101 protein-coding genes and 3 pseudogenes (2 of these 104 cut by a window edge) are annotated in these 114,782 nt (G+C 71.6%); 65 read left to right on the forward strand and 39 right to left on the reverse strand.

The genetic code is table 11. From position 1 onward, the window contains the following. From ACFV7R_RS29085 to ACFV7R_RS29095, 3 genes are all read left to right on the forward strand, one after another. Positions 1-395, forward strand: the 3' portion of a protein-coding gene (locus tag ACFV7R_RS29085) for a TetR/AcrR family transcriptional regulator (RefSeq protein WP_385268648.1). Its footprint begins 373 nt before the window's first position; the window shows 395 of its 768 coding nt (coding positions 374-768); the start codon falls outside the window, past its left edge; the stop codon is at positions 393-395. A 248-nt stretch (positions 396-643) separates the two neighbouring features. Next, positions 644-1,870, forward strand: a complete 1,227-nt coding sequence (locus ACFV7R_RS29090) for a sensor histidine kinase (protein ID WP_385268650.1) — start codon at positions 644-646, stop codon at positions 1,868-1,870. Beyond that, positions 1,867-2,532, forward strand: coding sequence for a response regulator (locus tag ACFV7R_RS29095; RefSeq protein WP_385268652.1), 666 nt, complete (start codon positions 1,867-1,869; stop codon positions 2,530-2,532). Before ACFV7R_RS29090 ends, ACFV7R_RS29095 begins: the two co-directional genes overlap by 4 nt. Here the strand turns inward: ACFV7R_RS29095 and ACFV7R_RS29100 are convergent. Both ACFV7R_RS29100 and ACFV7R_RS29105 read right to left on the reverse strand, forming a co-directional pair. After that, positions 2,493-2,777, reverse strand: a complete 285-nt coding sequence (locus tag ACFV7R_RS29100; protein ID WP_385268654.1) for a DUF6332 family protein — start codon at positions 2,775-2,777, stop codon at positions 2,493-2,495. The two genes, ACFV7R_RS29095 and ACFV7R_RS29100, sit on opposite strands and share 40 nt — an antisense overlap. A gap of 71 nt (positions 2,778-2,848) precedes the next feature. Beyond that, complete coding sequence (locus ACFV7R_RS29105; protein WP_385268656.1) at positions 2,849-4,342, reverse strand: MFS transporter; 1,494 nt, start codon at positions 4,340-4,342, stop codon at positions 2,849-2,851. Between the two features lie 86 nt (positions 4,343-4,428). Between ACFV7R_RS29105 and ACFV7R_RS29110 the strand changes: the two genes are divergently transcribed. Next, complete coding sequence (locus ACFV7R_RS29110; RefSeq protein ID WP_385268658.1) at positions 4,429-4,833, forward strand: MarR family winged helix-turn-helix transcriptional regulator; 405 nt, start codon at positions 4,429-4,431, stop codon at positions 4,831-4,833. Positions 4,834-4,847: 14 nt separating this feature from the next. Here the strand turns inward: ACFV7R_RS29110 and ACFV7R_RS29115 are convergent, their stop codons facing one another. Both ACFV7R_RS29115 and ACFV7R_RS29120 read right to left on the reverse strand, forming a co-directional pair. Beyond that, entirely contained in the window at positions 4,848-5,588 is a 741-nt protein-coding gene (locus ACFV7R_RS29115; protein WP_385268660.1) for a maleylpyruvate isomerase family mycothiol-dependent enzyme, read from the reverse strand. Between the two features lie 65 nt (positions 5,589-5,653). After that, the gene (locus tag ACFV7R_RS29120; protein WP_385268662.1) at positions 5,654-6,343 is read right to left on the reverse strand and encodes a pyridoxamine 5'-phosphate oxidase family protein; all 690 of its coding nucleotides are present in this window, start codon (positions 6,341-6,343) and stop codon (positions 5,654-5,656) included. 265 nt (positions 6,344-6,608) lie between these two features. Between ACFV7R_RS29120 and ACFV7R_RS29125 the strand changes: the two are divergent. Further along, positions 6,609-6,751 (forward strand): annotated as a pseudogene (locus ACFV7R_RS29125) (site-specific integrase); the annotation flags it as partial. A gap of 26 nt (positions 6,752-6,777) precedes the next feature. Here ACFV7R_RS29125 and ACFV7R_RS29130 read toward each other — a convergent pair. Continuing rightward, positions 6,778-7,728 (reverse strand): phosphotransferase, encoded by a 951-nt coding sequence (locus tag ACFV7R_RS29130; RefSeq protein WP_385268664.1) that lies wholly within the window; start codon positions 7,726-7,728, stop codon positions 6,778-6,780. Positions 7,729-7,817: 89 nt separating this feature from the next. Next, complete coding sequence (gene abc-f, locus ACFV7R_RS29135; protein WP_385268873.1) at positions 7,818-9,470, reverse strand: ribosomal protection-like ABC-F family protein; 1,653 nt, start codon at positions 9,468-9,470, stop codon at positions 7,818-7,820. A 488-nt stretch (positions 9,471-9,958) separates the two neighbouring features. Between abc-f and ACFV7R_RS29140 the strand changes: the two genes are divergently transcribed. The 15 genes and pseudogenes from ACFV7R_RS29140 to ACFV7R_RS29210 all read left to right on the forward strand — a co-directional run bounded on the left by ACFV7R_RS29140 (position 9,959) and on the right by ACFV7R_RS29210 (position 23,908). Then, positions 9,959-11,164: a globin domain-containing protein gene (locus ACFV7R_RS29140; protein WP_385268666.1), complete on the forward strand. Its 1,206-nt coding sequence runs from the start codon at positions 9,959-9,961 to the stop codon at positions 11,162-11,164. Between the two features lie 41 nt (positions 11,165-11,205). Next, entirely contained in the window at positions 11,206-11,529 is a 324-nt protein-coding gene (locus ACFV7R_RS29145) for a hypothetical protein (protein WP_224739586.1), read from the forward strand. 230 nt (positions 11,530-11,759) lie between these two features. Then, a complete protein-coding gene (locus ACFV7R_RS29150; protein ID WP_385268875.1) occupies positions 11,760-12,932 on the forward strand; it encodes an MFS transporter in 1,173 nt (390 codons plus the stop codon). Positions 12,933-12,959: 27 nt separating this feature from the next. Continuing rightward, positions 12,960-13,259: pseudogene (locus ACFV7R_RS29155) on the forward strand (transposase); the annotation flags it as partial. Between the two features lie 404 nt (positions 13,260-13,663). Further along, positions 13,664-14,407 (forward strand): type 1 glutamine amidotransferase domain-containing protein, encoded by a 744-nt coding sequence (locus ACFV7R_RS29160; protein WP_385268668.1) that lies wholly within the window; start codon positions 13,664-13,666, stop codon positions 14,405-14,407. Between the two features lie 22 nt (positions 14,408-14,429). Then, complete coding sequence (locus tag ACFV7R_RS29165; RefSeq protein WP_385268670.1) at positions 14,430-14,756, forward strand: putative quinol monooxygenase; 327 nt, start codon at positions 14,430-14,432, stop codon at positions 14,754-14,756. A gap of 648 nt (positions 14,757-15,404) precedes the next feature. Further along, entirely contained in the window at positions 15,405-16,124 is a 720-nt protein-coding gene (locus ACFV7R_RS29170) for a cupin domain-containing protein (protein WP_385268671.1), read from the forward strand. 31 nt (positions 16,125-16,155) lie between these two features. Next, entirely contained in the window at positions 16,156-16,695 is a 540-nt protein-coding gene (locus ACFV7R_RS29175) for a type 1 glutamine amidotransferase domain-containing protein (protein ID WP_385268673.1), read from the forward strand. Beyond that, on the forward strand, positions 16,695-17,426 hold the full coding sequence (locus ACFV7R_RS29180; RefSeq protein ID WP_385268675.1) for an HAD family hydrolase: 732 nt from the start codon (positions 16,695-16,697) through the stop codon (positions 17,424-17,426). Before ACFV7R_RS29175 ends, ACFV7R_RS29180 begins: the two co-directional genes overlap by 1 nt. Positions 17,427-17,550: 124 nt before the next feature. Then, positions 17,551-18,741, forward strand: a complete 1,191-nt coding sequence (locus ACFV7R_RS29185) for an MFS transporter (RefSeq protein WP_385268677.1) — start codon at positions 17,551-17,553, stop codon at positions 18,739-18,741. 80 nt (positions 18,742-18,821) lie between these two features. Next, positions 18,822-19,184 carry a hypothetical protein gene (locus ACFV7R_RS29190; protein ID WP_385268679.1) on the forward strand — a complete coding sequence of 121 codons (363 nt, stop codon included), beginning with the start codon at positions 18,822-18,824 and terminating at the stop codon, positions 19,182-19,184. Further along, positions 19,096-19,776, forward strand: a complete 681-nt coding sequence (locus tag ACFV7R_RS29195) for a type 1 glutamine amidotransferase domain-containing protein (protein WP_385268681.1) — start codon at positions 19,096-19,098, stop codon at positions 19,774-19,776. The genes ACFV7R_RS29190 and ACFV7R_RS29195 overlap by 89 nt, the downstream gene beginning before the upstream one ends. A 12-nt stretch (positions 19,777-19,788) precedes the next feature. Next, on the forward strand, positions 19,789-20,730 hold the full coding sequence (locus ACFV7R_RS29200; protein WP_385268683.1) for an MFS transporter: 942 nt from the start codon (positions 19,789-19,791) through the stop codon (positions 20,728-20,730). Then, positions 20,687-23,068 (forward strand): phosphoketolase, encoded by a 2,382-nt coding sequence (locus tag ACFV7R_RS29205; RefSeq protein WP_385268685.1) that lies wholly within the window; start codon positions 20,687-20,689, stop codon positions 23,066-23,068. Before ACFV7R_RS29200 ends, ACFV7R_RS29205 begins: the two co-directional genes overlap by 44 nt. A gap of 147 nt (positions 23,069-23,215) precedes the next feature. Beyond that, the gene (locus ACFV7R_RS29210; RefSeq protein ID WP_129796439.1) at positions 23,216-23,908 is read left to right on the forward strand and encodes a response regulator transcription factor; all 693 of its coding nucleotides are present in this window, start codon (positions 23,216-23,218) and stop codon (positions 23,906-23,908) included. Positions 23,909-23,961: 53 nt separating this feature from the next. Here the strand turns inward: ACFV7R_RS29210 and ACFV7R_RS29215 are convergent, their stop codons facing one another. Next, the gene (locus ACFV7R_RS29215) at positions 23,962-24,426 is read right to left on the reverse strand and encodes a Crp/Fnr family transcriptional regulator (RefSeq protein ID WP_385268687.1); all 465 of its coding nucleotides are present in this window, start codon (positions 24,424-24,426) and stop codon (positions 23,962-23,964) included. Positions 24,427-24,768: 342 nt separating this feature from the next. Between ACFV7R_RS29215 and ACFV7R_RS29220 the strand changes: the two genes are divergently transcribed. Genes ACFV7R_RS29220 through narI form a run of 4 tightly spaced genes read left to right on the forward strand, consistent with a single transcriptional unit; the run spans position 24,769 to position 31,635 of the window. Beyond that, positions 24,769-28,446 (forward strand): nitrate reductase subunit alpha, encoded by a 3,678-nt coding sequence (locus ACFV7R_RS29220; protein ID WP_385268877.1) that lies wholly within the window; start codon positions 24,769-24,771, stop codon positions 28,444-28,446. Next, positions 28,446-30,203 (forward strand): nitrate reductase subunit beta, encoded by a 1,758-nt coding sequence (gene narH / locus ACFV7R_RS29225; RefSeq protein ID WP_385268689.1) that lies wholly within the window; start codon positions 28,446-28,448, stop codon positions 30,201-30,203. Before ACFV7R_RS29220 ends, narH begins: the two co-directional genes overlap by 1 nt. After that, the gene (narJ, locus tag ACFV7R_RS29230) at positions 30,200-30,862 is read left to right on the forward strand and encodes a nitrate reductase molybdenum cofactor assembly chaperone (protein WP_385268691.1); all 663 of its coding nucleotides are present in this window, start codon (positions 30,200-30,202) and stop codon (positions 30,860-30,862) included. The genes narH and narJ overlap by 4 nt, the downstream gene beginning before the upstream one ends. Then, a complete protein-coding gene (gene narI / locus ACFV7R_RS29235; RefSeq protein WP_385268693.1) occupies positions 30,859-31,635 on the forward strand; it encodes a respiratory nitrate reductase subunit gamma in 777 nt (258 codons plus the stop codon). The genes narJ and narI overlap by 4 nt, the downstream gene beginning before the upstream one ends. Before the next feature lie 109 nt (positions 31,636-31,744). Here narI and ACFV7R_RS29240 read toward each other — a convergent pair whose 3' ends face one another. Continuing rightward, positions 31,745-32,308 carry a CGNR zinc finger domain-containing protein gene (locus tag ACFV7R_RS29240; protein WP_385268695.1) on the reverse strand — a complete coding sequence of 188 codons (564 nt, stop codon included), beginning with the start codon at positions 32,306-32,308 and terminating at the stop codon, positions 31,745-31,747. Positions 32,309-32,466: 158 nt separating this feature from the next. On the opposite strand from ACFV7R_RS29240, the gene ACFV7R_RS29245 reads away from it, so the two are divergent. The 3 genes and pseudogenes from ACFV7R_RS29245 to ACFV7R_RS29255 all read left to right on the forward strand — a co-directional run. Next, positions 32,467-32,637: a hypothetical protein gene (locus ACFV7R_RS29245; RefSeq protein ID WP_385268697.1), complete on the forward strand. Its 171-nt coding sequence runs from the start codon at positions 32,467-32,469 to the stop codon at positions 32,635-32,637. Positions 32,638-32,811: 174 nt separating this feature from the next. Continuing rightward, positions 32,812-33,699, forward strand: coding sequence for an alpha/beta fold hydrolase (locus tag ACFV7R_RS29250; RefSeq protein WP_385268698.1), 888 nt, complete (start codon positions 32,812-32,814; stop codon positions 33,697-33,699). A 328-nt stretch (positions 33,700-34,027) separates the two neighbouring features. Then, positions 34,028-34,554 (forward strand): annotated as a pseudogene (locus ACFV7R_RS29255) (ATP-binding cassette domain-containing protein); the annotation flags it as partial. Between the two features lie 19 nt (positions 34,555-34,573). Here the strand turns inward: ACFV7R_RS29255 and ACFV7R_RS29260 are convergent. After that, positions 34,574-36,073, reverse strand: coding sequence for a serine/threonine-protein kinase (locus ACFV7R_RS29260; protein ID WP_385268700.1), 1,500 nt, complete (start codon positions 36,071-36,073; stop codon positions 34,574-34,576). Positions 36,074-36,329: 256 nt separating this feature from the next. Between ACFV7R_RS29260 and ACFV7R_RS29265 the strand changes: the two genes are divergently transcribed. From ACFV7R_RS29265 to ACFV7R_RS29275, 3 genes are read left to right on the forward strand one after another with little or no spacing between them, the layout of a single operon-like run. Then, entirely contained in the window at positions 36,330-36,800 is a 471-nt protein-coding gene (locus tag ACFV7R_RS29265; protein WP_385268702.1) for an Hsp20/alpha crystallin family protein, read from the forward strand. Positions 36,801-36,840: 40 nt separating this feature from the next. Further along, on the forward strand, positions 36,841-37,521 hold the full coding sequence (locus ACFV7R_RS29270) for a phosphoribosyltransferase (protein WP_385268704.1): 681 nt from the start codon (positions 36,841-36,843) through the stop codon (positions 37,519-37,521). A 59-nt stretch (positions 37,522-37,580) separates the two neighbouring features. Continuing rightward, positions 37,581-38,993, forward strand: coding sequence for an RtcB family protein (locus ACFV7R_RS29275; RefSeq protein WP_385268706.1), 1,413 nt, complete (start codon positions 37,581-37,583; stop codon positions 38,991-38,993). Between the two features lie 12 nt (positions 38,994-39,005). On the opposite strand, the gene ACFV7R_RS29280 is transcribed toward ACFV7R_RS29275, so the two are convergent. After that, entirely contained in the window at positions 39,006-39,452 is a 447-nt protein-coding gene (locus tag ACFV7R_RS29280; protein WP_385268707.1) for an archease, read from the reverse strand. Between the two features lie 228 nt (positions 39,453-39,680). Between ACFV7R_RS29280 and ACFV7R_RS29285 the strand changes: the two genes are divergently transcribed. From ACFV7R_RS29285 to ACFV7R_RS29295, 3 genes are all read left to right on the forward strand, one after another. Next, positions 39,681-41,291, forward strand: coding sequence for a flavin monoamine oxidase family protein (locus ACFV7R_RS29285; protein WP_385268708.1), 1,611 nt, complete (start codon positions 39,681-39,683; stop codon positions 41,289-41,291). After that, entirely contained in the window at positions 41,288-41,929 is a 642-nt protein-coding gene (locus ACFV7R_RS29290; protein WP_385268710.1) for a Rid family hydrolase, read from the forward strand. The genes ACFV7R_RS29285 and ACFV7R_RS29290 overlap by 4 nt, the downstream gene beginning before the upstream one ends. A 109-nt stretch (positions 41,930-42,038) precedes the next feature. Continuing rightward, a complete protein-coding gene (locus tag ACFV7R_RS29295) occupies positions 42,039-45,233 on the forward strand; it encodes an amidohydrolase family protein (RefSeq protein WP_385268712.1) in 3,195 nt (1,064 codons plus the stop codon). A gap of 28 nt (positions 45,234-45,261) precedes the next feature. On the opposite strand, the gene ACFV7R_RS29300 is transcribed toward ACFV7R_RS29295, so the two are convergent. Together ACFV7R_RS29300 and ACFV7R_RS29305 are read right to left on the reverse strand one after the other, a co-directional pair. Further along, positions 45,262-45,414 (reverse strand): hypothetical protein, encoded by a 153-nt coding sequence (locus ACFV7R_RS29300; RefSeq protein WP_385268714.1) that lies wholly within the window; start codon positions 45,412-45,414, stop codon positions 45,262-45,264. A gap of 153 nt (positions 45,415-45,567) precedes the next feature. Continuing rightward, complete coding sequence (locus tag ACFV7R_RS29305; RefSeq protein ID WP_385268716.1) at positions 45,568-47,052, reverse strand: alpha/beta hydrolase; 1,485 nt, start codon at positions 47,050-47,052, stop codon at positions 45,568-45,570. 145 nt (positions 47,053-47,197) lie between these two features. Here ACFV7R_RS29305 and ACFV7R_RS29310 point away from each other — a divergent pair, with 145 nt between their 5' ends. Genes ACFV7R_RS29310 through ACFV7R_RS29355 form a run of 10 tightly spaced genes read left to right on the forward strand, consistent with a single transcriptional unit; the run spans position 47,198 to position 58,383 of the window. Then, the gene (locus ACFV7R_RS29310; protein WP_385268718.1) at positions 47,198-48,454 is read left to right on the forward strand and encodes an ATP-grasp domain-containing protein; all 1,257 of its coding nucleotides are present in this window, start codon (positions 47,198-47,200) and stop codon (positions 48,452-48,454) included. Next, complete coding sequence (locus ACFV7R_RS29315; RefSeq protein ID WP_385268720.1) at positions 48,451-49,290, forward strand: Rossmann-like domain-containing protein; 840 nt, start codon at positions 48,451-48,453, stop codon at positions 49,288-49,290. The genes ACFV7R_RS29310 and ACFV7R_RS29315 overlap by 4 nt, the downstream gene beginning before the upstream one ends. Then, on the forward strand, positions 49,287-50,369 hold the full coding sequence (locus ACFV7R_RS29320) for a PLP-dependent cysteine synthase family protein (RefSeq protein ID WP_385268722.1): 1,083 nt from the start codon (positions 49,287-49,289) through the stop codon (positions 50,367-50,369). Before ACFV7R_RS29315 ends, ACFV7R_RS29320 begins: the two co-directional genes overlap by 4 nt. Further along, positions 50,366-51,415 (forward strand): enolase C-terminal domain-like protein, encoded by a 1,050-nt coding sequence (locus tag ACFV7R_RS29325; RefSeq protein WP_385268724.1) that lies wholly within the window; start codon positions 50,366-50,368, stop codon positions 51,413-51,415. Before ACFV7R_RS29320 ends, ACFV7R_RS29325 begins: the two co-directional genes overlap by 4 nt. Then, positions 51,399-52,640: an MFS transporter gene (locus ACFV7R_RS29330; protein ID WP_385268726.1), complete on the forward strand. Its 1,242-nt coding sequence runs from the start codon at positions 51,399-51,401 to the stop codon at positions 52,638-52,640. Before ACFV7R_RS29325 ends, ACFV7R_RS29330 begins: the two co-directional genes overlap by 17 nt. An 8-nt stretch (positions 52,641-52,648) precedes the next feature. Then, entirely contained in the window at positions 52,649-53,446 is a 798-nt protein-coding gene (locus ACFV7R_RS29335; RefSeq protein ID WP_385268728.1) for a class I SAM-dependent methyltransferase, read from the forward strand. Between the two features lie 29 nt (positions 53,447-53,475). Then, positions 53,476-55,047 carry an ABC transporter substrate-binding protein gene (locus ACFV7R_RS29340; RefSeq protein ID WP_385268730.1) on the forward strand — a complete coding sequence of 524 codons (1,572 nt, stop codon included), beginning with the start codon at positions 53,476-53,478 and terminating at the stop codon, positions 55,045-55,047. Beyond that, positions 55,044-55,997 (forward strand): ABC transporter permease, encoded by a 954-nt coding sequence (locus tag ACFV7R_RS29345; protein ID WP_385268731.1) that lies wholly within the window; start codon positions 55,044-55,046, stop codon positions 55,995-55,997. Before ACFV7R_RS29340 ends, ACFV7R_RS29345 begins: the two co-directional genes overlap by 4 nt. Continuing rightward, entirely contained in the window at positions 55,994-56,824 is an 831-nt protein-coding gene (locus tag ACFV7R_RS29350) for an ABC transporter permease subunit (RefSeq protein WP_385268732.1), read from the forward strand. Before ACFV7R_RS29345 ends, ACFV7R_RS29350 begins: the two co-directional genes overlap by 4 nt. Continuing rightward, entirely contained in the window at positions 56,821-58,383 is a 1,563-nt protein-coding gene (locus tag ACFV7R_RS29355) for an ABC transporter ATP-binding protein (RefSeq protein WP_385268734.1), read from the forward strand. Before ACFV7R_RS29350 ends, ACFV7R_RS29355 begins: the two co-directional genes overlap by 4 nt. 35 nt (positions 58,384-58,418) lie before the next feature. Here the strand turns inward: ACFV7R_RS29355 and ACFV7R_RS29360 are convergent, their stop codons facing one another. After that, positions 58,419-60,251 (reverse strand): glycoside hydrolase family 15 protein, encoded by a 1,833-nt coding sequence (locus ACFV7R_RS29360; RefSeq protein ID WP_385268736.1) that lies wholly within the window; start codon positions 60,249-60,251, stop codon positions 58,419-58,421. A 117-nt stretch (positions 60,252-60,368) separates the two neighbouring features. Beyond that, positions 60,369-61,148 carry a DeoR/GlpR family DNA-binding transcription regulator gene (locus tag ACFV7R_RS29365; RefSeq protein ID WP_385268738.1) on the reverse strand — a complete coding sequence of 260 codons (780 nt, stop codon included), beginning with the start codon at positions 61,146-61,148 and terminating at the stop codon, positions 60,369-60,371. Between the two features lie 124 nt (positions 61,149-61,272). Here ACFV7R_RS29365 and ACFV7R_RS29370 point away from each other — a divergent pair, with 124 nt between their 5' ends. After that, entirely contained in the window at positions 61,273-62,148 is an 876-nt protein-coding gene (locus ACFV7R_RS29370) for an SIS domain-containing protein (RefSeq protein ID WP_385268740.1), read from the forward strand. 20 nt (positions 62,149-62,168) lie between these two features. Further along, a complete protein-coding gene (locus ACFV7R_RS29375) occupies positions 62,169-63,032 on the forward strand; it encodes a ketose-bisphosphate aldolase (RefSeq protein WP_385268742.1) in 864 nt (287 codons plus the stop codon). On the opposite strand, the gene ACFV7R_RS29380 is transcribed toward ACFV7R_RS29375, so the two are convergent. Continuing rightward, positions 63,022-64,155 carry a methyltransferase gene (locus tag ACFV7R_RS29380; protein ID WP_385268879.1) on the reverse strand — a complete coding sequence of 378 codons (1,134 nt, stop codon included), beginning with the start codon at positions 64,153-64,155 and terminating at the stop codon, positions 63,022-63,024. The genes ACFV7R_RS29375 and ACFV7R_RS29380 overlap by 11 nt on opposite strands. Before the next feature lie 69 nt (positions 64,156-64,224). Between ACFV7R_RS29380 and ACFV7R_RS29385 the strand changes: the two genes are divergently transcribed. Then, positions 64,225-64,962, forward strand: a complete 738-nt coding sequence (locus ACFV7R_RS29385) for an alpha-ketoglutarate-dependent dioxygenase AlkB family protein (protein ID WP_385268744.1) — start codon at positions 64,225-64,227, stop codon at positions 64,960-64,962. Between the two features lie 27 nt (positions 64,963-64,989). After that, the gene (locus ACFV7R_RS29390) at positions 64,990-66,234 is read left to right on the forward strand and encodes an ROK family protein (protein ID WP_385268746.1); all 1,245 of its coding nucleotides are present in this window, start codon (positions 64,990-64,992) and stop codon (positions 66,232-66,234) included. A gap of 3 nt (positions 66,235-66,237) precedes the next feature. On the opposite strand, the gene ilvY is transcribed toward ACFV7R_RS29390, so the two are convergent. Then, positions 66,238-67,098, reverse strand: coding sequence for an HTH-type transcriptional activator IlvY (gene ilvY / locus ACFV7R_RS29395; protein WP_385268748.1), 861 nt, complete (start codon positions 67,096-67,098; stop codon positions 66,238-66,240). 90 nt (positions 67,099-67,188) lie between these two features. Between ilvY and ACFV7R_RS29400 the strand changes: the two genes are divergently transcribed. Beyond that, positions 67,189-68,658, forward strand: coding sequence for a ketol-acid reductoisomerase (locus ACFV7R_RS29400; protein WP_385268750.1), 1,470 nt, complete (start codon positions 67,189-67,191; stop codon positions 68,656-68,658). Here the strand turns inward: ACFV7R_RS29400 and ACFV7R_RS29405 are convergent. The 4 genes from ACFV7R_RS29405 to ACFV7R_RS29420 all read right to left on the reverse strand — a co-directional run bounded on the left by ACFV7R_RS29405 (position 68,655) and on the right by ACFV7R_RS29420 (position 70,566). After that, on the reverse strand, positions 68,655-69,086 hold the full coding sequence (locus ACFV7R_RS29405; protein WP_385268752.1) for a tautomerase family protein: 432 nt from the start codon (positions 69,084-69,086) through the stop codon (positions 68,655-68,657). The genes ACFV7R_RS29400 and ACFV7R_RS29405 overlap by 4 nt on opposite strands. Before the next feature lie 18 nt (positions 69,087-69,104). Beyond that, positions 69,105-69,281 (reverse strand): DUF1272 domain-containing protein, encoded by a 177-nt coding sequence (locus tag ACFV7R_RS29410; RefSeq protein WP_129798371.1) that lies wholly within the window; start codon positions 69,279-69,281, stop codon positions 69,105-69,107. A gap of 96 nt (positions 69,282-69,377) precedes the next feature. Next, positions 69,378-69,956, reverse strand: coding sequence for a DUF4865 family protein (locus ACFV7R_RS29415; RefSeq protein ID WP_385268754.1), 579 nt, complete (start codon positions 69,954-69,956; stop codon positions 69,378-69,380). A gap of 37 nt (positions 69,957-69,993) precedes the next feature. Then, on the reverse strand, positions 69,994-70,566 hold the full coding sequence (locus ACFV7R_RS29420) for a TetR/AcrR family transcriptional regulator (protein ID WP_385268756.1): 573 nt from the start codon (positions 70,564-70,566) through the stop codon (positions 69,994-69,996). A gap of 167 nt (positions 70,567-70,733) precedes the next feature. Here ACFV7R_RS29420 and ACFV7R_RS29425 point away from each other — a divergent pair, with 167 nt between their 5' ends. Genes ACFV7R_RS29425 through ACFV7R_RS29435 form a run of 3 tightly spaced genes read left to right on the forward strand, consistent with a single transcriptional unit; the run spans position 70,734 to position 74,325 of the window. Beyond that, positions 70,734-71,024 (forward strand): SHOCT domain-containing protein, encoded by a 291-nt coding sequence (locus tag ACFV7R_RS29425; protein ID WP_385268758.1) that lies wholly within the window; start codon positions 70,734-70,736, stop codon positions 71,022-71,024. Further along, positions 71,021-71,767, forward strand: a complete 747-nt coding sequence (locus tag ACFV7R_RS29430; protein ID WP_385268760.1) for an ABC transporter ATP-binding protein — start codon at positions 71,021-71,023, stop codon at positions 71,765-71,767. Before ACFV7R_RS29425 ends, ACFV7R_RS29430 begins: the two co-directional genes overlap by 4 nt. Beyond that, positions 71,764-74,325 (forward strand): ABC transporter permease, encoded by a 2,562-nt coding sequence (locus ACFV7R_RS29435; RefSeq protein ID WP_385268762.1) that lies wholly within the window; start codon positions 71,764-71,766, stop codon positions 74,323-74,325. Before ACFV7R_RS29430 ends, ACFV7R_RS29435 begins: the two co-directional genes overlap by 4 nt. 48 nt (positions 74,326-74,373) lie before the next feature. On the opposite strand, the gene ACFV7R_RS29440 is transcribed toward ACFV7R_RS29435, so the two are convergent. Both ACFV7R_RS29440 and ACFV7R_RS29445 read right to left on the reverse strand, forming a co-directional pair. Beyond that, positions 74,374-74,898: an ATP-binding protein gene (locus ACFV7R_RS29440; protein WP_385268764.1), complete on the reverse strand. Its 525-nt coding sequence runs from the start codon at positions 74,896-74,898 to the stop codon at positions 74,374-74,376. A gap of 424 nt (positions 74,899-75,322) precedes the next feature. After that, positions 75,323-75,646, reverse strand: coding sequence for a hypothetical protein (locus ACFV7R_RS29445; protein WP_129796417.1), 324 nt, complete (start codon positions 75,644-75,646; stop codon positions 75,323-75,325). 307 nt (positions 75,647-75,953) lie between these two features. Here ACFV7R_RS29445 and ACFV7R_RS29450 point away from each other — a divergent pair, with 307 nt between their 5' ends. Next, positions 75,954-77,078, forward strand: coding sequence for a PLP-dependent cysteine synthase family protein (locus tag ACFV7R_RS29450; RefSeq protein WP_385268766.1), 1,125 nt, complete (start codon positions 75,954-75,956; stop codon positions 77,076-77,078). A 4-nt stretch (positions 77,079-77,082) separates the two neighbouring features. Here ACFV7R_RS29450 and ACFV7R_RS29455 read toward each other — a convergent pair whose 3' ends face one another. Together ACFV7R_RS29455 and ACFV7R_RS29460 are read right to left on the reverse strand one after the other, a co-directional pair. Further along, entirely contained in the window at positions 77,083-77,553 is a 471-nt protein-coding gene (locus ACFV7R_RS29455; protein ID WP_385268768.1) for an SRPBCC family protein, read from the reverse strand. A gap of 57 nt (positions 77,554-77,610) precedes the next feature. Beyond that, positions 77,611-78,441 (reverse strand): DeoR/GlpR family DNA-binding transcription regulator, encoded by an 831-nt coding sequence (locus ACFV7R_RS29460; RefSeq protein WP_129797566.1) that lies wholly within the window; start codon positions 78,439-78,441, stop codon positions 77,611-77,613. Between the two features lie 306 nt (positions 78,442-78,747). Between ACFV7R_RS29460 and ACFV7R_RS29465 the strand changes: the two genes are divergently transcribed. Continuing rightward, complete coding sequence (locus tag ACFV7R_RS29465) at positions 78,748-81,108, forward strand: hypothetical protein (RefSeq protein ID WP_385268770.1); 2,361 nt, start codon at positions 78,748-78,750, stop codon at positions 81,106-81,108. Between the two features lie 16 nt (positions 81,109-81,124). Here ACFV7R_RS29465 and ACFV7R_RS29470 read toward each other — a convergent pair whose 3' ends face one another. The 4 genes from ACFV7R_RS29470 to ACFV7R_RS29485 all read right to left on the reverse strand — a co-directional run bounded on the left by ACFV7R_RS29470 (position 81,125) and on the right by ACFV7R_RS29485 (position 85,799). Beyond that, the gene (locus ACFV7R_RS29470) at positions 81,125-83,563 is read right to left on the reverse strand and encodes a right-handed parallel beta-helix repeat-containing protein (protein WP_385268772.1); all 2,439 of its coding nucleotides are present in this window, start codon (positions 83,561-83,563) and stop codon (positions 81,125-81,127) included. A 156-nt stretch (positions 83,564-83,719) separates the two neighbouring features. Continuing rightward, positions 83,720-84,322, reverse strand: coding sequence for a hypothetical protein (locus ACFV7R_RS29475; RefSeq protein ID WP_385268774.1), 603 nt, complete (start codon positions 84,320-84,322; stop codon positions 83,720-83,722). Positions 84,323-84,500: 178 nt separating this feature from the next. Then, complete coding sequence (locus tag ACFV7R_RS29480) at positions 84,501-85,322, reverse strand: MOSC domain-containing protein (protein WP_385268776.1); 822 nt, start codon at positions 85,320-85,322, stop codon at positions 84,501-84,503. 42 nt (positions 85,323-85,364) lie between these two features. Next, on the reverse strand, positions 85,365-85,799 hold the full coding sequence (locus tag ACFV7R_RS29485) for a DUF6643 family protein (protein ID WP_385268778.1): 435 nt from the start codon (positions 85,797-85,799) through the stop codon (positions 85,365-85,367). 301 nt (positions 85,800-86,100) lie between these two features. Between ACFV7R_RS29485 and ACFV7R_RS29490 the strand changes: the two genes are divergently transcribed. Further along, positions 86,101-87,345 (forward strand): TerD family protein, encoded by a 1,245-nt coding sequence (locus ACFV7R_RS29490; protein ID WP_385268881.1) that lies wholly within the window; start codon positions 86,101-86,103, stop codon positions 87,343-87,345. 19 nt (positions 87,346-87,364) lie between these two features. Here ACFV7R_RS29490 and ACFV7R_RS29495 read toward each other — a convergent pair whose 3' ends face one another. Next, positions 87,365-88,540 carry a glycosyltransferase gene (locus tag ACFV7R_RS29495; RefSeq protein WP_385268780.1) on the reverse strand — a complete coding sequence of 392 codons (1,176 nt, stop codon included), beginning with the start codon at positions 88,538-88,540 and terminating at the stop codon, positions 87,365-87,367. A 57-nt stretch (positions 88,541-88,597) separates the two neighbouring features. Here ACFV7R_RS29495 and ACFV7R_RS29500 point away from each other — a divergent pair, with 57 nt between their 5' ends. Together ACFV7R_RS29500 and ACFV7R_RS29505 are read left to right on the forward strand one after the other, a co-directional pair. Then, positions 88,598-89,383, forward strand: a complete 786-nt coding sequence (locus tag ACFV7R_RS29500; RefSeq protein WP_385268782.1) for a glutamate racemase — start codon at positions 88,598-88,600, stop codon at positions 89,381-89,383. 105 nt (positions 89,384-89,488) lie between these two features. Beyond that, positions 89,489-90,025, forward strand: a complete 537-nt coding sequence (locus ACFV7R_RS29505; protein WP_385268784.1) for a hypothetical protein — start codon at positions 89,489-89,491, stop codon at positions 90,023-90,025. Position 90,026: 1 nt separating this feature from the next. On the opposite strand, the gene ACFV7R_RS29510 is transcribed toward ACFV7R_RS29505, so the two are convergent. After that, complete coding sequence (locus ACFV7R_RS29510; RefSeq protein WP_385268786.1) at positions 90,027-91,022, reverse strand: O-antigen ligase family protein; 996 nt, start codon at positions 91,020-91,022, stop codon at positions 90,027-90,029. A gap of 293 nt (positions 91,023-91,315) precedes the next feature. On the opposite strand from ACFV7R_RS29510, the gene lnt reads away from it, so the two are divergent. The 4 genes from lnt to ACFV7R_RS29530 all read left to right on the forward strand — a co-directional run bounded on the left by lnt (position 91,316) and on the right by ACFV7R_RS29530 (position 96,357). After that, positions 91,316-92,929 (forward strand): apolipoprotein N-acyltransferase, encoded by a 1,614-nt coding sequence (lnt, locus tag ACFV7R_RS29515; protein ID WP_385268788.1) that lies wholly within the window; start codon positions 91,316-91,318, stop codon positions 92,927-92,929. A 67-nt stretch (positions 92,930-92,996) separates the two neighbouring features. Beyond that, a complete protein-coding gene (locus ACFV7R_RS29520) occupies positions 92,997-93,476 on the forward strand; it encodes an NUDIX domain-containing protein (RefSeq protein ID WP_129797583.1) in 480 nt (159 codons plus the stop codon). Between the two features lie 54 nt (positions 93,477-93,530). Then, positions 93,531-94,331, forward strand: a complete 801-nt coding sequence (locus tag ACFV7R_RS29525) for a 3-hydroxybutyrate dehydrogenase (RefSeq protein ID WP_385268790.1) — start codon at positions 93,531-93,533, stop codon at positions 94,329-94,331. A 103-nt stretch (positions 94,332-94,434) separates the two neighbouring features. Next, complete coding sequence (locus ACFV7R_RS29530) at positions 94,435-96,357, forward strand: helix-turn-helix domain-containing protein (RefSeq protein ID WP_385268792.1); 1,923 nt, start codon at positions 94,435-94,437, stop codon at positions 96,355-96,357. Positions 96,358-96,423: 66 nt separating this feature from the next. Here the strand turns inward: ACFV7R_RS29530 and ACFV7R_RS29535 are convergent, their stop codons facing one another. From ACFV7R_RS29535 to ACFV7R_RS29545, 3 genes are all read right to left on the reverse strand, one after another. Then, the gene (locus tag ACFV7R_RS29535) at positions 96,424-96,825 is read right to left on the reverse strand and encodes a hypothetical protein (RefSeq protein WP_385268794.1); all 402 of its coding nucleotides are present in this window, start codon (positions 96,823-96,825) and stop codon (positions 96,424-96,426) included. A gap of 109 nt (positions 96,826-96,934) precedes the next feature. Next, positions 96,935-98,305 carry an MFS transporter gene (locus tag ACFV7R_RS29540; protein ID WP_385268796.1) on the reverse strand — a complete coding sequence of 457 codons (1,371 nt, stop codon included), beginning with the start codon at positions 98,303-98,305 and terminating at the stop codon, positions 96,935-96,937. 144 nt (positions 98,306-98,449) lie between these two features. Next, positions 98,450-99,379, reverse strand: a complete 930-nt coding sequence (locus tag ACFV7R_RS29545) for a transposase (RefSeq protein ID WP_385268798.1) — start codon at positions 99,377-99,379, stop codon at positions 98,450-98,452. A 1-nt stretch (position 99,380) separates the two neighbouring features. On the opposite strand from ACFV7R_RS29545, the gene ACFV7R_RS29550 reads away from it, so the two are divergent. The 5 genes from ACFV7R_RS29550 to ACFV7R_RS29570 are packed head-to-tail and all read left to right on the forward strand — an operon-like array spanning position 99,381 to position 104,852. After that, entirely contained in the window at positions 99,381-100,049 is a 669-nt protein-coding gene (locus ACFV7R_RS29550; RefSeq protein ID WP_385268800.1) for a hypothetical protein, read from the forward strand. A gap of 1 nt (position 100,050) precedes the next feature. Beyond that, entirely contained in the window at positions 100,051-101,061 is a 1,011-nt protein-coding gene (locus ACFV7R_RS29555) for a HesA/MoeB/ThiF family protein (protein WP_385268802.1), read from the forward strand. Next, positions 101,058-102,488 (forward strand): effector-associated domain EAD1-containing protein, encoded by a 1,431-nt coding sequence (locus ACFV7R_RS29560; protein ID WP_385268804.1) that lies wholly within the window; start codon positions 101,058-101,060, stop codon positions 102,486-102,488. The genes ACFV7R_RS29555 and ACFV7R_RS29560 overlap by 4 nt, the downstream gene beginning before the upstream one ends. Next, a complete protein-coding gene (locus ACFV7R_RS29565; protein ID WP_385268806.1) occupies positions 102,478-103,092 on the forward strand; it encodes a hypothetical protein in 615 nt (204 codons plus the stop codon). The genes ACFV7R_RS29560 and ACFV7R_RS29565 overlap by 11 nt, the downstream gene beginning before the upstream one ends. Continuing rightward, positions 103,089-104,852 (forward strand): AAA family ATPase, encoded by a 1,764-nt coding sequence (locus tag ACFV7R_RS29570; RefSeq protein WP_385268808.1) that lies wholly within the window; start codon positions 103,089-103,091, stop codon positions 104,850-104,852. Before ACFV7R_RS29565 ends, ACFV7R_RS29570 begins: the two co-directional genes overlap by 4 nt. On the opposite strand, the gene ACFV7R_RS29575 is transcribed toward ACFV7R_RS29570, so the two are convergent. The 6 genes from ACFV7R_RS29575 to ACFV7R_RS29600 all read right to left on the reverse strand — a co-directional run. Then, positions 104,846-106,150, reverse strand: a complete 1,305-nt coding sequence (locus ACFV7R_RS29575) for a hypothetical protein (RefSeq protein WP_385268810.1) — start codon at positions 106,148-106,150, stop codon at positions 104,846-104,848. The two genes, ACFV7R_RS29570 and ACFV7R_RS29575, sit on opposite strands and share 7 nt — an antisense overlap. Then, the gene (locus ACFV7R_RS29580; RefSeq protein WP_385268812.1) at positions 106,147-111,153 is read right to left on the reverse strand and encodes a hypothetical protein; all 5,007 of its coding nucleotides are present in this window, start codon (positions 111,151-111,153) and stop codon (positions 106,147-106,149) included. The genes ACFV7R_RS29575 and ACFV7R_RS29580 overlap by 4 nt, the downstream gene beginning before the upstream one ends. Next, positions 111,150-113,240 (reverse strand): CHAT domain-containing protein, encoded by a 2,091-nt coding sequence (locus ACFV7R_RS29585; RefSeq protein WP_385268814.1) that lies wholly within the window; start codon positions 113,238-113,240, stop codon positions 111,150-111,152. Before ACFV7R_RS29585 ends, ACFV7R_RS29580 begins: the two co-directional genes overlap by 4 nt. A 31-nt stretch (positions 113,241-113,271) precedes the next feature. Continuing rightward, complete coding sequence (locus ACFV7R_RS29590; protein WP_385268816.1) at positions 113,272-114,096, reverse strand: hypothetical protein; 825 nt, start codon at positions 114,094-114,096, stop codon at positions 113,272-113,274. Positions 114,097-114,368: 272 nt separating this feature from the next. Beyond that, a complete protein-coding gene (locus ACFV7R_RS29595) occupies positions 114,369-114,590 on the reverse strand; it encodes an IS3 family transposase (protein WP_385268818.1) in 222 nt (73 codons plus the stop codon). Positions 114,591-114,695: 105 nt separating this feature from the next. Further along, positions 114,696-114,782: the 3' portion of a LuxR C-terminal-related transcriptional regulator gene (locus tag ACFV7R_RS29600; RefSeq protein WP_385268820.1), read on the reverse strand. 825 nt of this gene lie beyond the right edge of the window; the window shows 87 of its 912 coding nt (coding positions 826-912); the start codon falls outside the window, past its right edge; it ends in the stop codon at positions 114,696-114,698.

The raw sequence follows: 114,782 nt of genomic DNA on the forward strand, positions 1-114,782 counted from the left end.
CCGCACCGCAGACGACCGTCGAGGCCGCGGGGCGTGTCGGTTTCCTGCTGATCGCCATCGTGCGCGACGCACACCAGGGTCTCGGGGTGGCCAAGCCCCGGCTGACCGCCGAGCTGCGTCCGGAGGCCGTGCGGATGGCCGCCGATCTCGCGCCCGATCTCCCGCCCGAGGTGGTGGCGACCCTCGTGGCGGCCTGGGCGCAGCTGTTCGGGCTGGTGGGGTTCGAGGTGTTCGGACAGTTCAACCGGATCGTGGAGGACCGGGAGCCGTTCTTCCGGCACGCCGTGGCGGAACTCGCCCACACCGTCGGCCTCGTCTATCCGCAGCAGGGGTGTGCGGCGAAGACCCGCCAGGGCACCCGGAGCACCGGCAAGGGCAGCAGTTCGGGCTCCTGAGGCGGATCCGGTGTGCAGTGACCGGAACGCGGGCGCCGGGTCCGTGCCCATCGCCTCGGTGAGCTGTTGCCTTACGCCCGAGCAGGCGGCGAGCGCGTCCCGCAGCCGGCCGGCTCGTCACCGGATGGGCTGCGCCGGCTGCGGATCAGGGAGTCCGGCGAGATGGGGGAGGTACTTCGCCGGGAGTACGTGTGATCACCTCGCCCGGGTGACGCCGTCGGTGGCGCGCGCGGTCTAGCGTGGCGGTCATGGAGGAGCAGCGCATACGGCGGGGCGGACCGCCCATGCGGTGGGGTCACGGGCCGCCGTGGCTGAACCGCTGGGACGAGGAGCGTGCGGTCCGGTGGCCCTGGCGCTCCACGGTGCTCCTGACCGTCTTCGTGCTGATGGGCTCCAACTTCGCCGCGCACGCCCAGGAGGGCGAGCGGGCGGCCCTCGACCTCTTCGCGCGCGTGCTGCTGCTCGTGGCCGCGGGACAGTTGCTGTGGCGGCTGCGGTACCCGGTGCCCGTCGTGTTCGGCACCGCGGCGACCGTCGCGGTGTACCTGGGTGCCGGATACCCCTACGGGCCGGTCCTGCTGACCGTCGCCGTCGCCTGTTTCAGTGCGGTCGTCGCGGGCCGGCGCAAGGCTGCCTGGGCCGCTCTCGGGATGCTCTGGGCGGCGCATGTGCTGGTCGCCCACTGGCTCTACCGATGGCTGCCGCCGTCGGGGGACGGGCCCCCCTCCTGGGGGCAGGAAATCGTGATCGCCACCTGGGTGGTGGCGATCGTGGCGCTGTCGGAGCTGGCCCGGATCCGCCGGGAGCAGTGGGCGCGGGAGCGGGCCGAGCGTGCGCAGGCGGCGCGCCGCCGCGCGGACGAGGAGCGGCTGCGGATCGCCCGCGAGCTGCATGACGTCCTCGCGCACAGCATCTCCGTCATCAACGTGCAGGCGGGCGTCGGACTGGCGCTGCTCGACACCGAACCCGAGCAGGCGCGCACCGCGCTCACCACCATCAAGGCCGCCAGCAAGGAGGCGCTCGGAGAGGTACGCCAGGTACTCGACACCCTGCGTACGCCGGGGGACGCGCCGCGCGCTCCGGCGCCCGGCCTCGACCGGCTGCCCGAGCTGGTGGAGCAGGCGGCGAGCGCGGGCCTGACCGTGGCGGTCGAGGGCGAGCCGCCCCGCCTCCCGCCGGGCACGGACCTCGCCGCGTTCCGCATCGTCCAGGAGGCCCTCACCAACGTCGTACGGCACTCCGGTTCCCGGCACGCGCGCGTGCACCTCGATCACGCCGCCGGTGCACTGCGGTTGCGTATCGACGACGACGGGCCGGCGACCGGCGCCGACGCGGGCGGCAGCGGCAACGGACTGGCCGGAATGCGGGAGCGGGCCGCGGCTCTGGGTGGCACGATCGAGGCGGGCCCGCGGCCTGACGGCGGCTTCCGGGTGCTCGCCGTGCTGCCGCTCACCGCGCAGGAGGAGAACCGGTGATCCGCGTACTGCTCGCCGACGACCAGTCACTGGTCCGGGCCGGTTTCCGTGCCCTGCTGGACGCCCAGCCCGACATCGAGGTGGCCGGGGAGGCCTCCGACGGTGCGGAGGCGCTGCGCAAGGTGCGCGAACTGCGGCCCGACGTCGTGCTGATGGACATCCGGATGCCCGCGCTCGACGGCCTCGCCGCGACCCGCCGCATCACCGAGGACGCGGGGCTCGAGGACGTCAGGGTGGTCATGCTGACGACGTTCGAGCTGGACGAGTACGTCTTCGAGGCGATCCGCTCGGGCGCCTCCGGGTTCCTGGTGAAGGACACGGAACCGGAGGAACTCCTGCGCGCGGTACGGGCGGTGGTCGCGGGTGACGCACTGCTCTCACCGGGTGTGACGCGCCGGCTGATCGCCGAGTTCGCGGCCCGCTCCAAGGAGCCCACGGCCGTGGACGCACTCGCCGAACTCACCGAGCGGGAACGGGAGGTGATGGCCCTGGTGGGCATCGGCCTGTCCAACGAGGAGATCGCCCGCCGCCTGGTCGTCAGCCCGCTCACCGCCAAGACCCACGTCAGCCGCACAATGGTGAAGCTGGGCGCTCGGGACCGGGCCCAACTGGTCGTGCTGGCCTACGAGTCGGGGCTGGTACGGCCCGGCTGGCTGGGCTGATCCGCGTGCCGGAACCGGACGAGGACGGCGACCACCCGGGCGATGAACAGGACCGGCGCGAGGACGAGGCCCGTGCGGACCAGCAACGTCTCCACCACATCGGGCAGTTCGAAGAGCAACGCCGGACCGGCGACCGCCCCGAGGACCACCGCCGCCGCGAACGCCGCGCTGCACAGCGCGTACCCGATCTCGACGGTGATCGCATCCCGCTCGGCCTGCGTGCGCCGTCCCCCGTGCCTGGTCATCCGGCAAGTCAAGCAGGCGTGGGCCCGGCGGAGCAACAGCCCCGCCGGGCCCACGCAATGGAGACGGCCCCCTAGTCGCGGACCGGTACGCGCTCCGCGTCCGTCTCCTTCACCAGGGACTGGGACTGGGACTGGGCGACCACCACCGACTGCGTGGCACGTGGGGTGCGCAGACCCGACAGTGCGATCAGCAGGCCGGCGACGGCGATGACCGTGACCACGACCAGTCCGGGGCGGTAGCTGTCGAGGACGGCCTGCGGTGAGGCGTTCTCCGGGGCGCCCGCGGTGACCACCGCCGTCACGACCGCGAGGAAGATAGCCCCGCCGACCTGCACGGACGTGTTGAGCAGGCCGGAGACCATGCCCTGTTCGTGGTCGTCGACGCCGTTGGTGGCCTGGATGTTGAGCGACGGGAAGACCAGCGCGCAGGCCGCGCCGATCAGCAGCATGCTGGGCAGGACGGCGGCGGCGTAGACCGGGTCGAGGTCGACGCCGAGGAACAGCGCGTATCCGACGACCATCAGCGCGAAGCCCACCGCGAGGAGCCGCTGGGTGCCGAACCGGTCGACGATCGAGCCCACCGACGTCGAGGAGATCGCCACCAGCGCGCCGGCCGGCAGGAAGGCGAGGGCCGTGTGCAGGGCGGACCAGCCCAGCAGTGACTGCATGTACAGCGTGACGATGAACTGGAAGCTCACATACGACCCGAAGAAGGTCATGGCGCCGAGCTGGGCACGGATCTGGGTACCGGACCGCAGCACGCCGAGCCGGATCAGCGGTCCCGGGGAGCGCCGCTCCACCATGACGAACACCGTGAGGAGGACGGCGACGGCGAGGAAGGACAGCAGCGTGCGGGCGGAGGCCCAGCCGACCTCGGGGGCCTGTACGACGGTGAAGACCAGCAGCAGCATCGAGGCGGTGCCGAGAACGGCGCCCGGGATGTCGTAGCCGTTGTGGTCGCGCTCGCGGGAGCTGCGCGGCAGCAGCTTCAGGCCCGCGATCAGGGCGATCAGGGCGATGGGCGCGGGCAGCAGCATGGTCAGGCGCCAGCTGGCCTCGGTGAGCAGGCCGGACAGCACCAGGCCCATCGAGAATCCGGTGGCCGCGCAGGTGGTGTAGATGGACAGGGCCCGGTTGCGCAGCGGGCCCTGCGGGAACGTCGTCGTGATGATCGACAGGCCGGCGGGTGCCGTGAAGGCCGCGCTCAGGCCCTTGATGAAGCGGCTGGCGATCAGCAGCGGGCCGGAGTCGACGAGTCCGCCGAGCAGCGAGGCGAGCGCGAAGACGCCCAGGGCCACCAGGAACACCTGGCGCCGGCCGAGCAGGTCGGCGGTGCGGCCGCCGAGCAGGAGCAGACCGCCGTAGCCCAGGATGTAGCCGCTGACGATCCATTGCAGTGCCGAGGTGGACAGGCCGAGGTCGGAGCCGATGGACGGCAGGGCGACGCCGACCATCGACACGTCCAGGGCGTCGAGGAACATCGCGGCGCAGAGCACCAGCAGGGTGCCCCACAGCCGAGGGGTCCAGCGTCCCTCGGACGCGGAAGTGGTGAGCGGAGAGGTCATGTCTCAGCACACTACATGCACATGCATTGATTGCAAGCGCATTTAATGTCCGCGCAATGAGTTTACTTCTCTGCTACCGTGCGGACATGGCGACGAAAAGCGCCGAGCCGGCGCTTGTGGAGCAGTGGCGGGGCATCCTCGCACTGCATGCACGCACGCAGTGCGAGATCGACCGTGCCCTGCACCGACACGGCCTGTGCGCCAGTGATTTCGAGGTGCTCGACGTCCTGGCCGGCGGCGCCGCGGCGGACGGCGTCTGCGCGTACCGCGTCCAGGAGATCTCCGAGCGCGTCCATCTCACCCAGAGTGCGCTGTCGCGGCTGATCGCGCGGCTGGAGAAGGACGGGCTCGTCGAACGCACGATGTGCCCGGAGGACCGTCGCGGCGTCCGAGTGGCGCTCACCGGCAAGGGCCGCACCCTGCACGGTGAGGTGCTGCCGGTGCAGCGGGCGGTGCTGACCCGGATGCTGGCGGACGGCTCGGCCGGCTGACGCTCCGGCAGGGATCAGCTCCAGACGACGGCCGACTTCTCCCGCCACAGGCCGGCCAGCGAGGCGTCACCGGTGACGCCGGGGAACGGCAGCCGGTTCCACAGCGCCAGGTAGAGCCGCGCGGCCGGTCCGGCCAGTTCACAGTCGGCGGCACCCGCGTCGCTCCGCTCCGTCACGGGTGGTTCGGGCGACAGCCGTACGGTCCACACCGCGTCGTCCGCGTCCGTCGCCCGCACCCGCAGCACCCGGGGCATGTCGGTGCGGAGCCTGCTCTTGCTGCGGGCGTGGAACCCGCGCAGCAACTCGTCGATGCCGTCCACCGCGAAGTCGACGGCGATCTCCTCGCCCGTACCGCCGCGTGCCGCCTCCGCGTCGACCCGGTGCACGGTCGTCTCGTGTGCCTGCCGCCTGGCCCAGAACGCAAGCGGCGACGGGGCGGGCAGGAAGTGCCAGCAGGCGACGTCGGGTCGGGCGGCGGCGAGGGTGTCGACGAGTCGGCGGTGCCCCTCGCGGAACCAGGTCACGAGGTCGGCGCCGTCGAGGTCGGGGAGCCCCTCGCCGGGGTGGTACGAGGTGCGCGCCTCGGCGACGAACGCCGTCGCCCAGCGGTGCACCATGCCCGTGTGCCGCAGCAGGTCCTTCACCTGCCAGTCCGGGCAGGTCGGCACCTTGGCCTCGGTGCCGGCCTCCGTGGCAGCCAGGGCCAGGGCGCGGCCCTCCCGGTCGAGTGTGCGGACGAAGTCGGCGGTCTGCATGGCGCCGAGTCTGCCGCATGGAGCGGGGTCGAAGGGAAGAAGACGTATGACCGGCCGCTGCGGAGCTACAGACTGGACACGATCCGACGCCCGGTCATGCTCAGGGGCTCGATGCTCACCCACACATCCCGCCGGCCGCCGACCCAAGGGGCGCTGTACGCCTGCCTCTCCAGCCGGCTCACCGCGTCGGGATCCGTCACGGCCCGGGCATGGCCGCGTACCAGCACACTCCAGCCCTGGCTGAGTGCGTCGTCGACGTGATCGACCTCGAAGGCCACCTGGGTGTCGACAGCCCGCCAGGGCGTCGTGCCGGGGGCGGTCCTGAAGACGATCGCACCGTCGACGACGCTGTAGTTGACGGGGACGACGACCGGCCCCGAGATGTCGGGCACCGCGACCCTCCCCACGCCGTGCGTCGACAGCAGCGTCCGGCACTCCTGGACGCTCAGCTCCACGAACACGGGGGCGCGTGCGGCCTGCCCGAGGCCGGTCGGCAGGTCGGCGCGGCCACCGGTGAGCTCGTTCAGAGAGGTTCCCAAGCTGCCCGCCAGCTTGCGGAGGACGCCCGTACCCGGCAGTGCGGTGGGGCACTCCTCCAGATACTGCAGGTAGCTCGGCGGTACGCCCGCCCGCGCGGCCGTTTCGTGCAGCGTCAGGCCGGCTTCGGCGCGTCGCCGGGCGAGGCGGCGTCCGAGGTCGCCCGGCCGGAGTCCCTCGGCGGGGCTCACCAGGTTCGGCGATGTCTGCTTGGTCATGTCCTCACGTCCTTTCGTCGCGCCGCCTGCGTACTCCCTCGGGGTTCGCCGGAGGGGTCGGGGCACCGGACGGGCGTGGATGCGGTGCCGGGGGTGGCTCCACAGGTTCAGCGTGGCCTGGGCAAGTGGCATTCGCTTGGGCCGAAAGTCCTTATTTGTCGAGCGGGTGGGTCGAAAGGTCCGATCGCTGGGACCGGGTCCCCGTTGGGTTCCTCGGCAACCCGAACACGGTCCGCAACCATGGATCGGAGTGGGCAGGACGGCCGAGCGGCTCACCCCACCGGACTCGGAGACCCCGGCTGCTCGAGGACGGCCGTCGACCGGTTGATCGCCCGCCGTGAGGTCCACCTGCGGGAGAAGACGCTCTGCCGGATGCTGTACGAGACGTGCGCGCGGGCGGAGGGTGTCCGATGGCTGCCGTGTACTTGTCGGTGTCAGCCGGCCATGCCGCCGGCGAAGGGCATCGTCTGCCACTGGTCGACGGCTGGCTTGAGGTACTCCATCAGCTCGGGAAGCTGCGGGACCAGCATGAGGGTGGCGATGACCCGCAGCATGCCCAGGGCGTTGACGAAGCCCAGGACCTCCTCGTCGAGCGGCCTCGTGCCGTTGCGCCGCGCGCCGCGGTTGTAGGCGGCTTCGTGCTCGGGCCCGAGAGCGGCCAGGTCCCACTCGACGGGCCCCAGCGTGACCAGTTCGAAGTCGGCGTAGAGGTCGCCGTCCACCCCGGAGAAGATGTTCGCGGGCGGGGAGTCGCCGTGGATGGGCTGGAGGCCGGCGCCCGGGAACCGGGTCTCGAAGGCCCTGCGTGAGCGCACGAGGGGTTCGAGGATCTGCCACTCGCGGCGGGCGCGGTCCAGCTCGGCCGCACCGATCAGGCCGGGGTGCTGGTCGAGCCGGGCGAGGCTTTCCGCGATGAACCGCGGCTCGGCCGCGGACAGAAACTCCAGGCGGCCCGGGTAGGCGCGCAGTGCCGCGTGCAGGTCGGCGACGCTCTCGGCGTTCGCCACATAGTCGGGTTCCTTGTCCCGGTCCTCCTCGACGAACGGCCAGAACGTCATGGAGAACCCGTCGCGCTGCACGGGTTCCCGCGGCACGAGCGGGCTGGGTGCGATCACGGGGATTCCCTGGTTGTCGAGCCAGCGTGTCACGTCCAGCTCATCCTGCTGGCGGCGCGCGAGGGCGACCAGGTCGTCCGGGCGAGGCAGGACGGTGGGAATCCGGGCCACGACCGGCGAGGGCGCCAGGTGGACGACGACGGAGAAGACGTCGTGGAGCACCGTGGGATCGGTGACGGTCAGGCCGAGCTCGCGCCCTGCCGCGACGGCCGCCTCGACGGCGGCGGAGGTGCGGCCGGCGAGCTGTTGTGGTGTCAGGAAGGTGGTCATGGCTCCATCGTTTCGGCGGATTTTCCGGATACTGGGCAGGTCGGGGCGGGGGGCGCGGGCCGTTCGCGGCGGAGGCGGACCCGACAGGGTCAGCACCTGCGGCCGGCACGCAGCTCCAGCCACTCCCCTTCGAAGCGTGCGCGGAAGCCGCGGTCGTGCGAGACCGCGACCACCGCCCCCGGGTACGCCGCGAGCGCCGCCTGAAGGTCCTCGACCAGGTCGAGCGCGATGTGGTTGGTCGGCTCGTCGAGGACGAGGAGGTCCGCGGGCCGGGTCGTCAGGCGGGCGATCTGCAGCCGCCGCTGCTGTCCCGCGGACAGGGCGGCGACCGGGACGTGCAGGTACTCCTCGCGGAACAGGCCCAGGGCCAGCAGCTGTTCGGCGTACTCCTCCGGCAGTCCGGGCCGCCCGGCCGCGAACGCGGCGAGCAGCGGGAGCCGTGTGGAGCGCACGGGCAGCTCCTGCGCGAGGTAGCCGATCCGGGCAGCGCGGCGTACCGCGCCCGCGTCCGGCTCCAGGTCGCCCGCCAGGACGCGCAGGAGCGTCGTCTTGCCCGCGCCGTTCTCGCCCGTGACCAGCAGCCGCTGTCCGGGGGTGATCGCCAGGAGCCCGTCCAGACGCAGCCGCTCGCCGACCCGTACGCCGTCGAACTCGGCGAGGGGGCCCTGGGCCGGGCCGTCTGCCGCCGACAGTGCCGCCGTGAACCGCAGGGGTTCCGGCGGTGCCGCCACCGGGTTGCGCCGCAGCTGGGCCTGGCGCTCCCGGACGGAGCGCACCTGCCCGCCGAGCTTCGCCTCGCTGGACCGGCGGTGCTTGCCGAAGCCCTGCTTCGGGTCGCGGCCGGTGGTGGCAAGCCGCCTCCCTGCGGCCTCGAGCAGCTCCTCCATGCGGGCCACCTCCTCGACCCAGTTCGCGTACCGCTGCTCCGCGCCGCGCCGGGCGGCGGCCTTCGCGGCGCGGTAGCCGGCCCAGCCGTCGCCGTACCGGCGCACGGTGCGCGTGTCCCGGTCGACCTCGAGGATCGTGGTGGCGATGCGCTCCAGGAAGCCGCGGTCGTGGGTGACCGCGACGACGGTGCCGCGGTGCGCCCGCAGGTGTTCCTCCAGCCGGCGCACGGCCGCCGCGTCGAGGTGGTTCGTCGGCTCGTCCAGGAGCAGCAGCTCGGGGGTGGCGGCCAGCACGCAGGCGAGCGCCAGCCGCGACTGCTCTCCGCCGGAGAGCGAGCCGAGCAGGCGGTCGCGGGTGATCCGGGCGAGCCCGAGCCCGTGCATCGCGGCATTCACACGGGCGTCCGCCTCGTATCCGCCGCGTTCCTCGTACGCGATCAGCAGCTCGCCGTACGCGGCGAGCTCGTCCTGCGACGCCTCGCCGAGACGCTCCTCCGCCGTGCGCAGCCGGCGCTCCATGTCGCGCAGTTCGGTCAGGGCGAGGTCGACGGCGTCCTGCACGGTGCGGTCCGGGTCGAGGTCGAGGGTCTGGGCGAGGTGTCCGGTGCCGCCGGGGAAGCTGACGCTGATCTCCCCGGTGTCCGGCCCCTCGGCCGCGGCGAGCAGCCGCAGCAGGGTGGACTTGCCGGAGCCGTTCTCACCGATGACGGCGGCCTTCTCCCCCGGGCGGACGGTGAAGGAGACCTGGTCGAGGACGGTCCGGGTGCCGTAGGACTTGGTGATGTTCTTGACGGACAGCTGCGCCACGGCCGCGGGGGCGGCGGTGGGCAGGGCGGTATGGGCGCGGTCGCGCATATGACTTTCCCTGGGCATGCGAAGGGTCTACGGGCAGCAGAAACGGCGGTATCGGCCGTGCCCGGACTCAGACGAAGAAAAGGAAAGCCATGCCCCCACCGTAACAAGACGAACCGTCTCGCCTCCACTCGTGCGTGGCGCGAAGCCCGTGATCCGCATCACCGCCCGAGTCCGCCGTCCCGCAGAAGGCGTACTGCCCGGTGACCGTCGTCCCGCAGGGGCGCTGAAACCAGGGGCCGACTACGCCTCCGGCCCACGCCGGCTGGACGGCAGCGATGCCTGAGGGCGCGGGCGGATCGGTAGGGCCGTCCGGACCCGAACCGTGCCCGGCCTGTGGGGTCGAACGGTCCGATGTCCAGGGACGTTCGGCCCCAATCGACCACTGGGGCCGCAATCACGGCCAATGAGGCGGATCCGACCTGATAGACGTGGCATGGCTGCGATTGCGAGCGGCCCTTCCTCGAACACCCGTACTCCGTAGGAGACCCATGCTTACGCCCGAGTCGGCCGCTGTCATCCGTGCCACCCTGCCCGCCGTCGGCGGGGCCCTGGACGACATCACGGCACGTTTCTACGACCAGATGTTCAGTGAGCACCCCGAGCTGCTGGACGGTTTGTTCAACCGTGGCAACCAGGCCAGCGGCGAACAGCGCAGGGCATTGGCCGGGTCCATAGCGGCGTTCGCCACGGCGCTGCTCGCCGATCCCGAGACCCGGCCGGACGCGCTGCTGTCCCGGATCGCACACAAGCATGCCGCGCTGGGCGTGACCGAGGAACAGTACACGGTCGTCCACAAGTACCTGTTCCGCGCCATCGGCGACGTGCTCGGCGACGCGGTCACCCCTGAGGTCGCCGCTGCCTGGGACGAGGTGTACTGGCTGATGGCCGGCGCCCTGATCGCCCTGGAGGCCCGGCTCTACCAGGAGGCGCAGGTCGACCCGCGTCATCCCTGGCGGCAGTGGACCGTGGTGGAGCGCCGCGAGGAGACCCCCGACGCCGTGTCCTTCCTGCTGCGCCCGGCCGACGGCGGCCCGGTGCCGCCCGCCAGTGCCGGGCAGTACGTCAGCGTCCGGGCGCGGATGACCGACGGCGTGCACCAGGTCCGCCAGTACAGCCTGTCGAACGCGCCCGGCGACCAGATGCGTCGCATCACCGTCAAGCGGGTCGCGAGCGTGGCCGCCGCGCCGGAGGGCGAGGTGTCCAACCACCTGCACCGCACCGTCCGCACCGGTGCCGAGCTGACCCTGTCCACACCGTTCGGCGACGTGGTGCTCGACAACGCCGACACCCCGCTGCTGCTGGTCTCGGCGGGCATCGGCTGCACCCCGATGGTCGGCATGCTGGAGCACCTCGCGGCGACCGGCTCGAAGCGCCCGGTTCGCGTGCTGCACGCCGACCGCTCCCCGGCCGACCACGCCCTGCGTGCGGACACCCGCCGGATCATCGGTGAACTGCCGGATGCCCAGGCCCAGTTCTGGTACGAGCAGGACGCCGCCGACGAACCGGGTGCCCGTACCGGACTGATGGACCTGGGCGACCAGAACCTGCCCGCGGACGCCGACGTCTACCTGTGCGGCGCGCTGCCCTTCATGCGTGCCGTGCGCGCCCAGTTGCTGCAGGCAGGCGTCCCCGCGCGCAGGATCCGGTACGAGGTCTTCGGCCCCGACCTGTGGCTGGCCCAGGCGGAGGGCTGAGCGAACCGGCCGGTAGGCTCTGGCGCACCGACCTTGAGTGGATGGCGAGCCGCGCAGTGATACGAGACCTTTACAACGTCCGGGTGCTGCCCGCGGAGGGCGCCACCACACCGCTGACCGACGAGGAAGAGCAGCGCTTCCGGGCTGTGTTGTTCAGCGAACTCGGCAACAAGGTCGCCGACCAGGGCTGGGCGCGTTTCCCGGCGTACACGCCGGAAGACCGCCGTCGGCTGGTAGACGTCGCGCACCGCCTCACCACCTACTGGGGACAGCAGGTGTTCGTCGAGGCCGAGGACCAGTGCAGTCTCAGGCTCTGCCTTGCCGGATACGAAGCGCAGGCGAAGACGTTGTCGCCGCGTTCCTGACTCTGCCCTTCCACCGGGTCTCCCGGGCGCGGCCACACTGATCCGCAGCTGCTGTTTCGACTGAGCCGCATGGGCAACTTGGACACGGGTGCGTCGGGTGGGACGGCCTGGTCACTGCTGTTCGGTGCCGTGCTACCGCCTGAGGAAGGACGGACGGCATGCTCGAGTCGGCGAGGAACAACAGGGACACGTCAGGGCCGGGTCCGTCGCCGTCCGGCAGAGCCTGGCTGATGCTGGCCCTGGCCACGATCGGTTTCGCCGTGAACTTCTGGGCGTGGGCGCTGCTCAGCCCGCTCGGACCCCGCTTCAAGGACGGCCTCGACCTGACCTCCTTCGAGCAGTCGCTGCTGGTCGCGGTGCCGGTGGTGGTCGGCTCGCTGGGCCGGATCCCGGTCGGCGCCCTGACCGACCGGTACGGCGGGCGGGTGATGTTCCCGATCGTGTCGGCCGGGACCATCGTTCCGGTGCTCTACCTGGGGCTGGCCGGACACTCCTCGCTCGCCGCCCTCCTGATCGGCGGCTTCTTCCTCGGCATCGGTGGCACCGCCTTCGCCGTCGGTGTGCCGCTCGTCAACGCCTGGTTCCCGCCCGAGCGGCGCGGCCTGGCCATCGGCGTCTTCGGCGCGGGCATGGGCGGTACCGCGATCAGCGCGCTGACCACGGTGAAGCTGGTGGACGCGTACGGTATGGCGACCCCGTTCCTGATCACCGCCGCGGTGCTCGCCGTATACGCGGTGGCCGCCGCGCTGCTGCTGCGCGACGCACCCGGACGCACCGTGCCCACCGAGCCGCTGGCCCGCCGCCTGGCCGCCACCGCCCGCCTCGGCATCACCTGGCAGGCGTCCGCCCTGTACGCCGTGGCCTTCGGCGGCTACGTGGCCTTCTCCGTGTACCTGCCCACCTACCTCAGGACCGGCTACGGCCTCACCCAGGCGGACGCCGCGAACCGGATGGCCGGGTTCGTGCTGCTGGCGGTGGCCATGCGGCCGGTGGGCGGCTGGCTGTCGGACCGGCTGGGCCCGGTCCGGGTGCTGGCCGGCTCGCTGGCCGTGGTCGTCGCCGGAGCGGTGGTGCAGTCGTTCACCCCGGCCCTGGCCCCGGTGGGCACGATCGCCTTCCTTTCCATGGCCGCCGCGCTCGGCGCAGGCAGCGGGGCGACCTTCGCCCTGGTGGCCCTGCTGACCCCCGCCAACCAGGTCGGCTCGGTCACCGGCGTCGTCGGCGCCGCGGGCGGCCTGGGCGGCTTCCTCCCGCCGCTGGTGATGGGCTCCCTCTACGGCGCCTACGGCACGTACGCGATCGGCCTGGCCCTGCTCGCGCTGGTCGCGGCAGCGGCCCTCGCCTTCACCAGCACCGGCGTGCGCCACGCCGTCTCCCGGCGCGTGCCCGCGCAACAGCCCTGAGGGAGCGCGTTTCATGTGCGAGTACTGCGGCCGGTCTACGATCCGGCCCACCCCCTGAGCTGCCACCGCTCGCGGATCAGCGATCGGATCGTCTTCGACGAGCTGCTGCAGGTCCTGCGCTCCGGCTGCTCCTACCAGGCCATCGCCCACACCACCTGCTCGGCCGCCACCATCCGAGGTCGCCGTGACGAGTGGATCCAGCTCGGCGTCTTCGCCCAGATCGAGCGGATCGCCCTGTAGGGATACGACCAGATCGTCGGCCTCGTCCTTGAGGAGATCGCCATCGACGGCTGCATCACCAGGCACCTGGCGGCGGGGAGGCCGCCCGGCCAACCGCCACGACTCCCCGCTCCTCGACTCACACTGGACCTGCTGGATGGCCTCGGGCCGCTCCGCGCGTTGTGTCTGCGGAGCAGACCGGCGACGACAACGGGTTCTTGTGACGGCCATTTTCAGGAAATGCCATGCTGCAAAGAAGAAGCGCGTGCTGCTCGTGAACGCGGCCGATTCAGCTCCGCTCGCGATGGGCGGTGTCGCGATATCAAGCGGGCCTGCCTTCGTAAGCGCTAAACACTTCGGAACCCTGACTGTCGACCCGTAGTGGGCGCCATCAAACCCGTCAAGCCCCGAATTTCCGTAATTGGTATCCCAATGGCTGCGCAGCCTACCGTCCATGGTGTGGGCCGCAGTCGCAGCGGCATCGCAGATCGCCATTACCACAGGAGATAAACATGTTTAAGAAGATCCTCACCGCGCTCACCAGCCATGACCGCCTCGATGAAACGGTTGGCACCAAGAAGATTCTCATCGCGCTCACCAGCCATGACCGCCTCGGTGACACGGGTCGCACCACCGGCTTCTACCTCCCTGAGGCGGCCCACCCATGGAAGGTGTTCACAGACGCCGGGTACGAGGTCGATCTCGTCTCGGTCAAGGGCGGCGAGCCGCCGATGGACGGCGTGGACCGTTCCGACTCGATCCAGAGCGCGTTCCTGGCGGATGTCCACATCAGCGGCCAGCTTGCCGCCACTCCGCGCCCAAAGGACATCGACCCTACCCAGTACGACGCGATCTTCTACGCCGGCGGGCACGGCACCATGTGGGACTTCCCTGGCGACACGACGCTTGCCGGCGTTGCCCAGGGCATCTATGAAGGCGGCGGCGTGGTCGCCGCCGTGTGTCATGGTCCGGCCGCGCTCGTGAACCTCACGCTGTCCGACGGGACGCACCTGGTGGCGGGCAAGGCCGTGGCTGCCTTCACCAATGACGAGGAGTCGGCGGTCGGGCTCACCGACGTCGTTCCGTTCGCCCTGCAGACCAAGCTGGAAGAGCGCGGCGCCAAGCACAGCGGTGCGGCGAACTTCGAGGCTCACGTCGTCGTGGACGGACGCCTGGCCACAGGCCAGAACCCCGCTTCCTCGACCGGCGTCGCCGAGGCGGTGCTCGAGATCCTTCGGTCCGGCGCCGCGGCCTGAGCCGAGTCCGGTGGAGGAGCGCGTGATCACCCCCTGGCCCCTGCACGATGCCAGGCCTGGAGAGATCGTCGTTGTCGCCCGTTGGAAGCCGTCCCCTGGTGAACGCGAGCGCGTGCTGACCGCGCTGTCGGCCTTGACGCGGGCATCATCGAAGGAACCCGGCTGTCTCGGTTACGAGGCACTGCATCGGGGCGACCCGCCAGATCAGGAGATCGTCCTCATCGAGCGCTACGCCGATCGCGCCGCGTTCGAGGAACATCTCGCCAGCCCGCACTTCCAGAGGCTGGTACTCGAGGAGATCGCCCCGAAGCTGCGGATCCGTCGGGTCAGCGTCTGCACATCGACCTGACGCAGGCCCTGACCTGCTATGAAGCGCCGCGACCGGTCCGGACCGGTCGCGGCGCTCAACGCTTCTGCGCAAGGCCGCCGAGCTGCTGCGCCGAGTCACCCGGCTTCTGACCACCCGACACCACCATGTGGAAGCGACGACGCGTGGCTCATCGACTCCACGCCGGTGCTGGTGTGCCTGATGTGCATCCCTCAGGGTCTGCCAATCGCTCGGATCGCCGACCATTTCTCCTTCTGCCGGACGCGCACCGCTTCCGCATCCTGCTCGACGGCCCGCTCGTCCGGGCGCTGGAAGGACTCCACCAGTTGTCCACCGCCTTGAGCGAGACCTCACGCAGGGATCAACGACTCGGAACACCTGCCATTTCGGATCGATACACGTTCTGCATCGAATCTGTCAAGCCGCGAAATTCCGTCGCTTTGCTGATTTTTCCGCAACGGGCAACCTGGTCTTAGGGGAACAAGCGGCCATCGCGCAGAGATGGCGCAACAGGCAAGTCGAAGTCCCGGCTCGCTGAATTCTGGAAACCGGACCCCATTCACCTAGGAAATCATTATGGCGACAAACATTCCTAAGCGCATCTCCAGCACCGTTGGCGTGTCTGCCGAAACTTCTGGTTTCGATGCTCCCGGATACTTGCCGGTTCCGATGAACGCCGGCTCCGCAGATATCGACGAGCTGAGCAAGCTCATGCGGCGCGGAGCTCGGGCGCTCAACGAGCAGTTCGATGAGGACACCCACCTCAACGAGGTCATTCCCAAGCCCTGGGGATACGAGTACCGCGCCTATGTCGACGAGTTCTTCGACTTCTGGGCGTTGCACATCGACGCACCGCGCGGAACCTCGATGCACGTGCATGCCCGGAAGCTCACCTACCTGATCTGCCTCGGAGGGCAGGGGGTGACCTCCGGTCTCGCGAAGGAGGTACCGGTCCGGGAGGGCACGATCCTCCGCATCGCGCCGGGCGCCTTCCACGGCACCCGGAACACCGGGGATGAGCCTCTCGAACTCATCGAGGTCGAGGTTCCGCGCAACAAGTTCGACCTCATACGGCTCAAGGACGACTACAACCGGGCCGGCACCGCGTATGAGACGAAGTCGCTGGAGGAACCCGACCACTCTATGCAGAAGGTGGCGGCGTTCCCCCATGCCCACATGCGGCGGCAGACCCCGGACGGCAAGTTCCGATTCGAGCTGCGCACGGGAATGGACATCTTCTACCGCAGGCGCAGCGAGGACATCTTCTACGTTCCGCTCTGCGTCTCCGGAGTGGTCTATTTGGACGTCGAGGTCCTTACCGGCCAGGAAGGCGACAAGCGGCGGCCCCAGACCGACAAGCAGTACCTCTGTATCAGCAAGAACTTCTGAACGTCATCCGGCATCTCGAAAGGATAGAACTATGTCTCGCAATGCTGTAATCATTACTGGCGCCGGCTTCCAGGACCACGATGTGGTGTTCACCTACTACCGTCTTCTGGAGGAGGGGTGGCACGTCGATGTGGCGACCAAGAACGGCGCCCCTGTCACCGGAAAGTACGGAATTCCGCTGCCGATGGACAAGACCGCCCGGCCCCTGATCGGGTACGAGGACCTCTCGGTCGACCAGTACGACGCGGTGATCCTCACTGGCGGCCACGAGGCTCCGGACCGGGTTCGCCAGGACAGGAATGTCCTGGATTTCGTGGCCGACATGGACAAGGCGGGCAAGGTCGTCGCGGGCCTGTGCCACGGCCCCTGGATCATGGTCAGCGCCGGGGTGCTGAAGGGCCACAAGGCCTGCGCGTACATCGGTCTGCGGGACGACGTGATCAACGCTGGTGCCCATGTGGTCGACAGCGACGTCATCGTCGACGGCAACATCATCACCTGCTCCTACTACGGCTACATGGGGGCCTTCATGCGGAGCGTGTTCGAGACTGTCGCGAAGGTCTCCGCCTGATGGCCGGCCTGCTGGCGCTCGACTTCGACGGGGTGGTCTGCGACGCCCTGGAGGAGTGCGCCCTCGTCACCTGGCTCGGAGCGCAGTGGCACGACCGCTCCGTCCCCGGCTCCGGCCACGTCAAGCTGTTGCCCGCCGACTTCATGGCGCGGTTCCAGAAGGTGCGCAACTACTCGCGACTGCTTGACCACTTCGTCGTGGCGCATCACCCGGCGGCCGACAGCATCGGATCCCAGGCGGACTTCGACCTCCTCTTCGCATCAGTGTCGTCCGACTACGTCAGCCGGTTCGCCACTGCGGCATCCCTGGCCCGGGACTGGTTCCGGACCGAGGAAACAGAGTTCTGGCTCGGGCTGCACACCCTGTACACAGGGTTGGACAACCTTCTCCGGCAGCACTCGGGCAACGTGGCGATCATCACCGCGAAGGACGAGCAGTCGGTGCGCTCCATTCTGCGCCGGCATGGGCTGGACCAGACCGTGTCAGAGATCTTCGGTGAATGCGGCCGCAAGGCAGAGGCTGTCCAGGAGTTGTGCTCTCGTCGGGGAACCACCGCGGAATCCGTGACCTTCATCGACGACAACCTCACCAACGTTCGCCAGGTCTCTGCCACCGGCGCACGAGCCCGATGGGCCCAATGGGGCTATCAGACGCCGGAACACCGGGAGGAGGCCAAGCGGTTCAACGTCGCATCGCTGGAGCTCTCCGACCTGCCGCAGCTGGCCGTCTGACCCGCCTTCGGCACGGCCATGGGTGGGGCACAGCGCGTCTGACTGTGCCCCACCCACCTCCGTGTCGCACAACGCCTTACCCATTCTGTCCTTGGAGCAGATGCTCATGAGTACCTTGCAGCCCGTGGCCGCCGAGCGAACCGCGCGCCTGGGCCGTGTCCCGCGGGGTGACCGTGGTTTCTCCGTCCAGTTGATGCTGCTGGTTGCGATGGCATTCGCGATTCCCGCCCAGCTCTATCTCGCGATCCCGGTCGCGGAGCAGATCCAGAGGCCCTTCCGTGTCGACGCGGCGACCGCCTCGTGGACGGGCAGCGCGTTCTCCTTGACCTATGCGGCCGGCTTTCTCATCTTCGGCCCGCTGTCCGACCGCGTGGGGCGTCGCCCCGTGCTGGCGTTCGGAGTGTTGGCCACCGCCTTGACCACAGCTCTGACCGCTTTGAGCCCTGACATGGGCTGGTTCATCACGTTCCGTGCGCTGCAAGGCCTTGCGGCGGCCACCTTCGCGCCCGTCGCCCTGGCCTATGTGGCCGACCGTGCGCCGGCGGCGCGGCGTCCGGTTTCCCTGTCGTTCATCACCACCGGCCTGCTGGGGGCTGGTCTGCTGGGGCAGGCGTTCGGCCAGTTCGTCGGCGCGCATGCCGACTGGCCTACGGCGTTCTGGCCGGCGGCCATCGTGTACGCGGTGGCGGCCATTGCCCTCTGGGGGCTGCTGGCTCCTGGGGCCACGGCGGCGACCACGACCTGGAGCAGCGTCCTTCTGGCCATGGGGCGGCTGATCCGTACGCCCGGCCCGGCGGCTGTGTTCGCGTCGGCCATCACCGTATTCAGCAGCTTCGTCGCCATGTACGCCGTGCTCAACCCCCACCTGCGTGACGCGTTCGACTTCGGCGAGGGCCGACTGCTCCTGGTGCAGGCCATCGGTGCTCTGGGTCTGATTGTCGGCCCCGTGGTCAACCGGCTGTTCGGCGGCAAGGGCCCGCGTGTGCTGGCCGTCGCGGGATTCCTGACTGCGGGGGGCGGCCTGCTCCTTGAGCAGCTCAGCAGTGTCCTCGTCGCGGTGGTGGGCGGAAGTCTGGTCTTCGTGTCCGGCATCAGCCTGGTGGTCCCCGGCCTGGTTGGCCTGCTGCACGAACTGGCTCCGCAGAGTCGGGGCGCCGCCGTGGCGTTCAACACCTTCGTCCTGTTCATCGGCGCATCGCTCGGGCAACTGGCCGCGGCTCATGCCGGTTACCGGCTGATGCTGGGAATCCTCGCCGTCTCCGTCATCGTGGCCGCCGTCGTCGTCGCCCTGTTCGCCAGACGCCCCCACCAGTGACCCCGACCCGCCAGCCTCGAGGAGGCGACCACCGTGCCGCCCCCCCCCGCATTCACCTGACCGATCCGGACCGGCCGGCGGTGGCCACCGCGCGGGCGCCGGCCATGGACGCCGTGCAGCGGGCCGGCAACGGCCACCCCGGCGCCGCCATGGCCCTCGCCCCGGTCACATATCTGCGCTACCAGCGGATCATGTGCCGTGACCCGTCCGCTCACGGCCGACGAGGCTGTATGCACCATGACCGTCAGCCCACCTCCCGACCCTGCGCGGCTGACTGGTCGCCGTCCGGGTTACCTCGAAGCAGTCAGCCGTGTATGTCCAGTCAATTGCGTGCCCTCGGAAGGAACTGTCAACATGACCGCGCCCAAGCGGATGCTCTACGTACTCACCAGCCACGATGTTCTCGGCGACGGCGGCAGGCCGACCGGGTTCCACCTCGGTGAAACTGTCCAGCCCTGGTTGATCGCCTGTGCGGCCGGATACGAAGTCGACTTCGCCTCGGTCATGGGCGGCAAGCCGCCCATGATCGGTCATGACCTCGACAGAGCGGAGGAGACCGCCTTCCTCGCGGACGCCGACGTCAGGGACAAGCTCGACCACACGCTCACTCCGGAGGAAGTCGATGCGTCCCGGTACGCGGGCGTCTTCTTCGTCGGCGGTCACGGCACGATGTGGGACTTCCGCGGAAACGCCCGGCTCGAGTCGACAGCACGGAGCATCTACGAAGCGGGCGGAGTGATCGCGGCCATTTGCCACGGCCAGGCCGCACTTGTCGATCTCACCCTGTCTGACGGCAGCTACCTGGTCGCAGGCAAGGCCCTGACCGCCTTTTCGAACGAGGGCGAAGCAGCGCGGGGCCTGACCGACGTTGTGCCGTTCTCCCTGCAGAGCATGCTGGAAGCCAGGGGGGCTGTGTACTCCTGTGCGCCCGACCGCACCGCACATGTCGTGGTCAGTGAACGGCTCGTCACCGGGCAGAATCCCGCCTCCGCACCGGAGCTGGGCCGGCGGATGGTCGCACTCCTCGGCCAGTGAGGGAGACAGCCCGTGCACAGGCGTGCGGTCGGCTCGTCGAGCCTGCCGCACCGGCTCGACTCCGCGGTGGTCTGGATGAACGATCGCGGCAACACCGAACAGTGGAGCACGACACCGTATTCGCACAGGCCCGGCGGGGTGGCGCGGGTCGAGCGGTACACGACCGAGAACGGCGGGCGGGTGATGTTCCCGATCGTGTCGGCCGGGACCGTTGTTCCGGTGCTCTACCTGGGGCTGGCCGGTCACTCCTCGCTCACCGCGCTTTTGATCGGCGGGTTCTTCCTCGGCATCGGCGGTACCGCGTTCGCCGTCGGTGTGCCGCTGGTCAGTGCCTGGTTCCCGCCCGAGCGGCGCGGTCTGGCCATCGGGATCTTCGGGGCGGGCATGGGCGGTACCGCGATCAGCGCGCTGACCACGGTGAAGCTGGTGGACGCGTACGGTATGGCCAGTCCGTTTCTGATCACTGCCGGTGTACTCGCGGTCTATGCGGTGGTGGCCGTTCTGATGCTGCGGGACGCGCCCGGCCGTACCGTGCTGGCCGAGCCGCTGGCTCGCCGTCTGGCTGCCACCCTGCGGCTCGGCATCACCTGGCAGGCGTCCGCCCTGTACGCCGTCGCCTTCGGCGGCTACGTGGCCTTTTCCGTGTACCTGCCGACCTACCTGAGGACCGGCTACGGCCTCACCCAGGCGGACGCGGCAAGGGATCCCACCGTGGGCGAGACCAGCCGCGCCGCACCTGCGGGTGGCGTACCGGACTTCCAGCGGAGCGCTCAGCGGTGTCCCGGCCCCTTCAGCGGGTGGGTGTGGCCCGATCGGCCCTGTCGGGTACCCGGAGATCCGTCGGAGGGTGGTCTGGTGCGGAACGACATGCACCTGCCGCCGAACCCCGATCATCCGGAAGGGGACCCAGATGTCCGTCGACACCTCGCAGGCGCCCGCCCACCTCACCGATGACGAGCTCAGGACGCTGGACGCCCACTGGCGTGCCGCGAACTACCTGTCCGTCGGCCAGATCTACCTCATGGCCAACCCGCTGCTGACCGAGCCGCTGCGGCCCGAGCACGTCAAGCCGCGGCTGCTGGGCCACTGGGGCACGTCCCCCGGCCTCAACCTCGTGTACACCCACCTCAACCGTGTCATCCGGGCACGCGACCTGAATGCCCTGGGCATCTGGGGGCCCGGCCACGGCGGCCCCGCAGTGGTCGCAGGTTCCTGGCTGGAAGGCTCGTACACCCGGACCTACCCCGATGTCACCCGGGACGCGGCCGGCATGGCGCGGCTGTTCAAGCAGTTCTCGTTCCCGGGCGGGGTACCCAGCCACGTCGCGCCGGAGACGCCCGGCTCGATCCACGAGGGCGGTGAGCTGGGCTATTCGCTCTCCCACGCTTACGGGGCCGCACTGGACGCCCCCGACCTGGTCGTCGCCTGCGTCATCGGCGACGGCGAGGCGGAGACGGGCCCCCTGGCCGCCTCCTGGCACTCCAACAAGTTCCTCGACCCGGTCCACGACGGTGCCGTCCTGCCGATTCTCCACCTCAACGGCTACAAGATCGCCAACCCGACCGTGCTGGCCCGGCTCCCCGAGGCCGAACTCGACGCCCTGCTCGAAGGGTACGGCCACGACCCGATCCACGTGACGGGCGACGACCCGGTCGCCGTACACCAGGCGATGGCGCACGCCATGGACACCGCCCTGGACCGCATCGCCGCGATCCAGCACGCCGCCCGCGAGCAGGGCGCGGCTGAGCGCCCCCGGTGGCCGGTCATCGTGCTGCGCACCCCCAAGGGCTGGACAGGACCGGCCGAGGTCGACGGCCTGCCGGTGGAAGGCACGTGGCGCTCCCACCAGGTCCCGCTGTCTGCCGTACGGGACAATCACCAGCACCTACGGCAGCTGGAGGACTGGCTGCGCTCCTACCGCCCGGAGGAGTTGTTCGACGAGCAGGGCCGCCCCCGCCCGGAGGTTCTGGCCTGCATCCCCGAGGGCGCCCGCCGGCTCGGCGCCACCCCGCACGCCAACGGGGGCCTGTTGCTGCGCGAACTCCCGCTTCCGCCACTGGAGTCGTACGCGGTCGACGTCGACAAGCCCGGCGCCACGCTGCACGAACCGACCCGCGTGCTGGGCGACTTCCTGGAACACGTCATGAGGGCGACCGCCGAACGACGCGACTTCCGCCTGGTCGGCCCTGACGAGACCGCCTCCAACCGCCTCCAGGCGGTCTACGCCGCCAGCGGCAAGGCCTGGCAGGCCGGCACCCTGGACGTCGACGAGCACCTCGACCGGCACGGCCGGGTGATGGAGATCCTCTCCGAGCACACCTGTCAGGGCTGGCTGGAGGGCTACCTCCTCACCGGACGGCACGGCCTGTTCTCCTGCTACGAGGCCTTCGTCCACATCGTCGACTCGATGGTCAACCAGCACATCAAGTGGCTGCGCGTCACCCGCCGCCTGCCCTGGCGCGCCCCCATCGCCTCCCTCAACTACCTGCTGACGTCGCACGTGTGGCGCCAGGACCACAACGGCTTCTCCCACCAGGACCCCGGTTTCGTCGACCACATCATGAACAAGAGCCCGGAAGCGGTACGGGTCTACCTGCCGCCGGACGCCAACACGCTGCTCTCGGTGGCCGATCACGCGCTGCGCAGCCGCGACTACGTCAACGTGATCGTCGCCGGGAAGCAGCCCTGCTTCGACTGGCTCTCCATGGAGCAGGCCCGTGTCCACTGTGCACGCGGCGCCGGGATCTGGGACTGGGCCGGGACGGAGAACGGCGGCGAACCGGACGTGGTACTGGCCTGTGCCGGCGACGTCCCCACCCAGGAGGTGCTGGCCGCCGCTCAGTTGCTGCGCCGCCACCTCCCGGAGCTGTCGGTGCGCGTGGTCAACGTGGTCGACATCGCGCGGCTGATGCCGAGCGACGAACACCCGCACGGCATGACCGAATTCGAGTACAATGGCTTGTTCACCCCCGACAAGCCGGTGATCTTCGCCTACCACGGCTATCCCTGGCTGATCCACCGGCTCGCCTACCGCCGCACCGGACACCGGCATCTGCACGTGCGCGGGTACAAGGAGATCGGCACCACGACCACGCCGTTCGACATGGTCGTCCGCAACGATCTCGACCGCTACCGCCTGGTCATGGACGTCATCGACCGCGTTCCCGGCCTCGCGGTGCGCGCCGCGGCCGTACGGCAGCGGATGGAGGACGTGCGGCTGCGCCACCACGACTGGATCCGCGAGCACGGCACCGACCTGCCGGAAGTCGCCGACTGGACCTGGGACGGCTGACCGGCGCGGTGCGGCGGATTCGAAGGGACAGGGCCGATCGGCCCTGTCCCTTCGGCCCTGGGACGAGCAAGATCTGGAGGAGAAGCCGGGCTCGCCCACGACCGGGCACCGGCAGGGAACGCGACACACGGACACGAGGAGTAACTGATGGCGGACAGTGAGCAGTCCGGCCCCGGCAGCCCGATCCGGGTCTTCCTGCTGGACGACCACGAAGTGGTACGGCGGGGAGTGCGCGACCTGCTCGACGACGAGCCGGACATCTCGGTGGTCGGTGAGGCCGGCACGGTCGAGCAGGCACTGGTGCGTGTCCCGGCGTTGCGCCCGGACGTGGCGGTGCTCGACATCCGGCTGCCGGACGGCGACGGTGTGACCGTGTGCCGGGAGCTGCGCTCGCGCATGCCCGAGCTGGCCTGCCTGATGCTGACCTCGTTCGACGACGAGGAGGCCCTGCTGGACTCGATCATGGCGGGCGCGTCCGGGTACGTCCTCAAACAGATCCAGGGCTCCGACCTGGTGTCGGCCGTACGCACCGTGGCACGTGGCCAGTCGCTGCTCGACCCGAGCGCCACGACCAGGCTGATGGCCAGGCTCCGCGGAGGGCAGCAGCAGGAACCGGAGCCGGAGGGGCTGCCGGGCCTGACCGACCGGGAGCGGGAGATTCTGGCGCTGATCGGCGAGGGCCTGACCAACCGCCAGATCGGGCAGCGACTGTACCTGGCCGAGAAGACCGTGAAGAACCACATCTCCCGCCTGCTGGCGAAGCTCGGGGTCGAGCGGCGCATCCAGGCCGCGATGATCGCCAGCCAGGCCCGGGACCGGCTGAGGCAGCAAGGGCACTGAGCAGGCATCCGCATCCAGGGGCGTGCCGGCCGCTGACTCGGGCCCCGGCTGGGTCAGACGACGCTGCCGCTGCCGTACGGGGCGTACAGGTCGAGCAGGCGGGTACGGGTCGAGTGCAGCCGGTGGGCGAGGATGTCGCCCACCCACTGGGTGATGGACAGGCCGAACCCGGGGTTGTCCCGGCACATCGTGCGCACGGCCGTGGCGTCGAACTCGTACGCCCGGACCGGCGAGGTCGCCTCCGCGCCCAGATGCCAGACGTGCGGGGCGAACAACCATGACCAGCCGATGAGTTCGTTGTGACCGAGGGTCTCGATGACAGCGGCCCGGCGACCGGGGACATGCAGGTCGAGGGCGACCGCGCCGGTGCGGATGATCCAGAACCGGTCTGCCCGGCCACCCTCCTCGAACAGACGGGTGCCCTGGGGGAACATCACTTCCCGTGGGATCCGCATCAGCCGCTGCCGGTGCTCGGCGGGCAGGGCGCGCAGGATGCTGAGGGTGGTGGGAGCGGTCATGACCTGCCTCCGGTGAGGGTCTGGGGACCTGCCGCTTCCAGCGTGCAGGCACGGTACGGCCCGTGCCCATGGGCCACACGGCCCTGGTCAGGGACCACTCGGGCCATGCGGAGGCCGCGTACGGCAGACCGCCTGCTGCCGGGCGGGTGGCCGTTCGGCGCAACAAAAACCATGGGGTGCCGGGCGTCGATGCCAGAGTTTGAGGCAAGGCGAGGAATGGCGTTCCCTGGTGAGACCGAACCGAGCATCCGGATGGGCGACGAAGCCTGAGGAAGGGGCGGAGCGGTGGCCGCGCAGACCGAGCCGACATCGGGCAGGCAAGGCAGGAAGCGGCAGGCGGCGCTGGACGGGGAGGTGGCCGAGGCGCTGGTGCGCTCACGCCGGTTCTTCACCCGCGCGGAGGTCTCGGAGGATCTGCGCTCGCTGCACAGGACCGGTGGCCGTCAGGCGGACGAGTTCTACCGGGACCGCTGGTCGCACGACAAGGTGGTGCGCTCCACGCACGGCGTGAACTGCACCGGTTCGTGCTCGTGGAAGGTGTACGTCAAGGACGGCATCATCACCTGGGAGGCCCAGCAGACGGACTACCCGTCGGTGGGCCCGGACCGCCCGGAGTACGAGCCGCGCGGCTGCCCACGCGGGGCGGCGTTCTCCTGGTACACGTACTCGCCCACCCGAGTCCGCTACCCGTACGTACGCGGCGTGCTGCTGCAGATGTACCGGGAGGCCAAGCAGCGGCTGGGTGATCCGGTGGCGGCCTGGGCGGACATCGTGTCCGACCCGGAGCGCGCCCGCCGCTACAAGGCGGTCCGGGGCAGGGGCGGCCTGGTGCGGGCGAGCTGGGACGAAGCGGTGGAACTGGTCGCCGCCGCGCACGTCCACACGATCAAGGAGTACGGTCCGGACCGGCTGGCCGGCTTCTCCCCGATCCCGGCGATGTCGATGGTCTCCCACGCGGCAGGGGCCCGCTTCTACTCCCTGCTCGGCGGGGTGATGCTGTCCTTCTACGACTGGTACGCCGACCTGCCGGTGGCCTCGCCGCAGGTGTTCGGCGACCAGACCGACGTACCGGAGTCGGGGGACTGGTGGGACGCCGGGTATCTGATCATGTGGGGCTCCAATCTGCCGGTGACCCGCACCCCGGACGCGCACTGGATGGCCGAGGCCCGGTACCGGGGCCAGAAGGTGGTGGCGGTCTCCCCGGACTACGCGGACAACGTGAAGTTCGCCGACGAGTGGCTCGCGGCCCAGCCCGGCACCGACGGGGCGCTGGCGATGGCCATGGGGCACGTCGTCCTGAAGGAGTTCTTCGCCGACCGCACGACCCCGTACTTCCAGGACTACGTCAAGCGGTACACCGACCTGCCGTTCCTGGTCACGCTGGACGAGCGCGAACCCGGGACGTACGTGCCGGGCAAGTTCCTGACCGCCGCCGACCTCGGCGGGGCGGAGGCGGAGGCCGAGCACGCGGAGTTCCGCACCGTCCTGCTCGATGCGGCGAGCGGGCGGCCGGCGGTCCCGAACGGCACGCTCGGCGACCGCTACGGCGAGAGCGGCGCCGGGAAGTGGAACCTGGACCTCGGCGGCATCGACCCGTCGCTGTCCGCGGCGGGCGGGGACGAGGCCCCGGTCGTGGTGGAGCTGCCGCGTTTCGACGCCCCCGACGGCAGCGCGGGGCGCCTGCCGCGCGGGGTGCCGGTGCGGCGGATCGCCGGGCGGCTGGTGACCACGGTGTACGACCTGCTGCTGGCCCAGTACGGGGTGGCCCGCGACGGTCTGCCCGGCCGGTGGCCCACGGGCTACGACGACGCCACCGAGCCCTGCACCCCCGCGTGGCAGGCCGCGATCACCGGGGTGGACGCCGACCGGGCCGCCCGGATCGCGCGGGAATTCGCGGCCAACGCCGAGGAGTCCCGCGGCCGTTCGATGATCATCATGGGGGCGGGGACGAACCACTGGTTCCACTCCGACACCATCTACCGGGCGTTCCTGACGCTCACCACACTCACCGGCTGCCAGGGCGTCAACGGCGGCGGCTGGGCGCACTACGTCGGCCAGGAGAAGGTCCGCCCGATCACCGGTTACCAGGCGATCGCGACGGCGGCCGACTGGAACCGCCCGGCCCGCCTGATGATCCAGACGGCGTACTGGTACCTGCACAGCGACCAGTTCCGCTACGACCCGTTCTCCGCCGACACTCTGGCGGCGGCCGGGGCCGGCGGCCCGTTCGCCGGGAAGGCCACCGCGGATGTGATCGCCGCGTCGGCGCGGATGGGCTGGATGCCCTCGTACCCGACGTTCGACCGCAACCCGCTCGACCTGGCCGACGAAGCGGCGCGGGCGGGGCGCGACGTGGGCGAGCACGTGGTGGGGGAGCTGAAGGCGGGCAGGCTGCGGTTCGCGGTCGAGGACCCGGACGCGCCCGAGAACTTCCCGCGGGTGCTGACCGTGTGGCGGGCTAATCTGCTGGGCTCGTCGGCGAAGGGCAACGAGTACTTCCTCAAGCACCTGCTGGGCACCGACTCCTCCCTGCGCGCCGCCGAGGCACCGCCCGACGCGCGCCCCCGTGATGTGGTGTGGCGGGAGGAGGCCCCGGTCGGCAAGCTCGACCTGCTGCTGACGCTGGACTTCCGCATGACCAGCACCACGGTCTTCTCCGACGTGGTGCTGCCGGCCGCGACCTGGTACGAGAAGCACGACCTGTCCAGCACGGACATGCACCCGTTCGTGCACGCCTTCAACCCTGCGATCGCCCCGCCCTGGCAGACCCGCACGGACTTCGACGCCTTCCACACCCTGGCGAAGGAGTTCAGCCGCCAGGCCGCCGGCTGTCTCGCCGTACGCAAGGATGTCGTGGCCGCGCCGCTGCTGCACGACACGGTGGACGAACTGGCCACTCCGCACGGGAGAGTGCGGGACTGGAAGGCCGGCGAGTGCGAGCCCGTACCCGGCCGCACCATGCCGAAGCTGATCACCGTCGAACGTGACTACGGCGCCGTGGCCGAGAAGATGGCCGCGCTCGGCCCGCTGCTGGACACCCTGGGCGCCACCACCAAGGGCGTCACCTTCAAGCTCGACCGGGAGCTGGAGTACCTGCGGCACAAGAACGGCACCGTGCGCGGGGGAGTGGCCGACGGCCGCCCGTCCGTCGCCCGGGACGTGCACGCCTGCGAAGCGATCCTCGCCCTGTCCGGCACCACCAACGGCCACCTCGCCACCCAGGGCTTCCACACGCTGGAGGCCCGCACGGGCACCCGGCTGGCCGACCTGGCGGCCGAACACGAGGGCAAGCAGATCACCTTCGCCGACACCCAGGCCGCCCCCGTCCCGGTCATCACCTCACCGGAGTGGTCGGGTTCGGAGACCGGCGGGCGCCGCTACTCGCCGTTCACGGTCAACGTCGAGCGCCTCAAGCCCTGGCACACCCTCACCGGCCGGCAGCACTTCTACCTCGACCACGACTGGATCACCGCGCTGGGTGAGCAACTCCCCGTCTACCGCCCACCGTTGAACATGCACGCCCTGTTCGACGAGCCCCACATCGGCGAAACCGGCGAACTCGGCGTCACCGTGCGCTACCTCACCCCGCACAACAAGTGGTCCATCCACTCCGAGTACCAGGACAACCTGTTCATGCTCTCCCTCTCACGGGGCGGGCCGACCATCTGGATGAGCACGCAGGACGCGGCCAAGGCCGGGGTCAAGGACAACGACTGGGTCGAGGCCGTCAACCGCAACGGCGTCGTCGCCGCCCGCGCGATCGTCTCGCACCGCATGCCCGAGGGCACCGTCTACATGCACCACGCCCAGGACCGGCTCATCGACGTGCCCCGCACCGAGACGAGCGGCCGGCGCGGCGGCATCCACAACTCCCTGACCCGGCTGCTGATCAAGCCCAGCCATCTGATCGGCGGCTACGCCCAGCTGTCGTACGCCTTCAACTACCTCGGCCCGACCGGCAACCAGCGCGACGAGGTCACCGTCATCCGCCGCCGCGCGAACCAGGAGGTGGAGTATTGATGCGTGTCATGGCCCAGATGGCGATGGTGATGAACCTCGACAAGTGCATCGGCTGCCACACCTGCTCGGTCACCTGCAAGCAGGCGTGGACCAACCGCACGGGCGTCGAGTACGTGTGGTTCAACAACGTCGAGACCCGCCCCGGCCAGGGCTACCCCCGCCGCTACGAGGACCAGGACACCTGGGAGGGCGGCTGGAAACTGAACAAGCGAGGCCGGCTGACGCTGAAGGCGGGCGGCCGCTTCAAGAAGCTGATCGGCATCTTCGCCAACCCCAAACTCCCCTCCCTCGACGACTACTACGAACCCTGGACCTACGACTACGAGACCCTCACCAACGCCCCGTTGCAGGAGCACACCCCGGTCGCCCGCCCCAAGTCCCTGATCTCCGGCAAGGACATGAAGATCTCCTGGTCGGCGAACTGGGACGACAGCCTCGGCGGCTCCGCCGCGACCGGAGAGCAGGACGTGCTGCTGCGGGAGGTCTCGGAGAAGATCAAGCTGGAGTTCGAGCAGACCTTCATGTTCTTCCTGCCGCGGATCTGCGAGCACTGCCTCAATCCCTCGTGCGCGGCGTCCTGCCCGTCCGGCGCGATCTACAAACGGGAAGAGGACGGCATCGTCCTGGTCGACCAGGACCGCTGCCGGGGCTGGCGGATGTGCGTCACCGGCTGCCCGTACAAGAAGGTGTACTTCAACCACCGCACCGGCAAGGCCGAGAAGTGCACCTTCTGCTTCCCGCGCGTGGAGGTCGGCCTGCCCACCGTCTGCTCCGAGACCTGCGTCGGCCGCCTGCGCTACATCGGTCTCGTCCTCTACGACGCCGACCGCGTCCTCGAGGCCGCCTCCACCCCCGACGACACCGGCCTGTACGAGGCCCAGCGAGAGGTCTTCCTCGACCCGCACGACCCGCAGGTGATCGCAGAGGCGGAGAAGGCCGGCATCCCCCGGGACTGGATCGACGCCGCCCAGCGCTCCCCGATCCACGCCCTGATCAACACCTACAAGGTGGCGCTGCCGCTGCACCCGGAGTACCGCACCCTGCCCATGGTCTGGTACATCCCCCCGCTGTCCCCGGTCGTCGACGCCGTACGCGACACCGGTCACGATGCCGAGAGCCACCACCACCTGTTCGCCGCCGTCGACGCCCTGCGCATCCCCGTCGACTACCTCGCCCAGCTGTTCACGGCCGGGGACCCGGCGCCGGTCGACGCCGTGTTGCGCCGCCTGGCAGCGATGCGCTCCTACATGCGCGACATCAACCTCGGCCGCGAACCGAACGACACCATCCCCAAGTCCGTCGGCATGAGCGGCGAGCAGATCTACGACATGTACCGGCTGCTGGCCCTGGCCAAGTACGACGAGCGGTACGTCATCCCGCCCGCCCACGCCGAACAGGCCCACGAACTGGAGGAGTTGGCCACCGAGTGCAGCCTGGACTACGAGGGCGGCCCCGGAATGGGAGGGGCCGGGCGCAGCCCGTCGGCCAAGGGTGGTGGTGGGCGACGGGCGGGCGGCTCCGGCCCCTTCGGTGAGGCATCGGGAGGCGCCGCGCCGATCGCGGTGGAGAACTACCGGGCGCTGCACGACCGGCAGACCTCCGACACCCCCGTCGCCCCCACCGACAAGGCCAGCCGCGTCAACCTCCTCAACTGGGACGGCAAGGGCTCCCCACCCGGCCTCTTCCCACCCAAGCCGTCCGACGCCGGCCATGACGCGCACACGGACACCGGCGGGGAGGTGGAGCCGAAACCATGAAGCGGACGACACGACGCCCGGCGCGCACCGCGCCCTGGCACCCCTACGCCTGGCAGACCCAGTCCCTCCTGCTGGCCTACCCCGACGACCGGTTCCCGCCCCGCCTCGCCCTCACCCACAAGGTCGCCCCTGCGCTGCCCGAGGCGGTCGCCGAACCGCTGCTGCGCTTCACCGCGCACGCCGAACGCACACCCGGCGCCGACCTGGCCGCCGCCTACGTCGCGACCTTCGACCACCGCAAACGCTGCTGCCCGTACCTGACGTACTACGCCCACGGCGACACCCGGAAGCGTGGCGTCGCCCTGCTGCGGATGAAGCAGACGTACGCCGAGGCCGGATGGCGCCTGAGCGACGACGAACTGCCCGATCACCTCGCCGTCGTCCTCGAGTTCGCCGCCACCGACCCCGCCACCGGACACCGTCTGCTCACCGAACACCGTGCCGGCCTGGAGCTGCTGCGCCTGGCCCTGGCCGACGAAGGCTCGCCCTGGGCACACGTGCTGGACTCCGTCTCGGCCACCCTGCCCGCCCTCGCCGGTGACGAGCACGAAGCCGTTGTGCGTCTGGCCGCGGACGGCCCACCCGAGGAACAGGTCGGCCTCGACCCGTACGCATCCCCCGTCTTCCTGCCCGACCCTGTCGTAGGAGGTCACCGATGACCGCACCCGCGCAGCCCCTCACCCTGGCGGCGGAGGCCGGCACCGGTGGCATCCTGCTGTGGGTCGTCCTGCCCTACGTCGTGCTCGCGGTCTTCGTCCTCGGCCACATCTGGCGCTACCGCTACGACAAGTTCGGCTGGACCACCCGCTCCTCCCAGCTCTACGAGAGCCGCCTGCTGCGCATCGGCAGCCCGCTGTTCCACTTCGGCATCCTCGTCGTGCTGATCGGCCACATCGGCGGCCTGCTCATCCCCAAGAGCTGGACCGAAGCGGTCGGGATGAGCGAGCACACGTACCATGTCTCGGCGGTCGTCCTCGGCACCATCGCCGGCGTGTGCACCCTGGGCGGACTGGCCATCCTCATCTACCGCCGCCGTACCGTCGGCCCCGTCTTCTCCGCCACCACCCGCAACGACAAGGCGATGTACGTCTTGCTCACCGCGACGATCGTCCTCGGTCTGGCCGCGACGGTCGCCGCCAACATCGTGGGCGGCGGCTACGACTACCGGGAGACCATCTCCCCCTGGTTCCGCTCGGTCTTCTACCTCCGGCCCGAGCCGGACCTCATGAGCGGAGCCCCGGTCCTCTTCCAACTCCACGCCCTCAGCGCGCTGCTGCTGTTCGCGGCCTGGCCCTTCACCCGCCTCGTCCACATGCTCACCGCGCCCCTCGGCTACCTGACCCGCCCCTACATCGTCTACCGCAGCCGCGACACCCAGCTCGGCGCCCGAGCCCCGCGCCGCGGCTGGGAACGGGCCGGACAGGGGAGGTGACTCAGGTGGCCTGCCGTCAGCGGCCGGCCCGTCACCACAGCTCCAGCCGGCCTCAGCTTCAGGGTGGCCGACGCGGTGTCCGCCCCACGAGCTGCCCCCGGGCCGTCGGTCAGACCGTCTCCGCCGGCTGGGCCTGCCGTTTGCGGGCGCGGTAGGCCGCGGCCTTGATCTTGTTGCCGCAGGACTCCATGCCGCACCACTGCCGACGCATGCCGCGCGACCGGTCGATGTAGATGCGGGTGCACTCCGGATTGCCGCACTCCTTGATGAGCGGCACATCCGGTCCGCTCAGGAGCTCGACGGCGTGCCGTGCCACGGTGGACAGTGCCTGCTCCGGAGTCGCCGCCGTCCACCGGCCCGCCGGGGTGAGCTGCGGTGTGGCGGGGGGTCTGCGGGCGGCGTCGTTCAGCACAGCGAGCGCTTCCGTGTCGTACGGCTCGCCGCGCCGACGGTCGGTGGCCAGCGCGTAGACGGCCTCCCGTACCGCTATGGCCTGCTCGACGTCGGATTCCTGGCTCGGTGAGACGGCATCCACGACTCCGGATTCCAGGTACCAGGCGTCCAGCCGGTCCGGCGACACGAACATTTCGAACCGTACGGATCGGCGGGCCCGGAGTGTCGCTGCGAAGTCGAGCGCCGGGTTTCCGCACACGAAGACATGATCCAGATTCACATCACCATTCTGACAGGTGACCGCGCGGCCCTGCAATCGCGTCACCGGCCCTCGCGCATCGTCACCGGCTTGACGGGCGGCGAGCCGAGTGCAAGTATCGTCACCAGTTGAACCAGTGACGCAACCCTGTCGCTGGTGTGTCGAGAAAGGAGCTGAGCATGGCTGTCACTTACACGGACGCCGCGGAGGTGGCGCGCCGGGCGCGGTTCGGCAGGCTGCCGGAGCGCATTCGCCTGGAGGACACCGTCGAGGAGCGGCCGGCCATCGCGCCGGATCCGGCGCGAGACGCGTACAACGAGGACGAATGGCTCGCGCGTACATGCCTGTAGAGCCGCGCCGAGCGGCAAGGGTCTCGAGGATTCCGGTGCAGGCGCGACGGATGTGCACAGTCCTCGCGGTGATCGCGACGGCGGCCGTGATCGGATTCGGCTGCTTCGCGCAGGTCTTCTGATCGCACGGCCACGGAGAACGCCGGACACGCTGATGGCGAAAAGGGAGTCCGGATGTTCGACAGGCGGAGCTTCGGCAGGACCGTGGGCGTGGGTGCCGCCGGGGTGGGGCACACGTCCTTCGGCCGTCTGAAGCAGATCCGGGCCGGTGAGCTGAACGTCGGCCACGCGGAGGTCGGTCCCGTCCGCGGGCCCGTGGTCATCTGCCTGCACGGCCGGCCCTGCGACATCCACAGCTTCGCCGACGTGGCGCCGCTGCTCGCCGCGCGGGGGTACCGGGTGATCGTGCCCTACCTGCGTGGCCACGGCACGACGGGATTCCTGTCGGAACGGACGTTCCGCAACGCCCAGCAGGCGGTGGTGGCGCTCGACATCATCGCCCTGATGGACGCTCTGAAGATCGACAAGGCGGTGCTGGCCGGGTTCGACCGGGGATCGCGAACGGCCGACATCATCGCCGCGCTCTGGCCGGAACGCTGCCGGGCCCTGGTCTCCGTGACCGGCTATCTGATCACCAACCGCGAACGCAACAAGTCGCCCCTGCCGCCGAAGGCGGAGTGGGCGTGGTGGTACCAGTACTACTTCGCCACGGAACGGGGTCGGCTCGGACTCGAGAACGAGCAGTACCGGCACGATCTGGCCCGGCTGGTCTGGGAGTTCAACTCCCCCGGCTGGCGCTTCGACGACGCCACCTTCGAGCGCACGGCCACCGCCTTCGACAACCCGGACCACGTCGGCATAGTCGTCCACAACTACCGCTGGCGGCTGGCCTGGCCGACGGTGACCCGCGCCACGACCGACTCGAGCAGCGGCTTGCCGCGGGCCCCACGATCGCCGTACCCACCGTCACCCTCGACGGCGAGAAGGATCCCTTCACGCCCGCGGGTGACGGCTCGTCCTGCCGCGACAAGTTCACCGGCCCCTACGCGCACCACACCCTGAAGAACATCGGCCACAACGTGCCGCAGGAGGCACCCGGGGAATTCGCCCGAGCCGTCCTCGAAGCCGACGGTTTCAACCGTCTCCGACCGGCCCTGCAGCGACCCCTCCAGGGCAGTCAGGCCCGTCGGCCGCGCTGGTCGCCCGGATCGAGGAGTTGGCCGCGCAGAGCATCGAGCTGGTGGGCGTGTTCGACCGCGGACGTTTCGTCGAGGGTGGTGAGGGCGAGCAAGAGAACGTCCGCGATGACGAGGCCGGTCAGTGATTCGTTGGTGGTTCCGGTGGGGGTGCCAGCTGCACTCTTTCTACTGGTGTATGAGCAAACATGAGTATTCAGATGGTCTTCCAGGATCCCTACGTCTCCCTCGACCCCCGGCTGACGGCCGGCCAGTGCCTGCGGATCGCCCTCCGGCTGCACGGCCACACCTCGACGGACACTCACATCACCGCGCTGCTCGACCAGGTCGGCCTCGGCCCCCGCGAGGCGGACGCCAAGCCGCACGCACTGTCGGGCGGCCAGCGGCAGCGGCTGACCATCGCGCGGGCCCTCGCGGTCGAACCGCGGATCCTGGTCCTCGACGAAGCGGTCGCGGCACTCGACGTGTCGATCCAGGCCCAGATCCTCCAACTCCTCGGCGAGATCAGGCGCGACACCGGTGTCGCCCTCGTCTTCGTCAGCCACGACCTGGCCGTTGTCCACCACATCACCGACGAGACCGTGGTGATGCGCCGGGGCGTCGTGGTCGAACAGGGCCCGACCGAGCAGGTGCTGAGCGCCCCGAGCACACGTACACCCGGCGTCTGCTCGCCTCGGTGCCCCACCAGGGCTGGGATCCCGCCGACGCCCGGCAGAAGTGAGGCCTGAGCCGTCCGGCGCCTATCTGTCGCGGGTGCAGCGGCCCGTGGGGTTCGCTGCCGGTGGGCGGCACTGGAGGACGAAATCGGCCGGACTGGTGCTCAGATAGCGGCCGATGCAGCCGTTCACCGTCGTTCGCCCGCGCTCGGCGCAGAAGGCGAGTGCCGCGCGGCCGTCGGCGAACGGGCCCGGGGCGTAGAACACCCAGTAGCCCGGGCGGAGGGAGGCGTAGTCGTCACTGCGCACGAAGCCGGCCTCGGGCACGGACTCGCGGATCCGGGCGAGGCGCCGGTCGCGGGCCGCGGTGCCCGCGGACAGCGGTTCGGAGTACAGCTGGGCGATCCAGCGGCCGTCGCCGGCCGGGGTGGGGGACGCCCCGGGACCGGTCGGTGCGGGCGTCGGAGTCCGCTTCGGTGTCGGGCTCGGGGACGTCGTGCGGGCGGTCGGTGCGGAGGACGTGCTCGTCGCGGAGCCGCCCGCTGCGCCGACGGCACCGGCGGTCGTCTCGTCCTTCTTCTCGTCCCCGGGGGCGCGCAGGGTGAGCGCGAGCGCGGTGGCCGCGCCGACGGCCAGGACGGCGGCCACGGCGACGAGGACGGGTGTACGGCGACGGGCCGGGCGCCCGGGGTGGGGGGTGCCCTGCCGTGTGGGCGTCGCGGCCGGGGCCGGCGGCGGCACGGGTGCCGCTGTCAGAGTCGGCTGGGCCCACGGCGGTGCGGTACCGGACTCGACCTGCGCCAACAGCGCGTCCAGCTGCTCGGCGCCGGGGCGTGCCGCCGGGTCGCGTACGAGGAGGGACTGGAGGACGGGGGCGAGCGGGCCGGAGCGCAGGGGCGGGGGAACGGGGTCCTCGAGAACCGCGGCCAGGGTGGCGAGCGTCGTCGCGCGGCGCAGCGGACTCACCCCCTCCACGCACACGTACAGGAGCAGCCCGAGGGACCACAGGTCGGACGCCGGGTCGTCGTCGTGCCCGCGGAGCCGCTCGGGGGCCATGTACTCGGGTGAGCCGACGAGTTCGCCCGTGGCCGTCAGCGCGGTCGCGCCCTGGAGAGCGGCGATGCCGAAGTCGGTGAGGACCGCGGTGCCGTCGGGGCGGAGCAGGATGTTCGCGGGTTTGACGTCCCGGTGCCGGATGCCCGTCGCATGCGCGGCGCGCAGACCGGCCAGCACCTGGCGGCCGATGCGCGCCGCCTCCACCGGGCTCAACGGGCCGTCGTCCACCCGCTGTTGGAGCGAGCTGCCGGGGACCAGCTCCATCACGATCCACGGGTGGGGGTCCGCCTCGATGATCTGATGGACCGTCACCACATGGGGGTTGCTGAGCCGCGCCAGTGCCCTCGCCTCGCGCATGACCCGCTCCCGTACGGCAGGCGAGGCCTCCGCATCCGGGCGTACGGCCTTGAGGGCGACTTCGCGCTGCAGCCCGGTGTCCCGGGCCCGCCACACCGTGCCCATTCCTCCGCTGCCGAGCCGCTGGAGCAACTCGAAACGTCCGTCGATCATGTCCCCCGGTGCATTCACGTGCCTCAGGTTAGGGCAGGAGCAGATCCCCCGGTGACGGCAGGGGCGCCTTGGCGGCGAGGGCCGCTGTCGGTCATGCGCCCCGGCGTATCCGGGGCGGCCGGTCATGCCGACCGGCTGCGCCGGGCGAGGGCCGGAACCGTGCCACCGGCGAGGACGGTCTCCCGCTGCCGGTCCGACACCGGCCGGGCAGAGACGTGTGGACGCTCGGGCGGCGGATACCCGTACCAGGTCAGGTGAAGAACGGAGGTGCGTCGTGGATCTTCCAGTGCACCGTACCGGCGGCTCTCCGGAAGCATGGCGCCGACGGGGTCTGCCCGACTGGGATCCGCTGTCCGAGTTCGAGAACCTGTGGCGCGACATGGGCCGCCTCTTCGAACAGCGGACGGCCCCCGCGTGGGGCGGCGGCCCCTGGGTGCCGCTGGTCGAGGAGGACGAGACCGAGGACGCCTACGAGGTGCGGGCCGAGCTGCCCGGCATTCCGCGGGAGAACATCTCCGTCGACGTCGGCGATCATGAGCTGCGGATCTCCGGCGCAATGAAGGACGAGGACCAGGGCCGCGTCCTCTCCCGCCGCAGCGGCCGGTTCTTCTACCGCACCAGCCTGCCGACCGACGTCGACGCCGACAAGATCGAGGCCGAACTGAACGACGGCGTCCTGCGCATCCGCCTCCCCAAGTCCGGTGAAGCCAAGCGCCGCCGCATCTCCATCGGGGGCAAGGGCTGAAGGAAGAGGCTGAGGACCGAGAAGAAAGGCAGGGCAGCGCATGCAGTTCCGTGATCGCAGACAGGCTGGACGGGACCTGGCCGAGCGGCTGCGCATCCTGCGGGAGGAGGGGGCTCTCCCGCGCCCCGTCGTCCTCGCCCTGCCCCGCGGCGGTGCCGTGGTCGCCCGCGAGGTCGCGCAGGTACTGGAGGCGCCGCTGGACGTGCTGGTCGTCCGCAAGATCGGGGCGCCGTTCCAGGAGGAGCTGGGTGTCGGGGCGATCGCCGGGGACGACCCTCCGCTGTTCGACGAACGCACCCTCGACGGCCTGGGCCTGAGCGAAACCGACGTCGCCGGGATCGTGGAACGGGAGCGCAAGGAGGTGCAGCGGCGCGAACAGCGCTACCGGCGCGGCCGTCCCGCCCCGGATCTGCAGGGCCGCACCGTGATCGTCGTCGACGACGGACTGGCCACCGGGGCGACCGCCCGCGCCGCGCTGCGCCGGGTACGCCGCGAGGCGCCCGGGCGGGTGGTGCTGGCGGTGCCGGTGGGCTCCCCGGAGGCGGTCGAGCTGCTGCGGGGCGAGGCCGACGACGTGGTCTGCCTGCACCGGCCCGAGTCGTTCATGGCCGTGGGCCTCTGGTACGAGAACTTCGACCAGCTGACCGACGACGACGTGCTCCAGGCGCTGTACGGCCCACGGGCTGTGCCCGCGCCGCCGGCCACGGGCAGTGCGGGGTGAAACGAGTGCACGCGAGCCGTTACTCACGGGTTTGACTCTCGCGTCAGGGAGACCGAGCGATGGAACTGGTCGAGGAGCGCCCCTACCGCTTCCGCATCGACCCGCACGCGGGGATGCGGGTACCCGGCGTGGTGTTCGCCTCCCGTGACCTGCTGAGCGATGCCGAGCAGTCGCTGGAGCAGGTGGCCAACGTAGCGACGCTGCCGGGCATCGTCGGTGCCTCGTACGCCATGCCGGACATCCACTGGGGGTACGGCTTCCCCATCGGTGGGGTCGCGGCGACCGCCGTGGACACGGGCGGCGTGGTCTCGCCCGGCGGGGTCGGCTTCGACATCTCCTGCGGGGTACGGCTGCTGGCGGCCGACTGCGACCGGCAGGGGCTGCGGGGGATGCTGCCCGCGATCATGGATGGCCTAGGCCGGCGGATTCCGCGGGGGGCGGGCCCGGGAGGGGTGTGGCAGCTGAGCGGGCAGCAGGAGCTGGAGCGGATCCTGCAGGGCGGTTCCCGGTACGCCGTCGAGCAGGGCCACGGCCAGGAGCGCGACCTGACCCGCTGCGAGGACGGCGGGGCGGTCGCGGACGCCGACGTGACGCAGGTGAGCGAGCGGGCCAGGGAGCGGGGCCTGGTGCAGGTCGGCAGCCTTGGCTCCGCCAACCACTTCCTGGAGGTCCAGGAGGTCGCCGAGGTGTACGACGAACCGGTCGCCACCGCCTTCGGGCTCGCCCGCGGCCAGGTGTGCGTGATGATCCACTGCGGTTCGCGCGGCCTCGGGCACCAGATCTGTACCGACCACGTCCGGAGGATGGACCGCGCCATGAACCGGTACGGCATCACCGTCCCCGACCGCCAACTGGCCTGCACACCGGTCGACTCGCCCGAGGGACAGGCGTATCTGGGCGCGATGGCCGCGGCCGCCAACTACGGCCGGGCGAACCGCCAGCTGCTGTCCGATGCGGCACGCGGGGTCTTCCGCCGCGTCGCAGGGGTGCCGCTGTCCCTGGTGTACGACGTGTCCCACAACCTCGCCAAGATCGAAACGCACACGGTGGACGGGACCCCGCGCCTGCTGTGCGTGCACCGCAAGGGCGCCACCCGCGCCTTCCCGCCCGGCCACCCCGAACTGCCCGAGGACCTGCGGGACTTCGGTCAGCCGGTGCTGATCCCCGGCACCATGGGCACGGCCTCCTACGTCCTCGCGGGTGTGCCGGTCGGCGACGCGTTCCACTCCGCCTGCCACGGCGCGGGCCGCACCCTGAGCCGCCACCGGGCCGCCCGCACGGTCACGGGCCGGGAACTGCGCGCCCGACTGGAACGGGCCGGTATCGCCGTACGCCCGAAGTCATGGCGGGGTCTGGCCGAAGAGACTCCCGAGGCCTACAAGGACGTGAGCGCGGTGGTGGCGGCGACCGAGGCCGCGGGACTGTCCCGCACGGTGGCCAGGCTGGTTCCGCTGGGCGTGGTCAAGGGGTGACCGCGCGGCGCGTCACACATCGACGGTGACCGCGCAGGACCAGCCGTCCGGACCGGGCCCGATGCGCAGCTCCCCCCACGACACGCCTTTCGGCGCTGCACCGGTGACCTCCACCGCCCCGAGGGGGGCCACCGCCATCCGCACGTCGAGGCCGCCGTCCGACGCCTCGGCCGCCACGCCGACGGGAACCTCGCCGTACACCTCCAGCCGGAAAACGACCTCGTCCAGCAGCGCGGTCAGGAACTCCTCGTCGCTCCCTTCGGCGAGCCGCAGCCGGGCCTCGCCGGTCGGCCGCGCACCGGAGACGTCGGCGAAGCCCTCCACCATGCCCAGGACGGCCTCCACCAGGCAGCGCTCCCGACTCGCTCCCCACGCCTCGATGCGCACGTCGGCCGTGTGCGGCACCGACCGGTGTCCGCTCCGTCCCTGCCCGCGCGCCGCCGCTGCGTCCTCGGCCATGCCCGCCGAGTGCCCGCTGGGCCGACTCGCACGCATCACTACGGACGCGCGCCTGTATCCGGCATCAGGTTCGCATGCTCATGCCATGGATACGTCATCGGTATAGCGCCGTAACACTCCTGACCGAGGCTCATCTGGCACCTCCGGTCTCATCAGCAACTCACCCCCCACGTGACCGGGTTGATCGGACGCCGCGTCCGCATCGCGGGCGCGGGTGAGGAGGAGTGGATGGCTGCGGAGAGATCCACGGCGTCTCGGCGCGACTTCCTGCGTTCCGTCGGGATCGCGGGCGGCGCGGGAGTGCTCTATTCGGCGATGGGCGCGCTGGGCCTCGCGCCGGTGCCGGACGTACGGGCCGCGGAGTACCGGGCGCCCAGCAAGAGCGATTTTGCGCTCAGCGGTCGGAGCGCGAAGAAGGTCCTGGTGCTCGGCGGCGGCATCGCCGGCCTGGCCACCGCGTACGAACTCGGCAAGGCCGGCTACGACTGCCGGATCCTGGAGGCGAAGGACAGGCCCGGCGGCCGCAACTGGACCGTGCGCGGCGGCACGACCCTGACCGACCTGGACGGCCGGAAACAGACCGCGTCGTTCTCCAAGGGCCAGTACATGAACGCCGGGCCCGCCCGGCTGCCCCAGTCGCACGTCACGCTCGAGTACTGCCGTGAACTCGGCGTCCCCGTCGAGGTGTTCACCAACCAGAACGCCAACGCGTACATCTACCACGAGAACAGCCCCGCCCTCGCCGGACAGCCGATCCGCTGGCGCACCGCGAAGGCCGACGTCTACGGCTACGTCTCCGAACTGCTCGCCAAGGCCACCGACCAGGGCGCCCTGGACGCACAGCTCACCGCCGCCGACAAGGAGCGGCTGATCGCCTTCCTGCAGAACTTCGGCGCCATCAAGGGCAAGGCGGACGGCTACGCCTACACCGGCACCGACCGGCGCGGCTACTCCGTCGAGCCCGGCGCCGCCTTCGAGGAGGGCACGGTGCTGGGGCCGGTGCCCTCGCTGTCGGACGTCATCGCGAGCGGCGTCGGGCAGCGCTTCTCCTTCGAACTCGGCTACGACCAGGCCATGCTCATGTTCCAGCCGGTCGGCGGCATGGACGCCATCCCGTACGCCCTCGCCGAGGCGATCGGGCGGGACCGGATCACGTACGGCGCCGAAGTGCTGGAGGTCAAGAACCTGGCCGACGGCGCCGACGTCACCTACCAGGACACCCAGGGCCGCACCCGCACCCGACACGCCGACTTCGTCGTGGCCGCCGTACCGCCCATGGTCATGGCCCGCATCAAGCACAACCTCGGCACGGACGTCACCGCCGCGCTGAAGTACCCCGTCTCGACACCCGTCGGCAAGATCGGCCTGGAGTACCGCAGCCGCTGGTGGGAGACCGACGAGCACATCTACGGCGGGATCACGCCCACCGACACGGACCTGGCCACCGTCTGGTACCCGTCCTACGGCTACTTCGGCCGCCGCGGCACCCTCATCGGCTACTACAACTTCGGCGCGAACGCCCTCGCGTACAGCGCCCTGCCGCACGAGGAGCGGCTCGCGCGGGCGGTGAGCCGCGGTGTGAAGATCCACGGCGAGAAGTACCGCACGGAACTCGCCAACTCCTTCAGCGTGGCCTGGCACCGCACCCCGCACATCGAGGGCGGCTGGGTGGGCTGGCCCTCGCAGAACGGCCCCGAGTACAAGCTCCTCAACCGGCCCGCCGGACACGTGTACTTCGCCGGGGACTGGCTCAGTCACGTGATCGCCTGGCAGCACGGCGCCTTCAGCTCGGCCCGCAAGGTCGTGACCGACATCCACGAGAGGGTGATGGCCGCATGAACCGGCGCACGAAGGCTGTCATCGGTACGGCCCTGACCGTCTCGCTCCTCACGGGCGGTACCGCGCTCGCCGACGCCCGGGGCTGGTGGCCCGGCCCGAAGGAGGTGCGCGTCCTGCTGCCCGACGGCCAGTCCAACCCGGCCATCGCGAACGGCGTGGCGACGGGCGGAGAAGTGGCCCTGTACCAGAGCAGCGGTCTCGGGCCCACCGCGCTCAACCCCTCGGCGCCTGACGGGACGCCGGAGCGCTACACCGACCCGTCCCTCACCGAGGGCGCCGAAGGCGTCACGATCACCGAGGCGCAGGCCCTCGTCGTGCTGCGCAACATCAGGACCAACCTGGAGGCCGCGGGGCTCACCCCGGCCGACGTCATCACGATGAAGTGCTACCTGACGAAGCCGCCCGGCGCCGAGACCGCCGACTACGCGGGCTGGAACCGTGCGTACCGGCAGTATTTCGCCAACCTGGATCTGACCACCCATCAGGTCGTACCGGTGCCCATGGGTACGTCCGCCCCGAAGCCGCCACTGCTCGCCAACAAGGCCCGCCCGGCACGGGCCACGATGGAGGTCGCCTCACTGGCCGTGAAGGGCTGGCTGGTGGAGGTCGAGGTCACCGCGGCCTACAAGAAGCGCTGAGGGGTGAAGATCGGCCGAGATACGTCGGGGCGGGGTCCGCACAGCGGGCACCGCCCCGTACGTTGCCCCTTTCCTGTCCGGCACGCCAACTCCTGTACCGGGAGCATCCTTGGACATCGAAGGCACCTCAGACGCCCCCCGCTCCGGCCCGCTCTCCCGCCGCAGATTCCTCCAGGCCGGCGCCACGGCCACAGCCCTCGCCGCCGTGAGCACGCCGGTCGCGGCCGCCGCCTCCGATACGACCCCCCTCTCACTCACCGCCGCCACAGGGGGCTCCGCGACCCTCGCCCCGTCCGGTGACCGGTTGGTCGCCGAGGTCCAGAACGTGCTCTGGTCCGTCCCGCGCAACGGAGGCACTGCCGTCGCGCTCACCCCGCCCGGTCTCGAACCCACCCGCCCGCAGTTCTCGCCCGACGGCAGCCGTCTCGTCGTGTGCGCCTACCGAGGCGGAGGCTTCCACCTCTGGACGCTACGGCCCGACGGCACCGGGCTGCGGCAGCTCACCGAGGGACCGTGGGACGACCGGGGTCCGGCCTGGTCGCCGGACGGCACCCGGATCGCCTTCGCCTCCGAGCGCGGGGGCGACACCGTGACCGGCTCCCCGTACCGCATCTGGGTCGTGGATGTACGCACCAGCACGCTGACCCGGCTCACCGGGCGCCCCGGCCAGCAGGGTCCCGGGCAGGACGCCGCCTGGGAGGACTTCGACCCCACGTGGTCGCCAGACGGTGAGCGGGTGCTGTTCGTGCGTGCGTCCGTCACCCCGACGGGCACCCTCCGGGCAGCCACCGTCGCGTCGGTGGCCGCCGACGGCTCGGGTCCGATCACCACCGAGCGCACCGACGACTCCGGCGCCCAGCTCATGACCCCCGCCGTCTCGCCCGCCGGACGCCTGGCCTACCTGCGCACCACGCCCTCGCCCGCTGCCTCCTGCACCCTCGTGGTGGACGGGAAACCGGTCGCCGTAGAGGGCGATGTCCTCCCGGCGCCGCCCCGCTGGGCGGACGGCGAGCGACTGCTCCTCACGGTCGACGGCCAGTTCCGCCTGGTCGACCCGGAGGCGCCCGACGACGGCGAGGGGATCCCGTTCACGGCCACGCTGCCCGTGGACCGCCCCCGCTACCGCGGCAAGGTCCACGACTTCGCCGGCGCCGGCGCCCGTCCCGTCCGCGCGCTGCACCTGCCCGCCCTGTCACCGGACGGCCGCCGCGTCGCCTTCGCCGCGCTCAACGCGCTGTGGACCGCCGACACCACGGGCGGCCGCGCACCCCGCAAGATCCTCCAAGTTCCCTCCACCCGCTATGTGCTGGCGCCGACGTGGACGCCGGACGGCACGGCGCTGGTGTACGCCGACGACCGCGACGGACTGTTCGCCGTACGCCGCCGCGACCTCGGCTCCGGCGAGGAGACGACGCTCGCCGAGGGCGGCCGTGTCTTCCCCGCCCTCTCGCCCGACGGGACGCGGCTGGCCTGCCTCGACATGTCCGGCAACCTGGTGGTGCGCGAGCTGCCCGACGGCGGCGAACGGGTCCTCGCCGCGCCGCTCGGTGCGGGCGGGCTGCCCGGCCGACCCAGCTGGTCGCCCGACGGCCGCTACGTGGCGCTGTGCGACCGCAACCGCCTCAACCAGCGCTTCCGCGAGGGCTACAACCTCATCCGGGTCGTCGACACGACCACGGGAACGGCCGCGTTGCACGCCCTCGCCCCGCACACCTCACTCTCCGACCGTTACGACTCCGGCCCCGTCTGGTCCCCGGACGGTCGCTGGATGGCCGTCGTCGCCGAGTCGGCGCTGTGGCTGCTGCCGGTCCGCGCCGACGGCACTCCCGAGGGCGAGCCCCGCCCGCTCACCACCGAACCCGCCGACCACCCGTCCTGGTCCGCCGACGGCCGCTCCCTCCTCTACCTCTCCGCGGGCACCCTGCGTCTGATCGACATCGCCACCGGCAGGGCCCGCACCGTCCGCGTACCGCTCGACTACCGCAGACCCCGGCCGGCCGACACGGTCGTGCACGCGGGCCGCTTCTGGGACGGCACCGGGCCGGAGGTCCGCGAGGACATCGACGTCGTGGTCCGCTACGGCCGTATCGCGGAGGTGTCCCCGCACCGCACCGGCCGCCCGGCGGTACGCCACCTCGACGCGAGCGACCGCACCGTGATCCCGGGCCTGTGGGACGCCCACACGCATCCCTGGCAGACCACCTACGGCGGCCGCCAGACCGCGCTCCAGATCGCGTACGGCATCACCACAGCCGTCTCGCTGGGCGGGTTCGCCTACGAGCAGGCCCGCATCCGGGAGGCGGTCGCAGCCGGTGCCCTCGCCGGCCCCAGGCTGCTGACCACCGGCGAACTGCTCGACGGGGCGCGGGTCGCCTACAGCATGGGCCGCGCCCACCGCACCCGCGAGGGCCTGCGCCGCTCGCTGGAGCGCGGTGCTGCGTTGGACTGGGATTTCGTGAAGACGTATGTACGGGCTCCCGGCTGGGTGATGAAGGAGGCCGCCGACTTCGGGCACGACCGGCTCGGGGTGCGCAGCGGAAGCCACCTGTGCACTCCGGGCGTGCAGCTGGGTCAGGACCTGACGACCCATCTGCAGGCCACGCAGCGCCTGGAGTTCGGGCATGCGACCTCCGCGACGGGGCGTTCCTACCAGGACGTCGAGGAGATCTACACCCGCGCCGGATTCCACCTCGTCGCCACCCCCTTCACGGCACTGCCGCTGCTCGGCGCCGACCCCGCGCTCGCGGACGACCCGCGCGTCACCGCGCTCATGCCGCCGTGGGACACGGCGCTCGTACGGCAGCAGGCCGGGCAGCCGCCCACCGACGCCCAACTGGCGACTCTGGACAGGGAGCTGAACGTCTACCGGCGGATCCTCGCGGGCGGCGGACTGGTCGCGCTCGGCACGGACCAGCCGCTCGTCCCGGTCGGGCTGCACCTGCACCTGGCCCTGCGCGCACTGCACCGTGCCGGCCTGTCACCGGCCGAGGCGCTGCGCACCGTCACCCTGCTGCCCGCGCGGGTCTTCGGCGCCGAGGCCGACCTGGGCACCCTGGAGGAGGGCAAGCTCGCCGACCTCACGGTCGTGGACGGCGACCCGTTCACCGACTTCGCCACCCTGACCCGCACGGTGGCGGTCCTCCGCGGCGGCGTCCTCCACGAGCAGGCGGACCTGGTCGAGGCCTTCGGAGCCGCCACCACGCGGGGTGACGATCCACAGCGGTCGTTCGAGGCCACGGACTGGCTGGAGGTCAGCCGCCACATGCGACGCGAGGGGTGCTGCGATCCGGACAGCGGAGGCTGAGCACCGGAGAGCCACGACATCCCACTGATCACCCGCCCACCGGCATCGGGATCTCGAATGGCGCGGATGCGGCGGGTGGGCGGGGCCCGCGGAAGGTGTCGAGCATGACGCGCCGTGCGCCGTCCACGGCGGCCCGGGCAGCAGGGCGCACGGTGTACTCGCGGTGCCCGGTCCCGCTCACGGGGGAAACTCCTGTTCTCTGGCTTCTCTGGCTTTCACGCATATGAGAAGGGCGAAGCGCCCGCGCGGCGACGGCGCGGGCGCTCCGGCTCGGACGGTTCTCACCCCAGCAGGCAGATGAAAACCGATTTCATGTAGGGTCTGTGGTGTGGCGTCAGGCCGCCGGCAGGCCCGACCCCGTGCAGCGCACATCCGTCGCCGGCACCGTTCCGTCGATCAGGTACGCGGCGACCGTGTCGTCCACGCAGGCATTGCCCCGGCTGGCGAACACGCCGTGCGAGTAGTCGTTCTCGAGCGTGACCAGACGTGAGCCGGGCAGGAGCCGCCGGAGCTGGTGTGCCCCCTCGATCGGTGTGACGGGATCGTGTGCCGAGGCCACCAGCAGGGCCTCAGGTGCGTCGGGGCTGCCGAGCGGTGTGCGGTGGGCGGGCCGGTGGTACCAGTAGGCGCACGTGGACGCCTCCATCCCGGTCAGCACTGGCTGGGTGTCGATCCGGCGGGTGCGGCGGATGTCCGCCAGGATCCGGGCCGGTTCGGGGCCGGGGCCGTCGGCGCATTTGACGATGCGGTTCGCCGCCTCGTAGTTGCGTGAAGCCGGACCGTCGAAGGCGGAGGCGGGGCGCAGGCCGGCGACGGTGCTCTCCCGCAGGTAGGCGCGCAGGGCGTCGGCGAGGCCCGCCCAGCGTTCGGTACGCCCCAGTGCGCGGTACACGGCGCGGTCGAACTCCGCCGCACCGACGCCCTCCACGGGCCGGCGCGCGAGGCTTTGCCGGACCCGCAGATACGCCTCCCGCACCGCGCCCGCACGGTCCCCGAGACCGAAGCGGTCCGTGTGGGCGGCCGTCCATGCGAAGAAGGTGTCGCGCTGACGCAGCAGCGCCCGGCTCTGGACGACGTCGAAGTCGTACCAGTCCCACGGTCCGACCACGCTGTCGAGCACCATGCGGCCCACGCGGTGCGGGAACCGGGCGGTGTACGCCGCGCCGAGATAACTGCCGTACGAGACACCGAGGAAGCTCGTCGACGGCTCGCCGAGCGCGGAACGGATCGCCTCCATGTCGTGTGCGGTCTGCTCGGTCGACAGGTACGGCAGCGTGCCGTCCGCGCCCGCCGCGCAGTCGTCGGCCAGCTCGCGGAGCGAGGCGAGGTGGTTGCGTTCCGCCTTCGGCCCGACCGGCACGGGGTCCGCGCCCGGACGGTCGAAGAGACCGCCCATCGGCCCGCAGTCGACGGGTGCGCTCGCGCCGACGCCGCGCGGGTCGAAGCCGATGACGTCGTACGAACGCCGCACGCGCTCGGGGAGCTTGGCCCGCTTCGTCACCGCGTACGGCAGTCCGGAACCGCCCGGGCCGCCCGGGTTCACCAGCAGGATGCCGCGGCGTTCTGACGGTGTGCCCGAGGCGGGGACCCGGGAGACGGCTATCTCGACGTGCGGCCCTCGGGGACGGGTCCAGTCGAGCGGCACCGTCACGCTGCCGCACTCGACGTGGTCCGGGGCGGGCGGGGCCGGTACGGAGTCGGGACAGGTGCCGAAGTCGAGGGTGGAGGTGGAGGCCTGTGCCGGTGCCGTGGGGAGGAGCGTCGCGGCGCCGGCCGCGAGGGCGCACAGCAGGGCGGTGCGGCGTGGGGGAGGGGTCACGAGTCTCTCCGGAAAGCTCTAGATGATCAGATGACAATGGGAATCATTGTCGATAGGGTGTGCAGCGCAAAACCGGCGCCCCGTCGAAACAGGGGTCCGTCGGGCTGTTCTGACGTCCGAACGTCGCGCCACGCAAAGGAGAGTTGTGGGTCATCTGTTGGTGGTCGAGAGCTGGGTCGGCTCGATGAGCAGGCTGCTGCCGCGTGCGATACGGGAGGGCGGGCACGAGTTCACCTTCCTCACTCGTGACCTGCACCACTATCTGCGGTCCGCGCCGGAGGGAACGGCGCATCCGCTGCTGGGCGCCCGGAACATCATCACCGTCGACACCAACGACCCCGAGGCACTGCTGCCCGAGGCCGAGCGGCTGCACGCGGTGCTGGGCTTCGACGGGGTGCTGACGTCCTGCGACTACTACCTGTCGACGGCCGCGCGGATCGCCGGACACCTCGGCCTGCCCGGACCCGGCCCCGAGGCGGTCGAGAACGCCTGCCGCAAGGACGCCACCCGCCGCATCCTCGCCGACGCCGGACTGCCCCAGCCGCGCTTCGCCGTCCACGAGGAGTGGGCCGACATCGCGAGCGCCGCACGGGAGATCGGCTACCCGCTGGTCGTCAAGCCCGTCGACCTGTGTGCGGGCATGTTCGTACGGCGCGTGGACGACGAGGCCGAACTCGCCGCTGCATTCCAGGCGTTGGCAGACTTCCCGGTCAATGCGCGCGGTCAGCGGCGGGCCCCCGTCGTGCTGCTCGAAGAGCTGCTGGACGGGCCCGAGGTGAGCGTCGAGACCGTTTCCCACGGCGGAGCGGTGCACGTCGTCGGCGTGACCGACAAGAGCATCGGCGGAGCGCCCGCCTTCATCGAGACCGGTCACATGTTCCCGGCGGCCCTGACGCCCGCCGACACCGAGGCCGCCGAACAGACCGCGCTGGGCGCCCTGAAGGCGCTCGGTCTGACCGACGGCGTGGTCGCGCACACCGAGATCAAGCTGACGTCCGCCGGACCGCGCGTCGTCGAGGTCAACCCCCGGCCGGCCGGCAACCGCATCACCGAACTCGTCCGCCACGTCACCGGCATCGACCTCGCCGCCGCCTTCGTGGACGCAGCCCTCGGCACCGTGCCCGACCTGCGGCGCACCGACACCGGGCTGAGCAGCGCCGCCATCGGCTTCCTCGTACCGCACACCGCGGGCACTCTCGAAGCGCTCGACGGCAGCGAACTGCGGGGTGCGCCCGGTGTGCTGGAGGTGCAGCTCGCCGAGCCCGGCAAGGCCGTCAAGGCGGCCGGCAGCAACAACGAGTATCTCGGGCACGTCATGGCGGGCGACGCCGACGGGCCCGGCGCCCGCGACCGCGTCGAGGCGCTGCTGGCCGGGCTGCGGGCGGGGCTGGTGATCCGATGACCGCCGACACGGCGACGTATCCGGCGCTTCTCGATCTGGTGGACCGCGTCCGCGCCGGCGAGTTCGGCCCGGACCCCGCCTCCCAGCAGATCTCCGTCGCCTTCACCACACGGCAGGCCGTACGGCACGCCGGGCGCGGCACCGGCTACCGCAACGAGGTCCTCAGCCTGCGCCTGGCCGAGGCCGTCGGCTCCTGCGCGGTCGAACCCGGCGCCCTGCCCGACGGTGCGCTCGACGACTGCGTGGGCGCCGACGTCGCCCGGCTCCTCGACCATCCGCTGACACCGGTCCGGGTGGCCGCCCTCGACGCGTACCTGATGCACGTCACCCCGCACACTCCGGACCACGGGGCACGCCCGTTCCCGCTGCCCGCCGGATCGTCGCTGGAGAAGTCGCGGGCCCGCGCCCAGGCCGTCGTCGAGCTGCTCGATGTGCCGCCCGGCTCGACCGTGCTCGTCGTCGGTGTCGTCAACTCCCTGCTGGAGGCGCTGCGTTCGCGCGGCATCGGCTACGTGCCGTGCGACCTCAAGGGTGGTGTCACCGAGTGGGACGAGCCGGTCGTCACGGACGCGCTCGACGCCGCGGACCGCTGCGACGCCCTGCTCGTCTCCGGTATGACGCTCGGCAACGGCACCTTCGAGCCGCTGCGCCGGCACGCGCTGCGGCACGGCAAGCAACTGGTGGTGTTCGCCCAGACCGGCAGTGCCGTCCTGCCCCGTTTCCTCGGCCAGGGGGTGAGCGCGGTGTGCGCGGAGCCGTACCCCTTCTTCTGGCTCGACGGCGGACCCGGCGTCATCCACCGCTACGGCGGCCACTGTCCGGAGAGCGAACGATGACCGTGACCACGGCCGTACGGCCCGCTGCGCGCCGGGAACTGCTCGCCCTGCTCGGCCGTACGCCTCTGGTGCGCATCACCGCCGACCTGCCCGGACCGCAGCCCGGTTTCTGGGCCAAGCTCGAAGGGCTCGCGGCGGGCGGAATGAAGGCACGGGCCGCCGTGTCGATGCTGCTGGGCGCCCGCGAGCGCGGCGAACTGCGGCCCGGCGCGCCGGTGGTGGAGTCCACCTCCGGCACGCTCGGCCTCGGGCTGGCCTTCGCGGGCCAGGCGCTCGGCCACCCCGTCGTCCTGGTCGGTGACAGCGAACTCGAGCCGTCCATGCGGCAGTTGCTGCGCGCCCACGGGGTCCGGCTGGAGATCGTCGACCGCCCGGCCCCGCAGGGCGGCTGGCAGGCCGCCCGACTGAACCGGCTGCGTGAACTGCTCGCCGTTCTGCCCGGCGCGTACTGGCCCGACCAGTACAACAACCCGGACAACACCGCCGGCTACGCCTCCCTGGCGGCCGAACTCGCCGCCCAGCTCGACCACGTCGACGTCCTGGTGTGCAGCGTCGGCACCGGCGGCCACAGCGCCGGGGTCATCGGCCCGCTGCGCCGGCACTGGCCCGCTCTGCGGCTCATCGGCGTCGACGCCACCGGCTCCACGATCTTCGGCCAGCCCGCAAGGCCCCGGCTGATGCGCGGCCTGGGCAGCAGCATCCACCCCCGCAACGTCGCCTACGACGCCTTCGACGAGGTGCACTGGGTCGGCCCGGCCGAGGCCGTGGACAGCTGCCGCCGGCTCGCCCGGGGCAGCTTCGTCACCGGCGGCTGGAGCACCGGCGCGGTCGCGCTCGTCTCCGCCTGGGCGGCCCGTGTGCACCCGGGGGCGGTCGTCGCCACCGTCTTCCCCGACGGCCCGCACCGCTACCTCGGCACGGTCTACGACGACGACTTCACCACCGCGCACGGCATCGACCCGGCCGACGCGGCCCGGCGCCCCGTGGAGATACCGCACCCACGCGCCGCCGAGGCCACCGGCTGGGTCCGCTGCACCCGTGTCACCGACCCGCTCGACTCCCCGGAAGAAATCCAGTGAAGGCCACCCAGCGCACCGTACGCCTCGAACTCGCCGAGCCGCTGCGCATCTCCCGCTCCACCATGTCCGCACGCGACGCCGTGTGGCTCACCGTCGAACACGACGGGCTCCGCGGCCATGGGGAGGCCGTCACCAGCGTCTACTACGGCCTGGATGCCGACACCCTGGGACGGCTCCTCGCGGCGGTCGACCTGCACCGTTTCGCCGACCCCGAGAGCGCCCTCGACGCCCTGCGGGCGGGTGAGTTGGCCGGGAGCGACACACCGCCCGCCGTCACCGCCGCCGTCGACGCCGCGCTCCTCGACCTCGTCGGCAAACGCGCGGGCAGCCCCGTCCACCGCCTCCTCGGCGCCCCGGCCGCCCCCGTGGCCGCCACCGCCCGCACCATCGGCATCACCGACCCCCTGCACGCCGCCGCCGAGGCCCGGCGTCTGGCTGCGAGCGGCTTCCAGGTCATCAAGGTCAAGGCCGGCACCCCCGACCCCGAGGACGACGTCGAGCGCGTCCGCGTGATCCACGACGCAGCCCCCGCCGCCCGGCTGCTCCTCGACCCCAACGGCGCCTGGACGGCCGCGCAGGCCGCAGCCCTGCTGCCCCGGTTCGCCGACCTCGGTGTCGAGGCCGTCGAACAGCCCGTCGCCCCCGGCGACCCCGAGGCGCTGGGGGCCCTCGCCGAGCGCTCCCCGCTGCCCGTCATCGCCGACGAGGACGCCGTGGACCTCGCGGACGTCCGCCGGCTGGCCGGGCGTGTGCACGGCGTCAACGTCAAGCTCGCCAAGTGCGGTGGCGTCCACGCCGCCCTGCGCATCGCCGAGGCCATCGAGGGCAGCGGCACCGCGCTGATGCTCGGCTGCCTGACCGCCAGCACCCTCGGCCTCGCTCCCGCCGTCCACCTCGCCGACCGCGCCCGCTGGGCCGACCTCGACGGGCATCTGCTGCTCGCCCACGACCCGTGGACCGGGATCGGCGGCGCCGACGGGTTCGTACGGGCCGGTGACCTGCCGGGGCTCGGCATCGAGGAGGTGGCGCATGAAAACGTGGCATGAGATGCGGCAGTTCCCGCTCGCCGTCCGCCTCCTGCTGGTCAACCAGCTCGGCGTCAACACCGGCTTCTACCTCCTCATCCCCTATCTCGCCACCCACCTCACCGAGAACCTCGGCATGTCCGCGGCCGTCGTCGGCATCGTCCTCGGTGTGCGCAACCTGAGCCAGCAGGGCCTGTTCATCATCGGAGGCTCCGCCTCCGACCGGCTCGGCGCACGCGGCGTGATCATCGCCGGCTGCGCCCTGCGCACCGTCGGGTTCGGGCTGTTCGCCCTCGGCGACGGACTGGCCGTACTGCTCGCGGCGTCCGTGCTCAGCGGACTGGCCGGCGCCCTGTTCAACCCGGCCGTGCGGGCCTACCTCGCGCAGGAGGCGGGGGAGCGCAAGGCCGAGGCGTTCGCGCTGTTCAACGTGTTCGCCACGACCGGCGCGCTGATCGGCCCGCTCCTCGGCAGCCTCCTCCTCCTCGTCGACTTCCGCACGTCCGCGCTCACCGCCGCCGCCGTCTTCGCCGCGCTCACCGTCGCCCAGGCGCTGGTGCTGCCCGCGCGGGAGGTCGAACCGAGCAGGAGCGGGATCGTCGCCGACTGGCGCGAGGTGGTCGGCAACCGGGCGTTCCTGGCGTTCGCGCTCGCCATGGTCGGCATGTTCACCCTGGAGAACCAGCTCTACCTGCTGCTGCCGTCCGGCGCCCGGCAGGCCACCGGCTGGGACGGCGCGGCCGGCCTCGTCTTCCTCGTCGGCACACTCGTCAACCTCACCCTGCAACTGCGGCTCACCCGTGCCCTCAAGGAGCGGGGCAGCAGGGCCCGTTGGATCAGCGCCGGACTCCTGCTGATGGGGCTGGCGTTCCTCCCTCCGGCACTCGTCGCCGGCAGCAGCTCCGCCGGGCTCCTCGACGCGCTACCGGTCCTGCTCGGCACCCTGCTGCTCTACGTCGGCGTCATGATCGCCTCGCCGTTCGTCATGGAACTGATCCCCGGCTTCGGCCGCCCCGAGCTCACCGGCACCTACTACGGCATCTTCTACGTCGTCTCCGGCATCGCCGCCGCCCTCGGCAACACCGTCGTCGGCTGGGCCATGGACACCGGGGAGCGCGGCGCCGAGTGGCTGCCCTGGGTGTGCTGCGCCTTGTTCGGGCTCGCCTCCACGCTCGGCGTCGCCTGGCTGCACCGGCTGAACGCGCTGCCGGCCCCGCCGAAGCCCGCCGTACCCGCCGCGGCCTGAGGAGAGACATGTCCCCTACGACAACTGCGAACAACCTCCTCACCGACAACCCCGAGCTGTACGAGGCCCGTTTCCCCGATCCGGACCGCCTGGCCGGCCGCTGGACCGAGGACTGCCTGCGCCGGCACGGCGCCGGCCCGCGCGTGCTGGACATGGGCTGCGGCACGGGCCGCGACGCGGCGTTCCTGCACGTCACCGGGCGCACCGTCACCGGGGCCGACCTCTCCGAGGCGATGCTCGGGTACGCCCGTGTCCATCACCCCGGGCCCGCATACGTCCGCGCCGACCTGCACGGCTTCGACCTGGGCACGTTCGATGCGGTGGTGTGCCTGGACAGCGCGCTGCTCTACTGCCACACCAACGACCAGCTCGACGGCTTCCTGGCCTCCTGCCGACGGGCCCTCGCACCGGGCGGCCTGCTGGTCGCGGAGATGCGCAACGGCGCCTGTTTCCTGGGCCGTACGGACCTGCTCGACCGGCCCAGGGTCAACCAGTTCACCTGGCGGGGCACCGAGTACCGCTCCAGCACCACGCTCACGGTGGACCGTACCGCCCAACTCCTGCGCCGTACGCGCATCTGGACGGCCGACGACGGCTCCGCGCCCGTCGAACAGCGCTCGGCATGGCGGCTGCTGTTCCCGCAGGAGCTGCGCCACTTCCTGACCGCCCACGGCTTCGAGGTCCTCGATCTGTACGACGGCCCCGGACCGCGCACCGAACCCCCCTGGCACGAGGGCGAGTTGCCCGGCGCGACCACCGACGCGGACCGGCTGCACGTCGTCGCGCGTCTGAACACCCCCCACTGACCTGTCCCGTCTCTCCCCAAGGAACCCTCATGCACGACGAACGCTTCCCAGGCCTGCGCCGCCGCGGCTTCCTCGCCGCCACCGGCGCCGCCTCCCTCGGCGCGCTCGCCCTCACCGGCTGCGGCTCCTCCGCCCGCCCCGGCGCGAGCGAGGGCGACGGCAAGCCCAAGCGCGGCGGACGGCTGCGCGCCGCCTTCGCCGGGGGCGGCGCGAGCGAGACCCTCGACCCGCATCTCGCGAACCTCTTCGTCGACGTGGCCCGCGCCAAGGCGCTGTTCGACAAGCTCGCCGACTACGGCGCCGACCTGTCCGCCGAACCCCGCCTCGCCACCGAGTGGGAGCCGAACAGGACGCTGGACCGCTGGCAGGTCACCCTGCGCAAGGCCACCTTCCACGACGGCAGGCCGGTCACCGCCCAGGACGTGCTCTACAGCTACCGCCGGATCGTCGATCCCAAGCAGGCGTTCCGCGCCAAGGCGTCCCTGGAGCCCATCGACCTCGACGCCAGCCGCGCCACCGGCGAGCGGAGCATCGAGTTCGTACTGAAACGGCCGACCGCCGAATTCCCCAACATCCTGGCCGCGTTCGGCGCGTACATCGTGCCCGAGAACGCCACCGACTTCGACAAGAAGCCCATCGGCTCCGGCCCCTTCCGGTTCGTGTCCTTCACCCCCGGCCGCTCCGCCGTCGTCCGCCGCTACGACGACCACTGGGAGGGCGCCCCCTACCTCGACGAGCTCGAGTTCCTCGTCGCCAACGAGGAGTCCGCGCGCGTCAACGCCCTCCTCGGCGGCCAGGTCGAGTACGCCCACGAGCTCAACCCCACCACCGCCCGCGCCCATGAGGGCAAGGGCCAGATCGAGATCGTGCGGCTGCGCAACAGCGCCATGCAGGCCTTCGCGATGAAGACCGACCGGGCGCCCTTCGACGACCAGCGGGTGCGGCAGGCGTTCTTCCTCATCGCCGACCGCAAGGAACTCGTCGACGGCGCCCTGTCCGGGGCGGGCGAGGTCGGCAACGACCTGTTCGGCAAGGGCTACGAGTACTACGCCGACGGTCTGCCGCAGCGCGAGCAGGACCTCGACAAGGCCCGCGCCCTGCTGAAGCAGGCGGGCGCCGAGAACCTCAAGGTCACCCTCGACACCTCGGCCGTCGCCGCCGGGTTCACCGAGGCCGCCGGAATCTTCCGCGACCAGGCGAAGAAGGCGGGCGTCACCGTCGAGGTCAGAATGGGCAGCAAGGACTCGTACTGGAGCGACATCCTCGACTCCGGCACCCTCGCCTGCTACCGCTCCGGCGCCATGCCCATCGAGGCGCACATCTCCCAGCGGCTGCTCACCGACTCCACCACCAACGCCACCAAGTGGCAGCACAAGGACTTCGACGCGCTCTACCAGCAGGCCCAGTCCACCCGGGACAAGACCGAACGGGCCGCCGTGTACGAGCGCATGCAGCGCCGCCTGTACACCGAGGGCGGCTTCCTGGTGTGGGGCTTCGCCGACTGGATCCTCGGCACCGCCCGCACCGTCAAGGGGGTGGAACGCAACGCCCCCGCCAACACGCTCGACTGGGCGCGGTTCGACAAGGTGTGGCTGGCGTGAGCGGACTTCGCTCCTTCGTCGCCCGGCGGCTGCTCCTCGGCGCCCTGCAGACCGTGGCCGTGGTGCTGCTGGTCTTCGCGCTCACCGAGGCGCTGCCGGGCGACGCCGCGGTCGCCCTCGCCGGCGACCAGCCGGACCCGGCGCGGATCGCTGCGATCCGGGAGGCCATGCACCTGGACCGGCTGGCGCACGAGCGGCTGGCCGACTGGGCGGCGGGCCTGCTGCACGGCGACTTCGGCACCTCGCTCGCCTCCGGCCGGCCGGTCGGCCGGTACATCAGCGACGGCCTCGGCCCGACCCTGCTGCTGGCCGCGCTCACCGTCGTGCTGCTCGTGCCGATCGGCTTCGGCCTCGGCGTGCTGGCCGCGCGGCACGCGGGCCGGCTGATCGACCGGCTCGTCAGCTCGGTGACGCTCGCCGTGTACGCGATCCCCGAATTCGCCCTCGGGGTGCTGCTGGTGACCGTACTCGCGCTCCAGCTGGGCTGGCTGCCACCGACCGCCGTCGGCTACGGCACCGACCTGCTCGCCCACCCGGCGGTACTCGTCCTGCCGGTCCTCGTGCTGCTGTCCCGGCCGGTCTGTTCACTGGCCCGGCTGGTGCGGGCCGGGATGGTCGACGCGCTGGCCGCGCCGTACACGGTGCACGCCCGCCGCTACGGCGTCGCCGGCATCCGCGTCCGCTATGCGCACGCCCTGCCCAACGCTGTTGCCCCGGCCGCGCAGCAACTCGCCCGCACCATCGACTGGCTGCTGTGCGGCGTCATCGTCGTGGAGGCCCTCTATGTGATCCCCGGACTCGGCACCGTCCTGCTCAACGCCGTCGCCGAACGCGACGTGCCCGTGGTGCAGGGCCTCGCCGTGGTGTTCGGCGTCCTGACCGTCGTCCTCAACCTGGGCGCCGACCTCGTCGCCCACCGGTTCGCGCCACGGGCGGGGGTGGCCGCGTGAGGTTCACGGGGAGATTCGCGCTCGGCGTCGCCGTCATCGGCGTACCTCTCGTCCTCGCCCTGCTGGGGCCCCTGTTCGCGGGCGATCCGGGGCCGCGCGCCACGTCGTTCACGCTCGGGGACGGCCACTGGCTGGGCACCGACTTCGTGGGCAGGGACGTGTGGCAGCAGGTGCTGCACGGAGGCCGGCCCGTGGTGGTGACCGCGCTCGCGGCGACCGCGCTGGCGTATGCCGTGGCGCTGCCCCTCGGTCTGCTCGGTGCGCTCACGCACCGCAGGTGGCTCGAGGAGCTCCTGATGCGGCCCCTGGACGTGCTGCTCGCCGTGCCGTCGCTGCTGTTGATCCTGCTGGTGGCGTCGGTGTTCGAGCCGGGTGCGGTCGGGCTGGCGCTGCTGGTCGCGGCGGTCAACATCCCGGACGCGGCCAGGATCGTGCGGGCCGCCGCCGCGGAGGCCGCCGCACGGCCCGCCGTCGAGGCGCTGCGCATGCAGGGCGAGACCTGGTGGCGGATGGCGGTCGGTTACGTCGGCCGTGCCACGCTGCGCACGCTCGCCGCGGACGCGGGTGTCCGGCTCACCGGCGTGCTCTACCTGGTGGCGACGGCCGCCTTCCTCGGCGTCGGCGTCGCACCGGACGCCGCCGACTGGGCGGTCATGGTGGACCGCAACCGCACCGGCCTGGCCGTGCAGCCCTGGGCCGTGGTGGTGCCCGCCCTGCTGATCATCGCCCTGACGACGGGCGGCAACCTGCTCTTCGACGCCGCACTGGACCAGCGCGGAACAGCCGCGTCGGGCCACCGCGGCACAGACAAGGAACGACGGCCGTGACCCAGGAGCTGAACCGAGTGGATGCCGTCGCGGAGATCGCGGACCTGCGGGTCGAGATCGACGGCCGGGCGATCGTCGACGGAGTGAACCTGCGGGTCCTGCCCGGCCGGGTGACCGCGCTGGTCGGCGCGTCCGGCAGCGGAAAGACCACCACGGGTCTGGTGCTGCTCGGCGAGTACCCGTCCGGCGCCCGGGTCACCGGGGACGTGCGGGTGCCGGAGGGCGGCCTGGTGGGGTACGTGCCACAGCACCCGGCGGCCGTCCTCAACCCCGCCCGCCGGGTCTGCGCCCTCCTGAACGACATCGCCCGCACCCAGGTGCGTCACCTGCCGCGCCGCGAGCGCAGGGCGGCCACCCGCGAACTCCTGCTCCGGGCCCTGGCCGACGCCCAGCTCCCCGACGCCGAAGCCCTGTTGCGCCGTTTCCCCCATCAGCTGTCCGGCGGTCAGCAGCAGCGCGTCGTTCTCGCCCAGGCGCTCCTGCTCGGCGCCCGGGTCATCGTCGCGGACGAACCCACCACGGGCCAGGACGCACTGACCAAGTCCCGTATCGTCGGCCAGCTGTCCGCGGTCGCGGCGAAGGGCATCGCGGTGGTTCTGCTCAGCCACGACCTCGACGTCGTCCGCGCACTCGCCGACGACGTCCTGGTGATGCGGGCGGGGCAGGTGGTGGAGTCGGGCCCGCCCGAGCGGCTGTGGCTCGCGCCCCGGCACGAGTGGACCCGCCGGCTGCTCGACGCACAGACCCCGGGCCCGCAGCACGAGCCGCCCCCGGCTGCAGCACAACCGGTCCTGCACGTACGGGACATGACGGCACGTCACCGGGACGGCGACCGCGGTACGACGGTGGCGGTGCGCGTACCGGAGCTCACCGTGCAGGCCGGTGAATGCCTGGCCGTCGTCGGCCGCTCCGGCAGCGGCAAGACCACCCTCGCCCGCTGTCTGGCCGGGCTCCACCGCGACCACAGCGGAGAGATCCTGCTCGACGGCCGCCCGCTCCCGCGCAGTCTGCGGCAACGCGACCGTGACCGGTTGGCGGCCGTGCAGTACGTCTTCCAGGACGCCCGCGCCGCCTTCGACGACTACCGGCCCGTCCTCGACCAGGTCGCCCGGACCGCCGTACGCCTGCGCGGTGCCGACGCGGAGACGGCCGAGGCGGAGGCCCTGGCCACGCTCACCCGCCTCGGCCTGCCGGAGGAACTGGCGAGCCGCCGCCCCGCCCGGCTCTCCGGCGGCGAACTCCAGCGCGCAGCCCTGGCCCGCGCCCTGCTCGCCCACCCCCGGGTGCTGATCTGCGACGAGATCACCTCCGGCCTCGACACGGTCACCCGCCGCGGCCTCCTCGACGTCCTCGCGGGCCTGCTCCGCGACCGCGACGACCTCTCCCTGGTCCTCATCACCCACGACCTGGACACCGCCCGACTTGCCCACCGCATCGCCGTCCTGGATGCGGGCGAACTGGTCGAACAGGGCCCGGCCCCACGGGTGCTCACCGAGCCCCGACACCCCTTCACCGTCTCCCTCATGGAGACGACGGCACGCCTGGCGGCCGGGACGTGACAGCGCTGCGCCGGCCGCGTGGCCCGGCCGGTCGGTCAGCCGAGGGCCTTGTCCAGGTTGAAGGCCGCGCTGATCAGGGCGAGATGAGTGAACGCCTGCGGGAAGTTGCCCTGTTGCTCGCCCGTGTGGCTGATCTCCTCGGCGTACAGGCCCAGATGGTTGGCGTAGGTGAGCATCTTCTCGAACGCCAGCCGCGCCTCGTCCACCCGTCCGGCGCGGACCATCGCCTCCACGTACCAGAACGAGCAGATGGAGAACGTCCCCTCGTCGCCGCGCATACCGTCGGGGCTGGCCTGCGGGTCGTAGCGGTAGACCAGGGAGTCGGACACCAGCTCGTTGGTGAGGGCGTCCAGGGTGGCCAGCCACTTGGGATCCGTGGGGGCGATGAACTTCGACAGCGGCATCATCAGCACGGCCGCGTCGAGTACCTCGCCGTCCTCGTACTGGACGAAGGCCTGGCGCTGCTCGGACCAGCCGCGGCGCATGATCTGGCGGTAGATCGTGTCGCGGCACTGCCGCCACCGGGGAAGATCGGCGGGCAGCCCGCGCCGGTTGGCCATCCGGATCGCCCGTTCGATCGCCACCCAGCACATCAGCCGCGAGTACAGGAAGTTCTTGCGGCCGCCGCGGGTCTCCCAGATGCCCTCGTCCGGCTGGTCCCAGTGGCAGCACACCCAGTCGACCAGCGCGCAGACGTCGTCCCACTGGTCGCTGGAGATGGGTTGCGCCCACTTGTCGTACAGGTAGATCGAGTCGATGAGCGCACCGTAGATGTCGAGCTGGAGCTGCTCGGCGGCGCCATTGCCGACCCGCACCGGCGCGGAGCCCTCGTACCCTTCCAGATGGTCGAGCTCGCGCTCGGGCAGGTCGGTGCGCCCGTCGATGCCGTACATGATCTGCAGCGGGCCGGCGTGGCAGCCGGCGCCCGGACTGATGTGCCGGGTCACGAACTTCATGAACGCCTCGGCCTCGCTGGTGAAGCCCAGCCGCAGCAGCGCGTACACGCAGAAGGCGGCGTCGCGCACCCAGACGTACCGGTAGTCCCAGTTGCGTTCGCCGCCGAGCTGTTCGGGCAGGCTCGTCGTCGGCGCGGCCACGATCGCGCCGGTGGGCGCGTACGTGAGCAGCTTCAGCGTGAGCGCGGAGCGATGCACCATCTCCCGCCAGCGGCCGCGGTACTTCGAGGCGGACAGCCAGCGGCGCCAGTAGGCCACCGTCTCGCCGAACTGCTCCTCCGCCTCCATGTGCGGGCACCGGCGGGGCGTCACATCGCCCCCGACCCGGTCCAGCGCGAACACCGCCGACTCGCCCTCGGCGAGCTTGAAGTCCGCCCACGCGTCGGGACCGTCGGCCTCGAGCGGCACGGTGGCGGTCAGCGCCAGGGACAGGTCCTCGGAGTCGAAGACGGCCACGTCGCCGACCATCCGCAGGGTGTGCGGCCGGGCCCCGTAGTCGAACCGGGGCGCCACCCGCGCCTTGAACGGCAGGGAACCGCGCACGCACATCACACGCCGGATCAGCCGGTGCCGCTCGGCCTCGGTCGACTCGCCGCTGATCGGCATGAAGTCCTGCACCTCGCCGACGCCGTCCTCGGTGAAGAACCGGGTGATCAGGACGTTGGTGTCGGGGAAGTAGAACTGCTTGGTCCGCCCGGGCACGCTCGCCGCCAGCTCGAAGGCGCCGCCCCGCTCCGCGTCCAGGATCGAGGCGAACACGCTCGGCGCGTCGAAGGCCCCGCAGCAGTACCAGTCGATCGTGCCGTCGGTGCCCACCAGGGCCACGCTCCGCAGATCGCCGATCAGCCCGTGTTCGGCGATCGGCAGATACCGTGAGCGCCCGAACCCCTCGTCCCTCGGTGTCTCGGCCATCACAGCCTCCCTCGCCCGGTCCGGCCGGCGCGGTTCCAGCTTAGGCGCGATCGAACACAGGAGCGTCGTGAATCGAGGGTCCGGTACGCGGGCGGCGCGAATCGGGAGTCCGGTCGGTCACACCGCGAGGACCCCGACCCCCGCCTCCTCGAATCGTCGCACTGTGTGCTCGTCCACCGCCGTGTCCGTGACCAGCGTGTCCACCGTCTCCGCGGCGCAGATCCGGGCGAACGCCCGGCGGCCCAGCTTGCTGGAGTCCGCGGCGACCACCACCCGCTCGGCACGCTCGCACAGCAGCCGGTTGATCGACGCCTCCGCCTCGTCGTGCGCCGCCGCGCCGTGCACCACGTCCAGGGCGACGACACCGAGCACCGCCACGTCGAGGGTGATCTGGCTGAGCACGCCGTCGGCGAGCGGACCGATGAGCTCGTACGACTGTGCCCGCGCCACCCCGCCCGTCACCACGATCTTGAACTGGGGGCGGACGGCCAGCTCGTTGGCGATGTTGAGCGCGTTGGTGACCACGGTGAGCGCGGGCGAGCCGGTGGCCAGGTCGCTGCGCACGGCCAGGGCCCGGGCCACTTCGGTGGTGGTCGTGCCGCCGGTCAGCCCCACCGCCTCGCCGGGGGCGATGAGATCGGCCACGGCCTTGGCGATGCGCTGCTTCTCGGAGGCGTGCCGGGCGGTCTTGTAGCGCAGGGGGAGCTCGTACGACACGCCGTGCACGACCGCGCCGCCCCGGGTGCGGATCAGCATCTGCTGCTCGGCGAGCTGGTCGAAGTCCCGGCGGATCGTCGCGGCCGAGACCGCCAGCTCGGCAGCCGCCTCCTCGACGTCCAGCCGGCCGCGCTCGACGAGCAGCTCCAGCAGCGCTTTCCAGCGGGCGTCGCGCGACATCCGCACCCTCCGTCCGTTCCTCGTTCTGCGGCGACCCTAGCGCACCTGACTGTGGCCGAGATGCTTGATGATGCTCGAAGGAGGGGAGTAACTTGCAAGAACAAACATCAGGGAGGGGTGTCGCATGACGCATGTCGAGGACGAGCTGCGCAGCCAACCGGAGTGCTGGACCCGCGCCGCGTCCCTGGCGGCGCGGCACGGGGGCGCGCTGCCCGCACCGGGGGAGCGGGCCGCGATCGTCGGCTGCGGCACGTCGTACTTCATGGCGCAGGCCGCGGCAGCCCTGCGCGAGGGCGCGGGGGAGGGCGAGACGGACGCCTTCGCGGCCTCGGAGTTCCCGTACGGCCGCCCGTACGACCGGGTCGTCGCCCTCACTCGCTCCGGCACCACCACCGAGGTGCTGGACCTGCTCGGAAAGGTGAGCGGCACCATCCGGACGACCGCGATCACCGCTGACCCGAGCACGCCGGTGACGGACGCCGCCGACGACGTCGTCGTCCTCGACTTCGCGGACGAACGGTCCGTCGTGCAGACCCGCTTCGCGACCACCGCGCTGACCCTGCTGCGCGCCCACCTCGGACTGCACACCGAGGCCGTCGTCGCCGACGCCCGCACCGCGCTGGCCGCCGAGCTGCCCGAAGGCCTCGTGGACTGCGGCCAGTTCACCTTCCTCGGCCGCGGCTGGACCGTGGGCCTGGCGCACGAGGCCGCCCTGAAGCTGCGGGAGGCGGCCCAGGCGTGGACCGAGTCCTACCCGGCGATGGAGTACCGGCACGGCCCCATCAGCATCACCACGCGCTCCACCGCGACCTGGATGCTCGGTGCGGCGCCGGAAGGGCTCCCCGAGCAGGTGCGGGCCACCGGTGGCCGATGGATGGCGGGCGGTCTCGACCCGCTCGCCGAGCTGGTCCGCGTCCAGCGGCTCGCGGTCGCCGTGGCCCAAGCCCGGGGCCTGGACCCGGACCGGCCCCGCCACCTCACCCGCTCGGTGATCCTCTGAGCCGCCCGCAAGGAGCAGCCGTGCCCCTCGTGACCACCGGTGCACTCGTCACCCGCGCGGCCGCGGCCCGAGCCGCCGTCGCCGCCTTCAACATCATCACCCTGGAGCACGTCGAGGCGGTCGTCGCGGGCGCCGAGTCCGTCGACGCACCCGTCGTCCTCCAGGTCAGCGAGAACGCGGTCAGGTTCCGTCACGGACGACTGCTCCCGCTCGCCCGCGCGGCCGTCGCCGCCGCCGAACGGGCCGCCGTACCCGTCGCGTTGCACCTCGACCATGTGCAGAGCGACGCCCTGCTGCGGCAGGCACCGGACGCCGGGTTCAGTTCCGTGATGTACGACGCGTCCCGGCTGCCGTACCAGGAGAACCTGGCCGCGACCCGGGCCGCCGCCGACTGGGCGCACGCCCAAGGGCTGTGGATCGAGGCCGAGTTGGGCGAGGTCGGCGGCAAGGACGGACGGCCGCCGCTGGACGCCCACGCGCCCGGCGCGCGCACCGACCCCGCCGAGGCCCGCGCCTTCGTCACCGACTCCGGCGTGGACGCCCTGGCCGTCGCCATCGGCAGCACGCACGCCATGACCACCCGCACCGCCACCCTCGACCGCGCCCTCCTCACACGCCTCTCCGGCACCCTGGACGTCCCCCTCGTCCTGCACGGCTCCTCGGGCGTCCCGGACGAGGAACTGACGGCGGCGGTCGCCGGCGGCATCACCAAGGTCAACGTCGGCACCGCACTCAACCTCGCCATGACCGGCGCGATCCGGGAGTTCCTCACCGCCCACCCCGAGGCGGTCGACTCGCGCAGCTATCTGAGCGTGGGCCGGGAGGCGATGGCCCGGGCGGTGGCACGGATCATCACCACGCTCCGCCGGCCGACTACCGCTTGACGGCCTTCAGGACCACGAACTTCGGATCACTGGCGACCAGCGAGCTGTTGCCGAACAGCCGCCGCAGCTTGACGTGGTACCCGAGGTGCCGGTTGCCGATCACCCACAGCTCGCCGCCCGGCCGCAGCGCGCGCCGCGCGCCGGTGAACATCCGCCACGCCGTCGCATCGGTCGTCGCCTGGTGCGAGTGGAACGGCGGATTGTTCAGCACCAGGTCGACACTGCCGGAGGGCACCCCGGCCAGCCCGTCCCCGACCCGGAACTCGGCGTGCCCGGGCACGCCGTTCGCCTTGTACGTCGCCTCCGCCGACGCCGCGGCCTGGAACGACTCGTCGACGAACAGCACCTCGGCCTCGGGGTTCGCCACCGCCACCGCCGTACCGACGACACCGTTCCCGCAGCCCAGGTCCACGACCCGCCGCGGACCGCGCGTGTCCGGCAGATGGTTCAGCAGGAAGCGGGTGCCGATGTCCAGCCGGTCGGCGCAGAAGACGCCCGCATGGTTGACGACGGTGTGCCCGGACACCGGACCGATGCCGCCGGGCAGCACGTAGCTGTACGGCCAGGGGTTGGCGGGCCGGACGAGGGACGGATCCGGCGTGCAGAAGACCAGCCGGGCCTTCTTCTCGGCGAGCGAGGTACGGGTCGGGCCGAGGATCCGCTCGAACAGGTTCAGCGTCGAGGTGTGGATCTCCTTCACCATGCCGGTGCCCACGACGACCGTGCCCGGGTGCACGGCGGGCGCCAGCCGCAGCAGCTGGTCCTCCAGCAGCGCCAGGCTCTTCGGCACCCGCACCAGCAGCACGTCCACCCGGTCGGGCGGCGGATCCTGGGTGGTGAGCAGACGCACCGTGCCGGGCTCGACGCCGTCCCGGGCGAGGTTCGCGCGGGTCGCCTCCTGCGTCAGGAACGAGTCCGTGATCTGCACCGGCCCGTGCGCCGCCAGCGCGGTCACCAGCGCGCCCCAGCGGTCGCCGAGCACCACGACCGTGCCGGACAGCGGCACGCCCTCGCTCGCGAGGTGTCGCAGCAGGTACTCGTCGGAGGCGTCCCAGGCACGCAGGCGGTCGCGGGGGTCCTCGGGAAAGCGAGTCAGTGCGAGCTCGCCCCAGGGCGTCGTCATACGGTCGTTCATCGTGCGGTCAAGGCTAACCGAGCCGCAGCTCAGGGCCGGTGCGGGAGGATGGACGGCATGGAGGCCGAGCTGTTCCCCAGGGACCGTACAAAGATCGCGCCGGGCGCGGTGCATGTGCCGGACTGGCTCGGCGCGGAACGCCAGCGCGAGCTGCTGAGCGCCTGCCGGGAATGGGCGCGCCCGCCAGCGGGACTGCGCACGGTCCGCACGCCCGGCGGTGGCACGATGACCGCCCGCCAGGTCTGCCTGGGCCTGCACTGGGGCGTTGTACGGAGATGCCCGAACTGCGGTCGAGCCGTACGGGACAACCCCGAGTGCCCTGGCCGGCACGGGTACCCGTACGTCTACGCCCGCACGGTCGTCGACGGAGACGGCGCCCCCGTGAAGCCGTTCCCGGCGTGGCTCGGTGAGCTGGGCCGGCGCGCGGTGGCCGACGCGCTCGGCGCGGAGGCGGCCACGGGAGCCGCGTACGACATCGCGCTGATCAACTTCTACGACGGCGACGCCCGCATGGGCATGCACCGCGACAGCGACGAGAAGTCCGCCGCGCCGGTGGTGTCCCTGAGCCTCGGTGACACCTGCGTCTTCCGGTTCGGCAACACCGAGACCCGGGCCCGGCCCTACACGGACGTCGAGCTGCGCAGCGGTGACCTGTTCGTGTTCGGCGGGCCGTCGCGGATGGCGTACCACGGGGTGCCGCGGGTGCATGCCGGCACCGCACCGCCCTGGCTCGGCCTGGCCGGACGGCTGAACATCACCCTGCGGGTCAGCGGCTTCCCGGCGGACGCCGGCTGACGTGCGGATCATGGGAGACTCGCCCTCATGAGCGGCAAGGCGGACCCCCGGCCGGCGGGGGAAGGGACCACCTCGAGGACGCGACTGGACCGGGGGCGCGGCGCGCTCGGGCCCGCGTTGGAGCTCGTGCACACCGGGCGGGCCCCGACCCGGGCCGTGCTCACCGCCGAACTCGGCGTCACCCGGGCCACGGCCGGCGCGGTGGCCGCCGAGCTGGAGGCACTGGGGCTGATCCGGGTCGACGCCCGGCCGGGTGCCGCCGCCGGTTCCCAGGGCCGCCCCTCGCACCGGCTGGAGCTCGCCGAGGACGGGCCCGTGGCGCTGGCCGCGCAGGTGCACGCCGACGGGTTCCGGGCGGCACTGGTCGGACTCGGCGGGCGGATCGTGGCGACCGCGCCCGGCTGCGAGACCGTCGACGCCGATCCGGCCAAGGTGCTCGGGTCCGTCGTGGACGCCGGTGCGGAACTGCTGCGCGAGACCGGGCGGCGGTGCGTGGGCGCCGGTCTCGCGGTGCCGTCGGCGGTCGCGGAGCCGGAGGGCCTGGCGCTGAACCCCCTGCACCTGGCGTGGCCGGCGGGCGCGCCCGTGCGGGAGATCTTCGCCGAGTGCGTCCGCGCGGCCGGCGTCACCGGACCGGCCTTCGCGGCCAACGACGTCAATCTCGCCGCGCTCGCCGAGCACCGGCACGGCGCCGGGCGCGGCTCCCGCGACCTGCTGTGCGTGGCCACCGGGCACCGCGGCGTCGGCGGTGCGCTGGTGCTCGACGGGCGGCTGCACTCGGGCAGTTCGGGCCTCGCCCTCGAAGTCGGCCACCTCACCGTCAACCCCGAGGGCCGCCCCTGCCACTGCGGCAGCCGCGGCTGCCTCGACGTCGAGGCCGACCCGCTGGCCTTCCTCACGACGGCGGGCCGCGAGCCGGGCCCCGAGGTGTCCCTGCTCCAGCAGGCCAACGACCTGATCCGGCACGAGTACGACGCCCCCGGCGTGCGCGCTGCCGCAGAGGCGCTCATCGACCGCCTCGGCCTCGGACTCGCCGGCCTGGTGAACATCCTCAACCCCGACCGGATCATCCTCGGCGGCCTGCACCGCACCCTCCTGGACGCCGACCCCGACCGGCTGCGCGCGGTCGTCGCCGACCGCAGCCTGTGGGGCCGCAGCGGCGGCGTCCCCATCCTGGCCTGCTCCCTCGACCACAACAGCCTGGTCGGCGCCGCGGAGTTGGCGTGGCAGCCGGTGCTGGACGATCCGCTGGGGGCGCTGGCGACGGCGTGACGCCTACGGGGTCCGATCCGTCAGACTCCACAGCGCCGCCACCGCCGGGCGGCGCAGATCGGCCCGCCGGACGCACAGCCCGATCGGCAACGGCTCCGGCGGCGGACCAGGGGCGGGGATCGCCGACAGCCGGTCGTGCATCGAGCTGTGCTCCAGTACGAGGCGGGGGACCACGCCGGTGCCGAAGCCGAGGGCGACCAGCGTCAACAGTCCTTCGTGGCCGTCCGGTTCACCGGCCACCTCGGGAACCCGGCCGCGCGCCCGGAACCAGCGGTCGGCCGCCTCCCGGACCAGGCCCCGGTGCGGCAGCACGAAGGGCCCTTCCAGGCCGGAGTCCGGCCGGTCCCGGGCGGTCACGAAGACCAGCTCGGTGACCGCGACCGTCCGGCTCACCAGCGGCTCCGGCAGCCGCGCCGGGATCCCCGCGACCGCCACGTCCGCCTCTCCCTCGTCCAGCCGGGCCAGCGCGGCTGCCGCGTCTCCGGTGCGCAGATCCAGCCGTACCTGCGGATGCGTGGCGCGAAACGGCCCCAACAGGTCGGCCAGGAGTGCCTGACAGGCGGTCACCGTGGCGAACACCGTGAGACGGCCGGTGAGTTCGGCCGGGTCGGGATGCTCCTCGCGGTAGGAACGCCACAACTCCAGTGCCTGGACGGCGTAGGCACGGAAGCGATGCCCCTCCGCCGTCAGCGACACCCCGCGCGGACCCCGGTCGAACAGCCGGTGTCCGAGGTCCGCCTCCAGCCGCTGCACGGTCCGGGTCAGCGTCGCGGGACTCACATGACAGTCGAGGCTCGTCCGGCCGAAGTTCAGCGTCTGCGCCAGACGGAGGAAGAGGCGCAGCTCCCGGTGATCGTCGCGCATGCCCTTCGACCTCGCTGTTTCATTTGACGAAACGGTGCGCTGCATAAGTTGCGCTTGCTGCAACACCCGCGTGGAGCCTACAACTCGACCATGACCTCCACCACCTGCACCTCCCGCGTCTTCCCCCTCGAAACGATGAACGTGCCCGGCGGCACCGAGACCATCCTGCGCGGCGGCCGGCACCTCTTCCCGCTGCTGCCGCAGGCCTTCGCCGGCGTCCGCCGCATCGGCGTGATCGGCTGGGGCCCACAGGGCCGCGCCCAGGCCCGCAACCTGCGCGACTCCCTCGCCGGCACCGGCATCCGGGTGGCCGTCGGGCTGCGTCCCGGCTCCCGCTCGGCCGCCGACGCCCGCGCCCACGGCTTCACCGAGGAGGACGGCACGCTCGGCGACTGGCTCGCCGTCGCCGCCGAGAGCGACCTGGTGATCCTGCTGATCGCCGACGCCGCGCTCGCCGCCCACCACCCGGAGATCTTCGCCGTCCTGAAGCCAGGCGCCGTCATCGGCCTCTCGCACGGCTTCCTGCTCGGCCACCTGCGGGAGACGGGCGCCCAGTTCCCGCAGGGGCACGGGGTGATCGCCGTGTGCCCCAAGGGGATGGGTGACTCCGTGCGCAGGCTCTACGAGCAGGGCGCCGATATCAACGGCGCCGGAATCAACAGCAGTTTCGCCGTGCACGCCGACCCCGACGGCCGGGCCGTCGACCTCGCGCTCGGCTGGTCGGTGGCGCTGGGCTCGCCGTACACCTTCCGCACCACGCTCGACAGCGAGTACCTGTCGGACATCGTCGGCGAGCGTGCCATCCTGCTCGGCGCCGTACACGGCATCGTCGAGAGCCTGTACGCCCGTTACCGCCTCGCCGGGGACGACGAAGTGACGGCGTACGAGCGCTCGTGCGAGAACGTCACCGGCCCGATCGCCCGCACGATCTCCCGGGCCGGCCTGAGGGCGGTGCGCGAGGGCCTGGACGCCGTAGGCCGGGACGTCTTCGACCGCGCGTACACGGCGACCTACGGACCCGCGCGCGAGATCGTCGCCGAGATCTACGACGAGGTCGCCGACGGCACCGAGCTGCGCAGTGTGATCCTGGCCGAACAGCGGCTCGGGGCGCGCCCGATGAGCCGGATCGGCGGCTCGCCGATGTGGGCCGTGAGCGAGCGGGCGCACGCCCGGCGGGCCGAACGGGAGCTGCCCGTCGACCCGTTCACCGCCGGGGTGTTCGTCGCCACCATGACGGCCCAGGTCGACGAGTTCGCCGAGCGCGGCCACCCCTGGTCGGAGATCGTCAACGAATCCGTCATCGAGGCCGTCGACTCACTGTTGCCCTACATGCACGCCCGGGACGTGGCCTGCATGGTCGACAACTGCTCCCGCACGGCGCGCCTCGGCGCCCGCCGCTGGGGCCCGCGCTTCCAGGCGGCGTACGAGCAGATCGCCTACCCGGCCGCCGAACTCCCCGCGGGCATCGCTCTGTTGAGAGCCTTCGACACCCACCCCGTGCATGAGGCCCTGGCTGCGGCGGCAAAGCTCCGGCCGTCCGTGGACATTGCCGTGGCCTAGGACGACGGTCCGGTGAGGGCGGGGGAATCGACGGGCGCGGGGCTGTCGGCGTACTGCGCGACCCCCTCGCCGAACGACCAGTCGACGGGCTCGTTCTCGAGCAGGTTGACGAACACGTTCCGCGGCTCGGTCCCCGCGTACTCGTGGGCGAGTTCGGCTGTCCGCCGGAACAGCGCCTGCTTCTGCGCGGGTGTCCGCCCGGAGCGCATCGTGATCGTGACGAACACGAGGCCGTCGTCCCGGCGGATGCCGAGATAGCCGTCGTCGTAGCGCAGGGTGTTTCGGCTGCCGTCATGACCGACCAGCACCTGGAACCGGTCGTCGGCCGGAATCCCGATGGCCTCCACCAGGGCGTCGTGCACGGCACGGCCGAGGGCGTCCAGCCGCTCGGGGTCGGATCCGAGGGCATCGATGCGGACGAAGGGCATGTGTGGGGGTCCTCCTTGTCAGGAACGGCGAGGTCTGGGGACCAGCTCGCCACCGCAGTTGGGACAGACGTCCCGCATCGCTTCGCTGCACGGCACACAGAAGGTGCACTCGTACGAGCAGATGCGGGCGGGCGCGTCGAGCGGCAGCGCCGCCGTCTCGCAGCGCTCACAGCGATCGCGCATCTCCAGTGCCATGTCCTTGCCTTTCGTCACCTCCGCAGACCATGGCGGCCTGTCACCTCCCATTCTCTGCATGGTCGTCATGGCCGAAAGTGGCCGTTGGGTCAGAGATCAACATGATCGGGCCAGCCGATCGCGTCCCGGCGCGGACATGTGCAGCACCTCGAACACATCGCCCTCGGTCTTGGGCGTGTCGTGTTCCCACAGAGAGAAGTGGACGAGCTCCCAGTGACCTGTGTCCACGGCGGCCGCCGCCAGCACCGCACCGTCCTTGCCGGCCAGCCGCCCGGTCTCCCGCACCGCCTCCGCCATGACCTCGCTCAACAGTCCGTCGGTCGGAACCCGTTGGCGCCGCCGCACCGCTGTCCGCGCGAAGGAGTGGGCGGCGCCGCCCTCCTCGTACGCCAGCCCGGTCCACTGCCGGACCGACGGCCGCCCGAAGTCGTCGGCGATCCCTTGGAAGGGGCCTCCCCAGAGGAAGGAGTTCATGCCCGCCACGGTGTTCCAGAGATAGAACGGCGCGTACTGGTTGACCGGCGATCCGTGCACACCTCGCTCGCGCATCAGATACGTCTTGAAGCCCAGGCCCTGCCACTTGTCGAGCAGGTGCCCCTTGCGCGCGACGCGCCGGCGGATGATCTTCATGTCGTAGTCGGCGGGCAGAGTGAGTTCGTACTGCATCGCGTGCATCGGGCCGCCTTCCTGGCGCGGTGAGAGAGCCGCCTTCTCAGCGGGGTGAGAGAAGGGAGAGCAGACCCCGGACGCCCGCATCGAAGGCGGCGGGCGAACCGGACGCGCGGGCGAGGACGTAGCCGCCCTGGACGGTTGCGACGATCGTCGCCGCGATCGACTCACCGTCGAGCCCGGGCGCGAACTGGCCCTGCTCCTTGCCCTCCTCGACGATCCCGGCGAGCCGTTCACGCAGCCAGTCGATCGTCTCGTCGACGGGCGCCCGCAGGTCGTCGTCCGCGATGACGTCCGGGTCCATCGTCAGCCGCCCGATCGGACAGCCGCGCAGCACATCGCGCTCGCGCCGCAGATACGCCTCGATGCGCTCGTACGGCGTTCCCGGACCGTCGAGTACTCCCGCGGCGGTAGCCCGCATCTCCTCGGCGGTCCGCCGGATCGCGGCCAGGGCGAGATCCGGCTTCCCCTTGAAGTGGTGGTACATGCTGCCCTGCCCGGCGCCCGCGCGCTCCAGGATGGCTCTGGGGCTGGTGCCCACATAGCCGCGCTCCCACAGCAGTTCCCGGGTGGACTCGATCAGTCGGTCCGAGGTGCTCATGCCATCACTGTACATACTAGTAGTTACAGAAATCGAACCCTCTGGAGCAGCAAAACCGGCCCTGCGTACTCCTCGCGAGGTACCCGCACTGCCGCTGGCCGTACGACGACCCGGAACCCCCTGCGGCGCGAGTCTCGAGACATCGACGAAAGACCCGCTGAGACGACTGGAGATGACTCGAGATGCAGACCCTCGCACACTGGGACGGCGGCCCCGGCCCGTGGATCCTTCTCTTCCCGCTGATCTGGGCGGCAGTGATCGCCGGCGCCGTCACCGTTCTACGCCGTACCGCCTGGCGTGGCCGCCGCGCACCGTGGCGCGGCGTGGACGACAGCCGCCCGACCGGTGACTCGCCCATCGCCGTCCTCGGCCGCCGCTTCGCCTCCGGCGAGATCGACGAGGACGAGTACTGGCGCCGGCTGTCCGTCCTGGACGAGCAGTTCGGCCGTACGGGCAAGGGCGGCGTGGCATGACGACGACCGCCACCCGGACGGCCGCCCGGGTCGCCGACGCCGTGAAGGTCTACGGCGTCGGTGACACCGAGGTGCGGGCTCTGGACGGCGTGAGCGTCGGCTTTCCGGCCGGCCGTTTCACCGCGATCATGGGGCCCTCGGGCTCCGGCAAGTCCACCCTGATGCACTGCGCGGCCGGCCTCGACACGCTCACCTCGGGCAGCGCCCACATCGGCGACACCGAACTGGGCTCCCTCGACGACCGCCGCCTGACCCTGCTGCGCCGCGACCGCGTCGGCTTTGTCTTCCAGGCGTTCAACCTGGTGCCCACGCTGACCGTCGCCGAGAACATCAGGCTGCCGCTGGACCTCGCGGGCAGCCGGGGCGACACCGAGTGGATCGACGCACTGGTCGACGTGGTCGGCCTGCGCGGCCGGCTCCACCACCGGCCCGCCGAACTCTCCGGCGGACAGCAGCAACGCGTCGCGGTGGCCCGCGCGTTCGCCGGACGCCCGGACGTCGTGTTCGCCGACGAGCCGACCGGCAACCTCGACTCCCGCTCCGGCGAGGAGGTGCTGGGGCTGCTCGGCCGGGCCGTGCGCCAGACGGACCGCACGGTCGTCATGGTCACCCACGACCCGGTCGCCGCCGCCCACGCCGACGAGGTCGTCTTCCTCGCCGACGGACGCCTGGTCGACCGGATGGAATCCCCGACCGCCGACAAGGTCCTGGACCGCATGAAAGCCTTCGAGGTGCCGTCATGAACGCCTCCGTACGCCTGAGTGTGTCCTCGCTGCGCGCCCACAAGCGCCGCTTCGCCGGGACGTTCCTCGCGGTGTTCCTCGGCGTCGCCTTCCTCGGCGGGACGCTTGTCATGGGCGACACGCTGCGGGCCGGCTTCGACTCGATGTTCGGCAATGCGACCAGCGGCACGGACGCCGTCGTCCGCAGCGCCGACGCCATCACCACGCCCGGCGAGAGCCAGGGCGTGCGCCGACCGGTCGACGCCGATCTGGTGCGGCCGCTCGAGCGGGTTCCCGGCGTCGCGGCCGCCGTGCCGAACATCGAGGGCGCGGGCCAGCTCCTCGGCGCGGACGGCGAGCCCATCGGCGGGCAGGGCCCTCCCACCCTCGCCGGCAACTGGATCAGCGACCCTCAGCTCAACCCGTACGAACTCGCCGCAGGCCGCGCCCCGGAGAAGCACGGCGAGGTGGTGGTCAACCGTGGCACGGCCGAGCGGGGCGACCTGAAGATCGGAGACACCACGACCCTGCGCACCCCGGAACCGGTCCAGGTGACGATCGTCGGCCTGGCGACCTTCGGCGGCGAGGACGGCATGGCGCAGGTGACCTTCACCGGCATGACGCAGGCCGACGCGGAGAGGTACCTCACCGCACGACCGGGCGAGGCGGCGAGCATCCTGGTGCGGGCCGGTCCCGGAGTCGGCGAGCAGGAACTGGTCGACCGGCTGACTCCCGTGCTCCCCAAGGGGATCGAGGCCCTGACCGGTCAGGAGTCGGCCGAGGAGAACACCGAGATGATCTCCAGCCAGTTCCTGACCGTCTTCACGACTTTTCTGCTGGTGTTCTCCGGTGTCGCCATGCTGGTCGCGACCTTCTCCATCCACAACACCTTCGCGATCGTCGTGGCCCAACGAACCCGCGAGAACGCCCTGTTGCGGGCGCTCGGCGCCTCCCGCCGGCAGGTCACCGCGTCGACCCTCGTCGAGGCGAGCGCCGTGGCCGTGACCGCGTCGGCCGCCGGTCTCACGGGCGGCATCGGGATCGCCGCAGGGTTGCAGGCGCTGTTCCCGGCCATCGGATTCCCCTTCCCCGAGGGCCAACTGGTGATCAAGACGCTCTCCCTGGCCCTCCCACTCGCCGTCGGGATCGTGGTCTGCCTGGCCTCGGCGCTGCTGCCCGCCGTGCGCGCCGGCCGCACCGCACCCCTGGCCGCGCTGCGTGAGACCGCCGTCGACTCCTCCGGTGCCTCCCGCCTCCGCGCCGTCACCGGCACGGGGATCGCCGCCCTCGCGGTGGCACTGACACTCACCGGTGTCCTGGTGTCGCCGTCCGTGTGGCTGGCGGGCAGCGGTGCCGTTCTGGCCCTGGTCTCCTTCGTGGTCCTCGGCCCGGTCGCCTCCACCACCGCCGTACGGGTCCTGGGCGGCCCCCTCGACCGGCTGCGCGGCGTCACCGGCGGCCTCGCCCGGCGCAACGCCCTGCGCAGCCCGAAGCGGACGGCCGCCACGGCGAGCGCGCTGATGATCGGTGTCGCCGTCGTGTCGCTGTTCACCGTGTTCGGAGCGTCCCTGAAGGCGACGATGGACCAGACGGTGTCGCGGTCCTTCGCCGGCGATGTGGCGATCAGCACCCCGTCGTTCGGCGGGGGCGGCAGCGGGCTCAGCCCGGAGCTGGCCGGCGCGATCGGGCAACTCCCCGAGGTGGACACGGCCGTGGGCCTCGGCAGCGGCGTCGCCGAGGTCGACGGACAGGGGCGGGCGCTGACCGTCACCGACCCCGCCGCCCTGGAGCGCACCTTCGACCTCGGCGCCGTGCGGGGCTCCCTGGACGCCCTCGGCACCGACGGCATCGCGATCACCGAGAAGGAGGCCGACAAGCAGGACCTCACCCTCGGCGACACGGCCCGGCTCACCTTCACCGACGGCCGGAGCGAGACCTTCACCGTCCGCGCGGTGTACGGGCAGTCCGAACTCGCGGGGGACTACGTCGTCACCCGCGCCGCCTGGGCGCCGCACCGCATCCAGGACTCCGACACGCTCGTCGCGGTCTCCTTCAAGGACGGCGTGAGCACGGACGCGGGCAAGGCGGCGGTGGAGCGGGTCGCGGCCCGGTACGGCAACCCCGACGTCCAGACCCGTGACGAGTACGCGCAGTCGTCGGCCGGCGGCATCGACATGATGCTCACCCTCGTCTACGCGCTGCTCGCCCTCGCGGTGCTCATCGCCCTCCTCGGCATCGCCAACACGCTGACGCTGGCGATCCACGAACGCACCCGCGAACTGGGCCTGCTGCGGGCCGTCGGCCAGACACGTCCCCAGCTACGGGCCATGGTCCGCTGGGAATCCGTCCTGGTCGCCGCCTTCGGCACAGCGGGCGGGCTCGGCCTCGGCGCCTTCCTCGGCTGGGTGCTGGTGACGGCCTCCGACAGTGCGAGCGACAGCGCCTTCGCCTTCGCGATGCCGCCGGTGCAGCTTGCGGTTGTCGCGTTGGTGGGCCTCGCGGCCGGGGCGCTCGCGGGCCTGCGGCCGGCCCGGCGTGCGGCCCGACTGAACGTGCTGCGCGCCATCGCGGCGGAGTGACGGGCCTCGGTCCTGCGGTGACTTCGCCGAGGCCCTCTCACCGCCCGGTCAGCCGACAACGGCCGACCGGGCGGGAGCGTGTCCGGGCGTACGGCCGACGGGTTCGGCCTCCACGAACCCGGGTGCGGGCTCCGAGGCCGTGCGGCGGGCCGGGCGTGGGGGTGCCTTCACCGCGGGCGAGGCCGTCGGCAGCGTGAACCAGACGACCTTGCCCTGGTCACCGTCGGGCCGCACCCCCCAGCTCTCGCTCATCGCCGCCACCATCGCGAGACCGCGCCCGCAGGTGGCCAGCGGATCCGCGTCCGCCACCACCGGGAGGCGGGGGTCGCGGTCGCGCACCGAGACCATGAGCCGGTCGAGCAGCAGCTCGATCTCCACGGTGCACGTCTTGTCGGGTTGGGCATGCCGGTGGACGTTCGAGAGCAGTTCGGTCACACCGAGCGCCGCTCGGTCTATCAGGGCATCCAGATGCCAGTAGCGCAACTGCGCAGATACGATTCTGCGGACCTGGCCGATCCGCGACGGCAGGGCTTGGAGCTCCACCGTGCAGTGCCTGCGTGGGTGACTGATCACGGCTGCGACTCCCCGACGTGAGGTCCGGAAGAACACGGAGTTCGGATCCAGCAGCGCGCCTGCGTGAAACTGCCGCCTGCTGTCGTGGCCGGCGGCTGGTTCGCAGCGTTATCGCCGGTAAACCCAGAGTGACGTGAGACCAGAGTGACGCAGGGGGTCCAGCCGCGCAACTCGCGGCTGCGTGGCGGCCATGGCTCGTCCGATCGGTCTGCACGGCTCACGTCGACGTGGCCTGCACGACTCAGGCGGGCAGGGCTGTCACGGCTCACGTCTGTGGGGCCCCCCCACGGCCCACCGCCGCCGGCCGGCCACCGAGGGCCACCGCGGCTCGGCCGCCCTGCGCCCCCTCGCCTCGCTCGCCCGGCGCCACCGCGGCTCGGCCACCCACCGTCACCCCCGCCGGGCCGCCCCGCCCCGGCGGCGCTCAGCCGTCACGGCGTGCCGCCCTGCGTACGGCCTCGATGAAGCGGCGTGCCGCGGGCGGTCCCGGCTCGCCCGGTGCGGGGTCGTGCTCGCCCAACGTCAGTGAGTAGCGCTTGCCGTTGAGGTCGGCCAGCGCGCGTGCCCCGGAGGCGAACCAGGGCTTCGACGCCCGCACCGCCTGCACCGGTGCGCTGTCGATCTCGCTTCCGTAACTGGTGAGCAACTCCAGCCTGCCGTCGCTGATCCGGACCTGCCCGGCCCGGGTGAGGGAGCGCAGGCCCTTACCGATCCGCACCCCCATGGCCGTGAACTCCGGCTCCGCCATGCCCTCCTGCCCCCTCCTCGCGCGTGGCTTCCTGCCCGGCGTTTTCGTCCCGCGCGGTGCAGTCTGCCCGTCACCGAAGTCGCGCACCAGTGCGCACGTCACCCGGGCATAGGCCACCCGGAGCACTCGCGCGAATGCGCCCCCGAGGGCTTCCGCCGGGGGTGGCGCGCAACGGTCCGCCGCGCCCCCAGGGGTGTCTTTGAGCTGCTCAAAGATGCGTTTATGCAGGTGAGAAGCGTGCGGAAGCCTGTTTATGATCGGTGTACCGGCCGCGCCACCCGCCGGACAGGCCCTAAGGAGCCCCGCCGTGACCACCCCCCAGCAGACCAGGACCGGCGCCACCCTCGACGTCGACCACAGCGACACGGTCTACCGCGGCTGGCTGAAAGAGGCCGTCCGCAAGGTGCAGGCCGACGCCAACCGTTCTGCCGACACCCACCTCCTCCGGTTCCCGCTGCCGGACCACTGGGGCATCGACCTGTACCTCAAGGACGAGTCGACCCATCCCACCGGCAGCCTGAAGCACCGGCTCGCCCGCTCGCTCTTCCTCTACGGCCTGTGCAATGGCTGGATCCGGCCGGGCCGCCCGGTGATCGAGGCCTCCAGCGGCTCCACGGCGGTCTCCGAGGCGTACTTCGCGAAGCTGATCGGCGTGCCCTTCATCGCCGTCATGCCCCGCACGACGAGCGCCGAGAAGTGCCGCCTGATCGAGTTCCACGGCGGGCAGTGCCATTTCGTGGACGACCCGCGCACGATGTACGAGGAGTCCGCCCGCCTCGCGGCCGACACGGGCGGCCACTACATGGACCAGTTCACCTACGCGGAACGGGCCACGGACTGGCGCGGAAACAACAACATCGCCGAATCCATCTTCCGCCAGCTGGAGTTGGAGCGGTTCCCGCAGCCCGCGTGGATCGTCGCCACGGCCGGCACCGGCGGCACCTCCGCGACCATCGCGCGCTACATCCACTACATGCAGCACGACACGCGCGTGTGCGTCGCCGACCCGGAGAACTCGTGCTTCTTCGAGGGCTGGACCACCGGCGATCCGGACGTCACCTGCGACTCCGGCTCCCGCATCGAGGGCATCGGCAGGCCACGTATGGAACCGAGCTTCGTGCCCGGCGCCATCGACCGGATGATGAAGGTGCCCGACGCGGCCGGCGTCGCCGCCGTGCGCGCCCTGGAGCAGGCCATCGGCCGCAGGGCGGGCGGCTCGACCGGCACCGGTCTGTGGAGCGCCCTGAAGATCGTCGCCGAGATGGTGGCGGACGGGCGTACGGGCAGCGTGGTCACCCTGCTGTGTGACCCCGGGGACCGCTACCTGGACAAGTACTACTCGGACACCTGGCTCGCCGAGCAGGGCCTGGACATCACGCCGTACACGGCGGCGATCGGGACACTGCTCGCCACGGGCCGCTGGCCGGACTGAGCGCTCACCGTGCGAGCCGCCGGTCCAGCGCCGTCACGGCGTCCTTGAACGCGCGCCCCAGGCCCGCCCGCGCCAGCCCGAGCACGAGGCGGAACACCGGCGTCCCGTCGGCGGCGAACGTCCACTGCACGCGCGTGCCGGCACCGGCCGGCGTGAGCCGCCACTCCTCGACGAGCGCACGGGCCCCCGGCGTGTTGGTCTCGTCGACGCGGTACGCGTACACCTCGGGCTCCTTGGCCACCAGGATCGTCTCCGCGAACCGCGTACCACCCTTGAGCCGGATCTCCCGTCCGGCGCCGTCGTCGGTGGGCCGGGCCAGCGTCACTGCCGAGAACCACTGCGTCCAGCCGGGCACGTCCTCGGCGAGCGCACGGAAGACCGTCTGAGGGGGAGCGGTGATCTCGCGGGCGAAGACCAGCCGTACGGGCGCGGCCCGGACGAAGTCGGCCTCCACCGGACGCAGACGGCGAGCCATGCGAAACCCCCTGTACGGCGGGCGGGGACAGGGCAGCCCACCATAGCTGGCGGCCCGTCAGAGGTCTTCCGCGTCCTCCTCCTCGCCCGCCACCACCAGGTGCCGCAGATGCTCGGAGATCTCGGCCCGGGCATCGGCGGGCAGCCCCGAGTCGGTGACCAGCGTGTCGACCTGCTCCAGCGTGGCGAAGGAACTCAGGCCCACCGTGCCCCACTTGGTGTGGTCGGCGACCACCACGACCCGCCGCGCCGACTGCACCAGGCGCCGGTTGGTCTCCGCCTCCGCGAGGTTCGGCGTCGACAGGCCGGCCTCCATCGATATCCCGTGCACTCCGAGGAACAGCACGTCGAAGTGGAGCGTCGCGATCGCCTGGTCGGCCACCGGCCCCACCAGCGAGTCGGACGGGGTGCGCACGCCGCCCGTCAGCACCACCGTGGCCGCGCCCTGGCGCTGGCCCGAGGAGCGCTGCGCCGCGTGGAAGACATCGGCGACCCGCACCGAGTTGGTGACGACGGTGAGATCGGCCACCTCGATCAGGTGGTGCGCCAGCGCATACGTCGTCGTACCGCCCGACAGTGCGATCGCCGAGCCCGGCGCGACCAGCTGCGCCGCGGCCTTGGCGATGTCCTCCTTGGCGGTGAGCTCCAGCCCCGACTTGGCCTCGAAGCCCGGCTCGTGTGTGCTCGCCTCCGCCACCGGGACCGCGCCGCCGTGGACCTTCTCCAGAACGCCCTGGCGGGCCAGCGCGTCGAGATCGCGGCGGACCGTCATGTCCGACACGCCGAGCTTGCGGGTCAGCTCGTTGACGCGGACGCCGCCGCGGCGCCGCACCTCGTCCAGGATCAGGGCGCGCCGCTGCTCCGCGAGGAGGTTCTGATTCTCACTCACGTACGCTCCGGTCCTTTCCTCAAGCCCGTCCGACATGCCCTCGCACCCGCTCCGACAAGGACATTCTCCCTGCCCCGGTGCGTTGGCGTCCCATATTCCCACGGGTCGGCCCGGGACACGCCACCGGCTGCCCCGACGCGAACATGCCACTCATGGCCTTGTCCTTTCATCCTTTGCCATCCTTTGCCTGTCTGTCACACGGATCGGGGAGATTCGGTGAGGAGAGGTGTGGGCGGGGCGTCCAGCGGAGATCCTTGAGCCCGCACCGACAGATGCCAACGGCAGGTCACGGGGGAAGTGCAAGAAGTGGAACGTGCGCAGGAACGTGCGTGGAGCGACGGGACGACCGGGTCCGCCGAGCGGCCCGATCATGCCGGGGCCGCCCTGGAACTGCTGGTCCACGGGGTGGGCGGTGCCACACCCGAGCACATGCTGGACGACCCGCGCACGGTGCGGATCTCCGGCGACGACACCGCGGCCGTCTTCCGGCGCGCCGACGACGTCGAGGTCGAGACCCGCACCGACACCGCCGAGCCGGACGAACGGGCCGGCCATGCCGCCGGACGGCCGGTGCCCGAGGCGTACGTCTGGTCCAACCTCACCTCCGGCAACAGCGCCCGCGCCCTGTGGCTGCTGTTACTGCCGTTCATGGTGGCCAACCTCGCGCACTGGATGCGCCCGACCGCGCGGGGCCGCGTCCGGACCGTGCGGCTCTACGGGCTGCTGGTCCGACTCGTGGGACTGACCCTGACGGTGCTGCTCGTCGCGGCCGCCTGCGAGGTCGCCCTGGACCTGACCGCCTGGCAGTGCGCGGGCACGCACTCCTGCGCCGAGCGGCATTCCTGGCTGGGCTTCCTGTCGCCCACGGAGTCCGACGGCGGCTGGTGGAGCCCGCCGGGCCGCAGGCTCGCCCTGGCGTCCCTGGTGCCCGCCGCCCTGGTCGGCCTGCTGTGGTACCTCTCCCTGCGGACCTGGGCCGCGTACGAGTCCGAGCAGCCGCTGTCGCGCACCCCCGAGGACGAGGAGGACACCGGCCGCACCTCACTGGGCCGCCCCGGCTTCTGGTACGGCCGGCGCCTGGTCGCCCGGCTGCGCGGCGCGCACACCGCCGCGGGCCTGCTCACGGTGGCCGCCGCGGTCGCCGGCGCCGCCGCCCGGTACGACCGCGAACCCGGCGGACCGACCGTCCTGGAGACGCTGGGACGGCTGCTGGAGACGGCACTGGTGATCGGCGCGGCCCTCGTCGTGTGGGCGGTCTGCCGACGGGGCCGCAGCGAGCAGCACCTCGACCAGGGACTCGATGCGCCCCTCGTACGACACCTCCCGCTCGGCGCCCTCGCCCTGTTCGCCCTCAGCCTGGTCTACGCGGGGTGGGAGCGCCCTGAGTGGGAATCCGACGGTCGGCTGCCGGGCGATGCGACCTTCGGCGGCATCGCCCTCGTACAGGGCCTGCTGGTGATCGTCCTCGGCGTGGTCGCCCACCTCCTCCACCGCAGCGCTCCCGACCCGCGTGCCGCGATGCGCGGCCTGGCCGGGCCCGCCGTCGCGATGCTGGCCTGCGCCCTCGGCGCCGTGATGTCCGGCGGCGTGTCCCAGCGGGTGGCCGACTGGCTGGACGGCACCCGGGCCGCCATCCCCGGTGCGCCGGTCCTGCTGACCTGGCAGGCGTCCGTGATCCCGCCGCTGCTGGTGGTCCTGCTCGGCCTGTGCGGCTGGCAGGCGTGGCGCACGCTGGGGCTGGCCCGCGCGGAGCGCGCCGTGGTGGAACGCACCTATCCGGGGGAGTCCAAGGACCCCGACCGCACCCGCCGGATCGCACGCACCCGCGCCATGGCCACGCTCACCGACCGCGGGCCCCTCTTCGTCGCCGCGACCTCCACCGTCGGCCTGCTCCTGGGCACCGGGGCTCTGGTCGGTGCCATGGCCACGGAGCAGACCCCGAGCCGGGCCGCCGAGCACACGCACCCCTTCGTCCACGGTGCCGCGGAGACCGCCCAGGCCCTCGGCTCCTGGCTGATCGGGCTCGGCTTCATCCTCTTCGTCACCTGGGGCCGGCGCGCCTACAAGGACGCCTCCGCCCGGCGCACCATCGGCATCCTCTGGGACGTCGGCACCTTCTGGCCGCGCGCCGCGCACCCCTTCGCCCCGCCCTGCTACGCCGAGCGGGCCGTGCCCGACCTGACCTGGCGGATCACCACCTGGACGCGCACCACCGGCGGACGCCTGGTGATCTCCGGCCACTCCCAGGGCAGCGTCCTCGCCGCCGCCGCGGCCTGGCAGCTGACCCCGACCGTGCGCAAGCGGGTCGCCCTGCTGACGTACGGCTCTCCGCTGGAGCGCCTGTACGGCCGCTGGTTCCCCGCCCACTTCGGCCCGGCCGCGCTCACCGCCCTGCACCACGACGTCGACTGCTGGGCCAACCTGTACCGGCTCACCGACCCGATCGGCGGCCCCGTCCGGCTGCCCGACGACAGCGAACCCGAGGTCGACCGCGAGCCGTTGCAGGACCCGCTGGCCCACGGCCGCACCGACCTTCACCCGCTGCCCGCCCCCGTCCTCGGCCACTCCGAATACCAGGCGGACCCGGCCTTCGGCGCCGAACGCGCCCGCCTGCTGGCCCGACTGCGCCCGGAGGTGCCGGCGCAGCGCCCGGAGGGCGGCTCCTAGGTGGTGTGCCCGGCGGTCACAGCAGGTCCGGCAGATCCTCCGCGTACAGCAGGGTCAGGTCGTCCGTGCTCGGTTCGTCGAGCTGGGCGACCCGGCTCGCATGGCGCTCCACCATCGCCTCGAAGGTCTGCCGGGCGGTACGGCCGTTGCCGAAGGCGGGGCCCTTCGGGATCGCGGTGAAGTACTTCAGTACGGCCTCCGCCGCACCCGGCGCCAGCCGGTACTCGTGCTCGTCCGCCTGCTGCTCCACGATCCGCAGCAGCTCGTCGGGGGCGTAGTCGCTGAAGGTGATGGTGCGTGAGAAGCGGGATGCCACACCGGGGTTGACGGACAGGAACCGTTCCATCTCGGCCGTGTAGCCCGCGACGATCACCACCACCGCGTCCCGGTGGTCCTCCATCAGCTTCACGAGTGTGTCGATGGCCTCCTTGCCGAAGTCACGGCCCGCGTCCTCCGGCGACAGCGCGTACGCCTCGTCGATGAACAGCACGCCGCCACGGGCCCGTTCGAATGCCTCCTGCGTGCGGATGGCGGTGGAGCCGATGTGCTCGCCCACCAGGTCCACGCGGGACACCTCGACCAGGTGGCCCTTGTCCAGGACGCCGAGCGAGGCGAGGATCTCGCCGTACAGCCGCGCGACCGTGGTCTTGCCGGTGCCGGGGGAACCCGTGAAGACCAGGTGCCGCTTGACCGACGCCGCCTTGAGGCCCGCCTGCTGCCGGCGCCGGCCCACCTCGATCATGTCGGTGAGGGCCCGCACCTCGCGCTTGACGCTCTCCAGGCCCACCAGCGCGTCGAGTTCACCGAGCACGGCCTTCGAGGTCCGGGCCGACTGCTCCGGCCGCGTGGCCGCCACGAGCGGCTCCTGCTCGGTGGTGCGCTGCCCGGGGATCGCGCCGAGCAGGGACGTCGGCTCACTCGCCGTCTGGACGAGGGGTCCTGGGGCGGCGGGCGTGCGCAGGCTCGCGCTCTCGTCGCTGGTGCAGTCCTCCACGACCGGTCCCGCACCGGACCCCGCGTCGGGACCGGGGTCCGCGAACTCGTAACCCCCGCGTGCGCAGCGCTCCGTACGGCACTTCCTGAGCGTCGTACGGCACCCGTCGATCACATGGAAGCCGTAGCCACCGCTGCCCCGCACCCGGCAGTTCAGGAAGCTGCCGCGGCCGCCCGCCGACACATAGAAGCCCGCTTCCGCGGGGGAGTCGACCGTGCACCGCTCGATGGTGGGGTCGGCGCCCTTGGTCACGATCACGCCGGTCTGGGTGCCGGCCACCGTGCAGTTGCTGAGGGTGCCGCCGCTGCCGTGGTCACGGAACCATGCGCCGGTCGCGGCGTCCTTGATGCGGCAGTCGTCGAGCTGTGCCGTCGCTCCGTCGCTGACGGACACCGCCGTGTTGCGCACCTGGGACAGGTCGCTGTCGACGACGTCCGCACGGGAGCCGCGGTCGAGCACGAACAGCGCGTCCGGCACGTCGTGCACCTGGCAGGAGTCGAGCACCACCGTCGCACCGTCGCTGACCCACACGGCCGGGTAGTCGCCGGTGCTGTCGAAGATCTCGCACTGGTTGGCGTCGACGCGTGTGCCCGGATCCCACACCGACAGGCCGTTGCGGCCGAACTGCCGCACGCTGGTGCGGGCCATCGTGAGGACGGAGCGGGAGCGCAGGTCGACCGCGTTCTCGGGGATGTCGTGGATTCGGCAGTCGGCGAGGGTGAGCACGGCGTCGGTGTCGAGAGTGACGCCGTCCGCGGTGGTGCGGTGCACATCGCATTCGGTGAGGTGCGCGGTGGCCCGGCCGGTGATCTGCACGCCGCTGCCACGGACCTCGTACACCTCGCAACCCACCGCCTCCAGCCCGGAGTTCTCACCGGTCGCGGTCAGACCCGAACCCGCGGCGTGGTGCACTCGGCAGCGCTCCAGGCGCGGACGGGCGCCGCCGCGCACCGCGACGCCGGCCTGTCCGGCCGCGACGACCTCGCAGTCCTCGAACACCCCGCCCCCGCCGTCGACGACGGCGATGCCGATGCCCGCCGGATTGTCGACGGTGCACCGCCGCACGGTCGGGCGTGCGCTGCCGCGCACCTCGATCCCGGCGGCGGACCGGGTGACGACCCGCACGTCGGTCAGCTGCGGCGTGCCCTCCTCGACGAGCAGCGCGGGCGCGGCCGCGTCCTGCCCCTCCACGTGCAGGTCCTGCACCACGGCCGCGGCGCGCACGGTCAGCGGCACCCCGTCGACGGGCGCGATGCGCACGGAGCCGGGCGAGCCCTCGGGTCCGCGCAGGGTCACCGCCCGCTGCACGACGAGGTTCTCCTGGTAGGTCCCGGGGGCGATGGTGAGCACGTCACCGTCGGCCGCGGCCTCCAGGGCGGCGGCGAGCGATGCGTACTCACCCGTGCGGCGCCGCCACCGCGATGTGCCGGTGTGCGTCACCTGGACCGTGCCCTGTGCCATGCGTTGCTGTGCCCCCACCTCGGTCGTACTGATGGCTCGTTCGCCTGCGAGGCGTCACAGCCCCTACGGCTCGCTCGCACGCGGGTTGATGCCGAAGTTCGGCCGGTCCACCGTAGCGTGCGCACGGACGGCGGGTTGACCGGAGCCGGAAGGCCGTCAGCTGCCGGTGCCGGTCCTGCCCCAGTCCGGGCCCGCCCGGTCCCAGGCCTGGTCCCAACGGGCGTACCGGCGACGGACCATGTGCCAGACGATCATCCGTCTGACACCCTCGACGAGGCCCGCGGTGAGCACGGCCGCGCCGAACCCGGCGAGGACGGCGTGTGTCGTCGCCGTGGCCGGGTCCAGCGGGCGGGCCACGGTGCGGCCGTGCCCGTCGGTCCACATCGTGAAGTGTTCGCCGGGCTCGGGGGTGCTGAGGTGCGTCATGACCGGTGCCCGGTGGTCGGTGCCGTCCGGTGCGGTCCAGTGCGCGAGCACGCGGGTACGGGTCTCCCGCGAGGCGGTCTCGGCGTCGAGGTCCAGGGGGGAGCGCTCCAACTCGCGGACGACGGTGGCCGTCACGAGATGACGGGACTGGCGCTGCTCCCGGACGGACCGCTGCATGGAGTCCTGCGCGACGGAGCCGACGAGGGAGCCGATCACGGGTGCGACGAGGAGGATGGCCAGCAGGGCGCCCAGGGCCACCCAGGCCTCGACCAGATCGGTCGTGCGGCGCAACGGATTGTGCCGCCAGCGCCAGAGGCCGCCGATAGCTCGCACGTCCCGCACCCCCTTCCCGCTCCGTGATAACCCCCCGATGGAGCCGTTCACCGCGGGCCCGGGCAAAGAGAGAGCGACATCACCTGGGCCCGGGGCCTCTCATGAACTTCTCACGACGGCTCAACGCGCAGGTCCGGCCCGGGGTTCCCGTCCGGCAGCGGGTCCCGGCGCATGTCACTCATTCGATGATGCGGACCGGGTCACCGACCCTGATCGTGCCCACGGACTGGGGTACGAGGTTCTGTCCGAAGACCAGCTTGCCGCCGATGCGGCGGTGCCGTCCGAGGGTGTGCAGGGGCTCCCGGCCGCGCTCGGCGGTGGACTGGTCGGTCGTGGTGACGACGCACCGCCCGCACATCTTGGCGACGCGGAAGGTCACCTCGCCGATGGCGATGTGCCGCCAGGCGTCCTCGGCCCAGGGGGCGGCGCCCGCGACGACCACGTTCGGCCGGAACCGGTTCATCGGCAGCGGGCCCTCGTCGGCGAGTCCGTTCTGCGCGATCAGCGAGTTGAGGGCGTCGAGGGAGGCTGCAGAGGTGAGGAGCAGCGGATAGCCGTCGGCGAACGTGACCGTCTCGCCGGGCAGCGCGTGGTCCGGATCGACGGGCCGGCGTACGGCGGGGTCGTCCATGTGGACGAGGCGGACGTCGGCACCGACGAACTCACTGCACCAGGCGTGCGCCGCGGCGTCGGCGAGGACGCCCTCCACCTTGTCGCGGAAGATCTGCAGCGTGAGCGTGCCGACCGGCTCGGGGACGGCCACGGTCAGCGGGTCCAGTCCGGGTGCGGACAGCCGGATGCCGCCGGGCACGAGCTCGGCGGCGGCCAGCGCGAGGCGCGGTTGCTGGCGTTGCGTGACGACCTTTCCCCCGTCGTCGATCAGCACCCAGCGTCGGTCTCCGGCCAGCCCCCAGGGCTCCACGACGGCCTGCCGGGGCGCAAGACCCCGGAACGCCTTGACCGGATGGACATGAATCGACTGCAGTACCACGTTCCCCATGGGGCCATCGTGCCAGGCGAGACCGACAGCCCGGGGGTGGGCTCAGTAGCCGCGGTACTGCTGGTTGTTGTACGGGTCCTGGTACTGAGCCGGGGCGGGCCGGGGGGCCGCGGGGCGCATCGCCTCGTAACCCGTGCCGCCGGGCGCTGCGGGGCGCTGCTGCTGGTGCTGCGGGCCGGGGTACCCGCGCGGCGCGGCGGCCTGTTGCGGGATGTACGCCGTGGGCGCCTGCTGCAGCGGCGTGGGCTGCGGCGCCTGCGGGTAGCCATAGGCGGGCTGGGACGGGGCCGCCGGCAGGGCGGGCAGCGCCGACGGGAGGGCGGGCAGGTGGCTGCCCGGCGTGTCGTACACGGCGGGGACCCGGATCGGAGCGATCTGCGGGGTGCCCCGCTCGGCCACGAGCGAGTCGTAGATCGGGGTGTCCGGGAAGGAGGCGGAGTAGTAGCCGCCGCCATAGGTGGAGCGGGGGGAGGTCATGGCACATAAGTTAAGCCCACGATGTGCTGGTTGGGGAGACCGATAAGAGGGTTGTTTTCCGTGTCCGCGGTGACGTGGGATCCCCAATGCGAGCGAACTTGGGAAAAAGGGGCACCGAGCGGCGTTCGGATCGTGTAAAGGCTCAGTTCCCAGGGGGTTACCGGCGGTTGACCACTTGTCTTTCCGTACGCGCGCATGGGCGTTCGTCGGCGGTGGCAATAGGTTGTGGCGCACAGAGAAAATCGATGGCTGCCGGGGTGCGACCTTGGCGCGGTGACACGTGATGGGGGCGGACATGTCAATGCCGAAAGGATCGAATGTTCCGGTGCCGACGACGGCACTGCGGGTGGAACTCGGGTGGCGTTCCGGACCGGGCGTGCCCGACACCGACGCCTCGGCCCTGCTGCTGGCCGGTGGCAAGGTGCGCTCCGACGCGGACTTCGTGTTCTACAACCAGCCGCAGCACACCTCCGGAGCGCTCCGGCACGAGGGCAAGCGGGAGGCCGGCGGAGGGGTGACCGACACCCTCCTCGTCGACCTCGCGCGCATGGAGCCCGCGATCGAGACCGTGGTGGTCGCCGCCTCCGCGGACGGCGGCGCCTTCGGCCAGGTGCCCGGCCTGTACATCGAGGTCAAGGACGCCGCTCGGGGCACGGTGGTGGCGCGGTTCGACAGCGAGGGAGCCACGGTCGAGACGGCCTTCGTGCTCGGCGAGTTCTACCGCCGCCAGGGCGCCTGGAAGTTCCGTGCGGTGGGACAGGGCTACAGCAGCGGCCTGGAGGGCCTGGCCACGGACTTCGGGATCACGGTGGACGAGCCGCAGCACACGGCACCCACCGCGCCTCCGGTCACTGCACCCACGCCTGCGCCGGCCGCGCCGCCCGTCACCGCGCCGGCCCCGCCGCCGGTCCAGCTCACCAAGGTCACGCTCACCAAGGCAGCCCCGTCCGTGTCGCTGACCAAGCAGGGCGGAACGTCGGGTGCCCTGCGCGTGAACCTCAACTGGCAGGTGCGCAAACAGTTCTCGGGGTGGGGCAGCAAGCGCGGACGGGCGGTCGCGATGCACTCCGACCTGGACCTCGACCTGTGTGCCCTGTACGAACTCACCGACGGCAGCAAGGGCGTCGTCCAGGCCCTCGGCAACGCCTTCGGCGCGCTGCACCAGCCGCCGTACATCCACCTCGACGGCGACGACCGCACCGGAGCCGTGGCGAGCGGTGAGAACCTCACCGTCAACCTCGACCACAAGCACAAGTTCCGGCGCATCCTCGTCTTCGTCACCATCTACGAAGGCGCCCGCTCCTTCGCCGACCTGCATGCCACGGTCACCCTGCAGCCGCAGCACGGCGCCCCGATCGACTTCTCCCTGGACGAGTGCACCGTCCCGTCCCCGGTGTGCGCCCTCGCGCTCATCACCAACACCGGCCAGGATCTGGTCGTCCAGCGCGAGGCCCGCTATCTGGTGCCTGAGCGCGGCGTCAGCCCGCAGCGGACCGTCGACCACGCCTACGGATGGGGCATGAACTGGACCCCGGGCCGGAAGTGAGCCCGCGGGACACCGGCGCTCACCCCTCGTCGGGGATGGCGCCAGGACGGGCGTAGGTGCGGCCCTTCCAGGCCGCACCGCGCCCCCGGTGGTGCTGCACCGCGGAGTCGACCGTCATGAGGAGGTACACGAACGCGGTGAACGGCAACAGAGGAGCGAGCCACAGAGGCTGGCGGTAATAGCGGAGCATCGGGACGTACGTGCCCGTCATCACCAGCCAGGCCGAGCCGCCCAGCACCGCCGCGGCCGCACCCCCGCCGGCCGCACCGACGACCAGCGCCACGGGCGGCACCAGATACACCACCGTCAGTCCCGCCACGGTCCCGGCCAGCAGCAGCGGACTGTGCCGCAGTTGGGCGTAGGCACTGCGCGCGACCATCCGCCACAGATCGTGCAGGCGCGGATAGGGGCGCACGCTGTCCACCCGGTCGGCGAGCCCCAGCCACAGGTGGCCGCCGATGCTCCGGACGGCCCGCGCAAGCGCCACGTCGTCGATGACGGCGTGCCGGATGGCGTCCGGGATGCGCGCCCGCTCGGCGGCCTCGGTGCGCAGCAACACGCAGCCGCCGGCCGCTGCGGAGGTCCGTGCACCCTTCCTGCCGATCCGGCGGAAGGGATACAGCTGCGCGAAGAAGTAGACGAAGGCCGGCACCACGAGCCGTTCCCACCGGCTCTCCACCCGCAGCCGGGCCATCTGCGAGACGACGTCGAAGCCTCCGGTGCGGGCCGCCGCGACCAGCGCCCGCAGACTGTCCGGTGCGTGGGCGATGTCGGCGTCCGTCAGCAGCAGGTACTCGGGGCCACGCGCGCGTGCCAGGCCGATGCCGTGCCGCACCGCCCACAGCTTGCCGGTCCAGCCCGCGGGCGGCTCGCCCGGCGAGTCCACGGTCAGCGGCAGCCCGCCGTGCCGTTGTGCCAGTGCGCGGGCCAGCTCACCGGTGCCGTCCGTGCTGCCGTCGTCCACCAGGATGACCTCCGCCCGCCCCGGATAGTCCTGCGCGAGCAGCGACGGCAGACCGGCGGGCAGCACCTCCGCCTCGTCGCGCGCCGGTACGACGACACAGACGTCCGGCCACACGGCGGGCTCCGTCCGGGGCGGCAGTCGGACATCCGTACGCCAGAAGAAGCCCTGACCGAGCAGCAGCCACAGCCAGGCGACGAGTGATCCGGCGGCAGTCCACGCGATGGCGCTCACCCGCGCAGTCTGCCCCACCCGACCGGCCCGGAGGAGCCCATCGTCTATCGTGACCGGGTGAAGATCGCGCTCATGGACTCCGGAATCGGCCTGCTGGCGGCCACCGTCGCGGTACGGCGCCTGCGCCCCGACGCCGATCTCGTGCTCTCCCTGGACCCCGAGGGCATGCCCTGGGGACCGCGCACCCCGGAGGACCTCACCGCGCGCGCCCTGGCCGTCGCCGAGGCGGCCGCCGCGCACCGGCCCGACGCCCTCATCGTCGGCTGCAACACCGCCACCGTGCACGCCCTGACCGCCCTGCGCGCCCGCCTCGAACCGGCGCTGCCGGTCATCGGGACGGTCCCGGCGATCAAGCCGGCCGCGGCCGGCGGAGGCCCGGTCGCGATCTGGGCCACGCCCGCCACCACCGGCAGCCCCTACCAGCGCGGACTCATCCGGGACTTCGCCGACGGGGTGGAGGTCGCCGAAGTGCCGTGCTGGGGACTCGCGGAAGCGGTCGAGCGCGCGGACGAGACCGCCATCGACGCCGCCGTCGCCGCGGCCGCCGAGCTGACCCCGGCCGAGGTCACCACCGTCGTCCTGGGCTGCACCCACTACGAGCTGGTCGCCGAGCGCATCCGTGCCGCCGTGCAGCGCCCCGGCGCCCCGGCCCTCGTTCTGCACGGTTCGGCGGGGGCCGTGGCCGCTCAGGCCCTGCGCCGGATCGGGTCGCGCCCGGAGCCCGCGGCCGAGCCCGGCGGCACTGTGACGGTGCTGCTGAGCGGTCGTGAGGGCCCGCTGCCCGCATCCGCCCTGGCCTACGCGGAAGGCCGGCTCCTGTCGGCGGTCAGCCCCGTCCGGTGACCCACGGTCACTGACCGGAATCCCTCGGCCCGCCGGGCCGCCCGCCGGCCAGTCACTCTGTGCAACACCCTCCCCGCGCAGCGAAACCTGAGTAACCTCGTAGGTATGAGGGACCACGAGCACGGCTCGCACCCCGACGTCTGGACCTGCCGGGCCACCAACCGGGTCCAGTGGCTGCTGGCGCTGGGCGGCGCCGCCTGCCTGGCACTGGGTATCGAGCTCGCCGTCGACTCCACGTGGACCGACGGCATCGCCCCGCTCGTCATGGCGGTCGTCGGCTGCATCGCGGCCGGACTGCTGGTGCTGTTCGGCACCCTCGCGTTCGTGCACGTCGCGCTGAAGGTCGACAAGGAGTCCCTCGAAGTGCGGTGCGGCCACATCGGTGTGCCACGCCGCCGCATCCCCCTGTCGCAGGTCGTCGGTGCCGAGTTCGCCCCGTACGTCACCCCCCGCCAGTGGGGCGGCTGGGGCTATCGCTGGCGCCCCGAGAAGGGTACGGCGGTCGTCGTACGGTGCGGGGAGGGCGTGGTGCTGCGGCTCTGGGACGGCCATACGTTCACGATCACCGTGGACAACGCGGAGGCGGCCGTACGGGTCATCAAGTCGCGCCTGCAGGCCGGCACACCCGGCCCGGCCCGCTGAGTCACGGCGCCGGACGGTCCCCCCGCGCGACGCTCTCCCGGCGTGGCGACTCCTCGGCCAGCGGGCGTGCCGTGGCCAGGCCCGCGAGCAGCCCCGCCCCGGCCGACACCGCGGTGAAGCTCAGCGCGTTGCCGACCGCGGCGACGGCCGCGAGTGCCGTCAGCGCCGCGCCGGCGGTGAGGACGACCGGCGTGGGCCGCGCGGTGCGCCACAGGGTGTACAGCACCCAGCAGAACGCCGCCGCCAGCAGAACCACCCCGACGACTCCCTGTTCGGCGGCCTGCTGCAGGGGCGCGGAATGCGGTTTGCCGTCGGACAGCGGCGACCCGACGACGGTGGGGCTGAGTTCTCCGAAGCGCCCTGGGCCGACCCCCAGCACGTCCCCACGGGCCATGGCCAGCGCGTCCTGCCACAGCTCGACCCGGTGCCGGGTCAGCGGGCCCTCCACGGATGCGGCGAGTCCTTCGGGGAGCACGTTTGCGGCGACCGCCCAGCTCCCGGCGGTCACCAGCGCCGCCGCCAGGGCCAGGCCGGCGATGCCGAGGCCGCGGTGGTTCATCCGGCCCGCAGCGAGGGAGCCCAGCAACACCGCCGAACACGCCACGACGCCGATGACCGAACCGAGCGCGGCCGCGGTCAGCGTGATCCCGGCGGCCAGCAGCCGCAGGGCCAGCCGCATCGCCGGTACGGCGGTGGACCAGGCGGCACAGCAGGCGGCGCCGACGGACAGGGCCAGCAGCGCGGCGGTGGCGCCCGCGTTGCCGAGTGGCGCGCCGGGCTGTGGCCCCGGGGCGAGGTGCGGAACGGTGAGGGTCAGTCCGAGTCCGGCCAGTGCCCCGGTGCAGGGAGCGGCGACCGGTGCAAGCGCCCCGCAGATGCGTCCTGCGGCATAACCGGCGGCGACGGCCAGTACGGCGAGGAGCACGCCTTCCGGGCGGCCGTCGTGCACGGCTGCCGTGATCAGCGACCAGCCGGCGCAGGCCCCCAGCACGACCATGCCCACCGCGTCAGAAACGTTCCGTCTTTCGCCGTCCGCATCCGGACCGGCCACAGACGCCATCCCCGTGGACCCCACACGTCCCCCCGAACCCGGTCGCCCCCGACCTGACGGGCCCCAGCCGTCCCGTCTCACGACCCGGGGCCCGGGCACACGGTAACGGCTGATGGGCGGTTTGTGGATGACTGGTACCGAGTTGTGCAGGAACGATGCGGCAACGGCGCGGGAGGAGGCCGTCGTAGGCCGGGCCACCGCGTTCTCGGCTTCGAAGCCGGCCGCCGTACACTCCCGGAGTGACCGTCACCGCAACCTCCGTGGACGAGTCGGACGGCGTACAACCGCGGACCGCGCCCGAGTCGCGCGGCGCGCGCCTGCTGCGCCGCCTCGTCCCGGCCGCCGCCGCGGCGCTCTCCGGAGTGCTGCTCTACGTCAGTTTCCCGCCGCGCACCCTGTGGTGGCTGGCCCTGCCGGCCTTCGCCGTCTTCGGCTGGGTGCTGCGCGGCCGGAACTGGAAGGCGGCGCTCGGCCTCGGCTACCTCTTCGGCCTCGGCTTCCTGCTGCCGCTGCTGGTGTGGACCGGCGTGGAGGTCGGGCCGGGCCCCTGGCTCGCCCTGGCCGCGATCGAGGCAGTCTTCGTCGCCCTGGTCGGCGTCGGTGTCGCAGCGGTGTCGAGGCTGCCCGGTTGGCCGGTGTGGGCGGCCGCGGTGTGGATCGCCGGTGAGGCGGCACGCGCGCGCGTGCCGTTCCACGGCTTCCCCTGGGGCAAGATCGCTTTCGGGCAGGCGGACGGCGTCTTCCTGTCGCTCGCCGCGGTCGGCGGCACACCGGTACTCGGCTTTGCGGTCGTCCTGTGCGGTTTCGGCCTGTGCGACATCGTCCGCCTGACGGCGGAGGGCCGGCGCACGGGCGCGGTACGACGGGGAGCCGCGACCGTCGCGCTGCTCGGCGTGGCCGTGCCGGTGGTGGGCGCGCTCGCCGCCCGGCCGCTGGTCAGCGACCAGGCCGAGGACGGCACCGCGACCGTCGCCGTGATCCAGGGCAACGTGCCCCGCGCGGGGCTCGACTTCAACTCCCAGCGGCGGGCGGTGCTCGACCATCACGCCCGCGAGACCGAACGCCTGGCCGCCGAGGTCGAGGCGGGCAAGGTGGCACGGCCCGACTTCGTGCTCTGGCCGGAGAACTCCTCCGACATCGACCCCTTCGCCAACCCCGACGCGTACGCCGTCATCGACAGCGCCGCCAAGGCGATCGGCGCGCCCATCTCGGTCGGCGGTGTCGTCGAGCGCGACGGCAAGCTCCTCAACGAGCAGATCCTGTGGGACCCGGACAAGGGGCCGCTCGACACCTACGACAAACGGCAGATCCAGCCGTTCGGGGAGTACCTCCCGCTGCGCTCGCTGCTGGACGCGATCAACAAGGACTGGACCAGCATGGTCCGCCAGGACTTCAGCCGCGGCAGCGAGCCGGGCGTCTTCACGCTGGACGGCGTCAGGGTCGGCCTCGCCACCTGCTACGAGGCGGCCTTCGACTGGGCCGTGCGCGACACCGTCACCGACGGCGCGCAGATGATCTCCGTGCCGAGCAACAACGCCACCTTCGACCGCAGTGAGATGACCTACCAGCAGCTCGCCATGTCGCGCATCCGCGCCGTCGAGCACAGCCGCACCGTCACGGTGCCGGTCACCAGCGGCGTCAGCGCGATCATCCTGCCGGACGGGACGATCACCCAGAAGAGCGGGATGTTCGTCGCGGACTCGCTGGTCCAGGAGGTGCCGCTGCGCTCCTCCCAGACGCCCGCAACCCGGCTCGGCATCCTGCCGGAGATCGCCCTGGTGCTCGTCGCGGCGGGCGGCCTGGGCTGGGCCGTCGCCGCCGGTGTGCGCGGGCGGCGCGCGGGTGACGTGTAGCCGTACGCCCGCCGTCCGCCCCGGGAAGCGGTCCGGGGCCGGAGGATCTTCCCGTTAGGGTCGGCCCATGGCTACTCCTGACTTCATCCGCAGTCTGCGGGCTTCCGCCGGGCATCAGCTGTTGTGGCTCCCCGGGGTCACCGCCGTCGTCTTCGACGACGACGGCAGAGTGCTGCTGGGCCGCCGCTCCGACACCGGCATGTGGTCGCTGATCGGCGGCATCCCGGACCCGGGGGAGCAGCCCGCGGCCTGCGCTGTGCGGGAGGTCCACGAGGAGACTGCCGTGCACTGCGTGCCCGAGCGGGTGGTACTGGTGCAGGCGCTGAAGCCCGTCACCTACACCAACGGCGACACGTGCCAGTACATGGACATCACGTTCCGCTGCCGTGCCGTCGGCGGCGAAGCGCGGGTCAACGACGACGAGTCGTTGGACGTCGGCTGGTTCGACATCGACGCCCTGCCGCAGCTCAACGAGTTCGGGCAGCTGCGGATCAAGCAGGCCCTGTCGGACCAACCCACATGGTTCGACTCCACGAGTTTCGAATGAAGTATGGGCTTTGACCACATGGGGCGGGGTGCGCGAACTGCCTAGGGTCGAGCCATGAGCCTGCCCAACAGCCTCCCCGGCCCCCACGCCCCCTCGCTCGATCTCGGCGGCCGCACGGCCCTGGTCACCGGAGCTGCCGGTGGCATCGGCCGCGCCTGTGTGCTGCGGCTCGCGGCCGCCGGGGCCAAGGTCAGAGCGGTCGACCGGGACGACACGGGGCTGGAGTCGCTCGCCGGGCAGGCGGCGGGCCTGCCGGGCAGCGTCGAACCGCACGCCCTCGACCTCACCGACCTGGACGCCGCCGAACAGGCGGCCGCGGGCACCGACGTCCTCGTCAACAACGCCGGGCTGCAACTGGTCCGGCCCATCGAGGAGTTCCCGCCCGACGTGTTCCACACCGTGCTCACCGTGATGCTCGAGGCGCCGTTCCGGCTCATCCGCGGCGCCCTGCCCCACATGTACGGGCAGGGCTGGGGCCGCATCGTGAACATCTCTTCCGTCCACGGACTGCGTGCCTCGGCCTACAAGGCGGCCTACGTGGCCGCCAAGCACGGCCTGGAGGGGCTGTCCAAGACCGCCGCCCTGGAAGGTGCACCCCACGGCGTCACCTCCAACTGTGTGAACCCCGCCTATGTGCGCACCCCCCTGGTCGAGAAACAACTCGCGGACCAGGGCCGGGCGCACGGCCTGCCCGAGGACCGGGTCCTGTCCGAGGTGCTGCTGCAGGACAGCGCACTCAAACGGCTCATCGAACCGGAGGAGGTCGCCGAGGCGGTCGCCTACCTGTGCAGCCCGCAGGCGTCCTTCATGACCGGGACCTCGCTCGTCCTCGACGGCGGCTGGACCGCGCACTGACTCGACGGCGGCTGGACCGCGCACTGAGCGATCCGGCGCCCCGCGCGCCCGGAGTTTTCCACAGGGCTGACGGGGCGCCCGGGCAATGAGGAATCCTGTGAGCATGTCCCGCGATCACGTGCACTCCGCCGAGCGCTCCGCCGGCCTTCCGCCGGACGGCGGTGCCGAGGCGCCGTTCCTCGAACTGCTGGCCCGAGGCGCCTCGGCCGACGCCTACGAGCAGCCGGTGCTGCTCGCCCGCGCCGACGGACAGCCCGCCGAGCGGATCGCCGCGCTGGAAGCGGCGAAGCTGCTCGCGCTGCGCGTCCGCTCGGAGCTGGAGGGACGGCGCCGACGCGAGGCCGAGCTGTCCGCGCTGTTCGAGACCGCCCACGATCTGGCAGGCCTGCGGGACCTGGACGCCGTACTCCAGGCGATCGTGCAGCGCGCCCGGTCGCTGCTCGGCACCGATGTCGCCTACCTCAGCCTGAACGACCCGAAGCGCGGCGACACCTATATGCGGGTGACCGAGGGCTCGGTCGCCGCCCGCTTCCAGCAACTGCGCCTTGGCATGGGGGAGGGGCTCGGCGGCCTCGTTGCCCAGACGGCGCGCCCTTACGTCACCGACGACTACTTCCAGGACGACCGGTTCCGGCACACCCTCAGCATCGACGCCGGGGTCCGGGACGAAGGCCTGGTGGCGATCTGCGGGGTGCCGCTGATGCTGGGGCACCACGTCATCGGTGTGCTGTTCGCGGCGGACCGGCGGGCCCGGGTCTTCGAGCGGGAGCAGATCGCGCTGCTGGGCTCCTTCGCCGCCCTGGCGGCTGCCGCCATCGACACCGCCAACCTGCTCACCGAGACCCGCTCGGCCCTCTCCGATCTGGAGCGCGCCAACGAGATCATCCGGGACCGCAGCGGAGTCATCGAGCGCGCTTCCGACGTCCACGACCGGCTCGCCGAACTCGTCCTGCGCGGCGGCGGAGTGCACGACGTGGCCGCGGCCGTGTCCGAAGTCCTCGACGGCACCGTCGAGTTCACCGAGAGCGCCCCGGCCCGCGCGCTGGAGACCTCCCGCGCCGAAGGGCACGCCGTACGGCACCAGGACGACTGGATCGCCGCCGTCGCCGCGGGCGGCGAACTGCTCGGCGCGCTCGTTCTGCGCGGCCATCCCGGACTCGACCCCGTCGACCAGCGCACCCTGGAGCGCGCCGCCATGGTCACCTCGCTGCTGCTGCTCGCCCGGCGCTCGGCCGCCGAGGCCGAACAGCGGGTCCGCGGCGAACTGCTGGACGACCTGCTGGACGGCCGCGACCGCGACCCGCGCCTGCTGCGCGAGCGTGCCGCCCGGCTTGACGCCGACCTCGACGCCACCCATGTCGTGCTCGCCGCCCGCCTCGACGGCCCCCCGGCCGACGCCGACCAGGAGGCCGCCGCCCGCCGACGCCTGTGGTCCGCCGCCTCGCATCTCGCCGCGACCCGGCACGGCCTGGCCGCCGCCCGGGACGGCGGCACCGTCCTGCTGCTGCCCCTGGAACAGGGCGACACCGCCACCGACACCGCCCGCCGCACCGCCCACCACCTGGGCACCGCCGTCCACGAGCCCGTCACCGTCGGCGCCTCCGCCCCGGTGGAGGACCTCGCCACCTACCCCGACGCCGTGGCCGCCGCCTACGAGGAGGGCCGCCGCTGCCTCGACGTCCTACGGCTGCTCGGCCGTCGCGGAGACGGCGCCGCCGCCGAGGACTTCGGCTTCATCGGACTGCTGCTGGCCGACGACCGGGACATCACCGGCTTCGTCGAGCGCACCATCGGCCAGGTCGTAGCCTACGACGAACGACGCGGCACCGACCTGGTCCGCACCCTCGACGCCTACTTCGCCAGCGGGATGAGCCCTGCCCGCACCAAGGACGACCTGCACGTCCATGTGAACACCGTCGCCCAGCGCCTGGAACGCGTTGGCCGCCTCCTCGGCGACGACTGGCAGACCCCGGCCCGCGCCCTGGAGATCCAGATGGCACTGCGGCTGCACCGGCTGGCGCGCTGAGCGTCTCAGGGACAGGGGTCAGCCCCCGACCGAGATGCCGGCCGGGGGCTGAGAGGTCGGGTCGCCTTACTCGCTGAAGTACTTCATCTCCGAGCAGGGGCCGGGCGACGTGTCTTCCGAGCCGTCCACCGAACACACCTGCATCGCGTAGAAGTTGGTGCCCCAGACGTCGTACTGCATCTGAGCGTAGGTACCGGTTCCGCTGCCGTTGTACTTGGTCATGATCAGCGTGTAGTCGTAACCCGTCCAGGAATACAGGTAACCGCGCACGCCGTGGCCGTCGGCGTAATTGTCGTACACGCGGAAGTAGTCGCCGTCATCGACGTGCTGCATGCTGGCGACCTTGGTGCTGCTCTTGTACAGGTTGACCCAGGTGTCCGCGGCGAACGCGGGGGAGGCGCACACCCCCAGCGCGATGGCAGGAGCGGCCAGCACAGCTGCGGCGCGGGCGGACCAGCGTCGTGACATTCGATTCCTCTTCTCGATGGGAGTTACGGCTTCGCAACAGGAGGTGCGGGCCGGGCTCCGCCTGCCTGCGGACAGGCAGGCGGATTTCGTTACGGCGAAAGCCGTGGCTTCAGCGGACCGAGGCCGGGTCCGGGGCGTCCTGCTCGGAGGACGTGGCGCCGATCTGCGACAGGTCGCGGTGGCGGGTCTCGCGGGCCGCCAGCAGGGCGACGAGCGTGATGGCCACCGCGGCCAGCAGGTACAGCGAGATCAGGGTCGAGCCGTCGGACTCCACCAGCAGCGCCGTGGCGATGAGCGGTGCCGGAGCGCCGGCCGCGACGGACGCGAACTGCGCGCCGATCGACGCGCCTGAGTAGCGCATCCGCGTCGCGAACATCTCGGAGAAGAACGCTGCCTGCGGCGCGTACATCGCCCCGTGGAAGACCAGGCCCACGGTCACCGCGACGATCAAGAGGCTGAAGCTCGCGGTGTCGACGAGGGCGAAGAAGGGGAACGCCCAGGCGCCCATGCCAAGGGTGCCTAGCAGGTAGACCGGTCGCCGGCCCCACCGGTCGGACAGCGCGCCCCAGCCCGGGATCACCGCGAAGTGGATCGCAGAGGCGATCAGGACGGCGTTCAGGGCGGTCTGCTTCTCCAGACCGGTGTGGTCCACGGCGTACACCAGGATGAAGGCCGTGATCACGTAGTACGAGATGTTCTCGGCCATCCGCGCGCCCATCGCGATGAGCACGTCCTTCCAGTGGTGCCGCAACACGGCGACCAGCGGCATCTTCTCGACGGCCTCCTCGGCCTTGCGCGCCTCGGCCTGCGCCAGTGCCGCCTTGAACACCGGCGACTCGTCGACCGACAGGCGGATCCACATCCCGACGATCACCAGCACGCCGGAGAGCAGGAACGGCACGCGCCAGCCCCAGGACTCGAACGTGGCGTCGCTCTGAAGCGCCGTGAGCGCGGCCAGCACACCCGTGGCGAGGAGCTGCCCCGCGGGCGCCCCGGTCTGCGGCCATGAGGCCCAGAACCCGCGCCGCCGCGCGTCCCCGTGCTCGGAGACCAGCAGCACGGCTCCGCCCCACTCACCGCCGAGGGCGAAGCCCTGGACGAGCCGCAGCACGGTCAGCAGCACTGGAGCGGCGGTGCCGATGGTGTCGTGGGTGGGCAGCAGGCCGATGGCGAACGTGGCACCGCCCATCAGCAGCAGGCTCAGGACCAGCAGCTTCTTGCGTCCCAGCCGGTCGCCGTAGTGCCCGAAGACGAGAGCGCCGAGGGGCCGGGCGGCGAAGCCGACGGCATAGGTGAGGAACGAGAGCAGGGTGCCGACCAGGGGGTCGGACTCGGGGAAGAACAGCGTGTTGAAGACCAGTGCGGCGGCGGCACCGTACAGGAAGAAGTCGTACCACTCGATGGTGGTGCCGATGAGGCTGGCGGCGACGATGCGCTTCAGATTGCCGGGCGTTGGGGGAGCGGATGCTGCGGAGGCCATGTGCGCCACTTCCTCGTGTGCGGTGGGGACGGGTACGTGTTGGCACACCGTAGGAAGGTGCAGGTCAGGGGCACATGTGGTGGGACAACATAGTTCTGGGACGAGGTATGCGTGCGACGCCCATGCCCGCCCGCCAGGGCTGGTTCAGCGGCTGGAACGGGGCCGGAACGATGCCATTGATGGAGTGGGGTATCGACGGCCACTCGGTGATCTCGTTCGAGGCTGTGCGGTGAGTTCGGTGGGCAGGACGGTGTCGTCGGTTTCTGACTCGATCGGGTGGAGGCGGGCCTTGGCCAGCAGGTCGAGTCCCATGTAGCGGCGGGCCTCGGTCCACTCGTCGTTCTGCTCGGCCAGGACCGCGCCGACCAGGCGGATCAGGGCGGTGCGGTCGGGGAAGATCCCGACCACGTCGGTGCGGCGGCGGATCTCCTTGTTCAGCCGTTCCTGCGGGTTGTTCGACCAGACCTGCCGCCGGATTTCGCGGGGGAAGGCGGTGAAGGCCAGCAGGTCATGCTGGGCGGCGTCCAAGTGGGCTGCGGCTTTGGGGAACTTGGCCTCCAGCGCGTCCAGGACATGCCGCATCTGGGCCTGGACCGCGTCGGTGTCGGCTGTTCGAAGACGGTCCGCAGCAGTGTGGCCACCCAGGGCTGGGCCGATTTCGGAACCTGGCTCAGCAGGTTGCGGGCGATGGGGGAGGGTGCGGCAGCGCTGCCAGGAGGCGCCGGGCAGCACCGCACCGACGGCGTCGACCAGGCTGGCGTGGGCGTCGGAGATGACCAGCTGGACACCGCTCAGGCCGCGGGCGATCAGTGAGCGCAAGAAGGCGAGCCATCCGGCGCCGTCCCCGGCGGCGGCCACGTCCAGGCCGAGGATCTCGCGGTGTCCGTCAGCGTTGACACCGACCGCGATCAGCGTGATGATCCGGCCGCCTTCGCAACACGCCGCGCAACGCCGCACAGCGACCTGGGCGGCGCGGGCCTGGCGCTGCTCAGGCGAACCCGCGAGGCCGGTACGGAGGTGGTGAAAAGCCCCTGGCCGCGCGCCGATGCGCGTAAACTCGGCGGAGGACGGCACGGTGCAGCGGACGGTGGGGGCCGACACCATGGAGCTGGGTCGGCAGGAAACCGCGAAGGACACGGAGCAGAGGCGGGACCTTGAGGACCGGTTCCTGCGCGGCGTGAACCAGGGACTCTCGCCCGGCGCGCGGTCCGCCGACTCGGTGGCGCTGACCACCTTCGACTCGGAGTGGCTGGACACGTGGGCGGCGCCCGGCAACGACACCAGAAGGCCCTGTCGGGCGTGCGGACACACCTTCCGGCTGGGGGACCAGGTCCATCTCCGTCACGACGAACACGGCCGGCTGATCGAAGTGCTGCACCACAGCAGCCGGTTGCCGTGCAGTGGGCGCATCCCGTCCGAGGACGTCGTGGACCCGAGCGCCGTCGAGGCGTTCTATTGCGGACTCGGCGAGACCGCACCCCCGGTGCCGGGCCCACCGACGACACGCATGCCCACCGAGGACTCAGCGATCCCCGAGAACGGTCGTCGGCGCTGCTTCGTGTGTGCGCAGACCTTGCGGAGGGGGGAGGCCGTGGTGGTCTGCCCGTGTTCACCGGACTTCGCACGCTGCACGATGACGGTCCATCACGACCCGGCGAACGGCCTCGACTGTCTGCGCCAGTGGCAGCCTGATCTGAAGGTGCGGGTCTGCCCGCTGACCCACGACACACGGCGGCAGACCTGACATGGGCCGCTACGACCGGCACCGGCTCATCCCCGGCTGGAACCAACAGGCCCTCCAGCGCTCCCACGTGGTCATCTGCGGCGTCGGTGCGCTCGGCAGTGAGGTCGCCCGCCTGCTCGCCGAGGCCGGCGTCGGCGAACTGACCCTGTGCGACCCCGACAAGGTCGCCGGCTCCAACCTCAGCCGCTCACCCTTGTTCCGCGACCGGGACGTGGGACGGGCAAAGACCGAGGTGGCCGCAGCCGCACTGGCCGACATCTCGCCCGGAATCGTCGTACGACCCCGTACCGCACCCTTGATCAGCGGAGTCGGGCTGGCCGAACTGCGCGACTGCTCACTGGTCGTGAGCTGCCTGGACAGCATCGCCGCCCGCATCCAACTATCCGGCCGCTGCAACCTCGTGAACGCCACCCTCCTGGACGGTGGGACCGGCCCCTGGGGTGGCGAGGTCCGCCTCTACCGTGCTGGCGGACCCTGCTTCGGCTGCGCCCTCGGGCCGACAGGCCGGTCCGTTCGCGACGATCCCTGGGGGTGCGACCAGGCGGTGACGGTCGAGGCCGGTGCGTCGGCCCCCGTCTCCTCGCTGATCGGTTCATGGCTCGCCGTTACCGCCGTCCGCCTGCTGTGCGGCATCGACCTGCCCACCCGAGTCCTGCGGGTGGAAGCGGCCGCCTGGGACACGGAACGCGTGGAGCTGCGCCGGGACCCGGAGTGCCCGCTGCACACCGCTCTGCCCACGCACGCAGTGTCGCGTCTTCAGCTCGAACACCGTGCCACCATCGGCGAGTTGACCTCGGCTCTCACCACCGGGGAGATGGCATTGAGCTGGGCGCCACTGGCGGGCGTGGGCGGACAATCCACACGGCTGGGCGACGCCGCGCCCACCGCGCGGCTGGTCGATCTAGGAGTGGCCCCGCGAGAAATACTCCCCGTGCTGGGCCCCGGCGAATACGCAGCGATCCGGTACGTGGAGTTGTCGAACACAGGAGACGAGGGGGAGGGCGCCACGTGAATGACGCCCAACGGCGCCGACTGATCGCGCTGCTGGCCGAGCTGTACCCGTCCGTGGCAGCGGCACGCGAGCTGCTCGACGACATCGGCTACCCGACCCGTTTGGTGCCGGCGGACTCCGGGATGACCAGCGCGATCTCGTTCTGGGCGGAGGTCGTACGAAACCTCGAATTCGGGGTTCTGGAAGACGGAGTGTCATTGCTGGTGCGGCAGGCCCGCTGGGTGTGGCCCGGCAACCGCACGCTGGCGAGCATCGCCGAGGACCTGGAAGAACAGGCGGTCTGGCCCACGCTGATGTTCCTCGGCGGCGGTTCCTCGGACCGGATGCTGGAGCTCGTGCGTGAGGTCGCGGACAACTCGGCGTTCCTGCTCTACGAAAGTGGCATGCAGACGGCCGTTCGCGTGGCTGGGATCAACGAGGATGCTCTGTCCCGCATCCGGGCGGGCGCGCGGGAGATCGATCCCGAGTGCGAGGTCGTCTTCCAGGAGTACGCCTTTCGGCCCGCGCTGTTGCGGAGGCTGGAACTGTTCGGACCGGACCGGCAGTTGTTCGAGCTCCAGGAGGTGCCGAACACGACACTCCCGCGCGACATCGTGCCCGCGGTGTGGGCGCACTACGGTGAGAACGAGGGCCTCGCGGGCCGACAGCGGCGCGCCGTGGTCGACTACCGCAACGAGAACGGTGAGACCAGCCGCCTTAATCCCGACCTCACTCTTCATGAACAACAGGTCCGGGACGGGGGAGTCCTGGAGGTCTCCGCCGAGTCGACCGCCGGCATCGATGCAGGCCTGCGGATGGCTGCGGTACGGCGGGTGCGCGACGACATCCTTCACTTCGCCGCGACCTGCGAGCAGTTCCGCGTGCTCTCGATGGACGATGACCTGCTCCCGCTGCAGTTCACCGCGGAACTGCGGGTGCCGGGACTCGCGCCGCCGGACGACCAGGACGCCTGGCCCCTCGTGCCGAAGGTGGTGCAGCGGCACGAAGTGCTCATCGTGCTGCCCCCCGAGTTTCCCGTGCAGGCACCCTTGGTCACCTGGCTCACGCCGGTGTTCCATCCCAACGTGGTCGCCGTGGGCCCGGGAGAGGGGCAGGTCTGTCTCGGTGTACTGGCTGAGGGCTACCGGCCCGGCATGTCCGTGACCGTGCTGTGCCAGATGCTGATCGACATGGCCGGATACCGCAACTACGGTGTCCTGCCGAGGAATCGGTCGTCCGCCACTGATCCGGCGCAGCAGGTGTCCGACCTGCTCGACGCGGGTGACTATGTGAACCGGCGGGCCGCGGCCTGGGCGTTCTCAGAGGAGGGCCGAGCACGGATCGCGGCCCTCGGCGGCCGGGCGCTGTCGATACCCGGCCCCGCCTCGTCCCGCTTGACCCTGGCGCCCCGCGCGGACGGGGGAGAGGACGGCACCCGTGAACGCTGAACCGGCACGACGCGGGACCGTCGTGGTCGTACGTCCCGTCCCCGACCCTCTGCCACGAGTGCGCCCGGCGCTGCTCGGCCTCCCGGAGACCGTGGACGGCGTCACCGTACTGCTACGGTCCCGTGCTGCCGAGGAGTTGGCCACCCTGCCACGGTCCTCACGCGTGGAGGAAGGCGGCTTCCTCGTAGGGCGGCCCATGAGCGTCGCCGACCGGCAGGTCACCCTCGGCGAGCCGCAACCCTACCTGGTGGAGGTCCACGAGATCGTCCCGGCGCAGCACACCAAGGCCACCGCGACCCGCCTCACCTTCACCCCGGACACCTTCGCGGCCCTCAACGAGCGGCTCGCTGGCGCGGCCCCGGCCCGGCGGCTGCTCGGCTGGTACCACACGCACCTGGGTGTCGGCCCGGAACCGGCCCTGTCGAGCGTCGACGTCGCCATGCATACGGCGACCTTCCGCGTCCCCTGGCAGGTCGCGGCGGTCGTCAACCTGTACGACGAGCGCCGAGCCGTCCGCTTCTTCGCCCGATCCGCCACCGGGCTCGACGCCTGCGCCCACTGGATCGTCGACGACCTGGGCCGCTGCCACCAGGAGGCAGGATGAGCAGCGCTTCCCTGCCACAGGTACTCCTGGTAACCGCGAGTGGCGACGATCCGGTCGAGTTGCCCCCGGAAGGCTCCGTGCGTGAAGTGCTGGCCGGTACCGACTGCCTGCTCCTGCGTCCGCTCGCCCCCGACACCGCGGACCTGCCCTGGCACGCGGTGGAGGTGCAGGTTGTCGCGCGCGCGGACGTACCGGACGGCACCCCGGTCTATCTGCCGCCCCCCGCAGCACCGAGGCCCCGTCATCACAGCCGGACCGAGCCTGCCTTCCCGCGAAGGCTCGACGACGACACCGTCGTCCGACTCGCCTACGGCCGGCAGATCGACGACGTCGCGACGCTGCTGCGAGCCGGGCTGTCCGTCCTCGTGCGGGCCGACGAGACCGTCGTGCCCCCTCTGCGGCGGGCCATGATCGAGCGAACCGGTCTGCGAGTCGTGGACGCGGGACCCGCAGCGGAGACGGCCGACGACCCAACCCGCCCTCTGCAGGACGCTCTGGCCTCTCCCACGGCGGACGGTTTGCTCGTCATCCCCGACCTGGCGCTGCTGGCATCGGCCGGAGCAGCCACTGAGGAAGGGGACGCCGCGCTCAGGCCCGTGCGCGCGGCGACAGAGCGTCCGTTGCTGGCGTTCGCGTCCTCGGACCGCGTCCTGTCCGCGCGAGTGGTGGAGCGGTTCAGCAGGACGGTCACCCTGACCGGTTGCCCAACCCACGTGCACCCCGCCCCGACGGCGAGCCCGGTCCCGATCGGGCGGGCGCTGGTCACCGCGGACGAGAGCGCGCACTTCTCGGGCTTCGATCCCGAGGACCTGCACTCGCACATCAGCGGGCTCAACCCGCTGGAGGTGCGCGACGCGATCGGTTTCGCCGTCCAGCGGACTCCGGCCGGGGCCGGCATTCATGAGCTGTATGAAGCTGTGCGGGTGTTCAAGACACGGACCTCGCCGCTCTTCACCGTGCCCGATGTCAGCTTCGAGGACATCGCGGGCTACGACGACGTGAAGGAATGGATGCGACACACGGTGGGGCTCCTCACCAGCGCCGGGCGGCTGCCGGCCGAACTCGCGCACCTGCGCTCGAAACTGGTGCCCCGCGGCCTGCTCCTTTACGGCCCCCCGGGCAACGGCAAGCGAACCATGGCGACCGCCGTCGCCCGGGCGCTCAATGCGACCGTGTCACTGGCCAGCGGCCCGGAATTGCTCGGTCGTTCGACACAGGAGAGCGAAGCCCGCATCCGAGAACTGTTCCGCGAGGCCCGGCGCAACGCACCCTCAGTGGTCGTGCTCGACGAACTCGAGTCCGTGACCTCCCGGTTCACCCCACGCACGGCGACGACCGACGGACCGCAGCCCCAGCAGTCGCTGGCGGGCTGCATCCTCGCCGAGACCGAGGATGCCAACTCCGCCATGCTCGCACCGGTACTGGTCATCGGTGTGACCAACCGCCCCGACCTCATCGACGAGGCGCTGCTGCGGCCCGGCCGGTTCCACCCCGTCTCCGTGGACCTGCCGAACCACGAGAGCCGGCTCGCCATGACCAGGCTGTACGGTCGGCGCTACGCGATCGACGTCGGCGGAGTCGACGAGCTGATCGCGGCGGCGACGGAAGGGCTGAACGGGGACGACATCCACGGCGTGTTGCGTGCGGCGTTCGTGGCGGCCTACTTGCAGGACCCCCCGGTGCCGCCGACGCCGGAGCAACTGGGCAGCCTGGTGGGCCGGGCGCAAAGGGCCCGCAGAGAACGACGGTTGATCTACTGAGAGTCGGGCGTGGTGGTTTCGGGGGCGGTGAGGGCGGCCAGCAGACAGCGGGCGGCCTCGCGTAGTTCCCGTTGGCGCCGGTCCGCGACCAGATTCGGTACGGCCGCCCGCGTGCCCGCCGGACGCAGGCGTACGGCTTCCACCAGCACCGGTTCGTCCAGGTCAAGGACGTCGTAGGCCGCGGGGTCGGTGTGAAAGGCCAGCGCGGCCGCCGCGACCGCGCCCGTCACCGACAGCTGCCCGCTGGGCATGCCCGCGAGCAGGCGGCGGCCCGCAGCCGCCGCGGGCGCAGACGGCAGCAGATCGACCAGCCGGGCACCATGGAACCGGTCGAAGCCCGTGGAGAGGAGGAGGTGGGCGATCAGATCCGCCTCGGGGTCGACCGGCAAGTCGCCTTTCTCTGTGCCGAGTTGGCCGTTCAGCGGATGCCCGGCGGCTGTGGCGGCGCTGCGGCACAGCGCCAGCCGGGTGGCCGCGGGCGGATGGACGGGGCTGTCCTGCGCTCCGCCGCCGAGCTGGTCGAGAAGGTCCGCGAGAACCAGCGCGTAGGCGGGCCCGCCGACGACCGAGGCACATACATCGGCGAACGCCTCGCCGATCCAGTCCGTCCACCGGGCGCACCACGAGGGGCCGAGGTCCGCTGCCGCGACCTTCGCGTGCAGCTCGTCCGTGAGGGAGAAGTCGTCCTCCACGTGATGGGCGACCTCGTGCACCACTGTCAGCATCGACGGCAGATGCCCCCTACAGTGCCACGGAATCTCGATCACGGGGAACGGCAGCCGCTTCACCGCCTCGAGGCCGGCCCCGGTGTGCACGCCACCGCGAGGGAGCAGTTCCCGGTAGGCGCTGCCACGGCGGTGCGCGTGCGGGACGGCGTGCCTGCTGAAACCGACCAGCGGGGGCTCCTTCGGCAGGAAGTCCGCGCCGTGGGTCATGGCCGCGTCGCGCAGCGGCCGGTAGCACTCCCAGGCCAGCTCGTCGGCGACGCCGAGGAACGCGTGATGCTCCTCGGCCCTGCGCAGCATGAAACGGCCACGGAAGAAGTCCCAGACGTGGAAGAGATCGAGCACCAGGGCGGGAACCTCGTCCGCGCGTCCCTCGGCCAGCCGACGGTCCGCGTCGTCCAGGCCGGGCTCGATCAGCGCGCGAACGGCGGTGAGTTGACTGCGATGCTTCTCCAGGACCCGCCCCTCGTCGGCCAGGTCCTCCCAGAGTCCGAGTTCCTCCCGCAGGGCCGCGATCATGTGCTGTCGGCGTGCCGTCCGTCGCCCTTCGTCGCCCCACCGCGCCCCGGTCATCTCAGCGCCTTCGACAGGCCGCAGGGAAGCGCGGAAGGCGCGGCGAACACGGCGAGGGCGGGACGGTAACCGTGCCGCCGCGGGGACGAACTCGCCTGTGCCCAGGCTCTCAGGACGGCATGCCAGGGATGGCTGCGCACTTCGGTGAGGAAATCACGCGGCGTCTCTGTGTCCTCCAACGGACCGGACGCCACGACCAACCGGGCCTGGGAGCGGGCGAAGACGGTCGCCGCGAGCAGGTTACGGGCCAGCGTGATCTGTCTGACGTCAGCTCGCGCGCCCGCGGAGGCATCCAGTACCACGGTCGGCTCCCGGCCAGGCGGATGGCTATCGACCTGAGCGACCAGGTCGTCGACGGTGATCCGGCCTTGGCCGGGGACGTCGAGGACGGGTTGCCGGGTCTCGGGGTCGAATCGCGGTGTGCCAGAGACGCACAGTATCTCGGTGGGCGGCGGGGTGACCTCCTCAAGGGCCGCGCGCAGACTTACGTCGGCCAGCGTGCCCTCCGCCGGGCAGTACGGGGCGACCAGCCGCAGTGCCTTCCGGGTGAGTGGGCCGAGCAGACCGTCAGGCACGAGGGAAAGGCCGAGGAAGGCGTTGAGGCCCGACTGGAGCCGGCGTACGTCCTTTCGCCGGGCCGGACCGGGCATGCTGCGGTAGACCAGCGCGGGCCGTGCCGTGCTGTCGGCAGGCCACATCTCTTCCCACGGCAGAGCCTGGATGAGCGGCGACTCCGCCTCGATACGGATCGCGGAGGGCCGACGGGTCCCCTCCTCCAAGGCGGCGCTGACGATCTTGCCGAGCTCGGTGACCGAGCCGTCAGCGAGCCAGCGGTCGGTGGCGACGCGCTGCCAGGAAGCCGCTCCACCGACCGGGATCGCACGCTCTCCGGGCAGATCGGCGAAAACGCAGTCGGGTGCCGTGGCGGTCTCGGGCGGTCCATCGGCGGGCGGTGGTCCCTCCGGGCGGCTGAGGGTCCGATCGAGGGTGACGAAAGCGGTCCGGTGCAGTCGTGCGTCGGGGTCGTCGGGCCCGGTCGCCGTGGACGCCGGATCGCAGAGCTCGCGGACTGCCGGCCACCATCGGCTCATCCGCAGCGCCGGGTGCTCGCTGTACGGTGCCAGCAACGCCAGGGCACGCTCGGGCGATGTGAGCTGGGCCAGCACATAGGCCAGGCGGCGGACGGCGGTGGACCGGGGCTCGACGTTGTTGGCGCAGCCGAGGGCGTACAGCGCGCTCAGGACCCGGGTCGTCAAGGGGGCTGCGGGATCGTCGGGCAAGGGCGGATAGCCCTCCGGGACGGTGGGTCCGATCGGTGAGCGCCAGGCGAGTTCCAGACGGAACAGGGCCTCATACAGCCAGGTCTCGCCGCCCTGCCGGGTGCCGTCAGGGGCGGGAGGGGGCAGCAGGCGTTCGGCAGGCTCCGGGTCGCCAGTGTCTCGCAGGGCGGCCGCCGCCCGCAGGCGGGCCAGTCGTGCGTACGGCTCCTGGGCGTTGAGGTGGCGCCAGACCGCGCACGCCTTGTCGTAGGCGTCGACCGCGCGCGCGTATTCGCCGAGGGCGGTCAGCGTGTCGCCGAGCAGTTCGTCGTCGGCGGCCTTTTCCTCCGGCGTTCGCTCCACGGCTTGTTCGTTGAGCAGGAGGTGACCGGCCAAGCGAGCGTTGCCGCAAGCGAGTTCGGCACGCACGCGCAGGCGCAGTGCATCTGCTCGGGCGGAGGTCCCGTTCCATGCAACATCGCCCAGAGCGTCCAGCGCCGCCGACGGCCGCTGCCGACGCAGCAGCAGCGCCGCGTGGTCCAGCAGTACATGGTGGGCGGCCGGGCCTCCTCGGCGGGCGGCCGCCGTCGATCGGGCGCTCGCCGCCAGCGCCTCGTCGTCCCGGCGAGCTCTGTCCGCCCAGCGGGCCCAGGACCGCGCCGCCAGAGCGGCGATCTCCCACTCGCCCAGATCCTCTGCCAGCCCGCAGACCTCCCGGAAGGCGTCGGATGCGGACTCGTCATGCTCGTCGAGATGTTCGGTGGCGGCCCACAGCAGGTCCAACCGGTCTCGTGGGGACCCGGTGTCACTCAGCTCGGTCAACTCACGCATCAGGGCCGTCGCCTGGTCGGGGGTGAACTCGTGCGGTCCGTTCTCCACGATCCGTAGCGCGAGCATGCGAGGACCCCGCAGTCTCTCGTGGTCGGCGCCCACCGTCTCGGCGGCGAGATTGAGGTGGCGCCGGATGTCGGCGCGATGCCGCCAGCGCCGACCGGGGTCGGCCTCCCGCATGGTCTGCCGGAACGCGGCGTGGGCGATGTGCTGATGGGCCTCGAGCCGCAGGGCGGCACCCGGATCGGAGGCGAGTGCCGTGTAGTCGGGGCCGAGGATCTCACCGGCGAGCTGCTTGACGGTGTCAAGATCGCCGCCGGACAGAGCCCGCTGCAGGTCGGCCCTCCATCGTGTCGGCGCCGACGGATCGGCCATCTGGAAGCGGTGGTAGAGGGCTTCGCGTGCGTGTACCGTCCACTGCCCTTCGTCGCGGGCGGCCAGATCGTCGTAGCGCCGGACGAACGTCTCGTGCAGATCCCGGAAGACCGGTTGTGCGCGTACCAGATCCCGCATGGGGATCAGCACGTCCGGATGGAAGTGCAACACGCCCTGCTCTTCGGGTTGTTCGTACACCCAGGAGTTGCGGGCCGCGTAGGCGCGCAGTCGGCGCCACAGCCGTATCCGCCAGTCCTCGGGCAGGTCGCCCTCCCGGAAGGGGAACACGTCGGCGCTGCCGAACAGGTGGTGGGGATCCTGGCGCGGGTCGTCGCCTGGGTCCCCCTCCGTCATGCCGCGAAGCAGATGGTCCCGCATGATCTCCAGATCGTCGAAGCGCAGTCGGCGTGGTACAGCGCCGTAGCGCACGACCCAGCGGACCATGGGGTCCTCGATGCGACGGATCACCCGCTCGATCAGGTACCGCAGCAGAGGTCCACTGTCGGCGCGGATGTCGGCCGGGGTGAGCCCAGGGTCCTGTTCGATGGCGTCGGCGAACAGGGCGAGGTTGAGAGGGAGGCCGTGGGACCGGTCGATGGCGGTGCGGCACAGTTCGGGGTCGGTGATGTTGCGCACCTCGGTGAGGTACGCCTCGCCCTGTTCGTCGGTGAAGCGCTGGAGTTCCTGGTGTTCGATGCCCTCCGGCGCCTCCTCCTGGGGGGCGTCGGGGTCGAACGGGGCCGTGCGGGCCAGCTGCTGCAGGGTCTCCAGGTACATCGCGAGTTGCCGCTCCGTGTGGCGCTCCACCTTGCGGCGCAGGGACGGTCCGCCGCGCGCGAGCGCGGCGGAGAACAGGTGGAGACGGCGGTCGGGCTGCTCGATGAGGGCGTGCAGGGTCTGAATGTAGACGTCGACTTGTTCGCCGGTGAACTTCGCCGGGCGGCGCAGTTCGTCCTTGGCCTGGCGGGCCGCCTCGTTCAGCAGGTGCCTGCGGTGGCGCGGTTCCGCGACGGATTCCAGCAGGGACACCACTTCGTCGAGGGCGTCGGGCGCGGCCCATGGGTCGATTGGGTTGAGGTTTTTGAGGGGCGGCCACTGCGCGCCCTTGGGGGTGACCAGGTCCTGGAGCGGGAGGGAAGGGCGCGTCAAAAGCGCTGGTCCGGGGGTCTTTACGAGAGCGGACGGTTCGGAGCGGGCGAGGCGCTCGCCCAGCAGAGGGATGCGGAGCACCTCGGTCACGACGTCGAGGTAGGTCTTCACATGGTGGGGACCGAATGCCTGCGCCGAGAGCCGCCGGTCCTCGGAGAACTCCGTGAGGACCTCACTTGACACGCGTTCCCGCAGGTCGTAGCGGCCGGCCAGGATCAGCCTGAGGGACGGGCAGACACGTACGACACGGGCCAGCAGCCGGAGGATTGCCTCGGTACCCTGGCGGTCGCCCAACAGGGGCTCCTCCAGGGTGTCCACGATGACCAGGACCGGGCGGTCCTGGTCGAGGGCGTTCAGGCGGGAGACGAACCGGCGGACGATCTCCTGCCGCACCGCCTCGTCGTCGGGCAGTACGCTGTCCGCGACCGGGCGGCGGTGCAACAGCAGCCGGTGCCGGGCGAGTTCACGCAGTGAGGCGAAGTGTCCCTCGGGCAGACGCAGTTGAAGCTGGTCGGCGATCTCCAGCAGGAGCAGCTCGGGCCAGCGCATGGCGTTGCCGGGGTCGATCACGTCGAAGTCGACGCGCGCGCACGGCACGTCCTGGGGGAGCGGGACGCACACACGTGAGACCAGCCAGCGCAGTTGGATCGTCTTGCCGATGCCGCCCTCGCCGTACAGCTGCCATACGCGCGGCCCGTCCCCGGCCAGGAACCGCACTACGTTCTGCCGGCTGTCGGGGCGCTCCATGAACCGGGCGCAGCGTGCATAGTCGGCGCTCCAGTAGTCCCGGGCGCGCAGATAGGCGCTGCGGTCGCGGCGCAGACGGCCGAGTTCGGCGCTCAGCATGGGACGCCTGTCGGGATCCTCCAGGACGTCGAGGAGGTCACGGCAGCGTGCGAAGTCCCGTTCCGCGTCGGCCCGCGTGAACAGGTCGCCGAACAGGGTGGCGGCGCCGGGCGGGTCGGCGATCAGCAGGTGCCGCAGCTCCTCGGCGGGCTCTGCGCGGCCCCGCCAGTGCGCGGCCAGGTCGCCCTCCACCAGAGCCATTTCGGTGAGAGGACCGCCGCCGGGGCGTGCGGAAAGCCAGTCGGAGAAGTACGCTGCCCGGTGCGCTTCACGCAGCACGAACCGCTCCGTGCCCGGCACTCGTTCGAGCAGACCGTACGCTTCGAGGTCGCTGAGCGTCGGTGCCCCGTCCCCGGCGCGGGGGCGCAGAACCGCGTCGTGCAAGGTCGCGTCGAAGGGGCCTGCCAGGGCGGTGAGCCGGAGCAACGGCCGCCAAGGTGTGGGCAGTTCGGAGCGGTGGATGGCGTCGAGGCTCTCCCCGGCGGCGATACGCCGGCCGAGTTCCTCCAAGCGATCCGCGATGCCCGTGAAGTGGTCGGTCATGGCCGGGGCCCCGTCCGTGCGACCACGTCCATGGTCTTGTGGACCCGGCTGAGAAAGTCCACGCGGAAGTGGCTGGTGCCCTGGAGGTACTTGTCGTAGCCCTCGAAGACCGGCAGGGCGGCGGCGAAGGGAATCCCGGCGCGGGCGCAGTAGTCCCGGGCCAGCCGCATGAAGTGCCGGGTCTCGAAGTCGCCCAAGGCGACGGTGTTGACCAGGGTGGAGTCCTGGGGCGGGATGTGCTCGCGCACCCAGGAAGGGTCGGCCACCAGCACGAATCGCAGCCGGCCATGGAGGCCGTCGAGCACTCTGGGCGCGAGGAGGCGGGGATACAGCTCCTGCCGGAAGGACTCGGACAGGACGTACTCTGGATGATCCAGTACGACGAGATGGCGTCGCTCCTGGTCCGGCGGGCTCAGTGCCTCGGCGAAGGACCGGAACACGGCGTTCTTACGGTCCTCGGCGCGTGGCGCGTTGTCGTTGAACCACAACCCGATGTCCTCGCCGGTCGGCGGACCGAAGTCCGCGTGCGGATCGGGCAGTTCCCGGTGCAAGGTGTCATGGAAGCCGGTGAAGGCGGAGTGCGGCAAGTGGCAGGACCGGTCCTCGTCCACACAGGCCGCACGGATGACGCGGAGCACGTCGAGCCAGTTCTTGTGGGTCACCCGGCGAACCGTGCGTCTGCCGTCCGTCTCGACGCAGTCGTGCGTCAGCACCTTGCGCAGATCCACATAGGTCGTGGCCTCACCGCGCAGCAGACAGGTCATCAACCACCAGCGTGCGAGCAGCGTCTTGCCGGTCTTCGGCCCGCCCGACTGCGAGTGGCCGGTGATGACCAGCAGTCTGCTCGGCGGGCGTTCGGTGCCGTCGTCAGACAGCGCCCACCAGCCCTCACGGCGCTCGTCGTGACGTCCGAGGAACAGGCGCAGCTCGGTGAAGTCCGGATGCTCGGTGAGCTCGCGCGCGGTCGCTTCGGACAGTGGGAAGCGTACCGGCAGGGTCAGCCGCCCCGTGTGGACGGCCGTCAGCACCGGCAGCGCCCACGCGGCGGTCGCATGGTGGTCTGAGGCCAGCCGGTCCCGGGCGGTGGCCACGGCGTCGTCCAGGGGGCGGCGCTGGGCCAGGGCACGGTAGAAACCGGCGGAGAGATGGACGGCCTCGAGCGGCTCCACGTCACCCTGCAGCGCGATCACCGCCTGGACGCCCCGGTCCAGGAACACTTCGGTCAGACCGTCCTGCGGGGCTGTCCCGTCCACGCCCTGACGACAGGCGTTGATCACGACCAGCCACGGTTGCCAGGCATTCATCAGCACCTGTGCCAGGTCGGTGGTCAGCTCCCAGTAATCGCCGCCCGCGGCGCCGCGACCGGCGGCGCCCACCGTACGGTTGAAGGCCACGGCCGAACCCAGGTCCGTGCCCGGCAGCGCACCGTGACCGATGAAGTGCAGCACATGCGGCCGCAGCCGGGCCAGCGTGACGGTCAGCGACGACAGATCCGGGCCGTCCAGTACGTGATGATGAACCTGGGCGCCGATCCGCCCCAACGCGGCGCCCCACTCGGCGAGTTCATCGTCCGCCAGCAGACTGCGGTCCTGCGGATTGCAGACCACCAGGAGCACTCTCAGCGGACCGAGCTCGGCGAGCTCGGGTGGCCGACCGGCAAACGCGGGTGCGGCGACCCTGACACGGCGCCACCGCTGTCTTAGATCGCGGAAGACCCATCCCAAGCCGTCGTGCAGCAACTCCCAGGGCAGCGCGCGCAGTCTGAGGGGGCCGATCTCGAGACCGACCCGCAGCGGGCGCTGAGTGCTGCTGCCGGCCAGCAGTTCGTCCCACAGCCGCCGTACGTCGCCGGTGATCAGCCCGTCGTAGAGCCGCCGCCCCACAACTTGCCGCTGCACCGTCGTCGTCGCGGGGGAGAGGGCGCCGACGAGGGCTACACAGGACGCGGGGCTGTCGGCGGCAAGCGCCAGCTCGGCGTCGAGCGGTGCGCTCGCCTCGATCCCGTCGGTCAGGTCTGTCAGTCGGACGACCAACTGGCCGTCGATGCCAGTCGGTTCACGGGCGACCCGGATGAGCACCTCGGCCACAGTGCCTTCGTGCGGTTCCACGGCTCTGCGCTCACACGTCGTCGCCGGACGGCTGCCCGGGCTGCTCCTGCTGTGGAACCGTCTCCAGCACCGCTTCCGTGTCGTCCAGGGCTTCCTCCACCAGCAGTGGCGGCACGGGTTCGCTCGCGGCTCCCCGACCGGGCTGTCTCGGCCCGTACTCGGCCTGCACGCGCCGCAGCCAGTTCTTGCGCAGCCTGACCACCTGGTGGAGCGGCGCCGCGGCCTGGGCGATCCACCGGAAGCTCAGGTTCTGGCTCCGGGTGAGCGACGCCCCCGCCGCGACGTCGAGAATCTGCAGCGCCTGCGCCCCCGCGGTGCCGGTGAGCCGCAACTCGGCGCTCGCCCCACTGTCGACGCCTACGAGAACCGTCCCGGAACCGGCGCTGACCGTCCGCGTCACCGCATACAGCGACTCGTCCCACTTCCCCTGCCAGTACCGCCGCACCATCGCCTCGCTCAGCCGCCGGACATCGCTGATGCCCCTCTCGGTGAGCTCCCGATAGACGATCAGTACGCCCGAGGCACGCGAGAACCGCACAAGCACACCGGCATCGACAGCGCCGATGGTCGCGAACGCCGGATCGACCACACCCGCGGACTTCAACCGCACCTCGGCCGTGCCCCCGGAGTCGTACACGAACTCGCCCGGCTCACCCGGCTCGGTCAGCCCGACCGCGATCCGCCGCCCGTCCAACGTCCCCGCGATCCGCACCGACCCATCACGCACATCGAAGACATCCCCCGGCGCAACCTGCTGCGACAACGGCCACGTCAACCACCAGTCGGCCCAGGCGTTCCGCATCGCTCGGCGGTACGCGTCATAGGGCTCGACCATCACGCGCTCTCCTCCCCCGGCGGCGTCGCCCGCCCCGCAGCAGGCTAGCAGTGGCATTGGCGCTGACGTATGACGATTCGACAGACCTGTTCAGAATCCCAAGCGCCGCTTGCTACGTCTCCTTTGACCTATCCGAGCTTCAAACCGCCCACCCCTGGCACCAGGCTCCAAGGAGCGGAAGCGCCGTCCACGCCACCCGGCGCCTGTGAACCGCTCCGGGTCTGATGGAGGCTCCGATCTGCCCAGAGTTGTGTGGAGTCGGGATAGTTGATTCACGCTACAGGTGTTGCGCGCAGTTCGTACTCCACCGGACTGAGTATCCCCAGGGCGGAGTGTCTGCGCTGCCGGTTGTGGAAGATCTCCAGGTACTCGAACAGGGCGGTGGACAGCTCCAGGCGAGTGCGCCACCGGCGGCGGTCCAGTAGTTCCACCTGGACCCGGGCCCAGAAGGATTCCATCAGCGCGTTGTCCACGCAGTCGCCGACCGAGCCCATGGAGGGCAGCAGGCTGGAGGCGCGGGCTGGCTGTGCACCGGGTCAGGTCGGGGAGATGACGGCGTCCACGGCGGTCACCGCGCTGGTGCCGGCGACAGCCGGGCATCAGCCTCCGGACAATCCCTGGGCGATCGGGGTCAGTCTGCCGAGTTCGGCCCGGGACGTGACCCCGAGCTTGGGGAAGGCCTTGTA

The sequence above is a fragment of the Streptomyces sp. NPDC059866 genome (assembly GCF_042731325.1).
GTDB lineage: Bacteria > Actinomycetota > Actinomycetes > Streptomycetales > Streptomycetaceae > Streptomyces > Streptomyces flavusporus.

Coding starts and splice junctions, on each gene's coding strand:
- ACFV7R_RS29435 (WP_385268762.1), top strand. CDS start 71,764: ATGAACGCCTCCGTACGCCTGAGTGTGTCCTCGCTGCGCGCCCACAAG.
- ACFV7R_RS29335 (WP_385268728.1), top strand. CDS start 52,649: ATGTCCCCTACGACAACTGCGAACAACCTCCTCACCGACAACCCCGAG.
- ACFV7R_RS29555 (WP_385268802.1), top strand. CDS start 100,051: ATGGGCCGCTACGACCGGCACCGGCTCATCCCCGGCTGGAACCAACAG.
- ACFV7R_RS29595 (WP_385268818.1), bottom strand. CDS start 114,590: ATGGGCTCGGTCGGCGACTGCGTGGACAACGCGCTGATGGAATCCTTC.
- ACFV7R_RS29150 (WP_385268875.1), top strand. CDS start 11,760: ATGCTGGCCCTGGCCACGATCGGTTTCGCCGTGAACTTCTGGGCGTGG.
- ACFV7R_RS29160 (WP_385268668.1), top strand. CDS start 13,664: ATGTTTAAGAAGATCCTCACCGCGCTCACCAGCCATGACCGCCTCGAT.
- ACFV7R_RS29275 (WP_385268706.1), top strand. CDS start 37,581: ATGGAACTGGTCGAGGAGCGCCCCTACCGCTTCCGCATCGACCCGCAC.
- ACFV7R_RS29575 (WP_385268810.1), bottom strand. CDS start 106,150: ATGACCGGGGCGCGGTGGGGCGACGAAGGGCGACGGACGGCACGCCGA.
- ACFV7R_RS29370 (WP_385268740.1), top strand. CDS start 61,273: ATGACGCATGTCGAGGACGAGCTGCGCAGCCAACCGGAGTGCTGGACC.
- ACFV7R_RS29115 (WP_385268660.1), bottom strand. CDS start 5,588: ATGCAGACCGCCGACTTCGTCCGCACACTCGACCGGGAGGGCCGCGCC.
- ACFV7R_RS29455 (WP_385268768.1), bottom strand. CDS start 77,553: ATGGCTCGCCGTCTGCGTCCGGTGGAGGCCGACTTCGTCCGGGCCGCG.
- ACFV7R_RS29195 (WP_385268681.1), top strand. CDS start 19,096: ATGACCGCGCCCAAGCGGATGCTCTACGTACTCACCAGCCACGATGTT.
- ACFV7R_RS29090 (WP_385268650.1), top strand. CDS start 644: ATGGAGGAGCAGCGCATACGGCGGGGCGGACCGCCCATGCGGTGGGGT.
- ACFV7R_RS29420 (WP_385268756.1), bottom strand. CDS start 70,566: ATGTACAGTGATGGCATGAGCACCTCGGACCGACTGATCGAGTCCACC.
- ACFV7R_RS29540 (WP_385268796.1), bottom strand. CDS start 98,305: ATGGCCTCCGCAGCATCCGCTCCCCCAACGCCCGGCAATCTGAAGCGC.
- ACFV7R_RS29105 (WP_385268656.1), bottom strand. CDS start 4,342: ATGACCTCTCCGCTCACCACTTCCGCGTCCGAGGGACGCTGGACCCCT.
- ACFV7R_RS29535 (WP_385268794.1), bottom strand. CDS start 96,825: ATGTCACGACGCTGGTCCGCCCGCGCCGCAGCTGTGCTGGCCGCTCCT.
- ACFV7R_RS29110 (WP_385268658.1), top strand. CDS start 4,429: ATGGCGACGAAAAGCGCCGAGCCGGCGCTTGTGGAGCAGTGGCGGGGC.
- ACFV7R_RS29290 (WP_385268710.1), top strand. CDS start 41,288: ATGAACCGGCGCACGAAGGCTGTCATCGGTACGGCCCTGACCGTCTCG.
- ACFV7R_RS29315 (WP_385268720.1), top strand. CDS start 48,451: ATGACCGCCGACACGGCGACGTATCCGGCGCTTCTCGATCTGGTGGAC.
- ACFV7R_RS29215 (WP_385268687.1), bottom strand. CDS start 24,426: ATGACCGCTCCCACCACCCTCAGCATCCTGCGCGCCCTGCCCGCCGAG.
- ACFV7R_RS29580 (WP_385268812.1), bottom strand. CDS start 111,153: ATGACCGACCACTTCACGGGCATCGCGGATCGCTTGGAGGAACTCGGC.
- ACFV7R_RS29130 (WP_385268664.1), bottom strand. CDS start 7,728: ATGACCACCTTCCTGACACCACAACAGCTCGCCGGCCGCACCTCCGCC.
- ACFV7R_RS29205 (WP_385268685.1), top strand. CDS start 20,687: ATGTCCGTCGACACCTCGCAGGCGCCCGCCCACCTCACCGATGACGAG.
- abc-f (WP_385268873.1), bottom strand. CDS start 9,470: ATGCGCGACCGCGCCCATACCGCCCTGCCCACCGCCGCCCCCGCGGCC.
- ACFV7R_RS29280 (WP_385268707.1), bottom strand. CDS start 39,452: ATGGCCGAGGACGCAGCGGCGGCGCGCGGGCAGGGACGGAGCGGACAC.
- ACFV7R_RS29320 (WP_385268722.1), top strand. CDS start 49,287: ATGACCGTGACCACGGCCGTACGGCCCGCTGCGCGCCGGGAACTGCTC.
- ACFV7R_RS29430 (WP_385268760.1), top strand. CDS start 71,021: ATGACGACGACCGCCACCCGGACGGCCGCCCGGGTCGCCGACGCCGTG.
- ACFV7R_RS29380 (WP_385268879.1), bottom strand. CDS start 64,155: ATGACGACGCCCTGGGGCGAGCTCGCACTGACTCGCTTTCCCGAGGAC.
- ACFV7R_RS29480 (WP_385268776.1), bottom strand. CDS start 85,322: ATGGGGAACGTGGTACTGCAGTCGATTCATGTCCATCCGGTCAAGGCG.
- ACFV7R_RS29470 (WP_385268772.1), bottom strand. CDS start 83,563: ATGGCACAGGGCACGGTCCAGGTGACGCACACCGGCACATCGCGGTGG.
- ACFV7R_RS29405 (WP_385268752.1), bottom strand. CDS start 69,086: ATGCCCTTCGTCCGCATCGATGCCCTCGGATCCGACCCCGAGCGGCTG.
- ACFV7R_RS29390 (WP_385268746.1), top strand. CDS start 64,990: ATGAGCGGCAAGGCGGACCCCCGGCCGGCGGGGGAAGGGACCACCTCG.
- ACFV7R_RS29285 (WP_385268708.1), top strand. CDS start 39,681: ATGGCTGCGGAGAGATCCACGGCGTCTCGGCGCGACTTCCTGCGTTCC.
- ACFV7R_RS29485 (WP_385268778.1), bottom strand. CDS start 85,799: ATGACCTCCCCCCGCTCCACCTATGGCGGCGGCTACTACTCCGCCTCC.
- ACFV7R_RS29145 (WP_224739586.1), top strand. CDS start 11,206: ATGGCGAGCCGCGCAGTGATACGAGACCTTTACAACGTCCGGGTGCTG.
- ACFV7R_RS29100 (WP_385268654.1), bottom strand. CDS start 2,777: ATGACCAGGCACGGGGGACGGCGCACGCAGGCCGAGCGGGATGCGATC.
- ACFV7R_RS29525 (WP_385268790.1), top strand. CDS start 93,531: ATGAGCCTGCCCAACAGCCTCCCCGGCCCCCACGCCCCCTCGCTCGAT.
- ACFV7R_RS29490 (WP_385268881.1), top strand. CDS start 86,101: ATGCCGAAAGGATCGAATGTTCCGGTGCCGACGACGGCACTGCGGGTG.
- ACFV7R_RS29140 (WP_385268666.1), top strand. CDS start 9,959: ATGCTTACGCCCGAGTCGGCCGCTGTCATCCGTGCCACCCTGCCCGCC.
- ACFV7R_RS29365 (WP_385268738.1), bottom strand. CDS start 61,148: ATGTCGCGCGACGCCCGCTGGAAAGCGCTGCTGGAGCTGCTCGTCGAG.
- ACFV7R_RS29270 (WP_385268704.1), top strand. CDS start 36,841: ATGCAGTTCCGTGATCGCAGACAGGCTGGACGGGACCTGGCCGAGCGG.
- ACFV7R_RS29520 (WP_129797583.1), top strand. CDS start 92,997: ATGGCTACTCCTGACTTCATCCGCAGTCTGCGGGCTTCCGCCGGGCAT.
- ACFV7R_RS29505 (WP_385268784.1), top strand. CDS start 89,489: ATGAGGGACCACGAGCACGGCTCGCACCCCGACGTCTGGACCTGCCGG.
- ilvY (WP_385268748.1), bottom strand. CDS start 67,098: ATGCGCGACGATCACCGGGAGCTGCGCCTCTTCCTCCGTCTGGCGCAG.
- ACFV7R_RS29410 (WP_129798371.1), bottom strand. CDS start 69,281: ATGGCACTGGAGATGCGCGATCGCTGTGAGCGCTGCGAGACGGCGGCG.
- ACFV7R_RS29340 (WP_385268730.1), top strand. CDS start 53,476: ATGCACGACGAACGCTTCCCAGGCCTGCGCCGCCGCGGCTTCCTCGCC.
- ACFV7R_RS29180 (WP_385268675.1), top strand. CDS start 16,695: ATGGCCGGCCTGCTGGCGCTCGACTTCGACGGGGTGGTCTGCGACGCC.
- ACFV7R_RS29120 (WP_385268662.1), bottom strand. CDS start 6,343: ATGACCAAGCAGACATCGCCGAACCTGGTGAGCCCCGCCGAGGGACTC.
- ACFV7R_RS29590 (WP_385268816.1), bottom strand. CDS start 114,096: ATGGTCGAGCCCTATGACGCGTACCGCCGAGCGATGCGGAACGCCTGG.
- ACFV7R_RS29530 (WP_385268792.1), top strand. CDS start 94,435: ATGTCCCGCGATCACGTGCACTCCGCCGAGCGCTCCGCCGGCCTTCCG.
- narI (WP_385268693.1), top strand. CDS start 30,859: ATGACCGCACCCGCGCAGCCCCTCACCCTGGCGGCGGAGGCCGGCACC.
- ACFV7R_RS29385 (WP_385268744.1), top strand. CDS start 64,225: ATGGAGGCCGAGCTGTTCCCCAGGGACCGTACAAAGATCGCGCCGGGC.
- ACFV7R_RS29250 (WP_385268698.1), top strand. CDS start 32,812: ATGTTCGACAGGCGGAGCTTCGGCAGGACCGTGGGCGTGGGTGCCGCC.
- ACFV7R_RS29445 (WP_129796417.1), bottom strand. CDS start 75,646: ATGGCGGAGCCGGAGTTCACGGCCATGGGGGTGCGGATCGGTAAGGGC.
- ACFV7R_RS29330 (WP_385268726.1), top strand. CDS start 51,399: ATGAAAACGTGGCATGAGATGCGGCAGTTCCCGCTCGCCGTCCGCCTC.
- ACFV7R_RS29210 (WP_129796439.1), top strand. CDS start 23,216: ATGGCGGACAGTGAGCAGTCCGGCCCCGGCAGCCCGATCCGGGTCTTC.
- narH (WP_385268689.1), top strand. CDS start 28,446: ATGCGTGTCATGGCCCAGATGGCGATGGTGATGAACCTCGACAAGTGC.
- ACFV7R_RS29415 (WP_385268754.1), bottom strand. CDS start 69,956: ATGCACGCGATGCAGTACGAACTCACTCTGCCCGCCGACTACGACATG.
- ACFV7R_RS29175 (WP_385268673.1), top strand. CDS start 16,156: ATGTCTCGCAATGCTGTAATCATTACTGGCGCCGGCTTCCAGGACCAC.
- ACFV7R_RS29510 (WP_385268786.1), bottom strand. CDS start 91,022: ATGGTCGTGCTGGGGGCCTGCGCCGGCTGGTCGCTGATCACGGCAGCC.
- ACFV7R_RS29170 (WP_385268671.1), top strand. CDS start 15,405: ATGAACGCCGGCTCCGCAGATATCGACGAGCTGAGCAAGCTCATGCGG.
- ACFV7R_RS29360 (WP_385268736.1), bottom strand. CDS start 60,251: ATGGCCGAGACACCGAGGGACGAGGGGTTCGGGCGCTCACGGTATCTG.
- narJ (WP_385268691.1), top strand. CDS start 30,200: ATGAAGCGGACGACACGACGCCCGGCGCGCACCGCGCCCTGGCACCCC.
- ACFV7R_RS29570 (WP_385268808.1), top strand. CDS start 103,089: ATGAGCAGCGCTTCCCTGCCACAGGTACTCCTGGTAACCGCGAGTGGC.
- ACFV7R_RS29425 (WP_385268758.1), top strand. CDS start 70,734: ATGCAGACCCTCGCACACTGGGACGGCGGCCCCGGCCCGTGGATCCTT.
- ACFV7R_RS29245 (WP_385268697.1), top strand. CDS start 32,467: ATGGCTGTCACTTACACGGACGCCGCGGAGGTGGCGCGCCGGGCGCGG.
- ACFV7R_RS29400 (WP_385268750.1), top strand. CDS start 67,189: ATGACCTCCACCACCTGCACCTCCCGCGTCTTCCCCCTCGAAACGATG.